The organism is Pseudomonas sp. Pseusp16, from assembly GCF_047324915.1.
In the GTDB taxonomy this organism is placed as follows: domain Bacteria; phylum Pseudomonadota; class Gammaproteobacteria; order Pseudomonadales; family Pseudomonadaceae; genus Aquipseudomonas; species Aquipseudomonas fluorescens_CD.
The window spans coordinates 115,344-229,197 of the sequence record NZ_CP168522.1 but is presented as its reverse complement, the minus strand read 5'-3'; the positions used below and the strand labels follow the sequence as shown (position 1 = coordinate 229,197).

Here is a 113,854-nt window from a genome sequence, read left to right as displayed (position 1 = left end):
CACTCACTGGGCGTATCACCCATTGCTCAAGCCGCTGGGCGCAATCGCTGTGAACGATCGGGTGGTTCGTGACGGCAATCTGTTGACTGGTGGCGGCATCACCGCCGGTATCGACTTCGCCCTGACCCTGGCCGCAGAGCTGTTCGACCAGGCCACCGCCGAACTGGTGCAGTTGCAACTGGAATACGCCCCGGCCCCACCGTTTACCGCGGGCAGCCCCGAGACGGCCCCGGCCAGTGTGCTGGATGAGGCTCGCCGGCGGGCTGCCGGCTCATTGAAGCTGCGGGCGGAGATCACCGAGCGCGCGGCGGCGAAACTCGACCGACAGTGAAAAATGGCGGCAAGAACAGGGTTCCTGCCGCCACGACTTTTCCTGCGCCCACAAAAAAACCCGCCGAAGCGGGTTTTTCCAAGACCATGACGACTCCTTGTCGCAGCGTTCCTTGCATATGGTCGATCATCCACGATCCTGAGCACATCCTGTGCTTCAGTGGGTGAGGCCAGAATACGCATCGGATCCAATTTGTAACAGGCGATATCGCTACCATCGCGTGTAAGACATTGGCTATAAACCACCTTCCGAAAACCCTTGGACGCCTCAGGCCAGGAGGCCGCGAGTTTCGCTCAAACACCCTGATGTTCGTGTGCCTTGGCCAGTAGAAACTGTTCGATATTGCTCATTTGTTCATCCCAGCCGCGACTGTCCATACGGAATGCCTTGAGGCGGCGATGCTGGGGAACATGGTCGAAACCGGACTCGGAGACGTGGAGCAACGTGCCGTCGTCCATATCCTCAAGTTCGAATTTCACCAGTGTGGTGGGCTCCTGGGAGTAATCGAAATCAGGCTCTACCGCATACGGATGCCAGCGAAACGAAAACAGCCGTTCCGGTTCGACCCGCTCTACCAGTACATTCCAAAGCAAATGCTCATAACCGGGATAGGTAATCTGCCCCTGGGTCCACTCGCCTGCCACAAAGCGCTTGCCTTCCAGCGCCACGCCAAACCACTGTCCGAACATTTCGGCATTGGCCAGCGCACGCCAGACCTGTGAACGCTTGGCTTTAAGCAGGACTTTCCTTTCAATGCGATCAGATGCTGGGTTCATAAGTCACCTCCTGTACTTGAACAGTAGGTCAGTAAGACCACAAGACCAACCCTAAAGTTGTACCAATCGGGATGAGCAATCAACCATACCTGAGATATTCGGTTGCATTTGCGGTGATAAGTTCTGGGGCAATCACAAAGTCAGAGGGACGAAGCTGCTAACGTTCTCCCTCGAAACAGCATCGAAAAGGATAGCTACATGACAAAACTGCGCGGCAGTTGCCTGTGCAAGGCCATCGAATACCAACTTGATAGCCTCGACATGCCCATCAGCCACTGCCATTGCCAAACCTGCCGCAAGGCACACGCAGCGGCTTTTGCATCGACTGCCGGGGTGATGCGCGAGCACTTTCGCTGGATCAAGGGGCAAGACCGGCTGACGAGCTACGAATCGTCACCGGGCAAGTTTCGGCATTTCTGTTCGGCCTGCGGTTCACACCTGATGGCGGAGCGTTCGACCCAGCCCCATGTGATTGTTCGGGTGGCGACACTGGACGATGACCCGAAACTGACGCCACAGGCGCATATCTGGACATCCCATGAGCAGCCTTGGCTTGAATATGAGTCGGTAAAAAAGTACCCGCAATGGCAGACGTAGATGACTGAACTTTCCACAGCGCTACACTGCACCCCCAAACTTCCCCTGTCACAGCGAGTTTCTGCCATGCACGCACGTTTTCTCCTGGCACTGACGCCTTTGTTGTTCACCTCCCTGGCCCATGCTGCCGTGAACTGCGACAACGCCACCGACCAGACCACGATGAACCAGTGCGCGGCGCAACAGCATGCGGCGGCGGACAAGGAATTGAATGCGCTTTACCAGCAAATCACTTCGCGCCTGAAGGGCAATCCCGACAGCAAGAAGTTGCTGGTGGGAGCGCAGCGGTCGTGGATTGCGTTTCGCGATGCCGAGTGCAGGTTCTCGGCGTCAGGGGTGGAAGGCGGGAGTGTGTATCCGCTGATCTACGGCAATTGCGTGACTGAGTTGACCAAGGCGCGGGTGGAGACGTTCAAGACTTACCTGAAGTGTCAGGAGGGAGATTTGGCGTGTCCGGTGCCGGGGGTTTGATTCTCTAGCGTCTGTCAGGGCCTCTTCGCGAGCAAGCCCGCTCCCACAGTTGACCGGGTTCTTTCAGCAAGAAAGCGATCAAAATGTGGGAGCGGGCTTGCTCGCGAAGGCATCAGCTCAGTCGCTGCAAATTACCGGACAAACACCTGCGCCGTGGTAATCGCCATGTCCCCGCCCGGCATCTTGATGCTGCCGATCTGCTTGAGGCTGTCGGCATCGAAGATCGCCACGTCGTTGAACGTCCCGGCCAGGTAGATTTTGCTGCCGTCCTTGTTGAAGGAAATGCAGTAGTAGGAATGATCGAGCGTGGCGGACTGAAGCATTTTCTTCTGCTTGATGTCGTACTTGGCCAGTCGGTTGAGCACGCCAAACATCAGGTTCGGGTCCTTGGGCGAGCGCATGCCGCTGAAGTAGATTTCCGTCAGGGGCCCGAAATCGGTGGTTTCGGTCTTGCCGGTCTTCAGATCGACGCTGAACAGGCCGTACAGGTATTCAGCGGTGGCCGGATCCTGCTTCTTGTCCTTGAACTTCGCCGCGGTGTACAGCAGCGAGAAGTCATGCCGGTACGTCTGCTGGTTCCACACGTAGAGCACGTCCGGCGCGCTGTAGTTCGGGCGTTTCCAGTGCCGGCTGGGGATCAGCACGTCGAACTTGCCGGTCTGCACGTTAACCTTGTAGACATCCGCCCCCGCCACGTACAGCGTGCCGTCGTCACCGCTCTGCATGATGGTCAGCTGCCGCGGCGCCGGGAAACTGCGCACGGGTTTGGCGTCCATGCCACCGTCGGTCTTGTACACATCGAGTCGAGGCTGCTGCACTTCATAGTGATCGTTCATCATCAGCGTCGGATTGGCGATGGTGAACAGTTCCTTGCCGTCATGGCTGAGGGTGAAGGCGAACATGGACCGCGCTTTCTCACCGGGCTTCTGGGTGATGCTGGCGTGGAACACCTGTTTGCAGTTGTCCAGTTCGACACCGTAGACATCCGCATAGTGATTGTTCAGCACGTAGGCGGTCTTGCGGTCCGGCGACAGTTGCACGGTGCCGGGGCCGAAGGCGTCGGGCATCTTGCAAGTCTTGAACAGGGTGTCGGTGGCCAGGTCGATCACGTGCAGGTTGTTCGGGTAATTGGTGGTCAACATGTACTCGTGACCATCCTGAAGAGCAGTGTTTTCGTCAGCCAGAGCATTGACCGAACAGGTGCTCAGGACGGCGAACGCGGCCAGGCCGCAGGCTTTGATGCTGTGCATGCTGGAATCCTTCTTCTTATCTGATCACTTGTCTTTGGGGAAGACAGTGCCGAGGTTGCGCCAGTTGTCGTTGGAGGCTTGCGCATCCTTGTTCCAGTCCGGGTAGGTGCTCATCATGTCGGGCACCTGGGCCGGCCACCAGCACGGGTCGGAGCAGCCATACAGGTCGGCCTCCATCGGCTGGCACAACGACGACACACCGCCAAACGCATCGATTTCCCAGCCCGGGTCGGTGGTCGACGCACAGCCCGCCACGGAGCTCATCGCCACCACTTCTTCAATGCGGTTCTCGTCCGCGGCCTGATCCAGCTTCAACGCTTTGTTATTGATTGCCTTGAGATGTTTCATATCAGTGAGCCTTGCGCGGAGTGATGTAGCTGCTGATGAACGCAGGGTTATTGGCCATGATCCGGGTGTAGACCTCGATGCCGAAGTCGACCCAGTCACGCATCAGTTCGCAGTAGTGATAGGTCGGGTGCGTCGGATCGCCGTAGCGGGCGTAGCTTTCGTGGTAACAGCCTCCGGAGCACAGGTTGCGGATCTGACAGTCTTCGCAGCCAGTGTTGGTGCGGTCCAGGCGCTGGGACAGGAAGTCGTTCAACTCCACCTGCTTCACACCGCTGTGCACGTTGCCGAAGGTCGGCAGGCTCGAACCGGTAAAGCGGTGGCACAGGTTCAGCTCGCCCTTGTGATCCACGGCCAGCATTTTCAGGCCAGCACCGCAGGGCAGGGCTTTCTTGTGCCCTTCGTGGATGTCGGTGATCAACTGGTGCAGGTTGGAGAAGCCGATGTTGCGGTGCTCCAGCGCCGCCTCCAGGTAACGCTTGCCGAGTTTTTTCATGTTGGCGAACACCTGCACCAGTTCATCGCTGGTGAGGTTGAAGCTGCTGATGTCGCCGGAGGTCACCGGGGCGAAGCCGACTTCGGCGAAACCCAGTTCGTTGAACAGGTGATCCCAGATGGTTTCGACGTCGGTCACGCCGGTGGTCAGGGTCACCCGCGCACCCACCGGACGGCTGTTGTAGCGCGACAGCAGCATTTCGGCCTTGCGCCGCACCACGTCATAGGTGCCCTGCCCGCCCACGGTGATGCGGTTGCGGTCGTGCACGGTTTTCGGACCGTCGATGCTCACTGACAAGCCAAAGCGGTGGGCGTTGAGGTAGTCCACGGTTTCTTCGGTGAGCAGCGTGGCATTGGTGGTCATCACGAATTCGACGAACTTGCCGGCCTCGCGAAAACGCTTCTCACAGTAATCGACCATGTACTCGATCAGCTTGCGGTTGCTCAGCGGTTCGCCGCCGAAGAACACCACGGTGAAACGCTCTTCGTCCGGGGATTCGCGCAGCAGCATTTCCACCGAAGCAATCGCCGTTTCGACATCCATCTTCTTGCCCGCCGACGGCTTGTCGAGGTCTTCCTTGTAGCAATACGTGCAGCTCAGGTTGCAGCCCGTGTTGACGTTGAGCACCACGGTGTTGATCGCCGTGCGCTCGACCCGCTTGGTGGCGATGTCCGGGGTCAGTGGCGAGCCGTCGCTGACCAGTTCCAGAGCCATCAGCTCGCGCAGGGTCTCGGTGATTTCCTCGCCGTTGAAACGCGCGGCCAGGCGCTGGATCAGGTCGTCCGAGGAGCAGCCGGGGCCGCGCAGGGTATCGATGATGGTGCCCGTCAGTTCATCGCTGGCGAACAGCGAACTGCTGGGAATGTGAAACAGCATGCGGTCGGCATCGACCTGCACTTCGTGCAGGTTGCGTTCGACCAGATTCAAGATAGCGCCCATGGCAAACCTCCTGTGCAGGCCCCGTTTTGCGGGGCTTGCGATCATTCCGAAAAGTGTCTGATGCGATTGACGTTCAGCCAACTCATGGAATGGGTGGATTGTTCCAGCGTTGCACGGTCACGATCATATGGCCCTCGCCGGTCAGGGATTTTCCTGCGTCGTCAACGGCGGCGATCACCTTGAGGTTGCCGGCATTGTTGGTGGACATCTTGCGTGCCGGGTTCGGCCCGGCATCGCCCGGGGTGAACACGCCAGCGTCGGCCTGCATGGTGCCGGCGAACTTGACGTCTTCGTCTTCCTTGGCGCGGTCGTCGAAGGCCTCGACCTTCCACTGCGCCGGGAACACGCCGATGCGATACGGTTTGCCATCGGTGCCCTTGCCCCAGGCTTCCGCGTCAAAACGGCCCTGGACTTTCGGTGTCGAGCCACCGCCCTCGCCAATCCGCGCCACCGAGAACTCAGGCACGACCTTGACCGCATCGATCTTGCTGTAGACCGAGAGCTGCGGGCCTTTCAGCGTACCGATAGTGACCGCGCGCGCGCCCGGTTGGGCATTGGCCGCAGCCTTGAGTTTGACTTTGATCTGCTCCGGACTCTGCGAGACGACTTCGAGCACTTCCACGCCTTTGCCGAAGTTCGGTTTGCCGGTCAGGCCACTGCCGATCAGGGTCACTTCGGTTTCGCTGCCGGCCTTCACGTAGCCCGGTTGCACCGCCAGCAAACGCTGGGAACCCTGTTTGGCGGCGACGAAGTCCAGGCCGCGCTCGTCGTGCTCGGCCTCGAACATCCGGCCCTGCATCGCATTGCCCTGGGCGGCGAACACCTGGCGCATGGTCACGCCATCGATGGTCACGTTGCCGCGCCATTCATAGCCGGTGTAGAGAATCGCGCTACCGTCGCCATTGAACGGGCTGCCGTCGGCGTACTGGCCTTTGACGCTGACCTTGAAGGTGTCGTTGCCATCGGCACTCACAGTCATGACACCGGCCAGTTCACCCTTGCCCGGCAAGTGACCGCTGAAACTCCAGTCGCCCACCAGCGCATCGGCCTTGGGCGCCACGCTCTGCCATTTTTTCCAGGCCGGGTTGTCCAGCGGATAACGCTTGGCCAGCAACGGCACCATGTCTTTGCGGGCGATGTCGAACCAGTCGCGGTCGCGAGCCAGCGCCTGATACTCCAGGGACGGCCACTGACCGAGGTGGAAGTTCACCAGGCGTTCCCACTCCTGCGCCGGGCGCCGTTGCAGGGCCACCCGCGCACCGGAGTGGCAGCGGCCGCACATCTGGCTGTGCTGGTCGTCAAATTTCTCGACCGTGTTGAGCCGCCGTTCCAGCGCATAGCGCACGCCATCGGTTTCGCTCGGCGCCAGGCCCTGGGTATCGGCCAGGTACTTGACCAGCGTGCGCCGGTCGTCATCGCTGACCTGCAAACCGTGCATGGTCTGCATCCGGGCAATGCTCATCAGCCAGCCTTCCGGCGTCTTGCGCTGATGGCTGATGCGACTGAGGGCGTTATCGGCTTCGGGGGTGTGACAGCCCTGACAGGTTTCCTTGAGGATGGTCTGGGCGTCGCGGGCTGCCAGGCTATGAGGCGAATGCAGCGCTACACAAGCGGCTACGGCCAGCAGGCTGGCGCTCATGCCTGATCGGAGTTTTCTCTTCATCAACGTCGAACCTCGCACGGTGCGTTCTTATTGTTGTGGCTTATCGTTTTTATGGTTTCTGCCGTCGGCTTTGATTCGCCGACGGAGGCAAGAGAAACGTCTGAGATGTGCAATACACAGAGCGTGCCAGCTTGCTGATAAGCTTTTTTATCAATCACTTGCGTTGATTTGACCGCATTGGGCCATGCCTGGACGCGATGAACGGCGTCTAGTTTCGCGACAGCTGTTGCAGTCTGAGACAGCATAGTTGCCCGGCCAGAATCGGCTCGGCGCCCGCCGATTGACGGGGCTTGTCCAGCCAGCAGGGAAAGGATGCAGGGCGAATGCCGGGGAGGATTTTTCAAAAGCGGGCGCCGCACCACGTGCGTGGTGCGGCCTGACCCCGGTTCAACTGTAAAACGTCGGGTGCACGCCTTTGTGCGCGTTGATTTCCTGTTGCATCTGCACCACCAGCGTTGCAATCGCGTGGGGCGTGTCCAGCTCCCACAGCGGAACGCGGGTCGCCACCAGGTCCACTTTGCCGGTCATGCAATCGCACACGCGAATGGTCAGGGACTGATCCGGCGCCACGCTGCAGGTGCATATCGATGGCAGGAAACTGTGTTCAATGATGTTTTGGATTTCCAGGGTTGAAAGGATCATCGCTGTCTCCCTCACGCCAGAGGTACTGCCGGGAAAATGCTCCGTCATTTCACCCGCCTAACCAGAAAATTCTAATCCTCGCCAGGGGTGCTCTCAAGATCGCGAACCGGTTGCTCGTCGTCTCACCGGGTGTCGCGAATTGCGACAAATACCCCCACACGCCCGCCTTCACCGGCAGCCGAAAAAACCCGCCCGGCAACGGCCGACCGGCGCTTTGGAGGACTTGGCACAGCCATTGCGAAAGCCCGGTTCTCACGAACAACAAGAGGCCTCGCCAATGTCGCTCCCAAACGTGCTTCCCGCCACTTCGGCGTTCATCCAACGCGCTCCGCGCATGCTGATCGGCGGTGACTGGGTCGAGGCCACCGACGGCCAGACCATGCCCCTGCACAACCCGGCCACCGGTGAGGTGCTGTGCGTGGTGCCACGGGCAACGCCAGAAGATGTCGACCGTGCGGTACTCGCCGCCCGCCAGGCGTTCGACGATTCGGCCTGGACCCGCACCCGTCCCCGGGAGCGGCAGAACCTGCTGTGGAAACTCGCCGACCTGATGCAGCGCGACGCCGAACTGCTGGCGCAACTTGAATGCCTGAACAACGGCAAAAGCGCGGCGGTGGCCCAGGTGATGGACGTGCAACTGGCCATCGACTTCCTGCGCTACATGGCCGGTTGGGCGACCAAGATCGAAGGTTCCACGGTTGACGTATCGGCACCGCTGATGCCCAACGACCAGTTCCACAGCTTCATCCGTCGCGAAGCGGTGGGCGTGGTCGGCGCCATCGTCGCCTGGAACTTCCCGCTGTTGCTGGCCTGCTGGAAACTCGGTCCGGCCCTGGCCACCGGTTGTACCGTGGTGCTCAAACCCGCCGACGAAACCCCGCTGACCGCGCTGAAACTTGCCGAACTGGTGTTGGAAGCCGGGTATCCCGAAGGCGTGTTCAACGTGGTCACCGGCACCGGCATCACCGCAGGTTCCGCCCTGACCCACAACCCGCTGGTGGACAAGCTGACCTTCACCGGCTCCACCGCCGTGGGCAAGCAGATCGGCAAGATCGCCATGGACTCCATGACCCGGGTCACCCTGGAACTGGGCGGCAAATCGCCGACCATCGTCATGGCCGACGCCGACCTGAAAACCGCCGCGGCCGGGGCTGCCAGCGCGATTTTCTTCAATCAGGGCCAGGTCTGCTGCGCGGGCTCGCGGCTGTATGTACAGCGCAAGCATTTCGACAATGTGGTGGCGGACATCAGCGATATCGCCAACGCCATGAAACTCGGCAACGGCCTGGATCCTAGCGTCGAAATGGGGCCGTTGATCTCGGCACGACAACAGGAGCGCGTCTATGGGTACATCGAAAAGGGCCGGGACAGCGGCGCGACCATCGCCTGCGGCGGTGAGCAGTTCGGCCCGGGGTTCTTCGTCAAGCCGACGGTGATTGTCGACGTCGATCAGAAGCACTCTCTGGTGCAGGAAGAAATCTTCGGTCCGGTGCTGGTGGCCATCCCGTTCGACGACGAAGCCGATGCCCTGCGCATGGCCAACGACAGCCCCTACGGTCTGGGGGCGAGCATCTGGTCCAATGACCTGGCAGCGGTGCACCGGATGATTCCGCGCATCAAGTCAGGCTCGGTGTGGGTCAACTGCCACAGCGCCCTGGACCCGGCGCTGCCGTTCGGCGGCTACAAAATGTCCGGGGTCGGGCGTGAGATGGGGTATGCGGCGATCGAGCATTACACTGAGTTGAAGTCAGTGTTGATCAAGCTGTGATTTGCGCCGTTCTTTAGGCCGCCTTCGCGGGCGGCAATTCCAGCCACTACGCCGCTGTTTCGCGGTCCAGTGGGTGACCCACCCGATTTTTTGCGCCGGTCCGGAGCGCGTGACGAAGCTTCAGGGCCGGCCGTTCGACGCAATAGTACGAAACGCCGCTGAGCAGCAACGACAAGGCCAGCACTGTTGCAACAATGATCTCATCGTAGGCAACCGACCAGATAGCGTGCAGGAAGTACATCACCACATAGTGATTCAGGAACACGCCGTAGCTGATATTGCCGAGGAACTCGTCAATCCGGTGAAACTTGAGCTTTGTCAGCAGGTACACGGCGGGCACGCCCAGCGCTATGCCGGCGGTCACTTCGGCATTGAACGGTCGGCGCTCTATCCATCCCGCCATGATGGCCGCGAACATCAGAGCCGCAGCCACGGCGGTGCCGGCAGCGATCGCCAGATCCTTCGGCTGCGCTTTGTACAGGTAGCTGCCGCACAGGAACATGAACAGCACACCCGGCAATAGACGGTAGCCATACAGGTCGGTGTTGATGAACCCCAGGCACGCGGCCATGAAGACGACGACGGATAGAGCAAACGCAACGCCCCGCGCCCTGTAGATGATCAGGAAAGGGATCACCAGGTAAAAGCACATTTCAAGCCCCAAAGACCAGGCCGGCGGCAAGATCCACGATCCCGCCGCTCCGAACATGTAGAAGCCGAGTGGCACAATAGTCAGGCTTGCGGCGATGTTGCGCAGCGTCAGCTCGGCGGCTTGAGGCGTGCCGGGCAGCAGGAAATAGATCACCGCACAGGAAACTGCGAAGTAGAGCAGGAATTGAGGATAGAGCCGCAGGGCGCGGTCCAGGTAGAACAGGCCGACTTTCTCCGGCGCCGTGTAGTTGCGCTCGATCAGCGAGGTCATCACGAAACCGCTGATGATCAGGAAGGAAATCACGGCGATCACGCCGGGGTTTAGCCCCATGAACGTCTTGCCCATATGAGAAACGGCCACCAGAACGGCCAATAGCAGACGATAGACTCCCACTTACACCCCAAAAAACCTTGTCGTTATGGCGCGTAAATTACGATGCTTTGCGCTGGGAGAACAGGCTTTTTCGCCGGATCCAGACGTTCTTCATTCAGGGTTTGAAACCCTGCCCCAGTAACCAGCTGCGAACCATACGCCCCTGCTCCACCGTCAAACCGGCCAACGCCTGCTCCGCCGGCTCGCTACGCAATCGCCGCACCAACGGCGCCACCTCAACCCCCTGTACATGCCAGATGCCCAACGGCTGATCCGCCGTGATCACCACCTCGGCCTCGTCGACCAGACCATCACGCAACACCGGCGCCCGTTCGATCCTCAGCGTGTTGAAATCCGCCTCGGCATGGGCCACCTCGGCATCCGGCCAGCGCCGTCGTGCCTGCCAGAATGGCTGGTCCGGCCAGCGCTGCTCATCGGCATAGAAATCCCGGCCGACCCGCGCAAAACGCAAAAACAACTGTTCCACCCGCTGTTGGTGGAAACGATGGGCCAGGGCTGCTCGTTCGGGCTTGCAGAGCAGTGTGTTGATCACCACCGGCGCCTGCAATGCCGAAGACAGGGATTGAAAGATGCCATTGCCCGACAGCGGGTCGACGGCCATCGCCGCATCGCCGACCCGAATCCAGTTTTCACCACACACCTGCGGGCTCAGAATCGCCGTGCTGCTGCGGGCGTTCAGTTGCAGATCAGATTCCGCCAGGCCTGCAAAAAATGCGGCGGCCAGTGTCGAACCCTGGCGCCGCTGTCGGCAGTAGTCGAGCAACTGCGTCTTGCCCGGCAATCCGGCACTGGCCACGTCCACCGTCCATTGCCAGTAACACTGGCCGTCGGCGCGCCGCGCCATCCACGCCCAGCCGTCCTCGAGGCTTTCCACGGCGCTGGCGGTGCTGCCCGGCAAACCCTGCCAGCGATTGAGCAAGCTGACCGTCTCAGGTCCGCGCAAGCCTTTGCCGGTAGCCGGAGCCTGACGTCCGCGGGCTTCGACGAGAAACGCTGCAAGCAACGGTTCGCGGCCGTCGATTTCGATTCGATGGCCATTGGCCGATGACTGAACCGCCAGCACCCGGCCTTCGATCAGCTCAACCCCCGCCAGGCGCAGATCCTCGCGCAGGCCCCGGTCAAAAACCGGACGGTCGAGCAGGTATTCGACGTTCTGCGCATGCTGCTGGCCATTCCACGAGACCTGGCGTTGTGACGGCAACGCCGCATCCGCCAATGCGTGCTGCAGGCCAGCGCTGCGCAAGGCTTCCAGCACCCGTACGGACACGCCTTCGAGTGCCGCAAACCGGCGCCACTCACTGATCAGCGTGACGCCATGGCCCAGCCGTCGCAACCCCAGCGCGACAGCGGCGCCCGCCGGCCCGGCACCCAGAACGACGATGTCGGTCATGGCCCGAATCGCCGTTCAGGGCCACGGTAACGGGCATGTTCGCGCAACCACTCGATGACTTGCTCATTGCTGGCGCCGGGCTGTTCGGCGAGGAACCCGGCAATGTGCCCGCTCAACGCGGCGCAACCGAGGCTCGCCCCGGATTGCCCCGGATAGGTGCCCTGCACACACGCGGCGAAATCCGCCTGGGCGCTGTTGAGCCACGACCATTCCTGCTCGGCGCACCGCGCATCGCCGGTCACCCGCAATACTTGTGGATAGTTGGCCGGAAACACCCCTTCGCCCTGGGCCGGACTCGACGCACACAGCAGCACACCCCGTGCCACCGCCGTTGCGCAAGCCGCGCGTAACAGGCTGCGATCCTGACGCAAGCCAAGGCTCAAATTGATCAGTCGCACGTCCTGCGTCAGCAACCAGTCAATGGCCGTGGCGATCTGCAAGGCGCTGGTAACTCCCCGCTGGTCGAACACCTGGGCCACGCAAAACAGTGCCGAGGGTGCACGCCGGCCGATGGCCTCGATCACCGCACTGCCATGCCCTAGCGGATCGTCGCGCAAGTCGCCTTCGGCCAGGCCACCTTCAAGCAATGAAAAGCGCCGACCGGCGACCACTTGCAGCCGTTGTGCCGCCGAATGGCCGCTGTCCACCACACCAATGCGCAACTCAGGTTTCATGCAGCACCGTTTTCGAGGTCAGCACGCCGTCGAGCAACTCGAAACGCAGATCGGCATCGGCCAGCGTTGAAGGACGATGGCTGATGAGGATGCGCGTGCGTCCGGCAAACAAGCGGTCGATGGCGTCGATGACTTCGCGCTCGGTGGCTTCGTCCACTGCGGATGTGGCTTCATCGAGTACCAGAATCAAAGGGTCCTGCAACAGCGCCCGGGCAATCGCGATACGCTGCTTCTGCCCACCGGACAACTGCTGCCCCCGCTCGCCCAGCGGACTGTCGAGACCTTCGGGCAAGGACTCGATCAGGCTGTCGAGTTGCGCCAGCCGCGCCACTTCGGCAATCGCCTCGCGGCTGGCGTCCGGCACCGCATAGGCCAGGTTGTCGGCGAGGCTGCCGCGAAACAGCACGATGTCCTGGCTGACCACCGCAATGCGCCGCCGCAGCTGGAACAGATCCAGTTCGCGCACATCGACGTCGCCCAGCAGCACCCGGCCCGATTGTGGATCGTGATGACGCTGAAGCAGGTCGATCAGGGTCGATTTTCCAACGCCCGAGCCGCCGCTGAGGGCCACTTTCAAACCGTAGGGAATCCGCGCTTCGATGCCGCGCAGGGTCGATTGGCGACCGGGATGGGCGAAGTGCACGCTGTCGAACCAGAGATCGCCGCCAGTGGGCATCGGGCGCGGCCTGGCGGGCGTCAACACGGTCGGTTGTTCGCCGCGCAATTCCATGACCCGGCCGAGGCTGACGGTCATCCGCTGAATCGCGACGTAGAGCCCGAGCAGGCTCTGTACCGGCCCCACGGCCATGCCCAGGTAGGTGGAAAACGCAATCAGGGCACCGAGCTGCCAGGTGCCCTGCACCACCCAATATCCGCCGATCAGGAATGCGCAGGCCCGGGACAGCGAGGTCAGCGTACCGGGCACGGCCTGGGTGAAAAACTCGGTGACCTGCAGGCGCAGCAACTGGCTCATGTAGCCCTGCCCCAGCGTCTCGAGGCGCCGCGCTTCGCGCTGTTGCTGGCCGGCGGACTGGATGAACTTCATGACTGGCAACGTCTCGACCATGAACGACGACATGTCCGCCGAACGCTCGCGCAACTGCCGTACATCGCGCTCGACCTTGCGTCGCATCCAGCGCAGCCAGAGGACATCGAGGGGAATCAGCACCAGGGCCAGCAACGAGAGCTTCCAGGACAACGTCAACAGCATCGCAATGGCAACCACCAGGCCGATCACGCTCGACACCGCCGAGAACAGCGAGTCCACGGCGAACCGCTGGATTTCCGCGACGTCGCCATCAAGGCGCGACATCAGGTCACCAATGCGCCGCTGGCCGTAAAAGCTCGGCGACAGCGTTTGCAAATGCCGATACAGGTCATCGCGCAGGGCAAACAGCATGCGCCCGGAGAGGCGCGTGTGCAGGTAGCGGTTGATGCCCGAAAGCGCCGTGCCCAGCAACCCGGCGACGATCATCAACCCGGCGATCATGACCAGCATCGGGAAGTTGCGCGCCAGCAGGCCGTCGTCGATCAACAGTTTGGTCAGCCAGGGTTGCACCAGCACCAGCAGCGAGGCGCACACCGACAAACCCAGCAGCCCGGCAATCGCCAGGCGATGGGGCCGCACAAAACTGTACAGCCAGCGCAGCGACGCTTGCAGCGCCTCGGGGTTCTGGCTGTCGATCAGCCGAACGATCAGGCGCAGCATCACGAGCGCAACTGTTTGAGCTTGCGATACAGGGTCGCGCGGCTGATGCCCAAGGCGTCGGCGGCGGCCGAGACATTGCCCTGATGGGTGTCCAGGGACTGGCGAATCAGCTCCAGTTCGTTTTCGCGGATGCTGCCGGCCTGGGGCCGTTCGCTGGCGGTCAATTCGTCGAGCATGCTGTCGGGCAAGTGATCGAGGGTCAGCACGGTTTCACCCGGTTCGCGCATGGCCAGTGCGGTGCGCAGGACCATCTCCAGTTGGCGGATGTTGCCCGGCCAGTGATAACCGCCGAGCAAGCGATTCAGATCGTCGTGCAGGACAACGGTGGGTGCACCCAGTGTCGTCAGCATGCGACTGATCAGTGCGCCGAAATCTTCGCGTTCGCGCAGGGCCGGGAGCATCACGCTGATGCCGTTGACCCGGTAGAACAGGTCCTCGCGAAAGTGTTTTTCTTCCACCAGGCGCTTCAGGTCGCGATGGGTGGCGCAGATCAGCGCGACGTCGATGTCCTGCTCTTCGCCAGCGCCCAGGGGCGCGACCTTGCGATCCTGCAACACCCGCAATAGCCGGGCCTGCAAGGCCAATGGCATGTCGCCGATTTCATCGAGGAACAAGGTGCCGCCGTGAGCCTGTTGCAGGCGGCCGACCATGCCGCCCCGGCGTGAACCGGTGAACGCGCCTTCGCGATAGCCGAACAGTTCGGACTCGATCAGGCCTTCGGGAATCGCCGCGCAGTTCACCGCCACGAAAGGTTTTTCGCTACGGCTTCCGGCCATGTGCAGGGCGCGGGCGATCACCTCTTTACCGGTGCCGGTTTCGCCCAGCAACAGGACCGGCAGTTCATTGGCCAGGCCTTGACGGGCCATGCGCAAGGCGCGGGCGTAGCGGGTATTGCTGCCAGCCAGCGCTTCCAGATCCGGTTGCGCCTTGGCCGGTTTCGCAACAGTGCGCGGCGGGCTGCCGACATTGATCGAGCGTTGCGGCGCACGCAGGGTTTTGTAGAAGAATTCGCCCTTGGCGGTTTGCAGGCTGCCGGTCCCGCCCTGATGCAGTCGCGCCAGCAACTGCAGGCCATCGACTCCGAGAAACTCCTCGCAGCGCCGGCCGACCAGGGCCGAACGCTCGGCGTGGAGCAACTGGCAGGCCTGGGCACTGACCGCGAGGATCTGCCCGCCGAGGCTCACGGCCAGCAAGCCTTGCCACGGGGATTCCAGATATTGCCGGCGGCTGTGAAAGGCCAGGACGATTTCGTCCGGATAGCTGGCGTTGAACACCCGGCTTTCGATCTGGCTGACCGCCATCGCCAGCAGCGCAGTGCTGTCGTGGGCGCGGCCGAGCGGGCCTTCGCGGGTCAGGTCGAGGACGCCAAGAATGTCGCCCTGGGGGCAATGGATCGGCACCGAAGTGCAGGAAAAATCACTGAGGCGGTCCAGGTAGTGTTCGCCACAATCGATCAGGGTCGGCCGGGCTTCAACCAGTGCCGTGCCTAGGGCGTTGGTGCCGCGTACGGCTTCGCTCCAGCAGGCGCCGAGGGTGATGTCCTGCAGGCCGCTGCCCTTGAGGCGGTCGGCGCGGCCTTCGACGGCGAGGATGGTGGCATCGGAGTTGGCGAGGATGATCAGCCCTTCCTTGCCCTGACGCTCGGCCAGGTAATCGATCGACGGCAAGGCGGCGTCGATCAGCAAGCGGTTGCTGGCCAGCAGCACGTCGAGGCTGGCGCTCGATTCCAGCGCCAGCTCATGCTTGGCATTGAAATGCACGCCATGGCTGAGGCTGCGTCGCCACGAGGCATCGATTTCGGCACGCAGGACGCCATCCGGCACTTCGCCTTCCAGGTGCAGCTTTTCCCGGGCCAGCCGGGCTTCGCGATGCAGTTTGGGGGAGTTTGTTTTTATTAGCGTCATCAAGCGCTCCGGGTCATCCGCCCTGCGCCTTCATACGTCGGCGCCCTGCCGCAATCTTTACGTTAACGTAAGGGCTATGGCAAGTGCCTTACGGCGCTTGTGTTCCGTCAGGTGGACCGGGTTATCGTTCTTCGCGAGCAAGCCCGCTCCCACAGGTTTCGCGTTGTCCACAAATCTGCGGTTCTACTCGGACACTGTGGGAGCGGGCTTGCTCGCGAAGGCGTCATCCCGGACACCAGATAATCAGAACTGCCAAACCTCAGGGCTCACAAAAAACGCCTTGGCATTATCCTCCAGGCTCTCCAGGTGATAGCCACCCTCCTGCACGATCAGGCACGGCAACCCAAGGCCGCGAATCCGCTCGCCGAGTACGGTAAACCCTTCGCGGGTCACCGCCACTTTGCTTTGCGGGTCCAGTTCGAAAATATCGAAGCCCAGGGACAGCACCAGCACCTCGGCACCGAAGTCCGTCACCGCCCTCAGTGCCAGATCCAGGTGCTCCAGGAAATCCGCCTCGCTGGCGCCATGGGCCATCGGCAGGTTGAGGTTGAAACCCTCTCCTGCGCCGACACCGCGCTCGTCGGCAAAGCCTGCGACACCCGGATAGAAGTTGGTCGGATCGCCGTGCACCGAAACGTACAGCACGTCATCCCGGTCGTAGAAGATCTCCTGAATCCCTTGCCCGTGGTGCATGTCGGTATCCAGCACCGCCACCCGGGAAAAACCGGCGCGCAACACCTGGGCCGCCACCGCCGCGTTGTTCACATAACAGAAACCACCCGCCGCTTCGGCCCGGGCGTGGTGACCCGGTGGACGGCACAAGGCATAGGCTGCCGGCTCACCATTGAGCAACGCCTGGGCGCCGGCGATGGCGCTTTGCGCCGACCAGTAGGCCGAACGCCAGGTTTGCTGGCCCACCGGGCAACTGCCGTCGGCGAGATAGCGCGCAGCCTGGGCGAGAATCCCGCGCAGGGCATTGGGCTCGCGGACAAAGATGTTCGACATCACCTCGTCGCCCCAATCCTCGGGAATCTCTTTCCAGCGCTGATGGGCTTCCTGCAGGAACGCCAGGTACGGTGCGCCATGCACCGCCAGCAGCGGAGCGAGACCGGCATCGGCCGGTTGTTCAACGGTAAAACCCAACGCACGGGACGCCTGCACCAGGCGCTGCACACGCTCCGGCACCTCCTGCGGCGTACGCATCTGGCCACGGGAGTAGTAGCTGCGTGGATGGTGGAGCAATTGTTCGGGATGGAAAAAACTGCGCATGGAGTGAATACCTGTCAGTTAACTTGGATCTTGAACCCGGCCGCGTCCTACTGTGGGAGCGGGCTTGCTCGCGAAGAGGGAGTGTCAGTTGACATCAATGTTGTTTGACACGACGCCTTCGCGAGCAAGCCCGCTCCCACATTGGCTGCGTTTATTCAGTTTTTACCGCGCGGGCCAGCACGGCATTGAGCAGCACATCGGTGCCCTGGCGCACATCTTCGGGCAACACGTCTTCGGCTTCGTTGTGGCTCAGGCCGCCCACGCACGGGATGAACACCATGGCTGTCGGGCAGAACCGCGCCAGGTGGATCGCGTCATGCCCGGCACCGCTGACGATCGACTGCTGAGCGTAGCCCAACGCATCCACGGCCTGTTGCACCGCCGCCACGCAATCAGCGTCGAACGGCGTCGCCGGGCTGATCCAGTGCGGGGTGATCGTCAGGTGCAAACCGCGATCGTCGGCTATTGCCTGAAGCCGCGCACGGACGTGTTGCTCCATCGCCTCGATGGTTTCATCACGGTGATGACGCAGGTCGACGGTGAAGTTCACAAGACCCGGAATGGTGTTGCGCGACGATTTGTTGATGCTCAATTCACCGACCGTGGTCAGGCCTTCAGGGGCGAAGTCCGACGCCAGGCCTTCGATGGCCTGGATCATCTGTGCCACACCGTACAAGGCATCCTTGCGCAGCGGCATCGGCGTGGTGCCGGCGTGGGCCGCCATGCCTTCGACCCGCACGTCGAGCCAGCGAATCGCCTGACCGCCGCTGACCACGCCGATGCTCTTGGCGTTGTCTTCAAGGATCGGCCCTTGCTCGATGTGCGCTTCAAAATACGCATCCACCGCACCGCCCAGCGGGCGCTCGCCGGCATAGCCGGTACGTTGCAGCGCCTCGGCGACGCTGATGCCATCGATGTCGCGCACCGCCAGCGCAGCGTCCAGATCCATGATGCCGGTGAACACCGCCGAGCCGAACATGGCCGGGGTGAAGCGTGCGCCTTCTTCGTTGGTCCATACCGCCACTTCCAGCGGCTTGCGGGTCTGGATGCCCAGATCGTTCAGGCAACGCACCACTTCCAGGCCGGCGAGCACGCCGTACACGCCATCGAACCGCCCGCCTTCGGGCTGGGTGTCGAGGTGGCTGCCCATCATCACCGGTGCAGCATCAGGATCAGTGCCGGCGCGGCGGGCGAACAGGTTGCCAATGGCATCCACGCTCAGGGTCATGCCGGCTTCGCGGCACCAGTGGGCAAAGAGTTCGCGACCGGCCTTGTCCTCGTCGCTCAGGGCCAGGCGGCAGCTGCCGCCACGGGCGGTGGCACCGATTTCGGCCATCGCCATCAGACTCGCCCAGAGGCGTTCGCCATTAATCTTCAACATGAGTTTCTCCAGGAAAATCAGGATCAAGCGCGGGCCAGTTCGACGCGTTCAGCGCTGGCATGGCGACGGGCAAGGGACAGGACACACAGCAGCGAAGTCGCGGCGATCAGGCTGTAGAACACCGCCATCGGCCACCACTGGCCGGCGAACCTGTGCGCCAGCAGGGTGCCGATCAACGGCGTCAGGCCACCGGCTACCGCGCCGCAAATCTGGTACGCCAGGGAAATCGCCGTGTAGCGCACGCGGGTCTCGAACATGCCACTGACATAGCCGGCGATCACTGCATAGAACGACGCCATGCACACCACCGCCAAAGCAATGCCAAGGATGATCAGCGGCGCCTGGGCCGAACTGACCAGCACGAACATCGGGTACGGTGACGCCATGGCCAGCAACGACACCAGGCACAGGAAGCGGGTCGCGCCGATCTTCTCGGCGACCCAGGCCGCCAGCGGCTGAATGCAGAACTGAATGATCGCGACAAAGAACAGGCACTCCAGAATCAGGGAGCGTGGAAGTTCGAGCTGCTGGGTGGTGTAGGCGATCATGAAGGTGTTGGTGAAATACACCCCGGCGATCCCCAGCGTGTTGGCGCCGATGCACAACAGCAGCGGACGCCACGCGGTACGCAGCACCTCCATGACCGGCGCCTGCTCCTTGCGCTGGCTTTTGCTGGCCTGCTCGCGGCTGGCCAGAAACTCTGGCGACTCATTGACCCCCAGGCGAATCGCCAGGCCCACCAGCAGCAACAGCGAACTGGCGAGGAACGGCAAGCGCCAGCCCCAGCTCATCAGGTCTTCTTCCGGCAGACGGGTGACCGCACTGAAGGCCAGCAGCGACAGGATCAAACCCGCCGGGCTGCCCAATTGCGCAAACGAAGCGAAGAAATTGCGCCGACCTTTCGGTGCATGCTCGCCGGCCATCAACACCGCCCCGCCCCACTCGCCACCCACGGCGATGCCCTGGACGATGCGCAGCAGAATCAGCAGCACCGGGGCAGTGGCACCGATTTGCGCGTAGGTCGGCAGCAAGCCGATGCACACCGTGACCACGCCCATCATCAACAAGGTGATGATCAACGACTTCTTGCGGCCGATGCGGTCACCAATATGGCCGAAGACAATCCCGCCCAACGGCCGCGCAAAGAAACCCACGGCGAACGTACCGAACGCGGCCATGGTGCTGAATAGTTTGTCGTCGGAGGGGAAGAACAGCGCACCGAACACCAGCGCGGCGGCGGTGGCGTAAATGTAAAAGTCGTACCACTCGATCATCGTGCCAATAAAGGCAGCGGCTGCCGCACGGCGCGGCTGGGACGAAGCGGGAGGCTTCATGGGGGGACTCCTTTGGTTATTTTTCTGGCAGGAGAGAAACGGCAAATCCGCGGCGCTCTGGCGGCGCTGGTCTGGGGATGATTTTTCGTTCCCGGACCATGATTAGTCAATTTTCTATTTATTATTCGAAGTATTACGGCATCTTATAATTGAGGGCAGCAGCAACAGCCGAACGCGACGTGCCGTAGGCGTTCAGCAGAAAAAAACCAATTCACCAGAAATTGAAATGAGCTGTCGCCACCTAAACTGCAAATCGTCCGGGTTTACAGCGGAAGGCCTCTATACCAGCGAGATGGCACGGGCCGAGGCTAACGACTTTTCTATTCGATAAGACTGCATGAGCCACAGTCGTCCAAGCGATCAATTGGAAGGCATGGAAATTGGTTGGGCGCGGTTACCCGCAGTTGGCTGCGAAACAGAGGCATTGGAGTGGCAGTGATCAGAGTAGGATAAGATGCCTGCAATTCAGGCTCGCTGTGAGTAGCCCCGCATGACAGATAACAGTCGGAACACCACCCGTCTGATCAAGAAGTACCCGAATCGCCGTCTGTATGACACGCACACCAGCAGTCATTTGACCCTTGCGGATATACGCCAATTGGTCGTCGATAGAATCCCGTTCGAGGTGGTCGACGCCAAGACTGGCGAGGATCTGACCCGAAGTATTTTGCTGCAGGTCATTCTGGAAGCCGAAAGTGGCGGTGAGCCGATATTCTCCAGTGAGATGCTCATGGGGATTATCCAGTTCTACGGTCCCTACCAGAGTGTCCTCGGCAGCTACCTGGATAAAAGCATCCAGACGGTCATCGACATCCAGTCTCAGACCGGCGCTCAGTCCTCTGAAGCCTGGAGCGCATTCATGCACCAGCAAGCACCGGTCATGCAGGATTTGATGCGCCAGTATGTCGACCAGTCAAAAGCCCTCTACATGAACACTCAGAACCTCTTCGGCCTGTTCGGCGCCATGCCGGCAGGCAAGCCGGGGGCCGGGGGCGGGCCAAAAAAAAATGACGATGGGGAATAAACCCATCGCCATCATGTAACCGTTCCAATCCGATTTATTTGCTATCGCTTGTAGCCTTGGCACCATGAGCGGTTTTGCCGGCTGCGGCGGTCGCTGCGCCAAAACCGCTCTGGGCAACGTCAGCAGCCTGTTTTACGGCTTTCTGTGCACTTTCAAAAACGGTACTGGCATTCGCCAGCGATGACTTGAATCCGGCCACAACAGACTCGGAGCCAGCCGGTGCATTCTTGCTGATCTCTTCAACGAACTCTTGCACCTGCTTGGTGCCCGCCTCGACCTGACGCGTGGTAAGTTGGGCAATTTCCGATTGGGTGCCAACAATCAGCGCGTGTACTTGACGATTGAACTCAGCCAGGCGTTCGGCTTGCACATTAGGCTGGGTGAAAGAAGCCTGGAGCTCAGCGAACCCTTGTGGATCACGCACCGCCAGCAGTTTGCGAAAACCGTCGAACTGCTCCTCGGTGGAGGCCTGCAGGGTCTTGAACTGCAATTGGCTGAGCTGTTCAACACTGGAGAAGATTTTGCCGCTGATTTGCTGCAGGAGGTCTAGGTTGGCTTTCTGAGCGTCTTGCAATTTTTCCAAGTTGAAAAAAGACATACTTGAATCTCCTGATTCTGAAAGGCCGACGTGGGCCTGAGGACGCGATAGCGATCCTGCCGGTCATCGCGCTAGCCTTGATATTGCAGTGCACAAATTCGTTTGGCAATGTTTTTTTGTGCGGCGCACAAAAATCTTTTACCTCCCTCCGCCATTCGCTATAGACTCCTGAAAGGCAAACGGCCGGCCAAGCACCTCTTTGATGATGAGATGCAGGCGAGCTGCTTCTCATGCATAAAACCAGGAGATCACCATGGGCCAGGAAGATATTATTGCATCGCAATATGACAGACTTTCCTCTCAACGCGGCCTGTTCGAACACCTGAGCCATCTGCAGCGCCTCAATACGCTGAACTTCCTTTTTGCTTTTCGCCAGCGCCAGGAAAAAACCCTCGCGCCTCTGAAGCGGGGTCAACTCAGACAACCTACGCCCGCTGAATGGCAGGAATATGTCACGGACCTCGGCCAACGCTGCCTGCTGTTTTGGGACACCCTGCGCCAGCGCGGCGACAATACGCTGGCCCATGAACGCGCCGGGTATCCGCTGCTGCTCAAGTTCGATCATGAAACCCTGATCGCAGGCCCCGAGCTCCCACACCCGGTCAACTATTCACTGCTGCGAATCCTCCCCGGACCAGAGCAAGAAATCGACAGCAACGCCCAGCCGGTGGTCATCATTGACCCACGCGGCGGCCACGGCTCGGGAATCGGCGGTTTCAAACAGGATTCGGTATTGGGTGAAAGCCTCAGAGCCGGCCACCCCACCTATTTCATCTCTTTCAGTCACTCACCACAGCCTGGGCAAACCCTGGCCCATATCGCCGAAGCCCAGGCCCGGTTCATCGAAGTCGTCGGCGCCCGTCACCCGGCCAACAGCAAGCCGATCATCATTGGTAACTGCCAAGCCGGCTGGGCCTTGATGGGACTGGCGGCAACACGACCGGAACTGCCGGGATTGATCATTATCAATGGTGCCCCCCTGTCATACTGGGCCGGTGCCAATGGACGCAATCCGATGCGCTATACCGGTGGCCTGCTGGGTGGCGGCTGGCTGGCTCGCCTGGGCAGCGACTTGGGCAATGGCCGTTTTGACGGTAGCTGGCTGGTCAGCAACTTCGAAAACCTGGACCCGGCCAACACCTATTGGGGCAAGTACTACCAGTTGTTCAGCCAGGTCGACAGCGAGGCCGCGCGCTTCCTCGACTTCGAACGCTGGTGGGGCAGCCCGACTCTGCTCAATGGCGAAGAGATCGAGATGATTGTCGATGATCTTTTCATCGGCAACCAATTGTCCGGCGGGCTCGACCGCAAGAGCAGCGGTATTGACCTGAAACGGATCGAAGTACCGGTGGTGGTGTTCTGCTCCTACGGCGACAACATCACCCCTCCCCAGCAAGCATTGAACTGGATCGCCGATGTCTATCCCAGCGATCTCGCTTTGCATGAGGCAGGACGTACCATCGTCTACCTTCGGCACGCCAGCATCGGCCATTTAGGCATTTTTGTCTCCGCCAAGGTGGCGCGGCGTGAACACCGGGGGTTGCTCGGCGCGGTCGAAGCCATCAGTGCGCTGCCGGCTGGGCTGTATGAAATGCTGATTGACGATCTGCCGGCCTCTCCAGGCAGCAATGACGTGCAATACCGAGTGCAATTCGAATCAAGGCGAATCGCCGATATCCATGATGACATCGAGCCGGCCCGTGATGACGATCGCGAATTCTCTCTGGTAGAGCGCATCTCTGAAATCAACAGCGCGTTTTACGACGGGTTCATACGTCCGTGGCTGCGTCCGATGGTCAACGAGCCCATTGCCGAATTGATGCGCAGGACGCACCCCTTCCATCAGCAGCAATTGCTATGGAGCAGCCTGAATCCGGCGCTGTGGTGGTTAGCCGCAAGCCTATCCAGAATCAGCAGTGATCGTCGTCCCGCACGCAAAGACAACCCGTTGCTGGCCTGGCAGGAACTGTTCTCCAACCAGATGCAAGACACCCTGAATGCGTACCGCGATGCGCGTGATGCCACTCAGGAGCTGTGTTTTTACGGGATTTATGGCGCACTGAATGCCCTCACCGGCAACAAGCCTGCGCGAAATCTCCAGGCACATGCCGACCGGCAGGACCAGGCCCTGATCGAACGCCTGCAGGATTCGCTACCCCATGGTGGCCCCCTGGAAGCGTTGGTGAGGATTCTGTTTTTGCTGGGCCGCGACAACGACAAGGCGTGCAAGGAGAGCATCGAAAAACTGATCCAGCAGGTGCATCGGCTGGTCCAGGACTACAGTGATGAGCCTACAGCCCTGCGCGAAGCCATCCGCTTGCAGAACCTGCTGGTTTTTGCCCACCCGCAAGAAAGCTTGCGCACCCTGCCCTTGTTGCTATCAGAGGCAAAGGAACGCCAACAGGTCCTGACAGCCGTTGGACAAATGATGCCTGAACTGTTAGCGACAACTGGAACAAAAGGCGAATTCTGGCGTGAGCTCCACGCGCTGCTCGAAGTCCCCCTGCCGGGCTTCAGCTTGACCCAACCGTCCAGTGAAACAGTTGTCATCCCGCAGGACACCCCTGCGCAGCCATCTCCGCTTGCAGCAACGCTGCCGCCGCAGATCACACCGACGCCCGCTCCCGCCATCGTAGTTAAAGCCCCGAAGCGCAAAGCGAGCAGAAAGACAAAAGGCCCCAAACCTCAATAAACCTTCACAAGGGATTAGCGGTGTATCCGTTCGGCGAAGCCTGTGACCTTATGATCTCTGTACAGACCGACGGGGTTCATGGGTCGAACCGGCGCGACTTCTTCGACCACAGGCGACAACTCGTCGGTTCGATACTGACCGGGGGTCATACCGAACCAACGGATGCATGCCTTATGGAAGCTGCTGTGATCATGGAAGCCGAGCAGGCAAGTCACATGTTTCATGTTGAAATGAGAATGGCGCAAATAGAAGTCAGCCATCTGCCGGCGCACATCGTTCAGGACGTCCTTGAATTGCGTGCCATCCTTCTCAAGGCCTCGTTGAAGCGTTCGCTTGCTGATGTTCAGTGCCGCCGCAATCGATTCCATATCACACGGCCCTTGGCCTTGCCCCAGGCTCAAGCGCTCGGTAATCAGCGAGCGAATCCTGCCAATGATAGAGCAACCGGACAACAGGTCCAATTGAGCCACGGCAAAACTGTCATGGAGTGTGGCCAACGCCTCGTTGGCCATGCTCAAAGGACTCAGAAGCTCCTGGCCATCAAACAGGATGCTGTCATACGCTGCCCCGAAACTCAGCGGACAGCCAAAAAGCCGCTGATGCTCCGACGTGTCTTCGGGTTCGGGATAAGTGAACTCCACACTCAAAGGTTGCGGTGACTTGCCACCGGCCAGCCAATGGCAGAAACCCAGCAGCGAAGCCAAGGCTGCATCCGTATATTGCCGGGGTTTGACCGAGCCAGGTTGCTGATGATCGAGGCTGGCCAGTCGGTAATGCTGCTGCTCCTGGACAAGGAAAAGGCTGAATCCGGTACCGATCAACGGGCTGAAACGAACCAGACGTTCAAGCGCCCTTTTCAGGTTCGAACTGGACATCATCGTGTAGCCCACGATCTGAAAACTGCTGGGATGGAATTCCCCGTAGGCTTTCAAACCGATATTCGGGTCATCCGAAGCCTGAGCAGCCAGATCCCAAAGACGATAGATAATACTTCGATCGCAGAATGCTCCCGGTTTATTCACGAACTCGACATCCAGTCCAGCCTCCTGGCACAGACCGGCAAGGTCCAGTCTTTGGGCCAAAAACGTATTCGCCAGCATGCTGGCATAACCTGAACTCATTCTATACATGGCGTCCTCATTGACCTGTGGAACCGAACGTCCTGTCCGGAGCCGATACTGACATGCGTTGAACATATTTCAATAATGTTTCAAGAATATTAACTATCCATTCAGTTCTAAGAATTGATCCCAGTAGGGTTACTCCTCATTTTTTTGCCATCAGGCCAGAACACCCGCGTGGCACCGATGGACAGGAAATCGTCACCTTCAAACACTTCCGCACGACCCGTCGATATCGAACAATCTTCTCTCCTGCAGCGCAAAAAAATGGAGTAGATGTATGGAATCGCGTAGTCGTATTGCTGTGGTAACGGGTGGTATGGGCGGTATCGGTACGGCAATCAGCCAACGTCTATACAAGGAAGGATTCAAGGTAATCGTCGGCTGCAGCTCTGATTCCAGCCGCAAGAACGACTGGATTGCCAGCCAGCTGGAGGCGGGTTATCAGTTCGAGTGCATCTATGGCGACGTCACCGATTGGGAGACGACCCGCAAGGCTTTCGAGATGGCTCGTGAACAATTCGGCCCGATCGATGTGCTGGTCAACAACGCCGGCATCACTCGCGACGCCTCTTTTCGCAAGCTCACTCCGGAAGACTGGAACAGCGTGATCGGGACCAACCTGACGGGCTTGTTCAACACCACCAAGCAGGTCATTGAAGGCATGTTGGCCAAGGGTTGGGGGCGGATCATCAATATCTCCTCGATCAACGGTCAGCGTGGCCAGTTCGGTCAGACCAACTACTCCGCCGCCAAGGCTGGCATCCATGGTTTCACCATGGCACTGGCCCGGGAAGTCTCCGGCAAGGGCGTGACCGTCAATACCGTTTCCCCAGGCTACATCCAGACCTCCATGACTGCGGCAATTCGCCCGGACATTCTCGAAGGCATGATCGCGGGAATACCGGTTGGTCGCCTTGGCCAACCCGAAGAGATCGCCTCGATCGTGGCCTGGCTGGCGTCCGATGAGTCCGCCTACAGCACCGGTGCCGACTTCTCCTTAAACGGCGGCATGAACATGCAATAACCCTGATCAGGGCAGGAATGCCCTGGTTTGCTCGACGAATTTTGTCTTTTCCATGAGGTCCCGCATGAACGAAGTCGTAATCGTTGCCGCTACTCGTACCGCCATTGGCAGTTTCCAGGGTTCTTTGTCTGCAATTCCCGCGACCGAGCTGGGTGCCGCAGTGATTCGCAACTTGCTGGAGCAGACGGGTCTCGATGCTGCCCAGATTGATGAAGTGATCCTGGGCCAGGTACTCACTGCCGGCGCTGGACAAAACCCGGCACGCCAGACAGCGATCAAGGCCGGCTTGCCAAACACCACACCTGCCCTGACCTTGAACAAGGTTTGCGGCTCCGGTCTCAAGGCGGTCCATCTCGCCGTCCAGGCAATCCGTTGCGGCGACGCGGAACTGGTGATCGCTGGCGGTCAGGAAAACATGAGTCTGGCTCCCTATGTTCTGCCCAAGGCACGTACCGGTCTGCGTATGGGCCATGCGCAACTGCAAGACAGCATGATCCAGGATGGCCTGTGGGACGCCTTCAACGACTACCACATGGGCATCACCGCCGAGAATCTGGCGCAGAAGTACGAGATCTCTCGTGAAGCACAGGATGCCTTCGCTGCCGCCTCGCAACAGAAGGCCGCCGCCGCCATTGAGGGCGGGCGCTTCCAGAGCGAAATCACCCCGATCCTGATTCCTCAGCGCAAGGGTGAACCACTGGTCTTCGACACCGACGAGCAGCCGCGTGTCGACAGTACCGCGCAAGCCTTGGCGAAACTCAAACCGGCATTCCAGAAAGACGGCAGCGTGACCGCCGGCAACGCTTCGACCCTCAACGATGGTGCTGCCGTGCTGTTGCTGGCCAGCGCAGCTAAAGCACAAGCGCTGGGCCTTCCGGTACTGGCACGGATCAAAGCCTATGCCAGCGCCGGTGTGGACCCGTCGATCATGGGCATTGGCCCGGTCCCGGCTACACGCCTGACCCTGCAAAAGGCCGGCTGGAGCGTCGAAGACCTCGACCTGATCGAAGCCAACGAAGCCTTCGCCGCCCAGGCGCTGGCGGTTGGCAAAGAGTTGGGTTGGGACACCAGCAAAGTCAACGTCAACGGCGGTGCAATCGCCCTTGGCCATCCGATCGGCGCGTCGGGGGCACGGATTCTGGTGTCGCTGGTGCACGAACTGGTCCGTCGCGACGCAAAGAAGGCGCTGGCCACGTTGTGCATCGGTGGCGGACAAGGCGTAAGCCTGGCTATCGAGCGCTAACCAACGGCATCTGAATAGCCAATACGCGGACTTGGGCCCCTTGCTCCGCGCATCAGGTTGGCGTGAAACAACGCTGCCCGCATTCCTGCCGTCGCTATGCCGGAGTCCGGCAAAGCGCGGCTTTTTTCTGCCCGGCTCATCTGTATGGGCAAGGAACTTTATGGACAATAACGCGCATACATTCACAACCTATTGGTCAGGCCAGGTTCCGTTCATCGCGTCCTATGCAGTGCAACAATTGCGCCTGTGGGTCAGCACTAATCCTTGGTTTTCCGGGCATGAGCACGGCGCCTGGTTCGATCTGCCTCGCGAAACCCTGGACAGCCTTCAAATGGACTACCAGGTTCAATGGGGCAAACTCGGCCAAAAATTGCTGACCGGCCAACCCTTCAGCTTCGATGATCGACGCTTCGCCAGCGGTAACTGGAGTGATCCACTGTTCGGCTCCCTCGCTGCGTTTTACCTGCTCAACTCCAGCTTTCTCCTGAAACTGCTCGACAAACTGCTGATCGACGAAAAGAAACCGCGCCAACGCCTGCGCTATCTGGTCGAGCAAGCCATTGCCGTCAGTGCGCCAAGCAATTTTCTGGTCAGTAACCCTGACGCGCTCCAGCGTGTGGTTGAGACTCAAGGTGCCAGCCTGCTCACAGGTATGCAGCATCTGCTCAGCGACATGAACGAAGGCAAAATGCGTCAGTGTGATAGCGACGCCTTCAAGGTTGGCGTCGATCTGGCCAGCACCCCTGGCGAAATCGTCTTCGAGAATCACCTGTTCCAGCTGATTCAGTACTACCCGCAAAGCGAAACCCAGTACCGGCACCCGGTATTCGTCGTACCGCCTTCGATCAACAAGTACTACATCCTTGATCTGCGTCCGGACAACTCGATGGTCCGCCACCTGCTGGAAAAGGGACATCCCGTATTCCTGATGTCCTGGCGCAACTTTGACCAGGAACACGCTGGCACCACCTGGGATGACCTGATTGAGCACGGGGTGATCGACGCCCTGCAAGTGGCCCGCGAGATCAGTGGCCAGCAGCGACTCAATTGCGTGGGTTTCTGCATCGGCGGCACCCTGTTGAGCACTGCACTGGCCGTACTGGCTGCACGTGGCGACAGAGAGATCGCCAGCGTGAGCCTGTTCACCACGTTCCTTGATTACCTCGATACCGGCCCCATCGACGTCTTCGTCGACGAAGAACTGGTGGCCTACCGCGAGCGCACAATCGGCGGCATAAATGGTCCCATCGGTCTGTTTCGTGGAGAGGACATGGGCAATACCTTCTCCTTGCTGCGCCCCAACGAATTGTGGTGGAACTACAACGTCGACAAATACCTTAAGGGGCAAAAGCCGATTCCGCTTGATCTGCTGTACTGGAATAACGACAGCACCAACCTTCCGGGCCCGATGTACTGCTGGTACCTGCGCCACACCTATCTGCAAAACGATTTGAAATCAGGCGAGCTGGAATGCTGCGGGGTCAAGCTGGATTTGCGTGCAATTGACGCTCCCGCTTACATCCTCGCCACCCATGACGATCACATCGTGCCCTGGAAAAGCGCCTACGCCAGCACCAACCTGCTCTCCGGGGCCAAGCGTTTTGTATTGGGAGCTTCAGGGCATATCGCCGGCGTCATCAATCCACCGGCCAAGCAGAAGCGCCATTACTGGACCAATAATCGGGTCACGAAAAACCCGGAGACCTGGTTCAAGAATGCTGAGCAGCAACCCGGTAGCTGGTGGAATGATTGGTTCAACTGGCTGGCGGGACACTCCGGCGAGCGCCAACCAGCGGTTGCGCACATAGGGAATGACAAATTCCCGCCTCTGGAACCGGCGCCAGGCAGTTATGTAAAACAATGAACGACTGCTGTGGGCCAGAGCGCGACACTTTCTGGTACGTGACTCTCGACTTCCTGGATGACGGCAGCGTCGAGATATTGTGGGTGGTGCCGAAACAGGAATGAGCGGAATCGGGCAACGAGTCGTACCGCCTGCAACACAGCAGTTTGATTGCACAGACGAAGATCAAATCACGCAAACGTAAGCGCAAGGACGAGGTTGGTACGGAGGAAGGCCAGCTATTTTGACTGTAGTTGTGGAGATGCCCTGCTGCATGACTGCATGCAGCAGGTCTTCCGCGGCTCATGTGATCGGCACGCTGCCAGGTTTATCCACAATTGCCGCTGCACAATCAGCAATCCGCCCTGGGTCAAATTTCAATCGGCAGGGTGGGGCAGTTTTCAATCAGCGCCAACAATCTCACCAAACCTGGAAGTCTTTTCAGAGTTTCCCTAATGAATTACTACCGTCCATTCAACTTTCACAATCGCGGGTTAATTTTTGTGAGTGAAATGAAATTTATACAACGTTATTACTACGTGTGACCCGCCCCCCCACTAATAAACAGCCGACCGGCAAGCCCACCCGACGGCACATCATTTGTTTCGGTACAAGGAGAGACGACCCATGAGCACCCCGCTCCGTATCAATGAAGCACTTTTGATTGCCGGCCACGCATTCGAACCTCTTCAATGCGTCGCCTGGGCTCCGCAAGACGGTAATGGCGAACTGAGCCTGACCGTCATCGACCGGGCCAACACTCCTATTTGTCGCAAACATATTCCAAGCAGTGCCTATTCCGACCCGGCGCAGCTGGAAAGCCTGCTGGAAGAGGTGCGAGTCGAGTTGAGCCAGGAGGGCTACAAGCTACAATCCTGGACAATGCCAGAGTAAGCACTCTCGCGGATCGCTACCTGTATGCGCAAATAGGGGTTTCGGAATTTAATCTTGACGATGACCTACTCTCACATGGGGACACCCCACACTACCATCGGCGATGCATCGTTTCACTGCTGAGTTCGGGATGGGATCAGGTGGTTCCAACGCTCTATGGTCGTCAAGAAATTCAGTGTGCCGACTCGTCTTTCGACGTTTCAGCAATTTGGGTATGCGATAGTTTGTGTGTTGTGCGAACTTTCGGTTCATTGCGTCTTCACACACCGCAATCTGGTGCTTCTTTCGGCTTTTTAGCCAAGAGCAGGCAAATTGCTTGGGTGTTATATGGTCAAGCCTCACGGGCAATTAGTATTGGTTCGCTTACCCGTAACGACCCGAACCGAAGTGAGAACCCCCACTTCGCTCAACCAGAAAGGCCCCCCCCGCACCGCTAGCCGAGACCCTGCTACGCTGAGAGTATACCCAGGAGGCAGAACGATGCAGTTACATGAAGCCCACGTCGTGAATGAATTGACCAATTACCGCGAGGTGAACATGGCGTTACAGGACGGCTGGAAGCTGTTGGCGGTGATGTCAGCATCGAGCGTGACCGACCCGGCGCGCATCCAAGTGCACTACGTGGTGGGTAAGCCCAAAGACAACGCCGCGCCAAAGTCGGGCGGATTTACCGTCGCGTAGGAAGTCCCACGCTTTACCAGTAACGGGACATTCGTTCAATTGGCCCCCACACTAAGCCCAGGTAATGAAGCGCAGCCGTTTGACCTGCTCCGGTAGATAGCGCCGATAACCGCCGAGCGGCTTTGGCGGTTCATCCAGCAGGCCGCGCCGCTGGTAATAGCGAATGGTCTTCACCCCAACAACTTCCGCCAACTTGCCGATACTCAGCCCTATCGCCATCACACGCCCCTTGATTCTGTACTGGGATACGGAGTGTAGAGTGACTCTAGGTTAGATCGATTCAATGGAGAAAACGATGACTCAACAGATCGGCGGATCCTGAGGCGTTAACCAAAGCGACGACGAAGGCGAGTTATCCCTCCATCGTGCACAAACGAGGCAACCATGAGCACCGTCATCTTCGAATCCGTGTTGACCTGCCCACATTGCGGTTTCGCCAAACAGGAAGCCATGCCCACGGACGCCTGTCAGTTCTTCTACGAGTGTGGCAGTTGCAAAACCCTGCTACGCCCGAATCCTGGTGACTGCTGCGTGTTCTGTTCGTTTGGCACGGTAAAGTGCCCGCCGATTCAGGAGCAGCACGGATGCTGTGGTACGGGCTTGACCTAAGTTTACTCGGTTTATCAGACGCCCCTAACGCGCCTCAAACCGTGGTTATGGGAGGTCAGTGTCATGTGGAATTACGCGCTGATGCTCGTGGTGGTCTACCTGATTATCAGCCTCGCCATCGGCTGGTTGTATACCATTGCGCTCCTGCATTGGCTTTGATCCAATTGGTGACGATCGGTCAGTCCGCATTTGGTACCGTTTTCGGCAGGTAGCTTTGTCCCGGATCACAGTCGTTGGGGAGTGCCTGCAATGGGTCGACTGCAGCCCTTCTGAATCGGTCATTCGCTAAGACCCCATCAAAATCTCTCACTCCTAAGACAATCTGGCACTTTTTTGAGTTTGGCTGGCTCTAAACTCTGCGTTCGTCGATAAACGCGCCTTGAAGATGACATTTTTATTACAATTTAATGACATGCCTTCCGGGTCAAAAGATGAAAGTCAGAGCTACAGTCATATGCGAGAGAGATAGGCATATCTTGCTCGTTCGTAAACCGAAGTCAAAATGGGCTTTGCCTGGTGGCAAGGTAGAAACTGGTGAAGCTATCGCTGGAGCTGCTGCTCGGGAACTCCAAGAAGAAACCGGGCTAAATGTTGATCAGCTCCTGTACATTTTTGAGTTCGATGCAGGCAACACACGCCACCATGTTTTTGAAGCATCTGTCCCAGATGCCGAAAACGCTACGCCTCAAAACGAGATCATCGAGTGCATTTGGCATTCTCTGAACACGTTTCATGACTCAGACACAAGCGATGCTACGAAATCGATTGTCAGGTCATTTCTACGCCGCCTTTAACTCCCCCTGGATCGTTCTGGTTCGCACAAAGGTTAATCGCCTCTTCGCATCATTCTGAGTGTCCACAGTTGACTGCGGCCCTTCGCGACAGGCAGCAATCGGCAAAGAAGTTCCTCCCGGTAAATGACCGGTCGAAACTTCATGCTCGACATGGCTTTTTTGTAGTTTATGAAGCGCTCATGGTTTTGTGGGTGTCGATCAGATGCTGCACCACACCCGGATCCGCCAGGGTGGAGATATCCCCCAGCCCCTCATACTCAGCCGTGGCAACCTTGCGCAGAATCCGGCGCATGATCTTGCCTGAACGAGTCTTCGGCAGGCCCGGCGCCCACTGGATGACATCCGGCGAAGCAATCGGACCAATCTCTTTACGCACCCAGTTTTTCAGCTCCAGGCGCAGTTGCTCGCTCGGCTCTTCGCCAGCGATCAGGGTGATGTAGACATAGATGCCCTGCCCCTTGATGTCGTGCGGCACACCGACCACAGCGGCTTCGGCGACTTTCGGGTGAGCGACCATCGCGCTTTCGATCTCGGCGGTACCCATGCGGTGGCCGGACACGTTGAGCACGTCGTCCACGCGACCGGTGATCCAGTAGTAACCATCGGCATCACGACGGGCGCCGTCACCGGTGAAGTACATGCCGCGGAACGTCTTGAAGTAAGTGTCGACGAAGCGGTCGTGGTCGCCATACAGCGTCCGCGCCTGGCCTGGCCACGAATCGAGAATCACCAGGTTACCCTCGGCCTCGCCCTCGACGATGTTGCCCAGGTTGTCCACCAGCGCCGGCACCACGCCGAAGAACGGACGCGCCGCAGAGCCAGGCTTGAGGGCGTGAGCACCCGGCAGCGGGCTCATCATGTTGCCGCCGGTTTCGGTCTGCCACCAGGTATCGACGATCGGGCAACGGGATTGGCCGACGTTCTTGTAGTACCAGTCCCAGGCTTCCGGGTTGATCGGCTCGCCGACCGAACCCAACAGGCGCAGGCTGCTGCCGTCAGCGCCTTCGACAGCCGCCGTGCCCGAGGCCATCATGGCGCGGATCGCGGTCGGTGCGGTGTAGAGGATGTTGACCTTGTGCTTGTCGACGATCTTCGCCACCCGGGTGATGTCCGGGTAGTTCGGCACGCCTTCGAACAGCAGCGTGGTCGCGCCGTTGGCCAGCGGGCCGTAGACGATATAACTGTGGCCGGTGACCCAGCCGACGTCGGCGGTGCACCAGTAGATTTCACCCGGACGATAGTCGAACACGCGCTCGTGGGTCATGGCCGCGTACAGCAAGTAGCCGCCGGTGGTGTGCTGCACCCCCTTCGGCTTGCCGGTGGAACCGGAGGTGTACAGGATGAACAGCGCTTCTTCGGCGCCCATCTCTTTCGGCGCGCAAACGGTGCCGGCCACTTTCATCAGGTCCTCGAACCAGATGTCGCGATGCTGGTTCCACTTGATGTCGCCACCGGTGCGCTTGCACACGATGACTTTCTGGATGCTGCTGGTTTCCGGGTTGGTCAGTGCGTCGTCGACGTTGGCCTTGAGCGGGATCTTCTTGCCGGCACGAATGCCTTCGTCGGCCGTGATCACCACTTTCGAGCGGCAGTCGATGATGCGACCGGCCAGGGCTTCCGGCGAGAACCCGCCGAACACCACCGAGTGAATCGCACCGATCCGGGTACAGGCCAGCATGGCGACCACGGCTTCGGGGATCATCGGCATATAGATAGTCACCACGTCGCCGCGGTGCACGTCCTGGCCACGCAGGGCGTTGGCGAACTTGCAGACTTGCTCGTGCAGTTCACGGTAAGTGATGTTGCGGCTTTCGGCAGGGTCATCGCCCTCCCAGATGATCGCGACCTGATCGCCGCGCTCGGCCAGATGACGGTCCAGGCAGTTGTAGGAAACGTTCAGGGTGCCGTCGGCGAACCATTTGATGTCGACATGGTGATCGTCGAAGGAAGTCTGCTTCACCGTGGTGAAAGGCTTGATCCAGTCGAGGCGCTTGGCTTGCTCGCGCCAGAAGCCGTCCGGGTTGACGACCGACTGCTGGTACATGGCCTTGTAGGTCGCCTCGTCGGTCAGCGTATTGGCCAGAACCTCGGGACGAACGGGATACAGGGAAGCCGCACTCATCTTTCTTACCTCGGTGGAATAGTTGTTTTTGTTAAATGTTTGGCACTGATTAAACGTGCACGGCTCGCAAGCGCTACAGCCGACGTCTCAAGCCAGTCCGTGATGGTGTTGTGCTCTTTTAACGACAAGTCATATCCAGAAGCGGCTGAGCAATACCCCTCGCGCGCGCCCCAGGAAAGTTCTCCCTACAAGGTGTATGAAATACCAACCTGTACGGTTCTCGGCGCCCCTGGATAGGCGTAGACATTGCCGAAAGCGCCTTCCTCATAATCTTCGTCAGTCAGGTTCTTCACATCCAGGTTAAGCCTGATCCGGTCGTTGACCTTGTAGTAGCTCAGTAGATCGACAACCGTGTAGCTGCCCATCGAAAACGCCATGTTGGCTGTCTGCCCTGCGCGTTCATCGACATACTTGAGCCCGGTGCCAAGCCCCAGCCCCTTGAACGCGCCATCCTGGAACTCGTAGACTTTGAGCAGGCTGAAGCTATTCTGCGGAATGTTCATCAGCCGGGTGCCGGACTGGATGACGTTGTCCTTGGTCACTTCAACTTCGAGAAGATACCAAGCACATCAAGAGCCGGCAGGAATTGCGATTAATGCTATGAATCCCCATTCTCACTTAATAGCTCTTACTTTCAAATAAAAGTGCTAAATGCACAAATAATTGCACCAATATCCGTCTCATTGGCATGAGAGATTAAGCCGCTAGGGAAATCAGCAGACATGAAGTGACCGGAGTGGCATCAGTGACGTAATAGCCGACGCAGCGGGACCCCATCTTTAAGTACTGGGGATTTAATTACGATATAACTGAAGTACTTGGAGATACCGATATTCTTGTCCAGCAGCCCTTCGATTACTTCCTGATAATGCTGAATACTGCAGGTCATGAAGCGCACCAGGTAATCGTAACCGCCACTGACTAAATGGCACTCAAGTACCTCATCGACCAAACGAATATTGGATTCAAACTTGGCGAAGTCCTCACGTTTATGGTCGCTGAGCGTGATCTCAGTAAATACCGTGACCGAATCGGTGATCTTGGCAAGGTTTAGATGAGCTCTATACCCGGAAATATAGCCGGCCGACTCAAGCCGCTTTACCCGCTGTAAGCATGGGCTGGATGACAGCCCCACCGCATCGGCCAGACTGACGTTGGTCATTCGGCCGTCTTTTTGAAGTTCAACCAGGATACTGATATCAATTCGGTCTAGTTTAATTAAACCTTCCATCGGGTACCTCTTGATTGCCGTTCAGTTAGACAGTGGTTTTAGCAAACTCAACGTCGCAAAGATAGCTGATGCTGAGCGACCAGGTCAGCCATGCTAGTGATGTAAAATTCTGCTGAATATTCCTGAGTATAATTCTCATGGCCACGACGGATCAGGCACAAACCAGCTGCTTTTGGCGGCTGCGCAGGAGGCCTGGAAACCTGCAGAATATTTTTGGGCTCCAGGTTGTTGGCCAGCAACCATTCGCTGTCCTCCAATGGATTACTGGCTCGGGGATGCAAGTCTTCGGGCAGGATCCCCAAACGCTCGCAGAGCTGTTCGCGATCCTCGGCATCACGATCGCAGTACACCAGCAGCCGATAGAATTTGCGCAGATACAGCATGGCACCGGGCGCGTCCTCGAACAGCGACCAGTTGCATGCCGAACGGGCGAAACTCATACCCTCTTCCCAACTGGCCTTGAGCCCAAAACGCTCTGCCAGCTGACGATGGGCAAAGCACAACAAGCCACTGAAGCCCAGCTCGGAAAAACGTGGATAGAGCGTGCGCTCCGCCTCGTCAAACTCAGCCAATACCTCTTCCCTGCCTGGCATGCCCGGATGGTTTTCGAGCAAAGGTTGCAGGGCCGTCCAGATACCGGAATCCCGATCGACCAGGACTTCGTCGCAATCGATCAGCAGTGCACGATAATCAGTCAGGTACATGGTGTGTAGCCTCCCATGATGCATTCATCAATCCATGTGCTCTAAATGCCCTCGGTCGGCGCATTGCTACATTGCGCCAACCGAGACCTGAGATTAATCCAACACTCGCAACAATGCCGCTTCAAGAATTGTCAGCGCTTCGTCGATCTGATTTTCTTCGGTTACCAGAGGAGCAAGGAAGCGCAGCACATTTCGGTACACCCCGCATTTGATCACCAACAGCCCGCCAACCCTGGCCTGATCGATCAGTTGTTGGGTGAGCTCTGCATCGGGGCTGCGGACCTCATCGTCCTTGATCAATTCGATTGCCAGCATGAAGCCGGTGCCGCGCACGTCACCAATACGAGGGTGACGTGCCTGCAAGCGCAGCAGGCCCTGACGCAGCCGCTCGCCCAATACCTCACCACGCTCGAGCAACTGATCCTGTTCGTAAGTTTCGATCACCGCCAACGCCGCTGCACAAGCCAGGGCGTTACCGCCGTAAGTACCACCGAGACCACCAGGTAATGGCGCGTCCATGATGTGTGCACGACCCACCACACCCGATATGGGCAAACCACCGGCGAGGCTCTTGGCGACTGTGACCAGATCCGGCTGAATCCCGGCGTGCTGGAAACCGAACCATTTGCCGGTACGGCCGAAACCGGTCTGAATTTCATCCAGAATGAGCACGATGCCATGTTGTTCGGTCAGAGCTCGCAGCGCCTGGAGAAACTCCGGCGGCGCGCTAAGGAAGCCTCCATCGCCCTGCACTGGCTCGATGATGATCGCAGCTACCCGATCCGGAGCGACTTGGGTCGCCAGCAATTCGTTCAGAGCTTGCAGCGCCATCTCGCTGCTGAAACCGCGATAGGCGTTAGGGTATGGGGTATGGAAGACTTCGGGAGCGAAGGGCCCGAAGTTCTGCTTGTAGGGTTGGCTCATGCCCGTCAGCGTCGTACCCAGTAAAGTACGCCCATGGAAACCGCCACGAAAGGAGATAACGGCTGGACGATTGGTATGTGCGCGGGCGATCTTCACCGCGTTCTCCACAGCCTCTGCACCGGAGGTAAACAGCGCTGCCTTGTAGGCTTCTTGACCACCCACCAACTCGCACAAACGCTGCACCAGGTCGATATAAGGTTTGTAGGCCACCACCTGGAAGCAAGCATGGCTGATCTTTTGCAACTGAGTCTGCACTGCCGCGACCACCTTCGGGTGATTGTGACCGATGTTCAAAACGCCAATGCCGCCGACGAAGTCCAGGTAGCGCGTCCCGTCTACGTCCCACACCTCAGAACCCTGGGCCCGGTCGATGACCAACGGGTGTGCCGTGACCAAACCCCGTGGCACGAATTGATCGCGCTGACGGAGCAAACTCGGGGTTTCTTCGACTTTACTGTTCATGGCATCTCCCATAGTGAACCTGGCAACCGGGAAACGGCTGCAATGTGTTCCAAAGGTTAAGCTTTCGACGCAATTGTCTAAGCCGAACTTGGCCTCTGAGAAATTCGGATCGACTGTTTTCACCCCCGTAAACAGCAGAATCCTTCAGCTGTAGCCAGCCCCATGGAATCTGCCGACATGCGCCCCATACAACGCAACGTTATGCGTTTAAGCAGATTCTTTCGACATATCCTGCTCTGCCACTCGGGCATGCTGGATACTCCCTACTTAATGCGAGAAGCTACCCATGGCCCTGCTCTATAAAGCTGACCCGGTACGCGGCGAACAATGGAAGTGTCTATTCGCTGAGCACGCTCCGGAAATCGAATGGCGTGCCTGGCCGGACATCGGCGATCCGAAGGATATTCGCTACCTGGCGGCCTGGCAGGCGCCGGATGATCTCGAAACATTGTTGCCAAACCTGCAGGTACTGTTCGCCTTGTCAGCCGGGGTCGACCAACTTGACCTTGACCGCCTGCCAACGACCCTGCCGGTGGTACGTTTACTCGACCCGAGCATCACTCGGGGCATGTGCGAGTACGCCAGTTTTGCGGTGCTTAGCCTGCACCGGGATATGCTCCGTTATCGCCAGCAACAAATGGCTCGGTGCTGGCAGGCTCACTTGCTGCAACCGGCAGCCAAACGTCGAGTAGGTGTCATGGGGCTCGGCACACAAGCTCAACAGATTCTGGCCACCTTGCAGACCTTTGGATTCGATTTATCGGGCTGGGCACGCAGCGAGCATCACATTGCCGGGGTGGATTGCTTTGCGGGTACCGAACAACTTCCAGCTTTCCTCCGTCAGTGCGACATAGTGCTTTGTGTCCTGCCATTGACCGAGCAGACCAAAGGGATTCTCAACCGTCAGTTGTTCCAGCACCTCCCCAAAGGCGCTGCCTTGGTCAACATGGGAAGGGGTGGGCACCTGATAGAAGAGGATCTGCTTGAGGCTTTGGCCAGCGGCCAGCTCAGCGCGGCGGTGCTAGACGTACTGCAACAGGAGCCAGCGGCGCCGGACCATCCCTTCTGGCACCACCCGCAGATATTGCTGACACCGCATATCGCTGCGATGACCCAACCGGAAAGTGCGTTTAGCGTGTTGCTGGAAAATATCCGCCGTCATCAACGCGGTGAGTCAATGCTTGGCCAGGTTGACCGCGAGCGAAGTTACTGACCAACGACTGCCAACCCACCGGTAACAACCAACCGGCGCCAGATTTTTTACTTCTCTGAGGCAAATCTGGCGCTATACAAAGCAAACCAGTTATTCATCCCACTTTGCTGTTTTTGTGCATACCCACCCAAAAAAATCAGCCGACATTTGCTGCTGATCCCCCTCCCCGATTGAGTAGTTATTGCGGCTCGTGAAGTCGCAACTTATGCAATCTACCGAATTGACTGCACCCCATTGTCAGGTCTCGCCGTAACTGCGATACAGCCACCGCTGCGCAGCCCCGACTGCTGGTCAAGTCCACCGTAAGGCGCTGATCGACAGGACTCTCCCGGGTTTACTTCGCAGTGGTTTACCTGAGCTGCCGCAAGAGCGTTGCTTGCCGCGCAGGCAACGAACACTAATAAGAACTCATGGAGTAAGCGATGAACATCGCAAAACTTAGCTCTCTCTCCTTGGCTGTCATTGCCGCCACCACGCAACTGGCAATAGCTGGTCAGCAACAGGAAGCCAATGGCTTCATTGAAGACAGCAGCCTCGGGTTGCTCAATCGTAATTTCTATATGAATCGCGACTTCCGCAATGGCGGCAGCAATAGCCAAGGTACTAACGGCTCCAAGCCGGCCAGCGAGCGCAATGGCTTTCGCGAGGAGTGGGCACAGGGGGCCATGCTCAACTTCGCCTCTGGTTTCACCCAGGGCACCATCGGTTTCGGCACCGATGCCTACGCGTACGGCGGGGTCAAACTGGACACTGGCCGCGGCCGGGCCGGCAATGGCCTGCTGCCGATCAGCAACAACCGCACCGCCGAAGCTGAAGTGCCGGACAGCTACGGCGAGATCGGCGGCGCAGTGAAAATGCGCATTTCCTCTACCGTGCTGAAGTACGGCGAACAACGCCCGACCGCTCCGGTATTCGCCACCGGCGACAACCGCTTACTGCCGGAAACCGCTACCGGCTTCCAACTGTCGAGCAAAGAGTTCGACGCAGTTTCTTTCGAGGCTGGCCACTTCACCGCATTCAACAATCGAGCCTCGACCAACTCCGATGACAAACTGCTCACCACTTACGGTGGGACCGAAGCTGACAGCGTCGACTTCATTGGCGGCACCTATAAAGTCAACAGCAACCTCAGCCTGATGGCGTACACCAGTGAGGCAGTCAATGTCTGGCGTCAGCACTTCGGCAGTGCCTCCTATACGATCCCTCTGACTGATCAGCAATCGATGAATTTTGGCTTGACAGCCTATAAGACCCAGGACCAAGGCGAAGCGCGTGCCGGTAAACTGGACACCACGAGCTGGTCGGCAAAGGCGGCCTATTCCTTGGGGGCCCACAAGTTCACCCTGGCTTATCAGAAGATCGATGGCGACGAGTATTTCGACTACATCGGTGTGGACTCGATCTGGTTGGCCAACTCGATTCAGTACTCCGACTTCAACGCCCCCAACGAGCGCTCCATCCAGGCTCGTTATGACCTGAATATGGCCACGTTCGGCATACCGGGGCTGAGCTTCATGGCCCGCTATGTCAAAGGTGATCAAATCGATGGCACCAAGGCCGATCCGCACGGTGCCTATGCCAACAAGGTGGGCGACGACCAGAAGGAGTGGGAGCGTGACCTGGAAGCCAAATACGTGGTCCAGGCAGGGGCCGCCAAGGACCTGTCCTTCCGCGTGCGCCAGGCTACGCATCGCGCGACCTCGTTTGAGAGCGATATCGACGAAGTCCGCCTGATCATCGAGTACCCGCTGAGCATTCTGTAACGTTAGGTCCTGGCCGGTTTACCTGTGGGCCGGCCGGTTTTATTGAAGGTCTGCTCCACGCTCCCTTTACCTTGAGGCGCCCATCCGGGCGCCTTTTTTTCCAATCTCCCCATCAGAAGTGGCTTTTGCTTTGCTCCGCATCCTGAAAGTCGATCCAGTATTTGCTGCCGATACTGCTTCTCATTTGAGCAGTAAATGTGGCCTGCAAAGCTATCGCTTAAAGAATCTACCGAATCAATGGAGGCCTCTTGTCAGGCCTCGCAGCAGGTGAGATACAAATACTTTCCACGGAGAAATCCGACCGGTCACGCTCCCTGTATACGGAGATCTGTCATGTCCAACTCGCAACGCCCTACGTATAGCTATCGCCCCATGACCACGGCCGATGTGCCGTTGGCCCACGCCTTGTCCGTACAGCTGAAATGGCCCCACCGCCTGGAGGAATGGGCCATGTTGCAGCGCATCGCGCAGGGTTTTGTCGTAGAAGATGGAGGTCGCCTGATAGGTACCGCGTTCACCTGTGCGCAGGGAGATTACGCCACTATCGGCCTGGTGATCGTCAGTGATGAGTACCAGGGCCAGGGTATCGGTCGCAAGCTGATGGAACTGGCACTTGAGGCTTGCGGATCACGTACCGCCATGCTCAATGCGACGCTGGCCGGTGCCCCACTTTATGCCAGCCAGGGATTCATTGACTTTGGACATATTCAACAACATCAGGGGCATGCGCTCTCCCCTGTACCAAATGTTCTTCCAGCCGATGAGCGCTGCCGTCCGCTGACCGAAGCCGATAGAAACGATCAAGTCGTACTGGCCAACGACGGCAGCGGCCTGAACAGGCACGCCGTGCTCAATGATCTATTCGATGTTGTCGAACACTCGGTCGGCATCGAGCGCGAGGGTCAGCTACGCGCCTTCGCCATGCTGCGCCCATTCGGCCGTGGTCGCTGCATCGGCCCGGTCATCGCGGAAAGTCCAGAGCAGGCCAAGCACTTGATCGCGGTGTTGTTGGCCCGAGTTCCGGACGCATTCGTGCGCATGGATATACCGTCCGATAGCGGACTGGCCCCTTGGCTGGAAGAAGCCGGGCTGAAGCAGGTCGACACCGTTGCGCAAATGGTTCGTGGCACCCCACCGCAGGCTATCGGCGCAGTCCGCCAGTTTGCGCTGGTGACTCAGGCCATCGGCTGACTACCCCCCCCGCAAATCCATACAACGCCACACGACGCATATTTCTGGAGCAACTCCTTCATGCAAGAGCTCACTGCAGTGCTGCTGGCACACGCCGATGGCAGCCCCGTTTCAACAAAATTTACCCCCGGCTCGCTAGGGGCCAACGATCCGTTCGACAGACACATTGCATATGTCGGGACGGATGACATTGCTGCCGGCGTGGTCCAGGCGAGTGGACAATTCAGCGTCAATGAATATCCCTACAGCGAAATGATCGTGGTACACACAGGACAAGTCACCCTGCAGAGTCAGGATGGCACGCTCCAACTCAATCCCGGTGATAGCGCAGTGATTGCCCGGGGTACATCTCTTCAAGTCGAAGCGCAACCCAACTCTCTCTGGGCATTCTGCGCCGATACTCAGCTCGTTGCCGCGTGCAATCCCGGATTAACGCCTCTCCCCCCGCTAACCCTGCTATCTCCCTCGGCAGCACCGGATGCAGAAATCCTGCTAAGCCCGGCACCTCAATGTCGCTCGCACAATGTGTTTGTCGAAGAAGCGACCAACCTGCGTATCGGCGTCTGGGACTCGACACCCTATACCCGCAAGGCGAGGCCGCACATGCTGCATGAACTGATGAACCTGCTCGAAGGCAGTGTGACCCTCCAGATAGCGGACGGGACGCATCTGACGGTCAACACTGGCGATACAGTGTTCGTGCCCCGAGGCGCACCATGCGCCTGGAACAGCAGCACCTATGTGCGCAAGTTCTACGTCGTCAAGTAACTCGAACCGCCTTAGCGCCGCAGATGGATTTCTCCTTCACCGGCCCACCACAAAACAGATCAATCGCTTGCGGAGTACAGACAATGGGATTGGGTGGCTTCAGTACCGGAAAACTCCTGATCATCCTGTTGATCGTGATCATGCTGTTCGGAACCAGGCGCCTGAAAGGCTTGGGGTCAGATCTCGGCGACACGATAAGGGGGTTCCGCAAATCCATGGGCGACGATAAGCCAGTCACTGAGCAGCCCAGGGACCCACCCATTGACGCTCAGGCACGCACGCTCGAAGACTCGGTAAAAAAATACTAACCCCTAATCTATATCGTCTTTAGCGAACGGCTATTGGTGGTCCAGACAGCTCTGAAGAGATCACTAATCGTGCCATTGAAGCTCGTCGGCGTGGCGAATGCCCAAGCCCAAGTAAACAATTCAAACAGAGGTGAGAAGCGAGAATGGAAGTGCAGCTGATGTCAGACAAGTCTGTCACTGAGGAAGCATTCTGGGAGCGCGTGTGCGCAGCCTATCCTGAGCAGCGCCCCTTATTGAACCTGAACAACGCGGCAGTGAGTCCGCCACCGCTGGTGGTAGAGCAGGCTATGATTGATGCCTATCGGCTGATCAGCCACAACCCGGACGTCAATATGTGGAGCAAGCTCGACGCCGAGCTCCCCACGATCAAGCAACAGCTGGCTGACATGGCCGATTGCGATCCCGATGAGATCGCCCTGAACCGCAACTCATCCGAAGGCTTGTCGACAGCCATCTTCGGCATTCCATTGAAGGCCGGCGACCAAGTGCTGGTCTCACTGTGGGACTATCCGAGCGTAATAGCCGGATGGTTGCAGCGTCAGCAGCGCGAAGGCATCGAAGTGGTGACCGTCGACTTCGACCTGATGGACGATGAGAATGTCATCGTGCAAGCGTATGCACAGGCAATTACCCCGCGTACACGGGTGATCCAGCTGACCCACATGCTTCATTGGACCGGGCGAGTCCTGCCGGTCAAGCGCATCTGTGCGCTAGCCAGAGCGCGGGCAATTGTCACTGTGGTGGACGGTGCCCAGACGTTTGCGCAGATGCCGCTCAGCTTCCGCGAACTGGATTGCGACTACTTCATCACCAGCCTCCACAAATGGCTGGGGGCGCCGGTCGGCAATGGCATGCTAATTGTCAGGCGCGACCGAATCGACAGCACTTGGCCGTTGCTGGGGCCTTTCGATCCGCCGCCGCTTCAAATCGACAAATTCGACCACTGGAATCTCGGCACCTATAACTCGGCGATACAGGCGGGCATTGCCCCGGCTATCCGTTTCCATACACAAATCGGCACGCGAGTCATTCACGCACGCCTACAGGAGCTGACCCGCTACTGGGTTGACCTCGCCAAAGACATTCCTGGTTTCAGGCTCCACACGCCACTTGATACCGTCGAGCTGGGCGCAGTAAGCCTGTTCTCTATCGATCAATGTGATGCTCGATGGGTTGAACAGGAGCTTCGAAAAACCCACCAGGTGCATGTCAAGTTCCGCCAGATCAGGCACATCAGCGGACTTCGGGTGTCGCCGAGCATCTACACGAAGAAGAGCGATCTAAGCCGCTTTGTTGAGGCGCTAAAGCAGGTGGTTGCAAGCAGGTAACCCCGGCGGGCCAGGGGATACACTTGAGACCCGCAGAGGCAGTGGCCCCTGAAGGCAGCTTGGGTGTGTTCCCCCCACCGCTGCTAGATGCCATCACCCGAGGAGTACAAAGGGTTAACCAAATCGTAATTCTTTGTCAGGCGCTCGATGCTGCCATCACGCTCCAACTCCGCCAGAACCTTATCGAGACGCTGCATGAACTGGGGCTTGTAAGGATAAGCCGAAGCATTGAGCCGGGTATAACCAAGGTACCCCGCCTCACCGGAGAGCCAAGGTCCTTCGACTAGCCAGTTGAGATCGTTCTGGGCAAAGACGCCCTCGCGTTGCATCTGCTCAAGTTCCCATTGGACCGAAAGGCGGTCATTGATATAGACATCTATTCGTCCATGATAGAGCCTGGCCAGGTTGCTACGATTGTCGTTGGCATAACTCTGCTTCAGGGCCCCTGTAGCGAGCATGCTTTGGTAGTCCTGGTCGTCAATGCTCATGAACCCTCTGTTCACGCCAATACGCAGACCGCTATAGCCGAACGGGAAGTGTTCGACCGGTCGTATTCGCGCCAATTCTGCTCGCACAAAGACGACTACCTTCTCCCTCAATATAGGCCGCGAGAAGTCCATCCAGGGCCGTGCGCTGGGTCGATGGTAGGGTGGATAAAGAGCAAAGGCGCGGCCGCTGGCCACTTCCGCCAGACCGCGCGCCCAAGGCACAGGACGAATGTGCACGTTATATTCCGGCATGCGGGTAAAGGCGGTGCGCAGAATATCGGTGTAAAGCCCCTTGGCCTCATCACCCTCGGCATAGCTATAAGGCGGGTAGCCGGCGTCACAGAGAATGACCACGTCTATGGGGGACCCCGCCCAACTCTTGGCGTGCATAGCGCAGCCCACCAAAACCATCAATAACATCCGCATACTCAACTTCCTTCACATTCCTTTGATCCCTCTTCGCTGGCCCTTCGCAATACTGGAAAGAGCCGTTCGAAGCGGTTCCACTGCGCAGGCGCCCGGTAGGCCACTTTGAGCAGAGACTGTCAGAGGGGTATTTGCGCGCGATAAAAAAAGCCCGCAGTGAGACGGGCTAGAAGGGTGATACACAGGAATGAGTGGAGCTCTCCTGCCGACCTGTTGTTATCTGGAGTTAAAGCGCCGCAGCGATGGCCATACCGACATCCTGGGTCGAGCCTTGTCCACCCAAATCAGGGGTGATCGGCCCCTCGGAGATGACCTGCTCGATAGCCTTGAGAATGCCGTCATGGGCCGCACGGTAGCGCTCATCGCCATTGCCCAGGAAGTCCAGCATCAAGGCACCGGACCAGATCATCGCAATCGGGTTAGCGATGTTCTGTCCATAGATATCCGGCGCCGAGCCATGGACCGGTTCGAACAGCGAGGGAAAGCGCCGCTCCGGATCGAGGTTGGCAGAGGGGGCGATGCCGATGGTCCCGGCGCAGGCAGGCCCCAGGTCGGACAGAATGTCGCCAAACAAATTCGACGCCACCACCACATCGAAACGATCCGGCTGCAACACGAAGCGTGCACAGAGAATGTCGATGTGTTGCTTGTCCCAGCTGACCTCCGGGTAATGCTGCGCCATTAGCGCGGTGCGCTCGTCCCAATAAGGCATGCTGATGGAAATGCCGTTGGACTTGGTGGCCGCAGTCAGACGTTTGCGCGGCCGGGTCTGGGCCAGATCGAAAGCGAACTTGAGAATCCGGTCCACGCCGCGCCGGGTGAACACCGACTCCTGCAGCACGAACTCATGCTCGGTGCCTTCGAACATCTTGCCGCCGACCGACGAATACTCGCCCTCGGTGTTCTCGCGGATCACCACGAAATCGATGTCCCCGGCTTCGCGCCCGGCCAGCGGGCACGGCACACCAGGAAACAGCCGCACCGGACGGATATTCACGTATTGATCGAAGTCACGGCGAAACTTCAGCAGCGAACCCCACAGGGAAATGTGATCCGGCACTTTATCTGGCCAGCCCACGGCGCCAAAGTAAATCGCATCGAAGCCCTTGAGTTGTTCGAACCAGTCGGCAGGCATCATCTGCCCGTGTTCCAGATAGTAATCGCAGTGGGCCCAATCGAGCACTTCGATGCTCAAGTCCAGCTGCCATTTCTTCGCGGCCTGCTCCAGTACCCGCAGCCCTTCAGGCAAGACTTCCTTGCCGATACCATCGCCGGCAATCGCGGCGATTCTGAATGGTTTACTCATCAATCGTGGCTCCTCAATATCCTGTTCAAACGGTGACCGGATCACAGCCCACCGATGTGGAAGGCTTTGACTTCCAGGTATTCATCCAGGCCGTATTTGCTGCCTTCACGGCCCAGACCCGATTGTTTGATACCGCCGAATGGGGCGACTTCCATGGAGATGAGCCCGGTGTTGAGACCGATCATGCCAAACTCCAGCGCCTCACCGAAGCGCCATGAACGGCGCAAATCCTGGGTGAAGAAATAGGCGCCCAAGCCATAAGGCGTGGCATTGGCCAGGGTCAGCGCTTCTTCTTCACTGGTAAAGCGCATCAGCGGTGCGACTGGGCCGAAAGTTTCTTCGTTGGCCAGCAACATCCCGGCATGGGCCTCACCGAGCACCGTCGGCTGGACGAACTGGCTGTCGCCCTCGGGGACGCCGCCACAGAGCAGACGGGCTCCCTGACTCAACGCATCGTCGATATGCCGGGCAACCTTGCTCACCGCCGCCGCATTGATCAGTGGACCGATGGTGACGTCGGCGTCCAGGCCATTGCCGACCTTGAGTTTGCCCACCTCCTCCACCAGGCGCTGGGCGAAGCGCTCGTAGATCCCGTCCTGCACCAGAATCCGGTTAGCGCAAACGCAGGTCTGGCCAGCGTTGCGGAACTTGCTGAGCATGATGCCCGCCACTGCCTGCTCCAGATCAGCGTCGTCGAACACAATGAACGGAGCATTACCGCCCAGTTCCAGACTCAAGCGCTTGATGTGTTCGGCGCTCTGGCGCATCAGCAGCCGGCCGACAGCGGTGGAACCGGTGAAGGAGATCTTGCGCACCGTCGGGTTGCCGGTCAGTTCTTCGCCGATGCCGGCGGGCATACCGGTCACTACGTTGAACACCCCGGCCGGAATGCCGACGCGCTCGGCGAGCACCGCCAGAGCCAGGGCGGACAGTGGAGTCAGATCCGAGGGTTTGACGATGACCGGGCAGCCGGCCGCCAAAGCGGGTGCGCATTTGCGGGTGATCATCGCGTTGGGGAAGTTCCACGGGGTGATCGCGGCGCAGACGCCAACCGGCTGCTTAAGCGTGAGCAGGCGGCGGTCGCCGCTGGGTGCCGGGATGGTTTCGCCGTAAACCCGACGGGCTTCTTCGGCGAACCATTTGACGAAACTGGCGCCATAGCGGACCTCGCCCTTGGCTTCATTCAGCGGCTTGCCTTGCTCGCAGGTCATGATCAACGCGAGATCGTCCAGGTTGTCGATCATCGCCTGATACCAGCGTTCCAGCAGCGCCGCCCGTTCTGCCGCCGGGCGTGCGCGCCAGGCCGGCCAAGCGCGTTCGGCAGCGTCGATGGCGCGTCGGGTTTCGCTGCCTTGCATCGCGGGTACGCGGGCGAGCAACTGGCCGCTGGCCGGGTCGATAACGTCCAGGGTGGCGGCGTTGTCGGCGCTGATCCACTGACCGTCGATGTAAGCGAGTTCTACCAGCAGGCTGGGGTCTTTCAGGCGATTGTTGAGCATGGTCGAGTCCTGTTCCGAGACAGGCTTCAGTCTATTGTGTCGCCACAGACGAGGATGCTGAAAGCGCCGCCAGGGCAGCCTTGAATGCTGAAAATCAGCATTCGACAGCAGGCTCTACTGTTGGTTTGTGAGGGCTTTCGTCCCGGTTCCCGTTACCGAGACGCAGCGAGCCCCGGTCAGACGACAAAGTGCTTGACCATGCCATTCAGCTCGCTGGCCAAGCCCGCGAGTTCCCGGCTAGAGGCCTGGCTCCGATTGGCGCCAGCTGAGGCCAGTTGGGAAACATCACGGATATTGAGCAGGTTGCGATCCACCTCACGGGCTACATGCGATTGCTCTTCGGTGGCACTTGCAATACATAGATTGCGTTCGTTGATCTGGGCGATGTCGTCTACGATGGCATTCAGTGCCGTGCCTGCCGCACGGGCGACCTCCAAAGTTTCCCGGGTTTTACCATTGCTGCTCTGCATGGCTCGCAGGGTGCCTTGACTGCTTTTTTGCACCGAACCGATGATGGTCTCAATCTGTTTGGTCGACTCCTGGGTTCGTTGCGCCAAGGCCCGGACCTCGTCGGCTACCACGGCGAAACCCCGTCCGCTTTCGCCCGCGCGAGCCGCCTCGATTGCCGCATTCAAGGCGAGCAGATTCGTTTGTTCGGCAATGCCGCGAATCACATCCAACACCGAGCCGATGTCACCTATCTGGCCTGCCAGGGTTTGCAGGGCGCTTGCGGTATCCTCGATATCCTCGGTCAACGATTCGATGGCACCGACTGTACGGCTGACGCTCTCTTGCCCCTGACGCGAACGCTGGTCTGCTGCTTGGGAAACCTCTGAGGCCCAGGCGGCATTCCGCGCAACGTCTTCGATCGCACCCGTCATCTCTGTGACCGCAGTGGCCGCCTGGTCGAGTTCAGCGCTCTGCCGTCGCACACCACGGGTGGCGTCATCGGTCACTGAACTTAACTGAGCTGACGTCGTGGCCAGTCGCTCGGAAGAACTCAAAACCTGCCTGACCGTACTGCGCAGGTTCATTTGCATGCGCTCAAGCGCCTGCAACAGGCGCGCCGCTTCATCCATACCAACGATATCCAATGGTTGGGTCAGGTCACCCTCGGCGATACGCTCGGCTGCTGCCATGGCCATCGCCAACTGTTTAAGCAGACGCAGCACGATCAAGGTGGCCAAGGTACCGCCAGCCAACAGCAGCGCCAGCAAACCTGCGGACATCAGGATGACGCTCTGCCGGGCGCTGTCGCGACGCTCTATCAGCGCTTCATCGAGCGCCGTCAGCGCTGAACGGCCAAGGGCGTACAAGGCGTCAACGGGTTTACTGTAAGCAGTCAGATAGTCGCCGACCGGGTAACTCAGCTTAAGCGCGTACAAGGCATCGGTAGGCTCGTTATTTCCTGCGGGGCTTACGCTGGGCGCGAAATCCATGTCCATTTCGACGGCCGATACCAATCGCGTATTGCTGAGTTCAAGCGCCCGCTGGATTTGCGGTCCTAGTGCCGCTAGCGGTGCTTCTAGCAGAGCCTTGAGTTCCGGCTCGGCGGCACTCGCCTTGGTCAAGGCACGTATCGTCTTGTCAACGCTGCTCAGCGCCTGGGTAGCCAAACCACGCAGTGCACCTTGTTGCTCAGGCAGGATCCGGCCCTGCGCCAGATACAGGCCGCCGGCACCCCGCAACTGACCTAATAACTCGGTGGCTTGCGGCAATTCGATCAAGGCACCCGCCATTAGCGAGTAAGTCCCTAAAACCGGATCCAGGGAAAGTTTGAAGTGATCGAGCATTGCGTCCTCGATCAGCAGGTAGGCTGCGATCAACTGGCTATGACGGGCCAGACTCTGCGGGCCCTTGACTGAGGACTGAGCAACCTGGCCGGCCAGTTCTTGCCATTGTTGCTGCGCCTGTCGCCAGGCAGCCAGAATGGTGGGGGAGACTTGGGCGTCCTGTAAAACCCGATCGGTTGCCTCGATGGCGCGATCCACTTCGGCCTGTTTATCCAGACCGGCTTTGTGGAAGTCCCGGTTGCCGGCCAGCGCGACGGATGACAAATCGCGATGCTGCTGCGTCAAGTGGATAAGCTCGAGCAACGCCTGCACCGGTCGTACGCCGCGAAGCTCCTGATTTGTCTGGTAGCTACTCTGATAGGCGCCAAGTACGTAAAGGCAGGTTGGAATGGTAATCAGGGTCACGGCTAGCAAGCCGAGCAAGACGAACTTGCCAGAGAATGACAGGCGCTCAAGCACTTTCATGGGGGACTCCGGAAGGGTTGCGAGTGGCTGGCGGTTTTTCTTGATAGGCGCAGTCAAGCAAGCCTGGGAAGCCTTTCTCAGCACTTCCCACACTGTCAGTACGATGAGCGGGTGAACTCAAGCTCGGGACGTCACGCGTTCCTGGACGCCATTCCATAAAGGGGCCATAAGCGCGGTGAGCGAGTGTTCGGACCAGGCAAGCGGAACACTAAAGCCGCATCGAGCCCAATAACCCTTGTAGAAAGTGCTCGCCGGCTTCCATCTGGCTGATCTCGATGAACTCGTCAGGCTTGTGTGCCTGTTCTATCGAGCCTGGGCCACAGACCACCACCGGCACATCCAGGCGTTGTTTGAACAACCCGCCCTCGGTGCCGAATGAAACTTTGGCAGTGCCGGTGTCCGGGGCGGCGAAGTTTTTCAGAAAACGCACCGCTTCAACGCTCGGGTGGGTATCGAGGCCCGGATAGACGTTCAGGGTTTCGATCTCGATATCCGCCACGCTGGACAGCTTTTTGGCTTCGCGAACGATCAGCTCGGCCCGTTCGCGCATCTGCTCTAGGAACTGATCCAGGTCGTCCGCCGGCAAGTTACGCACTTCGAAATCCAAGGTGCACAGGTTCGGCACGATGTTCAGCGCCTTGCCGCCGACAATCTGCCCGACATGCACGGTGCTGTAGGGCACGTCGTATTCGGCATCCTGAGCGCCCTGCTCTTGCAGTTGCTGCTGGCCCTGACGCAGCGCAGCGATGAAATCGCAAGCCACGTGAATCGCATTGACCGAGCGTGGCGCCAGGGAGGAATGGGCCTCCAGGCCGCGACAGTAAGAGCGGTAAGAACCCTTGCCCTTGTGCCCAAGAACAAACTGCATGTTGGTCGGCTCACCGATCACGCACAGAAACGGCCGCACCGGCGCCAGATGCAACACATCCAGTAAGCGTCGTACACCCACGCAGCCGATTTCTTCGTCATGGGACAGCGCCAGTTGCAACGGCCGACTCAACGGATGATCGGCGGCATCGAGCATGGCGTCGATAGCCAGTGCGACAAAACCCTTCATATCGCAACTGCCACGGCCATAGATCCGACCGTCCTGCACGCTCGCCTGAAACGCCGGAAAGGTCCAGGCCTGCCCCGCTGCCGGCACCACGTCGGTATGGCCGGACAGCAGAACCCCCGGCACCTCCCGCGGACCGGTACTGGCGAACAGGTTGGCCTTTTTGCCGCTGGAGTCTTTGACGATCAGCGACTCGATGCCCTTGGTCAGCAGCAGATCGCGCACGTACTCAATCAAGGCCATGTTCGATTCCGAAGAAACGGTTTCAAAGGCCATCAGGCGTTTAAGAATGTCCAGTACACGGGGCTTCATGAGGCCTTGCTCCGTTGCTCGACTGAAGAGGCGAACCGGTTGATGGAGAACGGCAAAATCGAAGTGCTGGTGCTGCCGGTACTGATCAGCTCGGCCATCACGTCGCCGACGCCCGGGCCAAGTTGGAAGCCATGACCGCAGAAGCCGAACGCATAGAACAAACCATCAACGGTGCCGCTTGGCCCCATCACGGGCAGTGAATCAGGCAGGTAACCTTCGATACCACTCCAGACCCGAATGATGTTCAGGTTGCCGACACCCGGCAGCAGGCGACGCATCTGATCGAACTGATTGAGAATGCTGCGCGGCTCGACATAGGCCCGGCGGTTGAGCATGTCCGGTTCGCTGCGATAGCCGCCACCGATGATGATGTTTCCACGGGGTATTTGGCGGAAATAAATCACTTCCTCGGGAATCTTGGTATAGACACCGAGCACTGTCGGCAAGGCGTAAGGCACCGGCTCGGTCACGGCCATTTGCGGACCATGGGTTTCCAGCGGCACCGGCTCGCCGAACTGCGCCGAGAGTTTTTGGCCCCAGGCGCCAGCGGTGATCAACAGCTGAGCGGCGCTGAACTGACGACCGTCGGTGGTGCTGATGTGGAACTCATCACCGATCTTATGCACCTCGGCCACTTCCGTGCGCTCTTCGATCCGCGCACCGAGGCGTCGTGCTGCACGGGCAAACGCCGGGGCCGCCAGACGCGGATTGGCGTGACCATCGTGGGGGGCATAAGAACCGCCCTTCACATCCGGGCCGAGAAATGGAAAGCGCTTGTGCAACTCGTCGCCACAAAAGATCTTCAGGTCCAGCTGCTCCGCCTCAGGAGCGTCTGCGTAGGCTTGCAGCTCGGCGATCTCGTCTTCGCGGTAACACACCCGCATATGCCCGCTGGCGATGAATTCCAGGTCATCGTCGATCAGCTCCGGCAAACGCTTCCATAACGCCCAGGAACGATTGGCCAGTTCCAGCTGCCCGAGAAAACGCCCTTGACGTCGCACGTTGCCGAAATTCACGCCGCTGGCGTACTGACCGATCTGGTCTCGCTCCAGCAAGATCACCGACTGCCCGCGCAGGCGCAAGAAAAACGCCGCCGCTGAGCCCATCAGGCCGCCGCCAACAATCACAACATCGGCTTTCTGTACCGTCATGGCGACACCTCCTCGGTGAGTATCGAAAGGGGTTTAACCGGCGCCTGACCCCGTTGTCGGCCGACCTGTTGCACGCTGACGCCCGCGGCAGCGGCAATCACCTCTGCCCCGGCTTGCGAGCAATAACGCCCCTGGCAGCGGCCCATGCCGACCCGGCTGAAGGCCTTGGCCCGGTTGACTTCACAGGCCCCCTTCTCACTGACGGTCCGACGCAACTCACCGGCAGTGATCATTTCGCAGCGGCAGACGATCGCCTCATCCGGTAGCGCTTTGGCCTGGGCGGAAGGCCAGGGAAACGCCTGTGCCAGACCGAGGCGAAATTCATCCATCACCGCCAGTGCATGGCGTTGTTCGTCGCGCAACCCGACGTTTATCGGTTGCTGCTGATCCTCCAGCAGCGCCATGGCCACCAGGCGCCCGGCGTGCTCGGCGGCATCGGCGCCGCGAATCTTCGAACCGTCACCGGCGGCATACACGCCGCTGACCGAGGTCCGGCCGTCTTCATCCGTAGCCAGCCACCATTGGCTCGACGCTTCATCGAAGCGCATACGGCAACCGGCCAGGTCGGCCAATTGAGTTTCCGGGCGCAGGTGATAACCCAGCGCGACGGCATCGCAATCCACCGTCAAGGTCTCACCACGTGCCGTGCGCACGCGTACGGCACTGACACCGCTGGCCGCATCGCCCTGCACTTGAAGCGGCGAAATGCCCAGATGCACCGGGATCTTCGCGCGATACAACTGCGCCAATAACTTCATCCCGGTGAACAGCAACCCCGGGCGTGCCAGCAGTTTCGGCATGGCAAGGATGCGTTTGCTCAGAGGCGAAGTGTCGAGCACTGCCGCGACCTTGGCTCCCGCCTTCACATACTGACTGGCAACCAGATACAGCAACGGCCCGCTGCCCATGAACACCACGCGGTGGCCGATGGACACAGCCTGAGATTTCAGGGCGATCTGAGCACCGCCGAGACTATACGTGCCCGCCAACTGCCAACCTTCAATCGGCATCAAGCGGTCGGTGGCACCGGTGCAGAGGATCAGCGCGTCGTAATCCACTGTCGAGTGCTTGCCCTGGCTGACACAGCACAGTTGGCCCGGTGTCAGGTTCCACACCAGCGTGTCCGGGCGATAATCGATCTGCCCGTGCAAGCGGTCGAAGCTCTGGTGCAGGTCGTTGGCCTTGGCGGCTTCGGTGCCATACAGCGTGGCGTAATTCCGGGTAAACCCTTCGGGTTGGCGCCGGTAGATCTGCCCGCCATCCCGGCGATTCTCGTCGATCAGGATGGGCTTGAGTCCAGCGGCGACCAGGGTTTCGGCACAACGTGTGCCGGCCGGTCCGGCGCCGACGATAACGACTCGATGAGTGCTCAGCCGCGCAGTGGCCATATCGCCTCCGGTTGTGTGGTGACAATATCCAGGCCTTCACGGACCTCATTGGAACAGGCGCGTAGACGCTCGCCGCTGCGGGTCCAGACCCAACAGTCCTGGCAGGCTCCCATCAGACAGAAACCGGCGCGCCGCCCTGGATCGAACTCCGATTGGCGCAACGTCGAGCCCTGAGTCAGCAACGCAACCATCAGCGTATCGCCCTTCAGCGCCTCGATCGGCATGCCGTCGACCTTTAATTGGACGGTTGGCCGATCCTGTTCGGCCAGCCTGACGAAACGCCCGTTCATGCATAGGCTCCCACGATCATGTTGTTTGAATACTGCTGAGTTTTTATCAACTCCGCACTGTCGTGATGGCAAAGGATTTCACTGCCGCCAACAATCATCCGGCGGTCCGGCGGGACGCAATTACACAGACCGTCAACCCGCACAGGACAGCGATTGAGGAAGGTGCACAGCCCTGGCACATTGGCCTTGGCACCTATGGGCGGCAGCGTGCCACAGGTCGTTGTTCCGCAGCTTTCCAGCCAGCCCTGGCGCAACTCCGGAACCGAATGGATCAACAGGTCGGTATAGGGATGGAATGGTGCTTCGGCGTACGATTGTCGAGTACCGGCCTGAATCTTGTGGCCGCTGTACATCACCACAATGTCGTCGCACAGGGCTCGCACGGTGGAGATGTCATGGCTGATAAACAGATAGGACACCCCCAGTTCCTGTCGCAGGTCGCGCAGCAGTTCGAGAATCGCTGCACCGACCACGGTATCCAGCGCCGAGGTCACTTCGTCGCAGAGAATCAGATCCGGCTTGGCCGCCAGGGCCCGGGCCAGATTGACCCGTTGTTTCTGCCCGCCGGACAGTTCGTTCGGACGACGTTCAGCCAGCGTGCGCGGCAAACGAACGAGATCCAGCAACTCACCGATACGCTCGCGCAAAGCCGCACCCTTGAGGCCGAAATACATCTTCAGCGGGCGACTCAAAATAGTGCTGACACTGTGCATCGGGTTGAGTGCGGTGTCGGCATTCTGAAAGACCATTTGAATGCGTCGAAACTGCTCGTCGGTGCGCGACGACAGACTGCCACCCAGGGGCTGGCCATCGAAGGTCAGCCCGCCGAGGGCCGGCGCCAACAACCCGGCAACCACCCGTGCCAAAGTCGACTTGCCAGAACCTGACTCACCGATGACGCCAATCGCCTGACCCCGACGCACGGTCAGATCAATGTCCTCCAATACGAGGATCGATGGCATGCCATGCGAGTTTTTGTTGCCGTAACCGGCGGTCAGACCCTGAATGGTCAGCAAAGGCGTGTCTTCAGCGACACCGCAGGGTGGACGGATAGTGGTGTCCGGCCGTGCTGCCGCCAGCAAGCTGCGGGTGTATTCGTGGGCCGGGCCTTTAAGCAAGGGTGCCGTGGCGCTCTGCTCGAAGATCTCACCGCCATTAAGCACCACGATCTGATCGGCCATCTGCGCCACTACCGCCAGGTCGTGGGACACGTAGACCGCCGTCGCGCCACGCTCACGGACCACCCGTTTGAAGGCGCGCAGCACATCGATCTGGGTGGTCACATCAAGTGCCGTCGTCGGTTCGTCGAGCACCACCAGCAATGGATCGCTGATCAGCGCCATAGCCGCCATCACACGTTGCAGTTGCCCGCCGGAAACCTGATGAGGGTAACGCTGGCCAATGTGATCGGGGTCTGGCAGGGCCAGGTCGCGGAACAACTCGATGGCCTTGGCCTCAAGCACAGTCCTGCTGCCCAGGCCATGAATCAACGCGCCCTCCACTACTTGGTCGATAAGTTTTTTCGCCGGATTGAACGCCGCGGCGGCGCTCTGAGCGATGTACGACACACGGTTGCCGCGCAAGCCTTGCAGCTCGCCTTCGCTCAACGCCAGCATGTCGTGCTCGCCGATCTGCACCGTCCCGCCCGCCAACCGACAACCGCGTCGGGCATAACCGAGTAACGCCAGGGCGATAGTGGTCTTGCCGGAGCCGGACTCACCGATCAACGCCAGCACTTCGCCTTTCTGCAGGGAGAAGCTTACGCCCTTGACGATTTCCACCTCACCAAGCTCACCACAGGCGACCACCCGCAGGTCCTGAACCTTAATTAACTCGCTCATTTCAATGACCTCCCGAACGTCGACTACGTCGCGACGACAGTCGGTCGATAAACAGATTCACACCGATGGTCAGGGTGCCGATGGCCAAAGCCGGAATCACGATGGCAGGCGCACCCTGGTTGAGACCGCCGATGTTTTCGCGCACCAGCGACCCGAGATCGGCATCCGGCGGTTGCACACCCAGGCCAAGAAAACTCATACCGCTGAGCAACAACACGATGAAACCGAAGCGCAGCCCCAGATCTGCAAGCACCGGGTTGAGCATATTCGGCAGAATTTCCACGCAAGCCACATACAGCCGGCGCTCGCCACGGGTACGAGCTACCTGCACGTACTCCAGCGCCTCAATGTTCACCGCCATGCTGCGGGCGATGCGGAATGCACCCGGGGTGAAGCTCAATACCGCCGTGCAGATCAACAAGGTGACCGAGGAGCCGAAGGCCGAGACCATGATCAACGCCAGCATCTTGCTGGGGATCGAAATGAAGGCGTCCATCAAGCGACTGATCAACTCATCCAGCCACTTCGGCGACACCACCGACAGCAACGCGAAGCTGGTCCCCATACCGCTGGCCAACACCGCCGCCACCAAGGCCAGGCCGACGGTGAATCGTGCGCCGACGAGGATCCGGCTGAGCATGTCGCGGCCCAGGTAATCGGTGCCGAACGGGTAAGCAGCGCTCAGGTTGTCGAAGACATTGTCGGAGACCACTTCCCCTACCGGATGCGGTGCCAGCCATGGGCCGAAGATGGCCACCAGCAACCAGATCACACACATCGCAGCGCCGATCAGGCCGAGCCAGGACGATCTGTGGGAAACCTTGCCCAGCGCCAATTTGGTGGTAGCCGGCGATTTCACAATGAGATTGTTCATTGATTTCTCAGCCTCGGATTGGAAAGAATCGCGCACAGGTCGGCAATCAGCACCAACGTCAAATACGCCGTACAAAACAACATGGTGCAGGCTTGAACCAGGGCCATGTCGCGGTTGGTCACGGCATCGACCATCAGGCTGGCGATGCCGGGGTAGTTGAAGATCGTTTCAACGATCACCACCCCGCCCAACAGGTAAGACAGGCTCAAGGCGATGGCATTGGCGATGGGCCCGATGGCGTTGGGCAAGGCATGGCGTAGAACGATCCGAATCTTGCTCACACCTTTGAGCCGGGCCATTTCCACGTAAGGGCTGTCGAGCTGATCGATCACCGCCGCCCGGGTCATGCGTGCCATTTGCGCGACAATCACGCAGCACAGCGTCATCACCGGTAAGGCGTAAGTGCGCATGAATTGCCAGGGTGACGTGATGTCACTGGCGTAGGACAACGCCGACAACCAACCCAGGTTCACCGCAAAAATCAGCACCGCCAGGGTCGCAACCAGAAACTCTGGCACCGCCACCATGGTCAAGGTAAAAAAGCTGAGGACACTGTCGATGCGCCCGCCCCGGCCCATGGCCGAACCGATACCCAGAATCAACGCCACCGGCACTGATACCAGCGCCGTGGCGGCCGCCAGCATCAGGGTGTTGGGCAGACGCCCAGCCATCAAGTCTCGGACCGGCATGGCGTTGGATACCGACTGCCCCATGTCACCGCTGAGCAGGCTCATCAACCAGTGCAGGTAACGCAACACACCGGGCTGATCCAGCCCCATTTTCAGGCGCAAGGCTGCCACCTGCTCGGGCGTGGCGAATTGCCCCAGAGACTGTTGTGCCGCGTCTCCCGGCAGCACCGCCGTGATGGCGAACACCACCATGGACACAATCAACAAGGTCACGATCGCCGCGCCCAAGCGCCGGCCGATCAACCACAGTGTGTTGCTATTCATCACCCAATCCTCATGCAATGTAGCTGCAGCAAAAACCCAACTTTCATCAAGCGTCCAGCCAGACCTGCTCGGCAAACATGTACCCCATGAAACCGCCTAGAGGGTTGGTGCCGTAGCCCTTGACTCGCTGATCGGCGGCATCGATGTTGCTGATGAACACTGGCACGCCGATACCGCTGTGCTCATGCACCAGGGTTTGCATATCTGCGTACATCTTGCCGCGCTTGGCCTCGTCGGTTTCACCTCGGGCTTGTACCAACAGTTGGTCGAACTGTTCGTTTTTCCAGCCGGACTCATTCCAGGGTGCTGTCGACTGGAAGAACTGCGAGAAAAGCATGTCGGCATTGGGCCGCGGATTGATGTTGCCAAAGCTCAGTGGGTGCTTCGCCCAATGGTTGGACCAGTAGCCATCGCTCGGCAGACGGTTGACGTCGAGCTTGAGCCCTGCCTCTTTGGCTGACTGCTGCAGCAGCACGGCGATGTCCACCGAACCGGTCGCAGCCGGCGAGCACATCAGCGGCATAGTGATGCTTTCCATGCCGGCCTTTTTGAGCAGGAACTTGGCTTTTTCCGGATCGTAGGCACGTTGTGGCAGGTCGGCGTTAAAGAAGCGCGCACCCGGTGCGATCGGGTGATCGTTGCCAACCCGGGCGTAGCCACGGAATATCGCCGACTTGATTTGCTCGCGGTCCATCAAGTATTTCATGGCCTGCGTGAACTCCGGGCTTTGGCCCGGCATCTGGTCTTGACGGATAATCAGGTCAGTGTAGTTACCCGACGGCGAGTCCACGACCCGATGCTTGGGGCTGGCCTTGATGCGAACCGTTGAGCGCGGGTTAACCTCGTTGACGATGTGCACGTCGCCCGACAACAGGGCGTTGATCCGTGACGACTCGTCGGCAATTGAGATAAATTCGATCTCGTCCAGGTAGGGCAAGCCGGGTTTCCAGTAATTGGTATTGCGCACAGCAATCGAACGCACCCCGGGCTGGAACTCCTTGGCCTTGAACGGACCGGTACCGATGCCCTGGCTGAAATCGCTCGTACCCTCGGGAACGATCAACATGTGAGAGACGGCAAGAACCGACGGCAATTCAGCATTCGGGCCGCTCAATTGTATCTGCACTTCGTGGGTACCGACGGCCTTGACCTCGGCGAACTGCGACGCCAGCGGCAGGACCTTGGAACCGGTGAGAGGATCCTTGTGCCGCAACAGCGAAAACACCACGTCAGCGGCGGTCAGCGCCTTGCCGTTGTGGAAGGTCACTTCCTTACGCAGGCTGATCACCCAGAGCGTGGCGTCAGTGGTTTCGATACGCTCGGCCAACTCCAGTTGCGGCACCATATGACTGTCGAAACGCGTCAGACCGTTGTAGAACATGTAATGGCGCACGTAGTCGGTGGACCCTGAACCTTTGGCCGGATCAAGAGTGTCGGCGGTGGAACTGGACGAGCCTGCGACGCGGATACGACCGCCGGGCTTGCCTTTGCCAGGGCTTGCAGCTTCATCATCGGCAAACAGCTTGCCAGCGGCGCCGAACAGACTACTGGCGCCCGCGACAGCCACCCCGGCCAACCCCAGCATCTGCAATGCATTGCGGCGTGACATGCCGCGATTGAGCCCTTCGAAAACGCGCAGACTTTCTTCACCGGTGATCAGCTGGGAGTCGATATTTTTTTTATTGTCAGTCATGTCAGTCCTACCTTTCGTCAATGATAAGGCTCAAGTGCTGCTGATTAAGTGCAGCGTGGTTGAAACGTAAAGCAACACCATGAACTCAGTGCAGGTAGTCCTGCAGGCGGTAATACGCACCCACCAGAGGCAGGAACCAGGGTTTGCCGAAATGCCCGGGAATGGCAGGCCAATCGAGTTCGCGCCACGGATTGGCCTCGACCTTGCCAGCCATTACCTCGGCCATGACCTGCCCCATGTGCACCGACATTTGCACCCCATGACCGCTGTAGCCCATGGAGTAATAAACCCCTCCATGCTGCCCGGCGCGGGGTAACCGATCGGAGGTCATATCCACCAGGCCACCCCAGCAGTAATCGATCTTCACGCTAGCCAGTTGCGGAAACATCTGGACCATCGCCGCCTGCAATACCTTGCCGCTCTTGGCGTCGGAAATGCTGTCGGACATGGCAAACCGGGCACGACCGCCAAACAGCAACCGGTTGTCCGGTGTCAGGCGGAAGTAGTTACCGATCATGCGGCTGGTGACATAGGAACGCCGTGCCGGTAGCAAGCTGTCGATCAGGGCCTGCGGTAGCACCTCGGTGGCGATCACGAAACTGCCCACCGGCACGATCCGCCGCCGATACCAGCCCAATCCGCCCTGCTGGCACGTGCCTGTGGCCAGCAGAATCTGCGTGGCGTGTAGCGAGCCCTTGGTGGTATTGACCTGATAGCCGCCGGCACTGGCTTTCCAGTCCGTCACTGACACGCCCTGAAAGATCAATGCGCCGTGACGAGCTGCCGCCTCGGCCAACCCGACACCGAAGCGCCCGACATGCATCTGCACGCCGTTGCGCTGCAGCATGCCTCCATGGAACTGGGCCGAGTTGGCTTCAGCACGGGCTTCTTCTGGAGAGAGCAACTCGACCTCGGCGTCGACCTCCCGTCGAATCAATTCGCAGGTGCGCGCCAAACCTTCGTAATGCATCGGTTTGGCGGCCAGCTTCAGCTTGCCATTGCGCTTGAGGTCGCAGGCGATCTGCTCCTGCTCCACCAACGAAACGACGCTCTGTACGGCGCTTTCATAGGCTTGGTAATAAGCACGCGCCTTATCAGCACCGAGGCTGGCGCTGAGTGCCGCGTAGTCTTGGGCAACGCCGGTGCTGCAGTGGCCACCATTGCGCCCCGAAGCCTCGCCAATCACCCGCCCTCCTTCCAGCACCACCACACTGGCCCCCTTCAAGGCCAGGGCTCGGGCCGCGGCCAGGCCAGTGAGACCACCACCGACGATGGCCACATCGACCTGCCCGGGCAATGCGCCGAGCTGTGCACCGGTGAATTGCGGTGCGGTATCGAGCCAATAGGACTCACTGCCCATGTCTAACCCCTTTTGCCTTGAAGAGTGCCTTGAGACTTAGAGACCGACCAAACCAGGCAATGCGCCGATATCCGGGATCTGGTGGTAGCCATAAACGGCATTCGCCGGCTGTTCATGACCACGAGCAACGAAGGCTTTGTTTTTGATCTTCATGTCGTTGGCCGGCATCAGGTCGTAACGGAAGCTCGAGGACACGTGCAGAACGTCCTCAGGCCCGCAACCGAGGTTATCGAGCATGAACTCGAAGGCAGCCAGGCGCGGCTTGTAGGCCTGGGCTTGCTGGGCGGTGAAGACTTTATGGAAAGGTGCGCCGAGCTTGTCGACGTTGGACATGATCTGCTCGTCCATCGCGTTGGAGAAAATCACCAACGGAATCTTGTCGGCAATTTTTGCCAGGCCAGCTGGAACGTCAGCATGGGGGCCCCAAGACGGTACGGCGTCGTAGTAGAGCTGGCCTTCGCCCTTGTACTCGACACCCCAACGCTTGCAGACGCGCGCCAGGGCGGTCTTGATGATTTCATCATACGGCCGCCAGTCACCCATCACCTGATCCAGGCGATAGGCAGAGAAGTCCTTGACGAACTGATCCATTTGCTCGAAAGGGACACGATCAGCGAACAGTTCGCGCGTCATGTTCCCCATTTGAAAGTTGGTCAACGTGCCGTAGCAGTCAAAGGTAATAAACTTGGGTCGAAGAAAGCTCATGAGTGCGGTCCTTATGATTGTTGAGGTCATGACGGGGCAAGCAGTTACTCCGCTCTGGAAGCATCGGTGCAACGCTGCATCACGGATTTATTACAACACCAAGAGACCATGCATAAACTGTTAAAAGTATAGGCCGCTTGGTACAAACCACCGTTTTGCAGGGCTTGCTCAGCAGACTTTGCGGGACGCTCCAGACTCGGGCGCTCGACCCCCTGCTCTTAAGCCTTTGCGGGCTTTTATGGTGCGCTGGTAAGCCACGCACAACGCCATGTGCGGCAGTATTTATGACTTGCGGAAGGAGAAAGAGAGCTTTCGCTGAGGATGCGCCCGCTGATTGTGCTGCGAGGTGAGGCGGGGGCTAATTAAGAGTCATGCGCTATGGGACAATCTTGCTTCTATTAGCGATAGGCGTGACATACCGGTCAAAGCAACATCTGTATGCGTCGCGATAGCTCTACAAAGGTGGCGCGTTGCACGATGCATCACCACGCCCCCACCGGCCTATCTATATGCCCCATCACCGCCACCGATGTGCCTACGAACGCACTGACCAGGAATGGTCTCACTGGGCGGTCTATCAGAAGGTTTACTGACGAAATCGGTTCAACTTGTTCTCATACAAAGTCAGCCTGACAGAAACAGCAGATTCTCCCTTGCGAACCTGAAGAACAGCACATTTTATCTGGCCTGCTTTGTTAGCTTATTGAGAAGACCCGGCATAGCGATGTCCTGGTCGCCACCGCGATGTTCTGGTGATTTGCCAATCCCAAGGCCACCTTCGGCTTGGTCGTTTATTTCAGCGGCCTTGCAAGGTCGCGAGCCAGACCGCCCTCTGCTGCTTGCAGTGCCCATCACCGCTCTAGGGAGCCAGTTAGATGACAATACAATCTTCGAATAGCTACAGCGTTGATCCGCAAACGGCTCACAAATTTTATATCAATGGCTGTTGGTCTTCCCCGGCAATTCCGGCAAGTTTGCCCGTGGTAAATCCGGCAACTGAAGAGGTCGTCGCAGAGGTCGCGCAAGGCTCTGCCGAGGATGTTGATCGGGCAGTAGCTGCGGCGCGTGCAGCGTTTCCTGGTTGGTCTGCTACCTGCGCAGAGTCGCGCGCGCTTGTCCTTGGAAAGATCTACGATCTCATCCTTGAGCGAAAAGAGGTGCTCGCGCAGGCTCTCTCTCTCGAAATGGGCGCTGCCATCAGTTCCGCTCGGGCAATGCAAGTGCCTCTCGCGGCCGAACACGTTCGGGTCGCCCGTGACCTCCTGTCCACTTATCGCTTCCGGACGATTGAAGGGGGAACCGCGATTGAACGCGAACCTATAGGCGTCTGTGGTCTCATAACTCCGTGGAACTGGCCGCTTTATCAAATCACCGCGAAAGTCGCCCCGGCTATAGCTGCCGGATGCACTGTGGTCCTCAAACCAAGCGAACTGTCGCCTCTGAGTGCCCTGCTTTTTGCACAACTGGTCCATGACGCGGGCCTTCCACCTGGCGTCTTCAACCTCGTGAACGGAAGTGGTCACGAGGTCGGCGCAGCAATCGCTGCGCACCCGGATATCGATATGATTTCGATTACCGGCTCAAACCGCGCGGGCGCGCTGGTCGCGCAGGCAGCCGCCCATACGGTGAAGCGCGTCACGCAAGAACTGGGAGGCAAATCCCCGAACATTCTGCTTCCCGACGCCGACTTTGCCAAAGCCGTTCCATTAGGCGTGATGTCGGCATTCCGCAACGTCGGACAATCGTGCAGCGCCCCGACACGAATGATCGTACCTAAGGACCGGCTGGCGGAAGTCGAATCGCTGGCAGCCGAAACCGCCAATGCAATCATCGTGGGTGATCCGCAATCCGAAGATTCAGTGCTCGGTCCCATTGCCAACGAGGCCCAGTTCAATCGCGTGCAAGCCATGATCGAGGCTGGCCTGAGTGAGGGTGCAAAACTCGTTTGCGGCGGACCAGGGCGTGTGCCGGGTTATGAAAAGGGTTTCTACACCCGACCGACAGTTTTCTCCGAGGTAGATACCGCAATGCGTATCGCCCAAGAAGAAATTTTCGGGCCGGTGCTGTGCATTATTCCGTATGAAACGATCGATGAGGCGGTCGTTATCGCAAACGATACGGTATATGGACTGGGTGCTCATGTTCAGGCTCAGAACCTCGATCTTGCTCGTGCAGTTGCCTCTCGTATCCGCGCGGGTCAAGTGCATCTGAACTACCCTGCCTGGAATCCAATGGCTCCGTTCGGCGGCTACAAGCGATCTGGTAATGGTCGTGAATATGGTGTTTACGGCTTAGAGGAGTACCTGGAAATCAAAGCAATCATTGGATTTGGCGGGTAGCAACGCCTTCGCGAGCCCTCGCTATGATTTCTGAGGATTTCATCGCAGGGATCGCCCATGCAATGCGCAGGTGTTCAGCGGAAAGTCATACGGGTTCAGCAGAACATAAAATATTTTGGGTGAAACGAGAGGTGTGGTATCGCGAAAGGTGCCTACCTAAGCTGCCTGCCCCTTAGCGGCCTCCCCATACGACATGATGAATGACAATGCTGTTGACGCTGACCTGATCGCAACCCAAATTGCTGCAATCACTGGATGGATTTTGTGAATCAAGAGAAAGAAGGCCAGCTCCAATGGGTATTGAAACCCGTTTGCTGACTTTGATGGAATGACCGGAAGCGGCCTCTCACCAAAGGCAACTGTCAGCCAATGACAGTGACGGACGGTCTGTTGCAGACCGTCGCACCCACAGCAGGGTGATCAGGGTTTACGCGCAATGATCACCTGACTTTTCGCCACCACGGCATCCAGCGCCTGCTTGATCTGGGTGCCCCGTGGCGAGGCCAGAATCGCCTGCCAGGTATCCGCCCAGTGGTTGAGCAACGGATGGTCCGGGTTGCTGAAATCGACCTTGGCTTCCCAGAACAACAGCATCCACATCGACCAGTAGAATCCGTACTGGCTGTGACTGATCACTTCCAGGCCGGCATCGCTGACCATGGCCTTGAACTGCTCTTCGCTGATGATGCGAATGTGGTTGGGCTTCTGGAAATACTCGGCCGCCGCGATATCTTTCTGCAGGTCTTCGGAGCTCGGATGGGGGACGCTCAGCAGATACAAGGCGCCCGGTTTACCGACGCGTACCAGTTCAGCGAGGAACTGGGCTGGATCGTCCACGTGTTCGATGACCTCGGTCGACACCACCCGCGTGGCGGTCGCATCGGCAATCGGCAGCGGGTTGCAGTCGGTGACGTGGCATTCGACGTCGCGGGCCGGTGTATCGCTCAGGCGCTGACGGGTCGCTTCGACCTTGGCCGCGTCGATATCGGCAATGATGATCTTTGCCCCGCGCATCCCGCAGAAATGCACGTTGCCGCCGTCACCACAGCCCACGTCCAGCAGCGTGTCCTCGGGGGTCACCGGGAATCCGCTGAACAGTTCGCCGGTTTGCTGATTGAACCAGCCGCTGAGCATCGCGTCGTGCAGGCCGAGCATATAGGGGTCGACCTTCTCCGCCACGGGTGGCGCAGGCGGTGTCTCTGGCTGCACAGGCACGGGCGTGCCCGCCGTGAGTTTCTTCAATAGGCTCAGCATGAGGTGGCTCCAGAGGATGGGACGGCGATACGGGACGGGCTCAGGCGTTGTACCAGCGAGGCACCGCGCTGGCGCATGGGCATTTCGATGAAGCGGTAGTTGAGTTCGCTCAACAGGGCGATCAATCCGAACGCGATGAGCAACGTCGGCAGCGGATGACCCGCCGGGTTCGGCAGGTTGGCTTCCTGCAACCGAAAGGTGAATTCGCGGACCAACAGATAGGCCGGAATGTGGATCAGGTAGATGCCGTAGGAGCGGCTACCGATCCAGGTCATCACGTTCTTCAACGCGCCTTTGGGCATCAGGTAATCGCGGTTGTAGGACGCGATCCACACCAGCAGCGCACACAACAGCCCAATCACGCCGATCCGGTAATGGGTAAAGGTGAAGCGGTCCGTCGCCATGAAACCGAGCACCAGTGAAACCCCGACCAGTGCCGACAGGCCGGCCCATGGGCGACCCAGGAAGGTCGGCTCCCAGCGTCGGTACGAAGGCTGCACGCTCCACATCGCCAACAGCACGCCAAGGGCCAGCGCGTCGGTGCGCACCACCATCAGGATCGGCGTGCGCAAGGTAAACAACTGCACCGCAACCAGCGCCAGCAAAGCCCACACCAGGTGTTTGCGAAACAACACGATCAACAACGGAAACAGCAGGTAGAACTGCTCTTCAAGCGACAGGCTCCAGTACACGAAACTGGTGCCGTACTCGTAGCGATAAAAACTGTCGGCAAAGCGGAAATTGGCGTACTGCGCAATGCCGGCCAGGGTCGCCTGAATGTTCGCGTGCAGCGTGCCGAACGCGCCGGAGCGGTTGAGAAAAAGGCATGCCAGCAACATCAGCGCCAGCCATAACCAGGCCGACGGCAGCAAACGAAAAGCCCGGCGCAACCAGAAATTGCGCGTCTGTTGCCAATAATCCCGACCGGTAGTGCAACGATGCAAGGCCGGGATCAGGCTGCGGGCAATGACGAAGCCCGAGATCGCGAAAAACAGATCCACGCCCCACCACGGCTGGTTGTACAGCGTGATGCTCTGCAGCAATGGCACGGCCGCCGCGAACAGGCTGTCCTGCAGGTGATGAAACAGCACGCCAAGCACCGCAATGCCGCGCAGCAATTCGATGTCCATGATCCGTTTTTCGTTACTCATTCGCCCTCCTGGACATGAGGTTTGCGAGCAATGATCACCTGGCTCTTGGGCATGAACTGATCCAGCATCCGCTTGATCGCCAACCCGTCGGGCTGGGCCAGCAAGTCCTGCCAGGTTTTCGCCCAGCTTTCCATCAGCGGCGGGTACGGCGCCTGAATCCGGTCACGCACCGCACCGCCCAAATCCCGGCCGGCGGCCCGCTCACTGGCCCAGAAAAAGATCATGCCCATGACCCAGAAAAACCCGGATGCCTGACGATGCTCGATGACCAGGCCGGCGTCCTCCACCAGCGCGGCGAATCGCTCGGGGCTGAAAATCTGCACGTGATTGGGCGATTGAAAGTAGCTGGCCGGGGCGATGCCTTTCTGCAAATGCTCGCCCACCGGGGATGGCACGCTCAACAGGTACAGCGCACCGGGGCGGCCCATGCGCACCAGTTCGGCCATGAAGGGCTCTGGCTGATCGATGTGCTCGAGCACTTCCATGCACACGACTTTGCTGGCGCAGCCTTCGGCCAATGGCAGCGGCAAACTGTTGCTGACCAGCCCCAGGTTCGGTTTGTCTGATTGCGCGGCCACTTGCCGGGCAAGGTCATGGACCTTGTCGTATTCGCTGTCAGTGAAGATCACCGAGGCGCCCTGGCGGATCGCGAACAACGTCGCCACGCCTTCGCCGCATCCGACATCCAGCAGGGTGTCGTCGGCGGTGATGGCAAACCCTTTGAGCAATTCGCCGCTGTCGCCCGAAAACCAGCCGTCATGCATCGCATCGTGCAAGCCCACATCTCTTGGCGACACACGGGATTGCTCGACCGGCAGCGGCGCGGGCCGGGGCTCGGGTTTCGTCTCCGGAAAGAAACGTCTGACCAATGCGCGAATCATGCCTCGGGGGTTTCCACGGCACCACTCTCGAACAGGCGCTCGAAAAATACGCCAAGCCGCTGCTCGGCGGTGGCCTGGCTGCAGAATTTCCTGAGGCTGGCCACTGCGTGCACGGACATCTGTGCATAACGTTCGGGATCACCCTTGGCCACGTCATAGCTTGATTGGTAAGCCCTGCACAACGACGCCCAATTGGTGACGTAGCGCAAGGTCCGAAACGCCCTGCGCGGGTCATGTGGCCAGGCCGTCAGCTCATCGGTGGAGTCAATCAGGAATGCATTATCGGCATCCAGGTAATCGATCATCGCCGTGGTCCGTGGCGCCACGGCCGGTTTGCCACAGGACATGAACTCCATCAGCGGAAGGCATTGGCCTTCGCCGTAGGAGGTGTTGACCACGTAACTCGTGGCTTGCACCAGCTGCTCATAGTCCGCGTCAGCCAGATAGCCGTAAATCAACACGACCCGGCAGCGGTAGGACTGGTTCTTGTACAAGTGGTGAAGGATATCAGTCAGCGCTTCTTCGGCATCGTGGTGCGTCAATTTAAGCACCAGCGTTGCGTCGTCCACCTCGCGAAACGTCACGCAAAAGGCACTGAGCATGTCTTCCCAGTTCTTGCGCCCGTCACCGGGGTTGAACACCGAAGTGTAGATCACGCCATCGAGGACCAACTCGTGTTCACTCGGCGGGGCCTGGAAATCAATCCCCACACCTTCGCGAGTTGCCACGGGGCCGAAGGCTCGCAATTCGAGTTCGCGGCTGTCTGCCAGCAACCCCTTGAGCGTCAACCGCACCTGACGGGCCAGGGGCTGACGTTGCAACTGGGCGCCGCGCTCGGAAAACCGGTCCCATACCGGGGCAGGTACCGCGATGATCGGGTAATCGGCGCCCATCGCCTCGCGTACCGCATTCACGGTGTAGCTGGAATGTGTAATCGCCGCACCCGCTGCCCGCAACACCGTGCGCCAGTCATTGAGCGGGTCACCGGCGAAGGGTTCGTTGGGGATGGTGCTGAATTCCCACGCGAACACCGGCAGCGTCGGGCAGGTCAAATTGACCGGCGTGCGATGAGGCGGTGAGAACGACAGGAACACGCACGCTTCACCACGAGACAAACAGTCCAGGTACAAGGCATCGACTTCGGTCTGCGGGTCGCTGACTTCTACCACTCGCCCCAGCCGTTCCAGCACGGGACGGTACTCCTTGAGTACGAAGTAATAGCTGTACTCCGAGCGGCCAAGGTTCTGGGCAATGGTGTGCTGGTTGGTTTCCGAATGAATGATGATCAGCATGGGGCGTTATCCGTCACGGTTGCTGTCGGCAAAGCCTGTGGCGCCAGCCCGAAGAAATCCGCCATGCGTTTCTGCACCGGGGCGAAAGCGCAGTAATCGTGCATACGCTCGACGGCGGCGTGGGACATGCGCTGATACTCCAGCGGTTGTTCCTTGGCCAGACGGTAGCTGTTTTCGTAAGCGGTTTTCAGCGAACCCCAATCCGGCCGGTAACGCAGGGTGCGGTAGATGATGCGAGTGTCCTGCGGCCAGATGGTCAGCTCTTCGCTGGACTTGACCACAAACGCCACACGCTCGTCGATGTAGTCCTCCATGGCCGTGTGATCAGGAGCAATCACCGGTTTACCGCTGGCCATGAACTCCATCAGCGGCAGGCACAGCCCTTCGCAGCGTGAGGCATTGACGTAGTAACTGGCGGCTTCGTACAGCCGGGCGTATTGCGGATCGTCCAGGTAGCCGTGCATGACCACCACCCGACAGGCGAACGGCGAAAGCTGCGCGAGCAACGTCATCAGTTCGTCGTGGTAGGACGACAGATCGCTTTGGGTAATCTTCAGCACCAGCGTCGCGTCAGACGTTTCGCGGAACGCCCAGCAGAATGCAGTAATCAGTTGATGCCAGTTCTTGCGACCGTCACGCGGGTTGAACACGGTGACGTACACCACTCCGTCAACCTGTGTTTCAACCCGGGCGGTGGTGTCCGGCCACGCTCGCGGCTCTGGCTCGGGCACTGCAATCGTCTGCGGGCCGGCGATGGCCGGCAACCACTCGGCGAGGCGCTCATGGGCGGCTTGCGACAACAGGTCGCGAATCCCTTCCCAATACCACTGGCTCAGAAAATGGGTGCGATGCACCGGGATCGGCAGCGATTTGCCTTTGTCCAGGCGCCACATATGCAGATAATGGCGAGCAATCACGAAGCGGCGCTTGAGCGTCAGCGGCGGTGGCTTCAATGCCTCCAGCTCGGCCCCGAGTGCCGCCAGTTCCTCGGCGGTCGGCACGACAGGAATCAGTGCATCGGCGCTCAGCCCGAGTGTGCGTGTATCGAAGATGCAGCCCTTGATGTCCAGGGTCGAGCCGGCGCTGATCGGGGCGCTGGTGTGGCGACTACGAATGTCGGCGAAGTTTTCCCACAACGGCGTCGGTAACACCAGCACCGGAAAGTCTTCGCCCATGCTCCGGCGAATCGCCCGGGCGGTATGGCTGGAGAGCGTGATCACCCGGCCCTGCCGCGCCAGCATTTGCGTCCAGTCCTGGCGCGGATCGTTATCCCATTGCTCATCGGGAATCGAATCGAACTCCCAGGCCACCACGCAGATCGTCGGGCACTCAAGGTCGTTCGGTGTTTTCTGCGGTGGCGTAAATGACAGGAACAGACTGTCTTCGCCGGCGGCCGATAATTGTTTGTAGAGCGGATCGACCTCGGCGGTGGAGGACACCACATGCACTCGCCCAAGGCTTTCGAGTACAGGGCGATACGCCTTGAGCACGAAATAGTAACTGTACTCGGGACGGCCGAGACTCTGGCTGATGGAGCTGTCGTTGACGTCGGAGTAAAGAATAAAATTCATGGTATCCCACGGTGACGCCGCCATCCCGGCAGCCTCACGCCATGACGGGGAGGACACGGTTCGAGTCAGTGTTTACTGGCGCTCGTCCATCGTCTTCCTGCCCGCCTTCGTTCTTGTTTTAGTGGTCAGTTTCCCGCAGTTTCGAAGCGACGCTGCCGAACCCCGGATAATCGTGACGAGGGGCATTCTAACCACATCCGTTGAGGATTCGTGAACCGCCCGACGAGAATAAATCGGGCTACGCTGACGAGAACTGACCGGTCACGATTGGACCTGTTGAAATTGCCGAGCAAATGGCACAGATTGGCTACCAAACAACTACAACAAACATTTCACCTGATTTTCGAGCGATCATTTCGACTCGTGAAACCGTTCCATAAAGCCTGTGGAAAGTGGATGAAATGCATGACCAAGGGGTCGCTGTTTGAAAAAACGTCTGTTTGTCACGGGTCTGAGCGGATTCGTCGGACAACACATCCAGTCGCGTTTACAGGCTGATGCCTCGGAATGGGAGCTTTTGCCTGTTCCTTGCCGCTACGATCTCGCTGTGCCGGACAGTCTCGAAGGCTTGTGGCCGGAAATGCCCGATGCGGTGATTCACCTGGCCGGCCAGACTTTCGTCCCGCAAGCCTTTCGTGATCCGGCGGGCACCCTGAATGTCAATCTGCTGGGCACCCTGAACCTGCTGCAAGCCCTCAAGGCACGCGGATTCAGCGGCACGTTTCTGTATGTCAGCTCCGGTGATGTCTATGGCCAGGTCACTGAAGCCGATCTGCCCATCACTGAATTGCAGCCACCCTGCCCGCGCAATCCCTATGCCGTCAGCAAACTGTCGGCAGAGTTCCTGAGCTTGCAATGGGGCCTGAGCGAAGGCTGGCCCGTACTGGTCGCCCGCCCGTTCAACCACATCGGCAGCGGGCAGAAAGACAGCTTCGTCATCGCCAGCGCCGCCCGTCAGATCTGCCGGATCAGGCAAGGCCTGCAAGCGCCACAACTGGAAGTCGGGGACATCGACGTCACACGCGATTTCCTCGATGTCGGGGACGTGGTCTCGGCCTACCTGGCCTTGCTGGAAAAAGGTACGCCGGGGCAGGTCTACAACATTTGCTCGGGGCGCGAGCAGAGCATTCGCAGTTTGATCGCACAACTGGCAGATCTTGCCCAGGTCGACCTGCAACTCGTCCAGGACCCTGCGCGACTTCGCCGCGCGGATCAGCGTCGGGTGTGTGGCAGCCCTGAAAGGCTGACCCGGATCACCGGATGGAAGTCTGAAATCACAACACAACAATCCCTGCGGGCGATCCTGTCCGACTGGGAGAAGCGAGTACGACAAGAATGACTAAAAGTGCATTGATCACAGGTATCACCGGCCAGGATGGCGCGTATCTGGCCAAACTGCTGCTCGACAAAGGTTACAAAGTCCACGGCCTGGTCGCGCGTCGCAGTAGCGATTCGCGCTGGCGTCTGCGTGAGATGGGGGTCGAAGCGGACATCGTCTACCTGGACGGCGACATGGCCGATGCCTGTTCAGTGCAGCGCGCGGTGATCAAGTCGGCACCGGACGAGGTCTACAACCTCGCCGCGCAAAGCTTTGTCGCGGCCTCCTGGGATCAACCGGTGACCACCGGCATCGTCGACGGCCTGGGCGTTACCCACTTGCTCGAAGCGATCCGCCAGTTCAGTCCGCACACGCGTTTCTACCAGGCGTCCACCAGCGAAATGTTCGGCCTGATCCAGGCCGAACAGCAGGACGAGAACACACCGTTCTATCCGCGCAGCCCTTATGGCGTGGCCAAGTTGTATGGCCACTGGATCACCGTGAACTACCGCGAAAGCTTCAACCTGCACGCCAGCAGCGGGATTCTGTTCAACCATGAATCGCCGCTGCGCGGCATCGAGTTCGTGACGCGCAAAGTCACCGACGCCGCCGCCCGGATCAAGCAGGGCAAACAGCAGGAACTGCGCCTGGGCAACATCGACGCCAAGCGTGACTGGGGCTTTGCCGGGGACTACGTCGAGGCCATGTGGCTGATGCTGCAACAGGACAAACCCGACGACTTCGTGGTGGCCACCGGCGTGACCACCACCGTGCGCGAGATGTGCCGGATCGCCTTCGATCATGTGGGCCTGAACTACCGCGACTACGTGAAGATCGACCCGGCGTTCTTCCGCCCGGCCGAAGTGGAAGTGTTGCTCGGCAACCCGGCCAAGGCCCAGCGTGTGCTGGGCTGGAAGCCAAAAACCGATCTGGATGCCTTGATCCGCATGATGATGGATGCGGACATGAAACGCGTTGCCAAGGAGTAGGCCATGCTGATTCCCGTGATTCTCTCCGGCGGTGCCGGGACAAGGTTGTGGCCGGTGTCGCGTGAAGGCCATCCCAAACCGTTCATGGCATTGCCTGACGGCCAGTCGCTGCTGGCCAAGACTTATCGGCGTGCCGCGGACCTGCTCGACGGCTGGGGCGATATCGTCACGGTGACCAACCGCGAGTATTACTTCCAGAGCAAGGATCACTTTCGGGACGCGCACCTTGGCCGCCATCGCGGTCACTTCCTGCTGGAGCCGACGGGGCGCAATACGGCGCCGGCCATTGCCGCCGCCGCCCTCTCGCTCCAGGCCCTGCATGGCGACGACGCGATCATGCTGGTCATGCCCGCCGACCATCTGATCGTCAATGTCGATGCGCTGAAGGACGCCGTCGAGCATGCCGTGACATTGGCCAAGGGCGGTCACCTGGTGACCTTCGGTGTGGTGCCGACCGCTCCGGAAACCGGCTTTGGCTACATTGAAGCCGGCACATCACTGGACGATAAAGGCGCTGCCAGGGTGCGGCGTTTCGTCGAAAAACCCGACCTGCAAACCGCGACTCATTACCTGGAAAGCGGCAACTTCCTGTGGAACTCCGGGATGTTCTGCTTCTCGGTCGCCACCCTGCTGGCCGAACTGCAAACCCATGCGCCGGCTTTGCTGGAGCAGACACAAACCTGCATGGCCGCCAGCGCCCCCGTGGAAAACGCCGGGAGCGTGCAACAGGAACTGTCACCGGCCCTGTTTGGCGAAATCATGGACATTTCCATCGACTACGCATTGATGGAGCGCTCCGACAAGGTGGTTGTCGTGCCCGCCCGTTTCGACTGGAGCGATATCGGCTCCTGGGGTGCGGTGGCCGCGCTGGTGCCGGCGGATGCACAGAACAATCGCGCCGTCGGCGAGTCGATTTTCATCGACAGCCACAACAATTTCGTCCAGAGCGATAACCGTCTGGTCGCGACCGTGGGTGTGGATAACCTGATCATCGTCGACACCGCCGACGCGGTGCTGGTGGCCCACGCCGACCGCGCCCAGGATGTGCGCCGGGTGGCCCGGCAACTCAAGGATAAAGAGCACGAAGCCTATCGCCTGCACCGGACGGTCAGCCGGCCATGGGGCACCTACACAGTGCTTGAGGAAGGCCCGCGTTTCAAGATCAAGCGCATCGTGGTCAAGCCCGGCGCCAAGTTGTCGTTGCAGATGCACCACCATCGCAATGAACACTGGGTGGTGGTCGAAGGCATGGCCAAGGTCACCAACAATGGCACCGGCACTCATCTGGTGGCCAAGAACGAATCGACCTTCATTGCTGCCGGTCACAAGCATCGCCTGGAGAATCCCGGCGTGATCGACCTGGTGATCATCGAAGTGCAAAGCGGCGAATATCTGGGAGAGGACGACATCGTCCGCTTCGAAGATCAATACGGCAGGACGGTTTGAATGCTGCTTTCCCTTTACCGCACGCTGGGCAGCTATCGAGGGTTCATCCTCGGTAGCGTCCAGCGAGAGTTTCAGGCGCGTTATCGCAATTCGTTGTTCGGTGCCCTGTGGACCGTGCTCAATCCACTGTCGATGATCATTGTCTACACCGTGATTTTTTCCCAGATCATGCGCGCGCGCTTGCCTGGGGTAGATGACGGCATGGCCTACAGCATCTACCTCTGCGCCGGGTTGCTGACCTGGGGCTTGTTTGCAGAAATCACGGTGCGCAGCCAGAACATGTTTCTGGATAACGCCAACCTGCTGAAAAAAATCAGCTTTCCACGGATCTGCCTGCCGGTGATCGTGCTGTTGAATGCCGGTATCAACTTCGCGATCATCATCGGCCTGTTCCTCGGCTTTCTGTTGATCACCGGTCGCCTGCCGGGCCTGGCGCTGTTGGCACTCATTCCGCTGCTGGCGTTACAGGTGATGTTCTGTGCCGGGCTGGGGATTATTCTTGGCGTATTGAATGTGTTTTTTCGCGATGTCGGGCAATTTTTCGCCATCTGCCTGCAATTCTGGTTCTGGCTGACGCCAATCGTTTACCCGATGAGCATCCTGCCCGACTGGGTGCAGCGCCTGCTGCAACTCAACCCCCTGACCAACCTGATCACCAGCTATCAGAACATCTTCCTGTACGGCCAATGGCCCGTCTGGAGTTCGCTGCTGCCGATCATGGTCGCCAGCGTATTGCTCCTGGTCATCGGACTGCGGCTGTTTCGGCAGAGGGTCGGTGAAATGGTGGATGAACTCTGATGGGGCACATACGCGTCACCGGCCTTGGCAAGGCCTATAAACAATACCCTACCCGCTGGAGTCGACTGGTTGAATGGCTGGTCCCGTTCTCACCGATCCGCCATCGCCAGCACTGGGTGCTACAGGACGTGTCCTTCCAGATTGCCCCCGGAGAATCGGTGGGTATCGTCGGGGTCAACGGTGCCGGCAAAAGCACCTTGTTGAAGATGATCACCGGCACCACCCAACCCACCTGCGGCACCATCGAGCTCGAAGGCCGCGTCGCTGCCCTGCTGGAATTGGGCATGGGTTTTCATGCGGACTTTACCGGCCGGCAGAATGCGGTCATGGCCGGGCAACTGCTGGGCATGCAGGTCGAAGAGATAGAAGCGCTGATGCCGGAAATCGAACGTTTCGCGGAAATTGGCGACGCCATCGACCACCCGGTGCGCACCTATTCCAGCGGTATGCAAATGCGCCTGGCGTTCAGCGTGGCCACCGCGCGGCGCCCGGACATTCTGATCGTCGACGAAGCGCTGTCGGTGGGCGACGCCTACTTCCAGCACAAAAGTTTCGACCGCATCCGCGGCTTTCGCAAAGCTGGTACCACGCTGTTGATCGTCTCCCATGACCGCTCGGCGATTCAGTCGATCTGCGACTCGGCGATCCTCCTGGAAAACGGCTACATGGCCATGCACGACACCCCCGAATCGGTCATGGACTACTACAACGCCCTGCTCGCCGAGCGTGAAGGACAGACCGTGCGCCAGGAAGCCCTCGCTGGCGGCCAGCTCAGTACCATTTCGGGAACGGGTGAAGCCAGGATTCTGAACGTTCGCCTGCTCGACAAACATGAACGCGCCATCGATGCCGCCGAAGTCGGCCAGCCGGTGGTGCTGGAGGTGAATGTCGAAGTTCGCCAGGACATCGAGCGGCTGGTGCTGGGCTTCATGATCAAGGATCGCCTTGGCCAGGCCATGTACGGCATCAACACCCATCGCCAGGATCAGGCGCTGACCGATCTGCAGGCTGGCGAGCGTGTGACCTACCGCTTCGCTTTCGTCATGGGCTTGGGCAAGGGTAACTATTCCGTGGCGTTGAGCCTGTCACGCCTGGATTCGCACCTGGACCGCAACTTCGAGTGGCGCGACTACGGGTTGGTGTTCCATGTGATCAACAACCGGCAGGAAGATTTTGTCGGCTGCTCGTGGCTGGCCGCGAAGACCACCGTCACGCGCTTGAGCGCGCCGGTCACCTCGGAGGGCACGCCATGACGCGTCTTTTGGTGGAGTGCACCCACGTATTCCAACACCCCAAGGTCAATTCGGGCATTCAGCGGGTGGTGCGCAACGTCGTCAACCAGCTACCGGATTCGGTCGACGGTGTTGAATGCATCCCTGTGGTGTTGCTGCAGGGCAAACTCTATCGGGTACTGAAACTCGGCGCGCTGAACATCCCGTTTTTCGATGCCTTGATGACCTTTGGTGGACGACTTGGGCGCTTGGCTCACCGCTTCTGGCAACTGCATCAGCGCTTGCATAACCGAAGCAACTCGCGGGCGATCAAGCGTTTGCTGCACGTGGCCTACCGGGTGACCGCGATCACCTGTTTCAGCCTTCCACTGCGTGCGATCGAGGGCATCAACCAGTATCAACTGCCCAAACGTTGCGCACCGTTGCAGCATCAGCCGGGAGATCAACTGGTGTTGCTGGATTCATCCTGGCACACCGACTTTTTTCCGTTTGCCGAACAGCTCAAACGTGAAGGCGTGGGCATCGTTTCAGTGATCTACGATTTGATTCCCCTGACTCACCCACAGTTCTACGACACACGGCTGGTGCAGGTATTCAACGAGTGGTTCGACTGGATCACCCAAACCGCCGATGGCTACGTGGCCATTTCCGCAACAGTGCGTGACCAGGTGCGCGAGGAGGTTCAGCGCCGCCTGGGCCCTGCCAAGGCCAGCGAGTTGTGGTTTGATTATTTCCACCTGGGCTCCGAACTCGACCTGAGCGAAGTCAGCGCTGACGTAGAACCGCGTCTTGCCCAACTGTTCGCGACGCCGGAACCGGTGTTCCTGATGGTCAGTACCATCGAGCCGCGCAAAAACCACGCCTACCTGCTGGACGCCTTCGAACGGGCCTGGGCGGCGGGCTCCAAAACCCGGCTGTGCATTGCCGGGCGAGTCGGCTGGAAATGCGATGCACTGCTGGCCCGCATACGCAATCACCCGCAGCTGAACCAACGCCTGTTCATGTTCAATGACCTGAGCGACACCAGCCTCGAACATGCCTACATCCACGCCAGCTCACTGGTGTTTCCGTCTTTTGTGGAGGGCTTCGGCCTGCCGCTGGTAGAAGCCATGCAGCGTGGGCTGCCGGCCATGGGCAGCGACATTGCAGTCTTTCGTGAAATCGGCGGCGAGTTCATGGCGTACTTCGATCTGGCCGAGCCACAAAGCCTGGCTGATCTGGTCATGGGGTTCGAGCGCAGCGGTCAGTTCCCGGCCACTCGCGACATCGCGCACTGGCGCTGGATCGGCTGGCGTGAAGCCAGTGCGCAATTGGCCGAACGCACCCTGCGCAATCTCCCGGACGTGCCGCTCGTACAAGAGAGGCAACATGCGCATTGCTCTTAACGCCCGAATTCTCCAGGCGCCGCGCACCGGCATCGGCCACTACGTCGCCGAACTGGCAAACGCCCTGGTGGGTCAACCGGATATTGAACTGGCGCTGTTTCATGGCTGGGGCTGGAGCACTGTGCTGCCTGAAGCGGCCATGCCCGGTTATTCCCGACTGACGCCATTGCTGCGGCAGATTCCGGGGGCCTATCAGGCCCGACGGTGGCTGGAACAGAAACGCTTCGATCAAGGCAGCGCGCAAGCCATCGACCTCTACCACGAACCGAGTTTGTGGCCGCTGTCGTTCGACGGCCCGACAGTCATCACCCTGCATGACCTGACTCACCTGCACTACCCTGAAACGCAGCCACCGGCGCGCTTGCGAGAAATCGAACGGCGCGTAGCCGACGGCGTGCAACAGGCCAGCCTGATTCTTACCGACTCGCAATACATTGCCGACGAAGCCCGGGCATATTTCAGGCTACCGGCGGAGCGGTTTGTTGTTGCACCGCTGGGTGCAGCCGCGCGTTTTCACCCGCGGCCCCCCGAGGCTATCGACGCCGTACTCAAGACCCATGGCGTCGAAGCACGGGAATACTTCCTCTGTGTCGGAACCCTGGAACCGCGCAAGAATCTGTCCCTCGCCCTGCTCGCCCACGCCCGATTGCCGGAATCAGTCCGTCAGCGTTTTCCATTGCTGATCGTCGGCATGGCGGGCTGGCAGCGCGAGCAGTTCAGCGAAGAATTACACCAGGCCCTGGCCAGCGGTCATGTCTGTTTGCTGGGCTATCTGCCTGACGAGCACGTTGCGCAGCTGTTGGCCGGCGCCCGGGCATTGATTTTTCCGTCGCTATACGAAGGCTTTGGCCTGCCGGTGCTGGAGGCCATGGCCTGCGGCACGCCGGTCATTCTGACTCGACGCTCGGCCATGCCCGAAGTGGCAGGCTCTGCGGGCAATTACATTGAACCTGATGACCCCGACGGCTTGCGTAATGCAATGAGCCGTCTGATTGAGGATCCAGCGCATTGGCAGGCATGCCGGGAAGCCGGATTGCTACAGGCAAGGCTTTTTACCTGGGAACGCTGCGCGCAAGTCACGGCCAGCGCTTACCGCCAGGCCATGGGAGATTGAATGCGAGTTCTTCATTTTTTCAAGACGTACCTGCCTGACTCGGTCGGCGGGATCGAACAGGTGATTTTCCAGTTGTGCGAAAGCGGTGCCCTGCACGGCGTTGAAGGCAAGGTGCTGACACTCAGTGCCGATCCGACCCCCGCGGCGATGCAGATCGCTCACCATGAAGTCCATCGGGCCAGACTCGACATTCAGTTCGCTTCCACAGGGTTTTCCTGGAGCGTCTTCAAACAGTTCCGCGAGCTGGCGGCCGAGGCCGACGTGGTCAACTACCACTTTCCATGGCCGTTCATGGACCTGGTGCATTTCGCCAGCGACCTGAAAAAACCCAGCGTGGTGACGTACCACTCGGACATTATCCGCCAGAAACACCTGCTCAGACTTTACCGGCCGCTGATGAACCGCTTTCTGCACAGCGCCGACCGGATCGTCGCTGCATCGCCCAATTACCTGCACACCAGTGATGTGTTGCAACAGTTTCAGCACAAGACCCAAGTGATCCCCTATGGATTGAACAAGGCAGGCTACCCACTGCCGGACAGCGATCGAATGGCTCACTGGCGGCAAAAGCTTGGCGACAAGTTCTTTCTGTTTGTGGGTGTGATGCGCTACTACAAAGGTTTGCACATCCTGCTCGATGCCCTGAAGGACCTGGATTACCCGACTGTGATTGTCGGTGCCGGGCCGCTGGAAGCAGAGCTGCATGCCCAGGCCGCTGCCTTGGGGCTGCGCAATGTGCACTTCCTCGGACGCCTGGGGGACGAGGACAAGGTGGCGCTGCTGCAACTGAGCTACGCCATCGTGTTCCCCTCGCACCTGCGCTCCGAAGCCTTCGGCATTTCGCTGCTTGAAGGTGCGATGTATGGCAAACCGATGATCTCCAGTGAGATTGGCACGGGCACCAGCTACATAAACATCCATGACGAGACCGGGCTGGTGGTGCCGCCGAGCAATCCATCAGCGTTTCGCGAGGCGATGCGCACGCTTTGGGAAAACCCGGTGTTGGCGGCGCAAATGGGCGAGAAGGCGCAGGCCCGTTATCAGAACCTGTTCACGGCGGACGAAATGGGTCGCAAATGGACGGCGTTGTATGAGGAACTGCTGGAAGAGAAAGCCCTCGCCTACGCATGACGCTTTTTTTGCAGGAACCGACTTGCCTCTGCCACTGAGTTCCAACAGTGTTACGATCCCGCGACTGTAGATGTCCATGGCTTGCGCACTGTGTGTGCAAGCCGCCGACTCTCCCCATTGGCCCCTGACTTGCTGCTGAACGCCTATGCAACGCCTGCTCAATGACCGCCTGGACTGGAACCTGCTGCGCACCTTTCGGGTGATTGGCCAGGAGCTGAGCATCAGCCGCGCCGCCGCCCGCCTGCACCTGACTCAACCGGCAGTGAGCCAGGCCCTCAAGCGCCTGGAAGAACAACTGGGCCGCCAACTGATTGCCCGTCGCGGGCCACGCTTTGCCCTGACCGAAGTCGGTGAGCAGATCTTCGCCCTGGCCGGGGAAATCTACGGGCAAATGTCCCAGGTCAGCAGCGTGCTGGAACAACCGGCCGACGAGGTGATCGGCAAAGTGCGGTTGCTGATCATCAGCCGGATCTTCTCCGAGCGCTTTGATGACTTCCTCGCCGACTTCCATCGCCAATACCCGCGAGTGGATCTGGAAGTCGATGTGATGCGCAGTTCCGACATCGTCAGCGCACTCCAGGAAAAAACCGCGACCCTCGGCCTGAGCCTCAATCGGCGCCCGCAGCCACGCTTGGAGCAGCGCTTGTTCCTGCGGCAACGCTATGCGTTTTTCTGCGGCAAGCATCACGCCATGTTCGGCCAACAGGACGTCGCCGAAGGGGATTTGCAGCGGGAGAATTTCGTCAGCTTCACCAGTGACCAGATCGGCGGCATGCTCTCGCCACTGACGATTTTTCGCGATCAGCAGGGTTTCAGCGGCCGCATCGTTGCATCGTCACCGAGCCTGGAAGAAGTCCGGCGACTGGTCATCGCCGGCTTCGGCATCGGCTGTTTGCCCGAGCACGTGGTGGCGGCCGACGTCGACGCCGGATTGCTCTGGCGCCTGCCGCCCCACGAGGGCATTGCCGATGTGGACATTCATTTGCTGTGGAACCGCGAACAGCGCATGAGCCGGGCCGAGACGATCTTTCTCGAAAGCCTGCAGCAACGGCTGACGGACTAAACGCGCAGGACTTGCGCCACCGGCTCACCGGACCGCAAGCGTTCGAGCAAGCGTGGCTCGGTACGATCCGAGGCCAGCGCCTGCTCGATGACCGCCTGCGCCGCTGCCGTGTCGAGAAACAACACGCCGTTGTCGTCCGCCAGCACCCAATCCCCCGGTTGCACCGTCACGCCGGCGCAGTGGATGGGCTGGTTGATGGCGCTGTCGCCGCGCCCGTGCAGCTTGGTGGTCAACAGGCTGGTGCCGCGGGCGAACACCGGTAACCCGGCCTCGCGCAACTCCAGCAGATCGGTCACCGCACCATCTACCACTATTGCCACCGCCCCGGCACAGTGTGCCGCGCAACTGGTCACCGCACCGACCGGAGCGTGCCGATGATCGCCACTGGTGTCGATCACCAGCACGTCACCCGGCCTGATTTGCGCCAGGGCCTGGTTGACGGCGATGGCATCGGCGCCCACCAGCTTCAGGGTCAGCGCACGGCCAACGACTTTCACATTGGGCACCATGGCCCGTAGTTGCGGGTCGGCAAAACCCTCTTCGAGAAAATGCCCGAGGGTCGGAAAGCTCACGGCCTTGAGTTGTTCGATCAGTAGCGACTCATCCATGTTGCGCCTCCCCGGCAATCAGTTCGGCGACACAATCGATTTCCAGCGACACGCCCCACAGGGCCACGCACACCGTGGTGCGTGCCGGTGGCGCATGGCCGAGGAACTCGCGGTACACGGCGTTGAACGGCTCCAGTTGTGCGGGATCGGTCAGGTAGGCATTGACTTTGATCACGTGGCTGAAACCGGACCCGGCTTCAATCAGGATCGCTTCGAGGTTGTGCAAGGTTTGCCGCACCTGCTCCCGGAAATCAGCAGGTTGTTCGTCGAGATTGTTCCGGGCCGGAATTTGCCCGGCGGTAAACACCAGGTGACCGCTGACCACGGCCTGGGAGTAAGGGCCGACCGGGCCGATGTAGCCCGGGGCCGATTGAATTCTGCGCATGTTGTAGAACTCCAGGATTCAGGCCGTAGCCGATTTGAAGGGTTTGCCGGGGGTCGGGGCGTCTGTCGGGACGATGCTCGGGATTTCGCTGATGTCTTTCTTGAAGGTCTCGGTCAGGAGCAACAGCGCCACCAGCGAGATCAACGCTGCGCCGATCATGTACCAGGCCACTGAAGAGCCTTTGCCTGTCGCGGCCAGCAAGGCCGTGGTGACAATCGGTGTTGCCGCGCTACCGAGCAGGCCAGACAACATGTAGCTGATGGACAACCCGGAATAACGCACCCGGGTGCCGAACAGTTCGGCGAGGAAGGTCGCGATCGGCCCGTAGTTGGCGGCGAACGCCGTCATCAACAACAGATAACCGAAGACCACCATCGACAGCTCTTTGGTGTCCATCAGCCAGAACATCGGGAACGCCACCAGCGCTTCGGCGATGATGCCGCCGACAATGATTGGCTTGCGTCCGACACGGTCCGAGAGCGCGCCGAATACCGGCAGCATGACGATGCACCAGGCACAGGAGAGCAGCACCACACCAAGCATCACGCTGCGGCTGAAGCCGAGATTCTGTGTGCCATAAGTCAAACCAAACGCCACGATGATGTTGAACGAAGCGCCCGTAGACATGGTGGCAATCCCACCCAGCACCACTTGCTTCCAGTACTTGCGGAACACTTCCGCCAGCGGCATTTTCACTTGCACCTCGGCCTCCTTGACCTTGTTGAAGGCCGGGGTTTCCGAGATGTTCAGGCGGATGTACAAACCGACGGCGATCAGCAACACGCTGGCCAGGAACGGAATACGCCAGCCCCAGGCCAACAGGTCCTCAGGGGACAGCCACGCCGCGATCAACAGGAATGCCAGGTTGGCAATCATGGTCCCGGCCGGCACGCCGATCTGCACCCAGGAACCGTACAAGCCACGCTTGTTGGCCGGCGCATGCTCCACCGCCATCAACACCGCCCCGCCCCATTCGCCACCCAATGCCAGGCCTTGCACGACCCTGAGCAGCAACAACAGGATCGGCGCCCAGATACCGATGGTTGCAAAGTCAGGCAACAAGCCGATGGCGAAGGTCGCTGCGCCCATGGTCAACAGCGAAATCAACAGCATCGACTTGCGCCCCAGGCGATCACCGAAATGCCCGAACAATGCCGCACCGACAATCCGCGCCAGATACGCCGAAGCGAACGTGCCGAAAGCCAGCAGCGTTCCGATCAGCGGCACGAAATCCGGAAAGAACACTTTGTTGAACACCAGCGCCGATGCCGTAGCAAACACGAACAAGTCGTACCACTCCACGGTGGTGCCAATCACACTGGCCACCGCGACTTTTTTCATGCTGATTGCAACTTCCGGTGGTGCGCCGGACTTTTCTGCGGACGATAGATCGCTCATCACTGTCTCCAGGAATTTATTTAATTGTTTTGAACTGGCAGTAAAACGGTTGAGGCGAAGGTTGTTGTTATGGCTTACGGGAAGCTGGTTCCTGTAGGAGCGAGCCTGCTCGCGATGAACTCAAGAACACCGCGTTTAACCGGCAAACACGCGAAATCGTTAACGACCATCGCGAGCGGGCTCGCTCCTACAAGGGGTGTGTTAGTTCAATATCCCAATACTCGGTCGGCACAGTTGAGTAACGGCTCCCCAGCATTCAGGCGACGGAAGTTCTCCGCCACTTGTTCGGCAATACAGTCATGGGAAGCCGCCGAAGCCATATGCGGGGTGATGCTGACACCGGGCATGGTCCACAGCCGGTTATCGACCGGCAGCGGCTCCTGTTCGAAGACATCCAGCAAGGCGCCGCGCAAGTGCCCTTTCGCCAATGCCTGTTCGAGGTCATCGATGTTCAAATGACCGCCCCGGCCACAGTTGACCAGTGCCGCGCCGCTGGCGAGCCGCTCGAAAGTGGCTCGTCCGAGAATCCCGCGGGTTTCGCTGGTGAGCGGCAACAGGTTGATCAGCAACTCGACGCCGTCGAGAAACGGATGCAACGCATCAGCCCCGGCGAACGTATGCACACCCGGCAAGTCCTTGCTGCGCCGCGCCCAGCCGCGCACGTCATAACCTGCTGCGGCCAGGTCCAGAGCAATCGCGCTGCCCAGCGAGCCGAGCCCCATCACACCGACCTTGAACTGGCCCGCCGCCCGTTGCAGCGGCCGCTCCCAGCGTTGCTCCCGTTGTTGCGACAACACCTGATCGAATCCACGGTGATAGTGAATCACCGCCCAGCGCACGTACTCGGTCATGCCCTGGCGGTGACCCGGATCGACCACACGGCAGATCGGCAGCTCCGGGCATGACGGATCGTGATCGAGGTGATCGATACCGGCGGCCACCGAGTGAATCACCTGCAGGTTCGACAAGGCGCCAAGACTGCCCGGCAAGGGAAACCAGCACGCCGCCATCTGTGCATTGGCTGCCCGCGAATCATCGGCCAGCACGGCGGTGAGCTGCGGCGCACTGCGGGCAAACGCAGCCTGCAACTGCTTGAGCAGCAAGGTGTCGCGGGATAGCAGAACCACGGTGTTGATGACCGCGTTCATGACAAATAGGACTCGCGCTGGGACTCGATCAAGGTCAGGGCGGCCTCCCAGGCCAGGTCGATGATGTTGTCCTGCTCATCACGGTCAAACTGCTCGGCGGTGTGCGCGCAGACTTCCGGCGATGGGTAATGCAGTGCCGAACCACCGGCCAGCGCCTGCACCTGGGCCTGACAGGCGCGCTCCAGAAAATGGATCTCCTGGAACGCCTGGGCCACGCCCGAGCCACCCACCAGCAATCCGTGGTTGCGCAGAATCATCGCCCGGTGCGGGCCGAGGTCGGCAATCAACCGCTCGCGCTCATCCAGCGACAGCGCGATGCCCTCATAGGTGTGATAGGCCAGCTTGCCGTAGAACTTCAGCGCGTGCTGACTGATCGGCAGCAAGCCTTGCTTCTGTGCCGCGACGGCCATGCCCGCCGCCGTGTGGGTGTGGATCACACAGTTCAGATCGGGCCGCGCCATGTGGATCGCCGAGTGAATCACGAAGCCGGCGGCGTTGACCCTATGGCCCGCGTACTCTGGATCGACCACCCGCCCTTCCTGATCGATACGCACCAGGTCCGAGGCCCGCATGCGGTCGAAGATCACCCCGTAGCGGTTGATCAGGAAGTGGTGCTCGGGCCCCGGAATCCGCAGGGTGATGTGGGTGTCGATCAGGTCGGTCATGCGAAAGTGCGCGACCAGTCGATACAGCGCAGCCAGTTCGCAACGGGCTTGCCATTCAACCGGGTCGATGTGTGCAGGTTTACTCACGAATACACCTCTTTAGCAGCGTGGGTGACGACCGGGTTGGCGCGCAGGCGGGCCAGGCCGCAAACACCGATCAAGGACAGCGCCGAAAGCAAGGTGAAGAACACCGCCAGCGGCAACCATTGTCCGGAAAACTTGCTGGCCAGCAGGGTGCCGATCAGCGGCGTGGTGCCGCCGGCCACGGCGCAAGCCAATTGGTATGCGATGGAAATGCCCGAGTAGCGCAGGTGCACCGGGAAGGCCTGGGTCATGTAGCCGGCGATCACCGCGTACAGGGCCGAAAGAATCACCACGGCCAACGCGATACCGAGCGTCATCAACAGAATGTTCTGCGTACCCACCAGCAGGAACATCGGGTACGGCGTGACCATGCACAGCAGCGCGACCCATTTGAGAAAACGCCCTTCGCCGATACGTTCGGCCAGCAACGCCGAGACCGGTTGCGAGAGCAACTGGATGATGGTCACCAGAAACAGGCAATCGAGAATCGTCGAACGGGCAATGCCCTGGTATTGGGTGACGTAGGTGATCATGAAGGTGTTGGTGAAGAAGAACCCGGCCGAGCCAATGGTCACTGCCGCAGCAGCGAACAGGATCTGCCGCCAGCAGGTGCGGATCACATCCATCACCGGGTATCTGGCGGTCTCGTTGTTGTCCTGGACCTTGGCGAACTCCGGCGACTCGTGAACTCCGGAACGGATCAACAGGCCGACCATCATCAACACGCCGCTGGCAAGAAATGGCAGGCGCCATCCCCAGGCGAGGAACTCCTCTGGCTCAAGGGACGTCACCAGGCGGAAAGCGATCAGTGCCAGCAACAAACCGGCCGGGCTGCCGAGTTGGGCGAACGACGCGTAGAACGTCTTGCGCCTGGCCGGCGCGTGTTCGCTCGCCATCAACACCGCCCCACCCCACTCGCCACCGACCGAAATGCCCTGGATCAAACGCAGCACGATCAGACCGATTGGCGCCCAGATGCCGACGCTGGCATAGCTCGGCAACAGGCCAATGCCGGCGGTGGCGATGCCCATCAAGGCCATGGTCACCAACAGCATTTTCTTGCGCCCCAGACGATCGCCCAGATGACCGAACACCATCCCGGCCATGGGCCGCGCAATAAAGCCGACAGCGAAACTGCCAAATGCCGCAAGGGTACTCATGACCGGGTCGCTGCTGGGGAAGAACACCTGCCCGAGGACCAGCGCCGCCGCGGTGGCGTAGATGTAAAAGTCGTAGAACTCGATGGTCGTGCCAATGAAGGCCGCGGCCGCGGCTCGGCGCGGTTGGGGAGTAGTGTGCATGCAAGGACCCTGTGTACTTATAGTTTTGGGCAGGTGTTAAGGCTGGTGACGGTTGCGCTCTGTGGCGCTTGTGGGCTTTATCGCTTTCGTGCCAGGATTAGTCAATTTTCATATTCTTATCTTTACTATTAGCACTGCTACTACGTGAGGTTTTATGCCCTCCACTTCCAACCCGTGGGTCGGCCGACGCTTTCTCAATGACCGCCTCGACTGGAACCTGCTGCGCACCTATCTGGTCATTGGCCAGGAAGGCAGCATGAGCCGCGCGGCCGCGCGCTTGCACATCACCCAGTCGGCGGTCAGCCAGGCATTGAAACGGCTGGAGGAACAACTGGAATGCGTGTTGATTGCCCGCAGCGGACGACGCTTTGACCTGACGGAAACCGGGGAAGAAGTCCTGCGCATAGCGGCGGATATCTACGGTGATATTTCACGCTTGGGAACGGTGGTGGAGAGCCGTCACGACGACGTGGTGGGCAAGATCCGCATCCTCACCGTCAGCGGTGTGCAGGCGCGGCATTACGATGATTTCCTCGCTGACTTCCATGAAACTCACCCGAAAATCGAGTTGGAAGTCGAGGTGATGGGCAGTTCGAACATCATCAGTTCGCTGCTGCAAAAGACTGCGACCATCGGCGTCGGCCTGTGTCGTTTGCCACAGCCGAGACTGGAACAGCGGGTGCTGTTTCGCGAGACCTACGCTTACTTTTGTGGCCCGCGTCACCGATTGTTCGGTCAAGAGAACCTGGCCCTGGAACAACTGGCGGCGGAAAACTTCGTCAGCTTCACCAGCGATCAATTGGGCGGCAATCTTTCACCCCTGACACTGTTCCGCGATCAGCAGGGTTTCACCGGCAAGATCGTCGCCTCATCCACCAGTTTCGAAGAAATTCATCGCCTGATCTGCGCAGGCTACGGCATCGGCGCCTTGCCCACGCACCTGGTGCGCCGGGATGTCGAGCAAGGTCTGCTCTGGCGCTTGCCGCCGGAAGACGGCGTGGTGGATTTCGATATCCAGTTGTTGTGGAATCGCGAACAGAAGATGAGCCAGGCCGAAACGGTGTTCCTCGAGAGCTTCCAGCACATGCTCAGCATCCGTGAGCCTGTGCTGTGAGCCATGATGATTCAGACGTGAGGATCGCCCGGCGCCTTGCTCGGCGCTGCGTATTGCGGCTTCAGGTGTCCGTCCTGATCGAGTAGCCAGGCGTCCATGATCTCCCGTACGACCGGCCCGGCGACACGACCACCGGCCTCGCCGTTTTCGATCATCACCGAAATCACGATCTTCGGGTGCTCGGCCGGTGCGAAACCGACGAACAAGGCATTGTCGCGGTTACGCTCACGGGTTTTCTCCCGGTTGTAGCGCTCGCCCTGCTTGATCGCCACCACTTGCGCGGTACCACTCTTGCCGGCAATACGGTACTGCGCGCCCGCCGCTGCAGCCCGGGCAATCCCACGGGCGTCGTGCATCACCATCTGCATGCCATGGTTGACCTGCTCCCAGTCGCGTGGGTCCTTGAGCAGAATGTTCGGCATCGGATGCTCATCCACCGGTGCGACGCCGTCCACGGTCTTGGCCAGGTGCGGGCGGTTCCACACGCCTTTGTTGGCAATCAGCGCCGTGGCCTGGGCCAATTGCAGCGGCGTGACTTGCATGTAGCCTTGGCCGATACCGAGAATCACCGTCTCGCCAGGAAACCAGGCCTGACGACGCGTGGCGCGCTTCCAGGCTTGGGATGGCATCAGGCCGGGGGCTTCTTCATTCATGTCCAGGGAGACTTTCTCACCCAGTCCGAACATCGCCATGTAGTCGTGCAGGCGATCGATACCAAGCTTGTGTGCGAGGTCATAGAAATAGGTGTCGTTGGAACGCATGATCGCCGCATCCATATCCACCCAACCATCGCCGCTGTGGTTCCAGTTGCGGTACTTGTGATCGAAATCCGGCAGCTGGTAATAACCGGGGTCGAACACACGGGTCTGTGGCGTGACGACACCCGTATCGAGGCCGGCGATTGCGACTTCCGGCTTGATGGTCGAACCCGGCGCGTAGAGCCCGCGCAGCACACGGTTGAACAGCGGTCGGTCAATGGAGTCGCGTAGCGTGGAGTATTCCTTGGAGCTGATGCCGGTGACGAACAGATTGGGATCGAAACTCGGGTTGCTGACCATGGCCAACACTTCACCGGTCGACGGATCGAGCGCGACCACGGAGCCACGACGATCGCCCAGGGCTTGCTCGGCGGCTTCCTGAAGCTTGACGTCGAGGCTCAGGACAATGTTTTCGCCTGGCACCGGGTCAGTGTGCTTGAGCACTCGCAGCACGCGGCCCTGAGCATTGGTTTCGACTTCCTCATATCCGACATGGCCGTGCAGTTGCGCCTCGTAGAATTTCTCGATCCCGGTCTTGCCGATGGATTGGGTGCCTCGGTACTCGACCGTATCCAGCGCCTTTGACTCTTTCTCGTTGATACGTCCGACGTAGCCGACTGAATGAGCGAAGTGCTCCCCCAATGGATAGTGACGAACGAATTGCGGCTCGACATCGAGGCCGGGCAAGCGGAACTCGTTGACGGCGAGTACGGCAATCTGTTCTTCGCTCAGTTCGTAGAACAGCGTCACGGGTACGAAGGGGTGACGTGCCTGCTTCATCGCCTTGTCGAACTGCGAGCGGTCTTCAGCGGGCAGGTGCAGGAGATTGACCACTTCGTCCAGTTCGGCGTTCACATCGGTGGCGCGCTCGCGGGTGATGGTCAGGTTGAAGCTGGGACGGTTGTCCGCGAGGAGTACACCGTTGCGGTCATAGATCAATCCGCGGGTAGGCGTAATCGGCAGGACGTGTACGCGGTTGTTTTCGGAGATGGTCGAGTGATAGTCGAACTCGACTACCTGCAGGACGTACAGGCGTACCACCAAAGCACAGGTAATGGCGGCAACGAACAAGGCGCAGGCCATGAGTCTCTTGTTGACCAGGCGTGTTTCTTTTTCGTGGTCCTTGATGGGAATCGGTTCGGGCACTTGTGCAGCAACTCTTTGAAAAGAATGCCGATCCGTGGGCGCAAACTCAGTCCATTAAAAATGAGCTGCACCTTAGCAAAACCGTGGAGTCACGTTCGTGTGATTTTTTTCACAATTGACTTTGTAGGAGCGAGCTGGCTCGCGATGGACGTTAACGATGACGCTGGAAACCTGGTACCCCGCGGTGCGCTCGGGTTTTTCGCGAGCAAGCTCGCTCCTACAGGGGATTGGGGGGGCAAAAACAAAACCCCTACCTGCAGATGCAGATAGGGGTTTCGGAATTTAATCTTGACGATGACCTACTCTCACATGGGGAAACCCCACACTACCATCGGCGATGCATCGTTTCACTGCTGAGTTCGGGATGGGATCAGGTGGTTCCAACGCTCTATGGTCGTCAAGAAATTCGGGTACTGAGTCGTGGCCGGCTGGCCTCGCTTCAGCAAATTGGGTATGTGATGGAAATCGGTGTTTTGTGAGCGTCGAACTTTCGGTTCTTTCGTCTTCACACACCGCAATCTGATGCTCTTTCGAGTAGTCAAATTGCTTGGGTGTTATATGGTCAAGCCTCACGGGCAATTAGTATTGGTTAGCTCAACGCCTCACAGCGCTTACACACCCAACCTATCAACGTCGTAGTCTTCGACGGCCCTTCAGGGAGCTCAAGGCTCCAGTGAGATCTCATCTTGAGGCAAGTTTCCCGCTTAGATGCTTTCAGCGGTTATCTTTTCCGAACATAGCTACCCGGCAATGCCACTGGCGTGACAACCGGAACACCAGAGGTTCGTCCACTCCGGTCCTCTCGTACTAGGAGCAGCCCCTCTCAAATCTCAAACGTCCACGGCAGATAGGGACCGAACTGTCTCACGACGTTCTAAACCCAGCTCGCGTACCACTTTAAATGGCGAACAGCCATACCCTTGGGACCGGCTTCAGCCCCAGGATGTGATGAGCCGACATCGAGGTGCCAAACACCGCCGTCGATATGAACTCTTGGGCGGTATCAGCCTGTTATCCCCGGAGTACCTTTTATCCGTTGAGCGATGGCCCTTCCATACAGAACCACCGGATCACTAAGACCTACTTTCGTACCTGCTCGACGTGTCTGTCTCGCAGTCAAGCGCGCTTTTGCCTTTATACTCTACGACCGATTTCCGACCGGTCTGAGCGCACCTTCGTACTCCTCCGTTACTCTTTAGGAGGAGACCGCCCCAGTCAAACTACCCACCATACACTGTCCTCGATCCGGATAACGGACCTGAGTTAGAACCTCAAAGTTGCCAGGGTGGTATTTCAAGGATGGCTCCACGCGAACTGGCGTCCACGCTTCAAAGCCTCCCACCTATCCTACACAAGCAAATTCAAAGTCCAGTGCAAAGCTATAGTAAAGGTTCACGGGGTCTTTCCGTCTAGCCGCGGATACACTGCATCTTCACAGCGATTTCAATTTCACTGAGTCTCGGGTGGAGACAGCGCCGCCATCGTTACGCCATTCGTGCAGGTCGGAACTTACCCGACAAGGAATTTCGCTACCTTAGGACCGTTATAGTTACGGCCGCCGTTTACCGGGGCTTCGATCAAGAGCTTCGCGTTAGCTAACCCCATCAATTAACCTTCCGGCACCGGGCAGGCGTCACACCCTATACGTCCACTTTCGTGTTTGCAGAGTGCTGTGTTTTTAATAAACAGTCGCAGCGGCCTGGTATCTTCGACCGGCGTGGGCTTACGCAGTAAATGCTTCACCCTCACCGGCGCACCTTCTCCCGAAGTTACGGTGCCATTTTGCCTAGTTCCTTCACCCGAGTTCTCTCAAGCGCCTTGGTATTCTCTACCCAACCACCTGTGTCGGTTTGGGGTACGGTTCCTGGTTACCTGAAGCTTAGAAGCTTTTCTTGGAAGCATGGCATCAACCACTTCGTCACCCAAAGGGTAACTCGTCATCAGCTCTCGGCCTTAAGATCCCGGATTTACCTAAGATCTCAGCCTACCACCTTAAACTTGGACAACCAACGCCAAGCTGGCCTAGCCTTCTCCGTCCCTCCATCGCAATAACCAGAAGTACAGGAATATTAACCTGTTTTCCATCGACTACGCTTTTCAGCCTCGCCTTAGGGACCGACTAACCCTGCGTCGATTAACGTTGCGCAGGAAACCTTGGTCTTTCGGCGTGGGTGTTTTTCACACCCATTGTCGTTACTCATGTCAGCATTCGCACTTCTGATACCTCCAGCAAGCTTCTCAACTCACCTTCACAGGCTTACAGAACGCTCCTCTACCGCATCACTTGCGTGATACCCGTAGCTTCGGTGTATGGTTTGAGCCCCGTTACATCTTCCGCGCAGGCCGACTCGACTAGTGAGCTATTACGCTTTCTTTAAAGGGTGGCTGCTTCTAAGCCAACCTCCTAGCTGTCTAAGCCTTCCCACATCGTTTCCCACTTAACCATAACTTTGGGACCTTAGCTGACGGTCTGGGTTGTTTCCCTTTTCACGACGGACGTTAGCACCCGCCGTGTGTCTCCCATGCTCGGCACTTGTAGGTATTCGGAGTTTGCATCGGTTTGGTAAGTCGGGATGACCCCCTAGCCGAAACAGTGCTCTACCCCCTACAGTGATACATGAGGCGCTACCTAAATAGCTTTCGAGGAGAACCAGCTATCTCCGAGCTTGATTAGCCTTTCACTCCGATCCACAGGTCATCCGCTAACTTTTCAACGGTAGTCGGTTCGGTCCTCCAGTCAGTGTTACCTAACCTTCAACCTGCCCATGGATAGATCGCCCGGTTTCGGGTCTATTCCCAGCGACTAGACGCCCTATTAAGACTCGCTTTCGCTACGCCTCCCCTATTCGGTTAAGCTCGCCACTGAAAATAAGTCGCTGACCCATTATACAAAAGGTACGCAGTCACCCAACAAAGTGGGCTCCCACTGCTTGTACGCATACGGTTTCAGGATCTATTTCACTCCCTCTCCGGGGTTCTTTTCGCCTTTCCCTCACGGTACTAGTTCACTATCGGTCAGTCAGTAGTATTTAGCCTTGGAGGATGGTCCCCCCATATTCAGACAAAGTTTCTCGTGCTCCGTCCTACTCGATTTCATGACCAAGAGATTTTCGCGTACAGGGCTATCACCCACTATGGCCGCACTTTCCAGAGCGTTCCGCTAATCTCAAAGCCACTTAAGGGCTAGTCCCCGTTCGCTCGCCACTACTAAGGGAATCTCGGTTGATTTCTTTTCCTCAGGGTACTTAGATGTTTCAGTTCCCCTGGTTCGCCTCTTGCACCTATGTATTCAGTACAAGATAACCATCTTATGATGGCTGGGTTCCCCCATTCAGACATCTCCGGATCAAAGTCTGTTTGCCGACTCCCCGAAGCTTTTCGCAGGCTACCACGTCTTTCATCGCCTCTGACTGCCAAGGCATCCACCGTATGCGCTTCTTCACTTGACCATATAACCCCAAGCAATCTGGTTATACTATGAAGACGACATTCGCCGAAAATTCGCACTTGCTCATAGAGCAACTCACAAATTTTACCTTAGCCTGATCCGCTACCAGTGAAAGTAACGTTCAGTCTATCTTTCTATCACATACCCAAATTTTTAAAGAACGAACTAGTCAAAGACTAGAAATCAACATTCACCATCATCGATGGAATGCTCATTTCTAAGCTTTACACAATCAGAAGCAGTAGTGGTGGAGCCAAACGGGATCGAACCGTTGACCTCCTGCGTGCAAGGCAGGCGCTCTCCCAGCTGAGCTATGGCCCCGTATTTCTACAGGCGTTTCCCACACAAAATTGGTGGGTCTGGGCAGATTCGAACTGCCGACCTCACCCTTATCAGGGGTGCGCTCTAACCAACTGAGCTACAGACCCAATTTCGGGCTGCTTCTTATCGTCTTCTTCAATGAATCAAGCAATTCGTGTGGGAACTTATGGAGCAGCTGAGTCGTCGATTAAGGAGGTGATCCAGCCGCAGGTTCCCCTACGGCTACCTTGTTACGACTTCACCCCAGTCATGAATCACACCGTGGTAACCGTCCTCCCGAAGGTTAGACTAGCTACTTCTGGTGCAACCCACTCCCATGGTGTGACGGGCGGTGTGTACAAGGCCCGGGAACGTATTCACCGCGACATTCTGATTCGCGATTACTAGCGATTCCGACTTCACGCAGTCGAGTTGCAGACTGCGATCCGGACTACGATCGGTTTTGTGGGATTAGCTCCACCTCGCGGCTTGGCAACCCTCTGTACCGACCATTGTAGCACGTGTGTAGCCCAGGCCGTAAGGGCCATGATGACTTGACGTCATCCCCACCTTCCTCCGGTTTGTCACCGGCAGTCTCCTTAGAGTGCCCACCATAACGTGCTGGTAACTAAGGACAAGGGTTGCGCTCGTTACGGGACTTAACCCAACATCTCACGACACGAGCTGACGACAGCCATGCAGCACCTGTCTCAATGTTCCCGAAGGCACCAATCCATCTCTGGAAAGTTCATTGGATGTCAAGGCCTGGTAAGGTTCTTCGCGTTGCTTCGAATTAAACCACATGCTCCACCGCTTGTGCGGGCCCCCGTCAATTCATTTGAGTTTTAACCTTGCGGCCGTACTCCCCAGGCGGTCAACTTAATGCGTTAGCTGCGCCACTAAGAGCTCAAGGCTCCCAACGGCTAGTTGACATCGTTTACGGCGTGGACTACCAGGGTATCTAATCCTGTTTGCTCCCCACGCTTTCGCACCTCAGTGTCAGTATCAGTCCAGGTGGTCGCCTTCGCCACTGGTGTTCCTTCCTATATCTACGCATTTCACCGCTACACAGGAAATTCCACCACCCTCTACCATACTCTAGCTTGTCAGTTTTGAATGCAGTTCCCAGGTTGAGCCCGGGGCTTTCACATCCAACTTAACAAACCACCTACGCGCGCTTTACGCCCAGTAATTCCGATTAACGCTTGCACCCTCTGTATTACCGCGGCTGCTGGCACAGAGTTAGCCGGTGCTTATTCTGTCGGTAACGTCAAAACACTAACGTATTAGGTTAATGCCCTTCCTCCCAACTTAAAGTGCTTTACAATCCGAAGACCTTCTTCACACACGCGGCATGGCTGGATCAGGCTTTCGCCCATTGTCCAATATTCCCCACTGCTGCCTCCCGTAGGAGTCTGGACCGTGTCTCAGTTCCAGTGTGACTGATCATCCTCTCAGACCAGTTACGGATCGTCGCCTTGGTGAGCCATTACCTCACCAACTAGCTAATCCGACCTAGGCTCATCTGATAGCGCAAGGCCCGAAGGTCCCCTGCTTTCTCCCGTAGGACGTATGCGGTATTAGCGTCCCTTTCGAGACGTTGTCCCCCACTACCAGGCAGATTCCTAGGCATTACTCACCCGTCCGCCGCTGAATTCGGGAGCAAGCTCCCGTCATCCGCTCGACTTGCATGTGTTAGGCCTGCCGCCAGCGTTCAATCTGAGCCATGATCAAACTCTTCAGTTCAAACATCTTTGGGTTTTGAGAAAACCCTAAACTTGGCTCAGCAATCGTTGGTTACATCTTTGATTTCTCGCGGAGTAACTTGTGATGCTGATAATCTGTTGACTAGCAGTCTGACTCCACAAGCACCCACACGAATTGCTTGATTCAGTTGTTAAAGAGCGATTGGTTAAGATCTTTCGTCTCAACCGAGGCGCGCATTCTACAGCAGCCTCATTTGCTGTCAAGTGATTTTTTCAGAAGTTTTCAAGGAATCCTTAACAACTTCAACCACTTGCGCTTTCGATCTCTCGTCAGCGGGAGGCGAATTCTACAGCGTTACACGCTGCTGTCAACACCTCTTTTTCAACTTCCTTTCGGCTTCGATGACCTGAAGCAACCTGCTGCCGAAACCTACATAACTCTTTGTTTTCCAAGGAGTTTTCCGTTTCGACTGCGCCGGAAGTGGGGCGAATTATAGGCCTCCAGAATCTGCCGTCAAGCACTGATTCCGGTTTTCTACCGATATGCGTAAAAACACTGCTTATATATAGACGCGCCTGTGGGGAATGCGCAATATATTGCCCAACAGCTAGAGAAATGCCCTTATTTCCTCTTTTCGGACGATGCCACGCAATGAATGATCAGCCTCGCAGCCTAGCCTCAACTCTGTTTTCGGTTGGGCTGCTGCTCATAGCCATGGCGTCGATCCAGTCCGGAGCCTCCCTGGCCAAAAGCATGTTCTCTGTTATTGGCCCTCAAGGGACGACAACACTACGACTGATTTTTGCCAGCGTGATCATGATGCTGATACTGCGTCCATGGCGGGCAAAACTCACTGCAAGGTCCCTGCGCACCGTCATCGTCTACGGCATGGCTCTGGGCGGCATGAACTTCCTCTTCTATATGTCATTGCAAACCGTTCCGCTGGGCATCGCGGTGGCGCTTGAGTTCACCGGCCCATTGGCCGTGGCGATCTACGCCTCGCGTCGCGCGATCGACTTTTTGTGGATCGCCCTGGCTGCCGTCGGCTTACTGTTACTGATACCGACAGGAGAAGCGACCGCCGGCATCGATCTGGTAGGCGCCGGTTATGCCTTGGGTGCCGGGGTCTGCTGGGCGCTGTACATTTTGTTCGGCCAAAAAGCAGGGGCCGATAATGGCGTGCAAACCGCAGCACTGGGAGTAATGATCGCGGCGCTCTTCGTAGCCCCTATCGGTATCGTCCATGCTGGCTCCGCGTTGCTGACCCCTTCATTGATCCCTGTGGCCCTCGGCGTCGCCGTCTTGTCCACAGCCCTCCCCTACACCCTGGAGATGGTCGCTCTGACCCGCATGCCTGCCAGAACCTTCGGCACGCTGATGAGCATTGAGCCCGCCTTCGGTGCGTTATCGGGCTTGCTGTTCCTCCATGAATACCTCTCGCTGTCGCAGTGGATGGCAATCCTGTGCATCATTCTGGCATCCGTCGGTGCAACCATGACCATGAGCACTGCCGCCAGACCGGCAGTAGCTGCAGATTAATAACAGAGATGACACAGCTCTGGCATTTGCCGCTCAATTAGGCCATGTTTAGCCCCGCACCCCTGGGTCATACCATGGACAACTTCAGATAGGGATATCGATAGGCGTCAATCGAAAGCGAATGCAGCCAGACCCGGGCACAAGATCCGGGGACGCTATAAGGACAGTAATGAAACGAATTTTGATACTGATCGCCGTACTTGCAATTGCGGGCTGCGCAGCGACATCAAAAACACAGATCAAGCACGGCAAGAAAGGGTTACACATCAACTGTTCCGGACTGTCATCGTCCTGGGACAAGTGCTACGCCAGCGCCGCCAACTCCTGCGCACCCAAGGGATACAAGGTCATTGCCAAGTCGGGAGATGCCGTGGAAGAGCCCGGCGATTATCCGTTTGGCCTCAATCCTGCGGGATATACCAGCCGCAGCATGATTGTCATCTGCAAATAGGCAGGGCCGTCGCGTCAGGTTCTCGGACTTGCGATCTGACGGCCAATTTCCTCGTAGCTGGACTTCAGCACTGTGCGTTGGATATCCGGGCTAGCCAGCATGCGCGCTACGACCAGCGCGCCAATACATTGCGACAGAATCGCCCACGCCAGGCTGTCGCTTTGCAGAACACCCGCCCAACTTTCCTGAAGCCGACAAATCCAGTGCTCTGCCTGTTGGCGGACAGTCACGTCGGAACGGGCAATTTCCGCCCCCAATGCCGGTAATGCACAACCGGTTTCCGGATTCTCGACGTGAGACATGCTCAGGTACAGTTTCAAGCAGCGCTCAAGCTTGTCACGGTCCTGCCCTTCCCCCAGTCGCGCCAGACTTTGCCCCAACTCACGTTCGACAATGGTTGCGAACAACTCGTCTTTCGACGAGAAGTGGCTGTAGAAGGCGCCGCCACTCAAGCCAATCGCCTTCATCAGGCCGTCCACGCCCACCGTAGAAAATCCGGACTTCTTGGCCGATACCGCACTGCTTTCCAGCAGCTTTTGCCTGGTTTCCAGCTTGTGACTGGCCGAATAACGCATTGCCCTTCTCCTGAAATTGCGCACCTTGACGTCTGTCGAATCGTAGCATAACGTTCGTTTAGTTAACGATCGTTTACCAATAAGGGATCCACCCATGAATAACAAGAAGGTCGTACTGGTCGTCGGTGCAGGTGATGCCACGGGCGGCGCCATTGCCAAGCGTTTTGCCCAGGAAGGTTTTGTCGCCTGCGTCACCCGCCGCAGTGCGGACAAACTCCAGCCACTGGTGGATGCCATCAAGGCTGATGGTGGCGAGGCCCACGGTTTTGCCTGCGATGCACGCAAGGAGGAAGACGTGATCGCGCTGGTCGAGCAGATCGAAGACCAGGTCGGCCCCATCGAAGCATTCGTCTTCAATATCGGCGCCAACGTGCCGTGCAGCATTCTCGAAGAAACCGCCCGCAAGTATTTCAAGATCTGGGAAATGGCCTGTTTTTCCGGTTTTCTCAACGCGCGTGAAGTCGCCAAGCGCATGACCAAGCGCCAGCGGGGCACTATCCTGTTCACCGGCGCCACCGCAGGCATGCGCGGCGCTGCCGGGTTCGCCGCATTTGCGGGAGCCAAACACGGCATTCGTGCACTGGCGCAAAGCATGGCCCGAGAGCTCGGGCCGATGAATATTCACGTTGCCCATATCGTCGTCGACGGCGCCATCGATACCGACTTCATTCGTGAAAGTTTCCCCGAGAAATACGCCACCAAGGATCAGGATGGCATCCTCAATCCCGAGCATATCGCCGAAAACTACTGGTACCTGCACAGCCAGCCCCGCGATGCCTGGACCTTCGAGCTGGACCTTCGCCCCTGGAGCGAACGCTGGTAACTTCTGCGACACAACAATAAGAGGAGAGCCTTGAACATGAGCAAAACCGTGGAGTTCTACTTCGACCTCGGCAGTCCCGCCACCTATCTGGCCTACACCCAGCTACCGAAGATCTGCGCACAGACCGACACCCGGTTGATCTACATTCCACTCTTGCTGGGCGGAGTGTTCAAAGCCACTGGCAACGCCTCTCCGGTGACGGTACCGGCCAAGGGCCGCTACATGTTTCAGGATCTGGACCGCTACGCCAAACGCTATGGCGTGCCTCTGAAATTCAATCCCCACTTCCCGATCAACACCTTGATGCTCATGCGCGCTGTAACAGGCATGCAGTTGCGCCACCCTGACCGCTTTGCCGCCTTCATCGATTGCCTGTTCAAGGCCATTTGGGTCGACGGCCGCAGCCTGGATGAACCGGCAACCGTCGCGGCAGTGCTCAGCGAAAACGGTTTCGATCCACAAGAGGTCCTGGCACTGACCGCCGATGAGGAAGTCAAAGCCCTGCTCAAGGACAACACCGAAAAAGCCGTAGAGCGAGGCGTATTCGGAGCCCCAAGCATGTTTGTCGACAACCAGCTGTACTTCGGCCAGGATCGACTGGACTTCGTGCTTGAAGCCTTGAGTTAAATCTCGACCACCAACCGCCCCTTTGCCGCTCCCGACAAGAGCAGTGCATGGGCGGCTTCTGCGGTTTGCAAAGTGAACGGGTGCGGGTCAAGCAAAGGTACGAGCTTACCCGCCTCTATCAACCGTGCCGCCTCGCGCAGAATCTCGCCGTGATGTTCACGCCCCCGGCCCGTCAGGAGCGGCAGCAAAGTGAAGACACCGGAATAAGTCGCCCCGCGAAAGGAAAGCGGTGCCAGGCTGTGCTGCCCCCAGCCCAGGCAACTGAGCACATGACCGTGATACATCCGGGCAGCCTTGAATGACGCATCCAGGGTTTCGCCTCCCACTGTGTCATAGACAATGTCGAAACCCTCACCGGCCGTATGTTGCGCCACATAGTCTTCGACCGAAGCTTTGCGATAATCGATAAATGTTGCACCGAACCCTTCGATGATCGATTGCTGCCCGGCCGAGCCCGTGGCAAAAACCTCAGCGCCAAAAGCGCGGGCGATTTGCACAGCGACATGTCCGACGCCACCGGCACCGCCATGAATCAATACCTTCTGCCCGGGTCGCACGCGAGCCCGGTCCACCAGACCTTCCCAAGCGGTGATCAGCACCAGCGGCAAACCGGCAGCCTCACGCATGCTCAGGTTGTACGGCTTACGTGCCAACAGTCGCGCATCGACCGCCGCGTATTCGGCCAATGAGCCTTGAATTCCACCAATACCGGTGGCCATGGCGTACACCTCATCTCCCGCAAGCCAGCCACTGACGCCCTCTCCCAGCGCCTCTACGGTCCCGGCCAGATCCATCCCCACTATCGCCGGCAATGGCTGACCTGCATGGGCTGCTTGCCCCGAGCGGATTTTGCCATCCAGCGGATTCACACCGCTGGCCTTGATCTTGACCAATACCTGCCCCGCCTGCGGCACCGGACGCGCAATGGAAACCAAACGTAACGGCGCATTGGCCGAGTCGACCATCATCGCGCGCATATTCAGTGTGTCAGTCATTTCGCCATGTCCCATCAGAAGTGAATACAGGATCAATCTTGCCTCGCCCAATTCATGCCGATAAGACGCCATATCGCTATAGTGACCATGCCGATACAGCATCAATGAGGAATCCCGTGGACAAACTCACCGCAATGGCGATTTTCGTGCGAGTGGTCGAACGGGGCAGTTTTTCTGCCGTTGCCCGGGAGATGCAGACCAGCCAGCCGACCATCAGCAAAGTGCTGCAGGCGCTGGAAACCCGATTGGGGGGAAAGCTGATTGCCCGCAGCACCCGCAAGTTATCCCTGACGGATGAAGGTCAGCGCTATTACAACGAATGCCGGATCATCCTCGCCGCCGTGGACGCGGCGGAACATAGCTTCCAGTCCGGTCGCGAAAAAGTCGCCGGGCCGTTGAAAATCGGCTCGTCGGTGAGTTTCGGCCGCTTGCAGATCGCCCCTCGGTTGCCGGACTTTCTCAAACACTACCCTGAGGTTCAGATAGACCTGCAACTGAGCGATCAAAACCAGGATCTGGTCAGCGAAGGGCTGGATGTCACGTTCCGGATCGGTGCCCTGAACGACAGTGGCCTGATCGCTCGCCTTGTTGGCACGACCCATCGGGTGACCGTCGCATCACCTGACTACCTCAGGCAATACGGCCAACCGCAAACACCACAGGAACTGAGCGGGCACAATTGCCTGATGTTCAACCTGCTGAGCAGTCATAACCTGTGGGTGTACACAAAAGACGCCCTACGCCACGAAGTGCGGATCAAGGGCAATGCACAGAGCAACAACTCCGAGGCGATCCGTGAACTGGTGCTGGGGGGATTGGGAATTGCGTTGTCACCGGTGTGGCTATTCAGCGAAGACCTGATCGCTGGCCGGGTGATCGCGATTTTGCAGGATTACAGCACGCTGTCGCTGCCGATACATGCCGTATCCCCGGCGAATCGTCGCCAATCCGCCAGGGTCAAAGCCTTTGTCGACTATATGGCTCAAGCGCTGGAAAAAGCGCCTGAGCTTCACATCAAATAGCCGCGGTGCGGGTGTTCAGCCACTCCAACGCGGCACCCTCGACCAGCGGGCTCAAGCGTTCGCGCACTTCGGCGTGGTAAGCGTTGAACCACTGCTTCTCCTCCTCGGACAACAGCGATGTTTCCAGGCAACGCGTGTCGATCGGGCACAGGGTCAGCGTTTCGAACTTCAGGAACTCGCCGAATTCGCTTTTGCCCGCCTCACGGTTCATCGCCAGGTTTTCAATGCGCACCCCCCAACGACCCGGACGATAGGTGCCCGGCTCAATGGACGTGATCATGCCGGGTTGCATCGCAGTTTGCGGTGCAGGTGCGGCCTGATAGGCGATGACTTGCGGACCTTCGTGGACGTTCAGGAAGTAACCGACGCCATGACCGGTGCCGTGACCATAGTCGACACTTTCCGCCCAGATCGGCGCGCGGGCGATGGCATCGAGCAGCGGCGACAGAATGCCTTTGGGGAATTGCGCGCGAGACAAGGCAATCACGCCCTTGAGCACGCGAGTGCAGTCGCGTTTTTGCTCGTCGGTCGGCGTGCCCACCGCCACCATCCGCGTGATGTCGGTGGTGCCGCCCAGGTACTGGCCGCCGGAGTCGATCAACAGCAGACCGTCCCCTTCGATTACCGCGTGTTCTTCTTCGGTCGCGTGGTAGTGCGGCATCGCGCCATTGGCGTTGAACGCGGCGATGGTGTTGAAACTCAGCGACACATAATCCGGACGACGCTCACGGGCGGCGGTGAGTTTTTCGTCGATGGTCAGTTCGGTGATGCGCTCGCGGCCCAGCGCCGAGTCGAGCCAGGCGAAGAATTCGCACAGCGCTGCGCCGTCCTGTTCCATGGCCTGACGGATGTGCTCGGCATCGGCCAGGCTTTTTTGCGATTTGGCCAGGGTCGTCGGGTTCAGGCCTTCGAGCAGTTTCACCCCGCTGTCGAGGTTGTCCAGCAACCCCGCCGTGACCCGCGCCGGGTCGACTTGCAAGCTCGCGCCGCTCGGCACGGCGCGCAGTGCGGCAGCGACTTCGCTGTAATCGCGCAAGGTCACACCGTCCTGTTCGAGGATTGCACGCAACTCGGCGCTGACTTTGCTCAGGGCGACAAACAGCGTGGCCTGTTGCTGATTGATCAGGGCGAAGGAAACAAACACCGGGTTGAACGACACGTCGCCGCCACGCAGATTGAACAGCCAGGCGATGTCATCGAGGGTGGCGATGAAATGCCAGTCGGCCCCCTTCGCCTTGAGGGTTTCACGCAGTTTGGCGAGTTTTTCGCCACGGCCAACGGTCGCCTGTGGTGGCAAGTGCTGATAGATCGGCTCGTCCGGCAGGCTTGGGCGGTCGCTCCAGACTCCGCTCAACAGGTCGATGTCGGTGCGCAGACGGGCACCACGCTCTTCAAGTTTACCGCCCAGGGTCCGTGCCGAAGCCACGGCCATGACCGCGCCATCGACCGCGACCACGCCACCTTCCGGAGTTTGCTCGGCCAGCCATTCCAGTGGCCCGGGTTGACCCGGTTGCAGCTTGACCAGATCAATACCGCTGCCCTTGAGTTCCTTGGTCGCCTGCTCCCAATAACGGCTGTCGGCCCAGACGCCGGCAAAATCCGGGGTCACGATCAAGGTGCCGACCGAACCATGGAAACCCGACAACCACTGACGCCCCTGCCAGTAACCCGGCAGGTATTCGGACAGGTGTGGGTCGGCCGACGGCACCAGCAAGGCGTGAATGCCCTCCCGGTTCATCAGTTCGCGGGTTTGCGCCAGGCGCTGGGGCACCGATCCATTGGTCGAAAGCTGCGTATTCATCGTGTCTCCTGCTAACCACTTCATCATTATTGTTGAGTGCCGATCAACGTCGGCGCTTCGTCGCCCTACTGCCAGAATGCCGGAGCACTGGCGCAGGCTGCCTTGATCAGTTGAACCGCCTGGTCGATATCCTGCTCGGTGGTGAAACGCCCGAGGCTCAAGCGGATGGTGCGACTGGCCGAGCGGGCGTCATGCCCCAGGGCCAGCAGTACATGGGATGGGGCATTGCTCGCGGAATTGCAGGCCGAGGTCGCGGAAAACGCGATCGAGGCCAGCAACGCTGCCGGGTTGAACTCGCCTTCACTGAAGGTCAGGCTCAGGGTATGGGGAATGCGCCGGGTCGGGCTGCCGTTGAGACGCACGCCGGGAATGCTGTGCAATTGCTCGAGCAAACGTTCACGCAAACGCTCGATGACGGCTTTCTCTTCATCGAAGGACGCTGCCGCCAGCGCGAATGCCGACCCCATGGCCACGATCTGGTGGGTCGCCAGGGTACCGGAACGCAAACCGCCCTCATGCCCGCCGCCATGGATCTGTGCCTGCAATCGTTGTTGTGCACGCGGACCGACGTACAACGCACCGATGCCTTTGGGGCCATAGAGCTTGTGCGCAGAAAACGACATCAGGTCCACCGGCCACTGCGCGAGGTCGATCGCCACTTTGCCCGCGCCCTGTGCGGCGTCGACATGGAACAACGCCCCGCGGTCACGCACCACCTGGCCGATGGCGGGAATATCGTTGAGCGTACCCAGTTCGTTGTTGACCAGCATCAGCGACACCAGGAAGGTGTCCTCGCGCATGGCTTCGCTGACCGCTTGCGCGGTGATCAGCCCTTCGGCGTCCGGCACCAGATAGGTCACGGCTACACCGGCATCCTGCAGTTGCCTGGCGGTATCGAGAATGGCCTTGTGTTCGATCTGGCTGGTGATGATATGGCCGCCGCCAGTACCGCGGGCCTGGGTCACGCCCTTGAGCGCGAGGTTGTTGGATTCGGTGGCGCCTGAGGTCCAGACGATCTGCTCAGGCGTCGCACCGACCAGTTCGGCGACCTGGCGTCGTGCTTGCTCTACCGATTGCCGGGCCTGCTGGCCGAAGACGTGGGAACTTGAGGCCGGGTTGCCGAAATTGCCGGTAAAGCCCAGACACTCGACCATCACCTTGATGACCCGCTCATCCACCGGCGTGGTGGCGGCGTAATCGAAATACAACGGACGTTTATTCATAAAGGACTCGCAGAGCGTGTTCCGGGATCAGGAAGCTCGTGACTGTAAACGGCAAAGCGCAGCCTTGTGAGCTGCGCGCTGTTTTCAGAACGTTACCAATACCTGATCGGATGCCGTTAAAGAAGGACTACTTCATTTAATAGTGCGTAGGAACGCTCCTGAAAAGTCAGCTTAACAGGCATCGGGCAACCGGTTGAAGCAATGCGTCAGCTAAAGCTTTCGAGCATCAGCGGATACAGCGAACCAACAAGCAGCGCGGCCATGCCCCAATTGAACAGGCGCAGCCAGCGGCGATCCTTCAGAACGTTGCGCAACAGCGTGCCGCAAGCGGCCCAGACACCGACGCTCGGCAGGTTGATGATGGCAAAAACCGCCGCAATCACGATCACATTGGTGAAGTAACCCTGCATCGGCGTGTAGGTGCTGATGGCGCCAATGGCCATGATCCAGGCCTTGGGATTGACCCACTGGAACGCGGCGGCGCCCAGATAACTGATCGGTTTCGCCTCGCTCTGCTGACTCTCCGAGATCGGCCCGGAATGGGCGATTTTCCACGCCAGGTACAGCAAATATGCCGCCCCCACATAGCGCAGCACGGTGTAGAGCAAAGGGTAAGTCTGGAACACCGCACCCAGGCCAAACCCGACTGCCACCACCAGTACAAAGAAGCCACAAGTGATGCCCAGCATGTGCGGAATCGTGCGGTTGAAACCGAAGTTCACCCCGGATGCCAGCAACATGGTGTTGTTCGGGCCGGGTGTGATCGAGGTGACGAGAGCGAACAGGGCGAAGCCCAGCAGCAGGTCGAGTGAGAGCGTCATGGGTGGTAGTCCGTCAGGGTCGGTCAGGTGTTGACCCTATCGCACACCTTGGGCGAAACCCATGGACAGTTACGCGAAACTTGGACCAGTACAGTTTCGCCTCAGCTTGGACGACCGTGAAGCTGTACAGATCGCCCGGCGTTCATTTCACCCTGGTTGTCGAAGCCGAACGATTTTTTCGGCTGGCCGAGCAGTTCGGCTTTTTTCGCGTGGTACTCGTCGAAGGACAACCCGCGGCGGTTCAACGCTTCCAGCGCCAGTTCCCTGCTTTCTTCAGCCGTGTAAGGGCGAAGCTCCGGGGAAACATGGCTGGCACATCCGGCGAGTACGGAGACGGCGAGCATCAGCAAAGTGGCGATCATCGGTTTCATTTTGGCGTCCTGGCGACTGGGTTCGAGGCAATGAACACAGGCTACCCGCGCCTCCCGGGCAGCAGAAATCAACGCTTTCAATAGTGGCTATCAGGAAATGGCGATCATTGCCCTGATCAGCACTGGTCCACCGGACTGCAACGCAGGCGATGTGCCGGGAGAACACGGGCCGGGAGCGCACTGGCCGGAGCCTGCCTGATGGCACTTATATGGCGTTGCTGCTCGTCGGGCGCTCGGTGAGGGGAAAGAGGCTGGCCTATATTTATTCGGCCGCACAACGGCACAGGCACTTTCCATTCACACTACAAGAACAGGGAGATCCATCATGAGCGTCAAACCCATTCCAGAGGGGTATCACAGCATCACCCCCTATCTGGGCATCAGCAAGGCCGCCGACGCCATCGCCTTCTACAAAAAAGCCTTCGGCGCCATTGAAGTCATGCGCCTGAACATGCCCGATGGCGGTGTCGGTCACGCCGAACTGCGTATCGGCGATTGCCCGATCATGCTGGGCACACCGTGCGATCAAGGGCCGCTGAGCAATCCGGACAAATCACCGTCCGTGGGTCTGCATCTGTACGTGACAGATGTCGACAAGTCCTACAAACAGGCCATCGATGCCGGCGCAACCGTGGTATCGGAGGTCAAGGATCAATTCTACGGCGACCGCACCGGCACGTTGAAGGATCCCTACGGGCACCTGTGGTTCCTGGCCACGCGCAAGGAAGACTTGACCCAGCAACAGATCGAGCAACGGGCGAAGGAAATGTTCAGTCAGGGTTGAAACCATCCTTAGCCTCTCGGCCCTCATCGCGAGCAGGTTCGCTCCCACTCCTACGCTGGATCTGTGGCCACTCAAGGCCCCTGTGGGAGCGGGCTTGCCCGCGATGAGGCCGGCACATCCAATAGATATGTTGACTGACACACCGCCTTCGCGAGCAAGCCCGCTCCCACCGTTTGATCTCCAGTGAATGTAAATCCTGCGCAGGTTGCCCGGCCTCTCGGCCTTTCGCGAAACATTTTCTTTCATTTCCCCTTTCGGGATTTCCCCTGCTCATCCGTCCTACATAGATGCAGTCCTCTCGCGTAGGCAAAAGCCACGACTGGACCTTCAGGGCGCTCATCCCTGCGAAGCCCGCAGCCGAGCAGCCTCTCATCCAGGCAAGACCTCCAACATGTCAAAGAAGTCCCGTTCAAAAATCTGGTTCCTGGTCCATAGCTGGCTGGCGCTGCCGATCTGGTTTTTCGTGCTGATCGTCTGTGTGACCGGCACCCTGGCGGTGATCAGCCAGGAAATCGTCTGGCTGGCCAACCCGCAAATGCGCGCCAGCCAGCCCTCGGACGATGCACCACTGCTCAGCTATCAGCAGGTCATCGAAGCCATCAGCAAGGCTGAACCGCAGACCGTGGTGCAGAGCATCAGCCGCCCTGACGAGTCGCACTTCGCCCTGGATGTCGAAGTCAGCTACCCCGACGGGCGCTCGGTGGTGATTTATGTCAATCCGTACAGCGGCGTGATCCAGGGTGTCGCGCCGGAATTCAACTTCCGTGCCTTTACCCGAGCCCTGCACGCCTGGTGGCTGGTGCCGTTCACCAATGGCTATAGCTGGGGCTGGTACCTGGTATCGTTTCTCGGCTTGCCATTGCTGGCGTCGCTGATCACCGGGCTGGTGGTCTACAAACGCTTCTGGAAAGGCTTTTTCCGCCCGACCCTGCGGATTCGCCACGGCGCGCGAATTTTCTGGGGCGACTTTCACCGCTTGAGCGGCATCTGGTCGATCTGGTTCATCGCGGTGATTTCCATCACCGGCACCTGGTTCCTGATCCAGGCATTGCTGTCCGATAACCAGATTTCCATTTCCACCGAAAAGATCATCCCGGCGATGTCCCGCGAAGCGGTGCCGCTGTCGCCCGATGGCTCGCCTGCGCCGCGCATCGACCTTGATCGCGCGATTGAAATCGCCACGCAGGAAATCTCCGGGCTGGAGGCCAGTTTCGTCAGCCTGCCGGGCAATGCCTACAGCCATCTGGATGTCGGCGGACGCGGTTGGTATCCGCTGATGTTCCAGACCGCCACCCTCAACCCGTACAACGGCGAAATCGCTGCCTCGCGCCTGATTTCGGACCGTTCGACCCTGGAGTTCGTCACCGAGTCCATGCGCCCGCTGCACACCGGCGACTTCGGCGGCCTGTGGATCAAGCTGATCTGGGCGTTCTTCGGCCTGCTGCTGAGCATGATGGTGCTCAGCGGTTTGCTGATCTGGACCAAGCGCACGGCACTGGCCACGGCCAATGCCTTCAAGCGCGGCAACAAGAAACAGCGCGGCACCACGGCGCAACCGGCCACCCGCAACGAAGCGTCGGAGGTCAGCCTGTGAGCAAAGTCACTGCGATCGCACAACCCTCGCGCCTGAGCGTGCTCTGGAACAAATGGCGCTTTCACCTGAACGTCCTGTTGCTGCTGATTCCACTCGGTTTCATGCCCAAGTACTTCGCCGACGAGGCGCTGATGCGTGGCGACAGTGGTCTTGGCGAACGGGAAGTCGGTGAAGTCCAGGTCGGTCCATGGAGCCTGCGCCTGGCGGAATTGCGCAACGCCGCGCCCATGCCCGATGGCCCGGCTGGCTACATGAAGGGCTTCAACGCAGCGCTGTGCGATGCCTGTATCGGGCAGGTCAAGGCCACGTACCTGCGCATCGGCAAGCCCCGCAGCCTGCGCGCGGCCGGGGTGATTTTCTTCGGCGCGCCGTACCGCATGGGCGCGTCATTGCCCGTCCCGGAGAAGACCACGGCCGACGCCGAACTGTGGATCACCATGGAAGGCTGGGACGGCGCCATGCATCAGGCATCCATTCCTTTGAGCCAGGCCTCCCCCGCCACCATCGCCTGGCTGAACAAACAAGGAGGCAAACCATGATCCCCCCTCTTCGCCCACTCAAAGCCATGTTGCTGGTGCTCTGCGCCGGCTTCAGCGCCAGCGCCCTGGCCCACAACCCGATGTGCGAATGCAAGGCCATCGACGCCGAACAGATCAAGTGCACCGGCGGTTTTTCCGACGGCAGCGGCGCGCCGGGCGTGACCCTCGATGTGATCGGCTACGACGAAACCATTCTGGTGCCGGGCAAGCTTGGTGCCGACTCGACCCTGACCTTCAAGAAGCCTGGCGCCGAGTTCTATGTGCTGTTCGATGCCGGCCCCGGCCACGTCGTGGAAATTGACCAAGCGGACATCGAGGCGCCATGAGCACTCCAGCGATCCAAGTCGTGCGCCCGGCCGGGGCCGGTCACGAAACCCTCTACGTTATGCTGCTGTGCCTGATTATTTTGGCGGTGGCCGGTTCGGTCGTGATCTGGCGTGGTGAATCCCATGAGGTGCACAGCGTCAGCAGCCATCAACTGGATGCGCGCCGTGACCTCAGCGCTTCCGAGCAAGGCATCTACGCCGATTTGCGGGTGACGCTGGACGAGATCCATCTGCTGCGCCAGGAGCAGCAAACGCTGCCGACTCCGGAGGCTCTCGCCGAGGAAGGTTTTGCCCCGTTTGCCCAGGATGCCAGTTCTATCAGCCGTGGTGGCCATGCCTGGCAATTGCTCAACGCCAAGGCCTACTTCGGCCAGAGCCAGACGCCGACGGTCGCTGGTTCATTCCTGATGCGCTTGACCGCCACCGATGCCGCACCGGACATCTGGCTCAACCGTGCCGACACGCTCACGGCTCCGGCCGACCTCAGCGACGCCGCGCTCGAAAGCGCCGGCTGGCAGCAGGTCATCGCGCAATTCGATGCCGGTGTGACCCGCCAGCACCGGCACTGATCACTCGCCCTCACCCGAGAGAAGACTGCTTTCCCATGCCTATTTCAACTCAACGCTCTTTCCTGCGACTGCTGCTGGCGGGCCTGCTGGCTTGCCTGCTGCCATCACTGGCCAGCGCCGATGAGGCCAAGCGCCTGCGCATCGGCATCACCCTGCACCCTTATTACAGTTATGTAGCGAACATCGTCGGCGAAAAGGCTGACGTTGTGCCGCTGATTCCGGCCGGTTTCAACCCGCATGCCTACGAACCCCGCGCCGAAGACATCAAGCGCATCAGCGGGCTGGACGTGATCGTGCTCAACGGCGTCGGCCATGATGATTTCGCCGACCGCATGATCGCCGCCAGCGAAACCCCGAACGTCCCGGTGATCGAAGCCAACGAAAACGTGCCGCTGCTGGCTGCCACCGGCATTGCCGCACGCGGTGCCGGCAAAGTGGTGAACCCGCACACCTTCCTGTCGATCAGCGCCTCGATTGCCCAGGTCAACAACATCGCCCGGGAGCTGGGCAAGCTCGACCCGGCGAATGCCGGGACCTATACCGAAAACGCCCGCGCCTACGGCAAGCGCCTGCGCAAGATGCGCGCCGACGCCCTGGCCAAACTGACCCAGGCACCGAACGCCGAACTGCGGGTGGCCACGGTGCATGCGGCCTACGACTACCTGCTGCGTGAATTCGGCCTGGAAGTGACAGCCGTGGTCGAACCGGCCCATGGCATCGAACCGAGCCCGAGCCAGTTGAAAAAAACCATCGATCAACTGCGTGAGCTGGATGTGAAGGTGATCTTCTCGGAGATGGACTTTCCCTCCACTTACGTCGACACCATCCAGCGCGAATCCGGCGTGAAGTTGTATCCGCTGTCGCACATTTCCTACGGCGAATACGCCGCCGACAAGTACGAAAAAGAAATGACCGGCAACCTCGATACCGTGGTGCGGGCGATTCAGGAGTCGGGCGCATGACATCGAAAGAAACGTTCATCACCGCAAGCGCCGAATACCCTGTGGGAGCGGGCTTGCTCGCGAAGGCGTCCAGTCAGTCAACATTATCGTCAAATGACGCACCGCTTTCGCGAGCAAGCCCGCTCCCACAGGTTCCCGGGCCGACCCTGGATTTTGCCGAAGTCAGCCTGACGCTCGGGCGCACGACGATCCTCGACAACGTGACATTTCAAGTCCGGCCCGGCAGCGTGCACGCACTGGTCGGTCCCAACGGCGGCGGCAAGAGCTCGCTGATCAAGACCCTGCTCGGGCAAATGCCCCACCAGGGCCGCTTGAGCCTGCAGTGGCCGGGCGAACCCGGCACCATCGGCTACGTGCCGCAGGCGCTGGAGTTCGACCGGGGCTTGCCGATGACCGTCGACGACTTCATGGCCGCCATGTGCCAGCGCCGTCCGGCGTTTCTCGGTTTGAGCAAACACTATGCGGCGGCGATTGGCGAGGCTCTTGAACGGGTCGGCATGCAGGACAAGCGCAAGCGCCGCATGGGCGCGCTGTCCGGGGGCGAACGGCAACGGGTGTTGCTAGCCCAGGGTCTTATCCCGCCTCCGCAATTGCTAGTGCTCGACGAACCGATGTCCGCCCTCGATGAGGCCGGCATTCAGGTGTTCGAACGATTGCTCGGTGACTGGCGTGCGGCGGGTATCACCGTGCTGTGGATCGAGCACGATCTGGAAGCGGTCGGACGCCTGGCCGATCACGTCACCGGGCTCAATCGCCGGGTGCTGTTCGACGCCACGCCGCAACAGGCGCTGACACCGGAGCGTTTGTTGACGCTGTTCTCGACCCATCCCCGGAGCCTTGCCTGATGAGTTACGAAGCTTTTCGCCTGATGGTCCAGGGCTGGGCGTCGTCGGGTTATCTGCCCGAGGCGTTGGCCTATGGGTTCGTGGTCAACGCATTGCTCGCCGGACTGCTGATCGGCCCGGTGCTGGGAGGTCTGGGCACACTGGTGGTGGTCAAGCGCTTCGCGTTTTTCTCCGAAGCCGTCGGCCATGCCGCGTTGACCGGCGTGGCCATCGGCATCCTGCTTGGCGAACCCTACACCGGGCCTTACGGCAGCCTGTTCGGCTACTGCCTGCTGTTCGGCATCCTGCTCAACTACCTGCGCAACCGCACCGGCCTGGCGCCGGACACCTTGATCGGCGTGTTTCTCTCGGTGTCGCTGGCCCTGGGTGCGAGCCTGCTGTTGATTCTGGCGGGCAAGATCAACGTACACATTCTGGAAAACGTGCTGTTCGGCTCGGTGCTGACGGTCAACGGCAACGACCTGCTGGTACTGGCCATCGTGGGTTCGCTGGTAATGGCCCTGGCGTTGCCTTTGTACAACCGCATCATGCTCGCCAGCTTCAATCCGCAACTGGCAGCGGTGCGCGGGGTGGCGGTGAAGGTCCTGGATTATCTGTTCGTGATTCTGGTGACGTTGATCACCGTCGCCGCCGTGAAGGTCATCGGTGCGATTCTGGTCGGTGCCCTGCTGGTGATTCCGGCGGCAGCGGCACGCTTGCTCAGCCAATCGCTGAAGGGTTTTTTCTGGTGTTCGGTGCTGATCGCCACCGTCAGCACGCTGTGCGGGATTCTCGCGCCGATAGTCTTCGACCTGCCAATCCCGTCCGGCGCCGCGATCATCCTCGTGGCCGGTATTGCCTTCGCTCTGGCCGCCCTTGCGCGCGGCGTCGTCCCCAGCCTGAAAGGGAACCTTGGATAAATGATTTTTTCACTGCGCCAACTGACCCTCGCCGTTGCCCTGTGCGGGTTGGCCGCCACGACCTTCGCCGCCGACAGCGGTAAACCGCTGCGTGTGCTGGCCGCCTTGCCGATTACTTATGGTCTCGGTGAAGTACTGCTCAAAGGCACCGACGTCAGCCTCGAACGCGCCGCGCCGGCCAACCTGCCCGGCAGTCGCCAGACCGCCTACTTCACCGGGCGTGGCGCCCCGGCGCTGGCCAAACTGGCGAACGATGCCGACGCGGTGATCGGCCTGCGCTCGCTGTGGCCGGATGACCCGCTGTACCCGATCTCCCGGCGCAGCAATATCCGTATCGTAGAGGTCGATGCCGCCCGCCCGGTGGATGGCGCCCTGCCCGGCATTGCCTTGCAGCCTGGCAACAAGGTCGACGGGCTGAACAGTCAGCCGTGGTTCTCCAGCAATAACATGGGGCGCATGGCCGATGTGATGGCCGCGGACCTGGTGCGCCTGGCCCCCGAGGCCAAGCCGAAAATCGACGCCAACCTGGCAGCCCTCAAGCAGCGTTTGCTCAAGCTCAGCGCCGACAGCGAAGCGCGCCTGGCCAATGCAGACAACCTCAGTGTGATGAGCCTCAGCGATCACTTCGGCTACCTGACCGGCAGTCTCAACCTGGAATTGATCGGCCAGGACGCACGCCCCGATGCCGAGTGGACACCTGAGGCGCTCAAGCAATTGGACACAACGCTCAAGGACAATGACGTGGCCGTGGTGCTGCATCACCGGCAGCCGTCGGATGCGCTGAAAGCGGTGATTGCCGGGTCGGGTAGCCGATTGGTGGTGTTGAGTACCGATGCCGAGGATCCGGTGGCGGAGCTGGAGGGGAATGTGGATCTGGTCATCAGGGGGTTGAACGGCGCGTAATCCTGTAGGAGCTGGCTTGCCAGCGATGGGCTCATAGGCACCGCGTTCATCCATCAAGTACTCGTCATCGTTAACGTCCATCGCTGGCAAGCCAGCTCCTACAGGTTCTGCGTCGCACACACATTTCCTGTGCACAAACTCCAGGCATGAAAAAGCCCGCTGACTGTCACCAGTCCAGCGGGCTTGTTTTTACGTCACGGCTCAGTGCGCCACAGCCGCCTGCTCGTCCATCTTCTGCCGCAGGCTCAATGGGCGCATGTCGGTCCAGGTTTCTTCGATGTAGGCCAGGCACTCCTTTTTCAGCCCGCTTTTACCCACGGTGCGCCAGCCTGGTGGCACGGCTTTGTAGTCGGGCCAGATCGAGTATTGCTCTTCGTGGTTGACCACGACCTGAAAGAGGATGTCCTCGCGGTCGAATACTGACGTCATGGTGTCTCTCCATCGTTTTCGGGCGGGCTGCGCTGTGTGCACAGCCGTCATGTAGAAGGAACGTTCCGCAGGGCGGAAAATTTAAAGACTGGCGGCGGCCAGAGCCCTGCCGAAAATCTCGGCCACGCGATCGATTTGCGCAGCGCTGATCACCAGTGGCGGCAGGAAGCGCACCACTGCACCATGGCGGCCACCGAGTTCCAGGATCAAGCCACGCTTGAGGCATTCGCGTTGCACCAGCGGTGCCAGGCGGGCGAAGGCCGGCGGATGACCCTGGGCATCCAGCGCTCCCGTCGGGTCGACCAGTTCGACGCCGAGCATCAAGCCACGCCCACGAATATCACCCAGTTGTGGGAAGTCCTGTTGCAGGATGCGCAGATGCTCGGCCAGGCGCTCGCCCATCGCGGCGGCATGCTCGCAGACTTTGTTTTCGACCAGATAACGCATCACCGCGCAACCGGCAGCCATGGCCATCTGGTTGCCACGGAACGTGCCCGCATGGGCACCCGGCAGCCAGGTGTCGAGCCAGTCGCGGTAGACCACCACCGCCAGCGGCAGGCTGCCGCCGATAGCCTTGGACATCACCACGACATCGGGAATGATCCCGGC

98 protein-coding genes, 2 tRNA genes, 4 rRNA genes and 4 pseudogenes (2 of these 108 only partly in view) are annotated in these 113,854 nt (G+C 59.2%); 45 read left to right on the top strand and 63 right to left on the bottom strand.

All coding sequences use genetic code 11. From position 1 onward, the window contains the following. Positions 1–331: the end of an isonitrile hydratase gene (gene inhA, locus ACEN8Q_RS00995; RefSeq protein ID WP_413422539.1), read on the top strand. Its footprint begins 356 nt before the window's first position; only the last 331 of its 687 coding nucleotides appear in the window; its start codon lies off the left edge, out of view; it ends in the stop codon at positions 329–331. A 293-nt stretch (positions 332–624) separates the two neighbouring features. Here inhA and ACEN8Q_RS00990 read toward each other — a convergent pair whose 3' ends face one another. Further along, positions 625–1,107 carry an SRPBCC family protein gene (locus ACEN8Q_RS00990; RefSeq protein WP_413422537.1) on the bottom strand — a complete coding sequence of 161 codons (483 nt, stop codon included), beginning with the start codon at positions 1,105–1,107 and terminating at the stop codon, positions 625–627. A gap of 198 nt (positions 1,108–1,305) precedes the next feature. Between ACEN8Q_RS00990 and ACEN8Q_RS00985 the strand changes: the two genes are divergently transcribed. Then, complete coding sequence (locus ACEN8Q_RS00985; RefSeq protein WP_413422535.1) at positions 1,306–1,704, top strand: GFA family protein; 399 nt, start codon at positions 1,306–1,308, stop codon at positions 1,702–1,704. A gap of 66 nt (positions 1,705–1,770) precedes the next feature. Continuing rightward, entirely contained in the window at positions 1,771–2,175 is a 405-nt protein-coding gene (locus ACEN8Q_RS00980; RefSeq protein WP_413422533.1) for a lysozyme inhibitor LprI family protein, read from the top strand. A gap of 131 nt (positions 2,176–2,306) precedes the next feature. Here ACEN8Q_RS00980 and peaD read toward each other — a convergent pair whose 3' ends face one another. The 5 genes from peaD to ACEN8Q_RS00955 form a co-directional block, all read right to left on the bottom strand. Then, a complete protein-coding gene (gene peaD / locus ACEN8Q_RS00975) occupies positions 2,307–3,425 on the bottom strand; it encodes a quinohemoprotein amine dehydrogenase subunit beta (RefSeq protein ID WP_413422531.1) in 1,119 nt (372 codons plus the stop codon). 24 nt (positions 3,426–3,449) lie between these two features. After that, on the bottom strand, positions 3,450–3,773 hold the full coding sequence (qhpC, locus tag ACEN8Q_RS00970; protein WP_008016081.1) for a quinohemoprotein amine dehydrogenase subunit gamma: 324 nt from the start codon (positions 3,771–3,773) through the stop codon (positions 3,450–3,452). Between the two features lies 1 nt (position 3,774). Next, positions 3,775–5,205: a quinohemoprotein amine dehydrogenase maturation protein gene (gene peaB, locus ACEN8Q_RS00965; protein ID WP_108231965.1), complete on the bottom strand. Its 1,431-nt coding sequence runs from the start codon at positions 5,203–5,205 to the stop codon at positions 3,775–3,777. Between the two features lie 82 nt (positions 5,206–5,287). Next, on the bottom strand, positions 5,288–6,868 hold the full coding sequence (peaA, locus tag ACEN8Q_RS00960; protein ID WP_413422528.1) for a quinohemoprotein amine dehydrogenase subunit alpha: 1,581 nt from the start codon (positions 6,866–6,868) through the stop codon (positions 5,288–5,290). A gap of 387 nt (positions 6,869–7,255) precedes the next feature. Beyond that, entirely contained in the window at positions 7,256–7,510 is a 255-nt protein-coding gene (locus ACEN8Q_RS00955) for a DUF1652 domain-containing protein (protein ID WP_413422526.1), read from the bottom strand. Positions 7,511–7,787: 277 nt separating this feature from the next. On the opposite strand from ACEN8Q_RS00955, the gene ACEN8Q_RS00950 reads away from it, so the two are divergent. Beyond that, positions 7,788–9,278, top strand: a complete 1,491-nt coding sequence (locus ACEN8Q_RS00950; RefSeq protein WP_413422524.1) for an aldehyde dehydrogenase family protein — start codon at positions 7,788–7,790, stop codon at positions 9,276–9,278. Positions 9,279–9,324: 46 nt separating this feature from the next. Here the strand turns inward: ACEN8Q_RS00950 and ACEN8Q_RS00945 are convergent, their stop codons facing one another. The 8 genes from ACEN8Q_RS00945 to ACEN8Q_RS00910 form a co-directional block, all read right to left on the bottom strand. Next, positions 9,325–10,323: an acyltransferase family protein gene (locus tag ACEN8Q_RS00945; RefSeq protein ID WP_413422522.1), complete on the bottom strand. Its 999-nt coding sequence runs from the start codon at positions 10,321–10,323 to the stop codon at positions 9,325–9,327. 94 nt (positions 10,324–10,417) lie between these two features. Then, positions 10,418–11,713: an NAD(P)/FAD-dependent oxidoreductase gene (locus tag ACEN8Q_RS00940; protein ID WP_413422520.1), complete on the bottom strand. Its 1,296-nt coding sequence runs from the start codon at positions 11,711–11,713 to the stop codon at positions 10,418–10,420. Beyond that, positions 11,710–12,387, bottom strand: a complete 678-nt coding sequence (locus ACEN8Q_RS00935; RefSeq protein WP_413422518.1) for a S8 family serine peptidase — start codon at positions 12,385–12,387, stop codon at positions 11,710–11,712. Before ACEN8Q_RS00935 ends, ACEN8Q_RS00940 begins: the two co-directional genes overlap by 4 nt. Continuing rightward, positions 12,377–14,095, bottom strand: a complete 1,719-nt coding sequence (locus ACEN8Q_RS00930) for an ABC transporter ATP-binding protein (RefSeq protein WP_413422516.1) — start codon at positions 14,093–14,095, stop codon at positions 12,377–12,379. Before ACEN8Q_RS00930 ends, ACEN8Q_RS00935 begins: the two co-directional genes overlap by 11 nt. After that, a complete protein-coding gene (locus ACEN8Q_RS00925; RefSeq protein WP_413422514.1) occupies positions 14,095–15,999 on the bottom strand; it encodes a sigma-54-dependent Fis family transcriptional regulator in 1,905 nt (634 codons plus the stop codon). Before ACEN8Q_RS00925 ends, ACEN8Q_RS00930 begins: the two co-directional genes overlap by 1 nt. A 243-nt stretch (positions 16,000–16,242) precedes the next feature. Next, positions 16,243–17,268, bottom strand: coding sequence for a histone deacetylase family protein (locus ACEN8Q_RS00920; RefSeq protein WP_413704328.1), 1,026 nt, complete (start codon positions 17,266–17,268; stop codon positions 16,243–16,245). Between the two features lie 151 nt (positions 17,269–17,419). After that, positions 17,420–18,649: a Zn-dependent hydrolase gene (locus tag ACEN8Q_RS00915; RefSeq protein WP_413422510.1), complete on the bottom strand. Its 1,230-nt coding sequence runs from the start codon at positions 18,647–18,649 to the stop codon at positions 17,420–17,422. 23 nt (positions 18,650–18,672) lie between these two features. Continuing rightward, positions 18,673–19,983, bottom strand: a complete 1,311-nt coding sequence (locus tag ACEN8Q_RS00910; protein ID WP_322615306.1) for an MFS transporter — start codon at positions 19,981–19,983, stop codon at positions 18,673–18,675. A 490-nt stretch (positions 19,984–20,473) separates the two neighbouring features. Between ACEN8Q_RS00910 and phaR the strand changes: the two genes are divergently transcribed. Further along, complete coding sequence (gene phaR / locus ACEN8Q_RS00905) at positions 20,474–21,007, top strand: polyhydroxyalkanoate synthesis repressor PhaR (RefSeq protein WP_223531605.1); 534 nt, start codon at positions 20,474–20,476, stop codon at positions 21,005–21,007. 34 nt (positions 21,008–21,041) lie between these two features. Here the strand turns inward: phaR and phaP are convergent, their stop codons facing one another. Further along, positions 21,042–21,605, bottom strand: coding sequence for a TIGR01841 family phasin (gene phaP / locus ACEN8Q_RS00900; RefSeq protein WP_413704327.1), 564 nt, complete (start codon positions 21,603–21,605; stop codon positions 21,042–21,044). Positions 21,606–21,858: 253 nt separating this feature from the next. Between phaP and ACEN8Q_RS00895 the strand changes: the two genes are divergently transcribed. Next, positions 21,859–24,297, top strand: a complete 2,439-nt coding sequence (locus ACEN8Q_RS00895; protein ID WP_413422505.1) for a DUF3141 domain-containing protein — start codon at positions 21,859–21,861, stop codon at positions 24,295–24,297. A 14-nt stretch (positions 24,298–24,311) separates the two neighbouring features. On the opposite strand, the gene ACEN8Q_RS00890 is transcribed toward ACEN8Q_RS00895, so the two are convergent. After that, on the bottom strand, positions 24,312–25,427 hold the full coding sequence (locus ACEN8Q_RS00890; protein ID WP_413422503.1) for an AraC family transcriptional regulator: 1,116 nt from the start codon (positions 25,425–25,427) through the stop codon (positions 24,312–24,314). A gap of 271 nt (positions 25,428–25,698) precedes the next feature. Here ACEN8Q_RS00890 and phbB point away from each other — a divergent pair, with 271 nt between their 5' ends. The 5 genes and pseudogenes from phbB to ACEN8Q_RS00865 all read left to right on the top strand — a co-directional run bounded on the left by phbB (position 25,699) and on the right by ACEN8Q_RS00865 (position 30,425). Next, a complete protein-coding gene (phbB, locus tag ACEN8Q_RS00885; RefSeq protein ID WP_413422501.1) occupies positions 25,699–26,445 on the top strand; it encodes an acetoacetyl-CoA reductase in 747 nt (248 codons plus the stop codon). Positions 26,446–26,509: 64 nt separating this feature from the next. Further along, positions 26,510–27,688, top strand: coding sequence for an acetyl-CoA C-acetyltransferase (locus ACEN8Q_RS00880; protein ID WP_413422499.1), 1,179 nt, complete (start codon positions 26,510–26,512; stop codon positions 27,686–27,688). A 160-nt stretch (positions 27,689–27,848) separates the two neighbouring features. Further along, the gene (gene phaC / locus ACEN8Q_RS00875; protein WP_413422497.1) at positions 27,849–29,552 is read left to right on the top strand and encodes a class I poly(R)-hydroxyalkanoic acid synthase; all 1,704 of its coding nucleotides are present in this window, start codon (positions 27,849–27,851) and stop codon (positions 29,550–29,552) included. A 107-nt stretch (positions 29,553–29,659) separates the two neighbouring features. Continuing rightward, a pseudogene (locus ACEN8Q_RS00870) lies at positions 29,660–29,779 on the top strand (AAA family ATPase); the annotation flags it as partial. Between the two features lie 379 nt (positions 29,780–30,158). Then, complete coding sequence (locus ACEN8Q_RS00865) at positions 30,159–30,425, top strand: hypothetical protein (RefSeq protein ID WP_413704326.1); 267 nt, start codon at positions 30,159–30,161, stop codon at positions 30,423–30,425. Positions 30,426–30,477: 52 nt separating this feature from the next. Here the strand turns inward: ACEN8Q_RS00865 and rrf (ACEN8Q_RS00860) are convergent. Beyond that, positions 30,478–30,593: ribosomal RNA gene (gene rrf / locus ACEN8Q_RS00860) — 5S ribosomal RNA — on the bottom strand. A 312-nt stretch (positions 30,594–30,905) separates the two neighbouring features. On the opposite strand from rrf (ACEN8Q_RS00860), the gene ACEN8Q_RS00855 reads away from it, so the two are divergent. Further along, complete coding sequence (locus ACEN8Q_RS00855) at positions 30,906–31,106, top strand: hypothetical protein (protein WP_413704325.1); 201 nt, start codon at positions 30,906–30,908, stop codon at positions 31,104–31,106. Between the two features lie 63 nt (positions 31,107–31,169). On the opposite strand, the pseudogene ACEN8Q_RS00850 reads toward ACEN8Q_RS00855, so the two are convergent. Next, positions 31,170–31,325: pseudogene (locus ACEN8Q_RS00850) on the bottom strand (MerR family transcriptional regulator); the annotation flags it as partial. A 165-nt stretch (positions 31,326–31,490) separates the two neighbouring features. Here ACEN8Q_RS00850 and ACEN8Q_RS00845 point away from each other — a divergent pair. Continuing rightward, positions 31,491–31,715 carry a GDCCVxC domain-containing (seleno)protein gene (locus ACEN8Q_RS00845; RefSeq protein WP_413704324.1) on the top strand — a complete coding sequence of 75 codons (225 nt, stop codon included), beginning with the start codon at positions 31,491–31,493 and terminating at the stop codon, positions 31,713–31,715. A 431-nt stretch (positions 31,716–32,146) separates the two neighbouring features. Continuing rightward, the gene (locus tag ACEN8Q_RS00840) at positions 32,147–32,509 is read left to right on the top strand and encodes an NUDIX hydrolase (RefSeq protein ID WP_120130105.1); all 363 of its coding nucleotides are present in this window, start codon (positions 32,147–32,149) and stop codon (positions 32,507–32,509) included. 166 nt (positions 32,510–32,675) lie between these two features. Here ACEN8Q_RS00840 and acs read toward each other — a convergent pair whose 3' ends face one another. From acs to gabT, 5 genes and pseudogenes are all read right to left on the bottom strand, one after another. After that, complete coding sequence (acs, locus tag ACEN8Q_RS00835) at positions 32,676–34,631, bottom strand: acetate--CoA ligase (protein WP_413704323.1); 1,956 nt, start codon at positions 34,629–34,631, stop codon at positions 32,676–32,678. A 185-nt stretch (positions 34,632–34,816) separates the two neighbouring features. Further along, positions 34,817–35,185 (bottom strand): annotated as a pseudogene (locus tag ACEN8Q_RS00830) (TonB-dependent receptor domain-containing protein); the annotation flags it as partial. Between the two features lie 188 nt (positions 35,186–35,373). Continuing rightward, the gene (locus tag ACEN8Q_RS00825; protein ID WP_008017091.1) at positions 35,374–35,862 is read right to left on the bottom strand and encodes an Lrp/AsnC family transcriptional regulator; all 489 of its coding nucleotides are present in this window, start codon (positions 35,860–35,862) and stop codon (positions 35,374–35,376) included. A gap of 47 nt (positions 35,863–35,909) precedes the next feature. Next, positions 35,910–36,566 (bottom strand): HAD family hydrolase, encoded by a 657-nt coding sequence (locus ACEN8Q_RS00820; protein ID WP_413704322.1) that lies wholly within the window; start codon positions 36,564–36,566, stop codon positions 35,910–35,912. A gap of 93 nt (positions 36,567–36,659) precedes the next feature. After that, entirely contained in the window at positions 36,660–37,952 is a 1,293-nt protein-coding gene (gabT, locus tag ACEN8Q_RS00815) for a 4-aminobutyrate--2-oxoglutarate transaminase (protein WP_413704321.1), read from the bottom strand. Between the two features lie 286 nt (positions 37,953–38,238). On the opposite strand from gabT, the gene ACEN8Q_RS00810 reads away from it, so the two are divergent. The 6 genes from ACEN8Q_RS00810 to ACEN8Q_RS00785 all read left to right on the top strand — a co-directional run bounded on the left by ACEN8Q_RS00810 (position 38,239) and on the right by ACEN8Q_RS00785 (position 44,523). Further along, complete coding sequence (locus ACEN8Q_RS00810; RefSeq protein WP_413704320.1) at positions 38,239–39,165, top strand: 2-hydroxyacid dehydrogenase; 927 nt, start codon at positions 38,239–38,241, stop codon at positions 39,163–39,165. Positions 39,166–39,587: 422 nt separating this feature from the next. Then, a complete protein-coding gene (locus tag ACEN8Q_RS00805; protein WP_413704319.1) occupies positions 39,588–40,928 on the top strand; it encodes an OprD family porin in 1,341 nt (446 codons plus the stop codon). 333 nt (positions 40,929–41,261) lie between these two features. After that, a complete protein-coding gene (locus tag ACEN8Q_RS00800) occupies positions 41,262–42,119 on the top strand; it encodes a GNAT family N-acetyltransferase (RefSeq protein ID WP_008017097.1) in 858 nt (285 codons plus the stop codon). Positions 42,120–42,179: 60 nt separating this feature from the next. Further along, a complete protein-coding gene (locus ACEN8Q_RS00795; RefSeq protein ID WP_413704318.1) occupies positions 42,180–42,887 on the top strand; it encodes a cupin domain-containing protein in 708 nt (235 codons plus the stop codon). Between the two features lie 83 nt (positions 42,888–42,970). Then, positions 42,971–43,195 carry a twin-arginine translocase TatA/TatE family subunit gene (gene tatA, locus ACEN8Q_RS00790; RefSeq protein WP_008017102.1) on the top strand — a complete coding sequence of 75 codons (225 nt, stop codon included), beginning with the start codon at positions 42,971–42,973 and terminating at the stop codon, positions 43,193–43,195. 143 nt (positions 43,196–43,338) lie between these two features. Further along, on the top strand, positions 43,339–44,523 hold the full coding sequence (locus ACEN8Q_RS00785; RefSeq protein ID WP_413704317.1) for an aminotransferase class V-fold PLP-dependent enzyme: 1,185 nt from the start codon (positions 43,339–43,341) through the stop codon (positions 44,521–44,523). Positions 44,524–44,606: 83 nt separating this feature from the next. Here ACEN8Q_RS00785 and ACEN8Q_RS00780 read toward each other — a convergent pair whose 3' ends face one another. From ACEN8Q_RS00780 to ACEN8Q_RS00710, 15 genes and pseudogenes are all read right to left on the bottom strand, one after another. Further along, positions 44,607–45,437 carry a substrate-binding periplasmic protein gene (locus ACEN8Q_RS00780; RefSeq protein WP_413704316.1) on the bottom strand — a complete coding sequence of 277 codons (831 nt, stop codon included), beginning with the start codon at positions 45,435–45,437 and terminating at the stop codon, positions 44,607–44,609. Positions 45,438–45,663: 226 nt separating this feature from the next. Beyond that, the gene (locus tag ACEN8Q_RS00775) at positions 45,664–46,743 is read right to left on the bottom strand and encodes a tartrate dehydrogenase (RefSeq protein WP_413704315.1); all 1,080 of its coding nucleotides are present in this window, start codon (positions 46,741–46,743) and stop codon (positions 45,664–45,666) included. Positions 46,744–46,784: 41 nt separating this feature from the next. Beyond that, positions 46,785–48,242, bottom strand: a complete 1,458-nt coding sequence (locus ACEN8Q_RS00770; protein ID WP_413704314.1) for an NAD-dependent succinate-semialdehyde dehydrogenase — start codon at positions 48,240–48,242, stop codon at positions 46,785–46,787. A 176-nt stretch (positions 48,243–48,418) separates the two neighbouring features. Beyond that, entirely contained in the window at positions 48,419–49,276 is an 858-nt protein-coding gene (locus tag ACEN8Q_RS00765) for a methyl-accepting chemotaxis protein (RefSeq protein WP_413705458.1), read from the bottom strand. Further along, positions 49,277–50,500 (bottom strand): annotated as a pseudogene (locus ACEN8Q_RS00760) (nitrate- and nitrite sensing domain-containing protein); the annotation flags it as partial. 208 nt (positions 50,501–50,708) lie between these two features. Then, complete coding sequence (argE, locus tag ACEN8Q_RS00755; RefSeq protein ID WP_413704313.1) at positions 50,709–51,866, bottom strand: acetylornithine deacetylase; 1,158 nt, start codon at positions 51,864–51,866, stop codon at positions 50,709–50,711. Next, the gene (locus ACEN8Q_RS00750; protein WP_413704312.1) at positions 51,863–53,017 is read right to left on the bottom strand and encodes an NAD(P)/FAD-dependent oxidoreductase; all 1,155 of its coding nucleotides are present in this window, start codon (positions 53,015–53,017) and stop codon (positions 51,863–51,865) included. Before ACEN8Q_RS00750 ends, argE begins: the two co-directional genes overlap by 4 nt. After that, positions 53,014–54,405, bottom strand: coding sequence for an FAD-dependent oxidoreductase (locus ACEN8Q_RS00745; RefSeq protein ID WP_413704311.1), 1,392 nt, complete (start codon positions 54,403–54,405; stop codon positions 53,014–53,016). The genes ACEN8Q_RS00750 and ACEN8Q_RS00745 overlap by 4 nt, the downstream gene beginning before the upstream one ends. Beyond that, positions 54,387–54,695 (bottom strand): (2Fe-2S)-binding protein, encoded by a 309-nt coding sequence (locus tag ACEN8Q_RS00740; protein WP_413704310.1) that lies wholly within the window; start codon positions 54,693–54,695, stop codon positions 54,387–54,389. The genes ACEN8Q_RS00745 and ACEN8Q_RS00740 overlap by 19 nt, the downstream gene beginning before the upstream one ends. Next, on the bottom strand, positions 54,692–56,536 hold the full coding sequence (locus ACEN8Q_RS00735; protein WP_413704309.1) for an ABC transporter ATP-binding protein: 1,845 nt from the start codon (positions 56,534–56,536) through the stop codon (positions 54,692–54,694). The genes ACEN8Q_RS00740 and ACEN8Q_RS00735 overlap by 4 nt, the downstream gene beginning before the upstream one ends. A 1-nt stretch (position 56,537) precedes the next feature. Further along, the gene (locus tag ACEN8Q_RS00730) at positions 56,538–57,410 is read right to left on the bottom strand and encodes an ABC transporter permease (RefSeq protein ID WP_413704308.1); all 873 of its coding nucleotides are present in this window, start codon (positions 57,408–57,410) and stop codon (positions 56,538–56,540) included. Continuing rightward, a complete protein-coding gene (locus ACEN8Q_RS00725) occupies positions 57,407–58,363 on the bottom strand; it encodes an ABC transporter permease (protein ID WP_008017120.1) in 957 nt (318 codons plus the stop codon). Before ACEN8Q_RS00725 ends, ACEN8Q_RS00730 begins: the two co-directional genes overlap by 4 nt. A 46-nt stretch (positions 58,364–58,409) precedes the next feature. Then, a complete protein-coding gene (locus ACEN8Q_RS00720; RefSeq protein ID WP_413704307.1) occupies positions 58,410–60,056 on the bottom strand; it encodes an ABC transporter substrate-binding protein in 1,647 nt (548 codons plus the stop codon). Between the two features lie 85 nt (positions 60,057–60,141). Continuing rightward, positions 60,142–61,416 (bottom strand): NAD(P)/FAD-dependent oxidoreductase, encoded by a 1,275-nt coding sequence (locus ACEN8Q_RS00715; RefSeq protein WP_413704306.1) that lies wholly within the window; start codon positions 61,414–61,416, stop codon positions 60,142–60,144. 36 nt (positions 61,417–61,452) lie between these two features. Further along, positions 61,453–62,121 (bottom strand): haloacid dehalogenase type II, encoded by a 669-nt coding sequence (locus ACEN8Q_RS00710; protein ID WP_413704305.1) that lies wholly within the window; start codon positions 62,119–62,121, stop codon positions 61,453–61,455. Between the two features lie 875 nt (positions 62,122–62,996). Between ACEN8Q_RS00710 and ACEN8Q_RS00705 the strand changes: the two genes are divergently transcribed. Continuing rightward, entirely contained in the window at positions 62,997–64,460 is a 1,464-nt protein-coding gene (locus ACEN8Q_RS00705; RefSeq protein WP_413704304.1) for an aldehyde dehydrogenase family protein, read from the top strand. Between the two features lie 420 nt (positions 64,461–64,880). On the opposite strand, the gene ACEN8Q_RS00700 is transcribed toward ACEN8Q_RS00705, so the two are convergent. The 5 genes from ACEN8Q_RS00700 to ACEN8Q_RS00680 are packed head-to-tail and all read right to left on the bottom strand — an operon-like array spanning position 64,881 to position 70,609. Beyond that, positions 64,881–65,714: a class I SAM-dependent methyltransferase gene (locus tag ACEN8Q_RS00700; protein WP_413422493.1), complete on the bottom strand. Its 834-nt coding sequence runs from the start codon at positions 65,712–65,714 to the stop codon at positions 64,881–64,883. Beyond that, positions 65,708–66,865: an acyltransferase family protein gene (locus ACEN8Q_RS00695; protein WP_413422491.1), complete on the bottom strand. Its 1,158-nt coding sequence runs from the start codon at positions 66,863–66,865 to the stop codon at positions 65,708–65,710. The genes ACEN8Q_RS00700 and ACEN8Q_RS00695 overlap by 7 nt, the downstream gene beginning before the upstream one ends. Beyond that, on the bottom strand, positions 66,862–67,746 hold the full coding sequence (locus tag ACEN8Q_RS00690) for a class I SAM-dependent methyltransferase (protein WP_413422489.1): 885 nt from the start codon (positions 67,744–67,746) through the stop codon (positions 66,862–66,864). Before ACEN8Q_RS00690 ends, ACEN8Q_RS00695 begins: the two co-directional genes overlap by 4 nt. Continuing rightward, positions 67,743–69,038 (bottom strand): glycosyltransferase, encoded by a 1,296-nt coding sequence (locus tag ACEN8Q_RS00685; protein ID WP_413422487.1) that lies wholly within the window; start codon positions 69,036–69,038, stop codon positions 67,743–67,745. Before ACEN8Q_RS00685 ends, ACEN8Q_RS00690 begins: the two co-directional genes overlap by 4 nt. Next, on the bottom strand, positions 69,032–70,609 hold the full coding sequence (locus tag ACEN8Q_RS00680) for a glycosyltransferase (RefSeq protein WP_413704303.1): 1,578 nt from the start codon (positions 70,607–70,609) through the stop codon (positions 69,032–69,034). The genes ACEN8Q_RS00685 and ACEN8Q_RS00680 overlap by 7 nt, the downstream gene beginning before the upstream one ends. A gap of 424 nt (positions 70,610–71,033) precedes the next feature. Here ACEN8Q_RS00680 and ACEN8Q_RS00675 point away from each other — a divergent pair, with 424 nt between their 5' ends. The 9 genes from ACEN8Q_RS00675 to ACEN8Q_RS00635 all read left to right on the top strand — a co-directional run bounded on the left by ACEN8Q_RS00675 (position 71,034) and on the right by ACEN8Q_RS00635 (position 81,085). Further along, positions 71,034–71,948: a GDP-mannose 4,6-dehydratase gene (locus ACEN8Q_RS00675; protein WP_413422483.1), complete on the top strand. Its 915-nt coding sequence runs from the start codon at positions 71,034–71,036 to the stop codon at positions 71,946–71,948. Then, the gene (gene gmd / locus ACEN8Q_RS00670) at positions 71,945–72,916 is read left to right on the top strand and encodes a GDP-mannose 4,6-dehydratase (RefSeq protein ID WP_015094126.1); all 972 of its coding nucleotides are present in this window, start codon (positions 71,945–71,947) and stop codon (positions 72,914–72,916) included. The genes ACEN8Q_RS00675 and gmd overlap by 4 nt, the downstream gene beginning before the upstream one ends. A gap of 3 nt (positions 72,917–72,919) precedes the next feature. Then, positions 72,920–74,362 (top strand): mannose-1-phosphate guanylyltransferase/mannose-6-phosphate isomerase, encoded by a 1,443-nt coding sequence (locus tag ACEN8Q_RS00665; protein ID WP_413422480.1) that lies wholly within the window; start codon positions 72,920–72,922, stop codon positions 74,360–74,362. Further along, a complete protein-coding gene (locus tag ACEN8Q_RS00660; RefSeq protein WP_085718594.1) occupies positions 74,363–75,160 on the top strand; it encodes an ABC transporter permease in 798 nt (265 codons plus the stop codon). After that, the gene (locus tag ACEN8Q_RS00655) at positions 75,160–76,413 is read left to right on the top strand and encodes an ABC transporter ATP-binding protein (RefSeq protein ID WP_413422478.1); all 1,254 of its coding nucleotides are present in this window, start codon (positions 75,160–75,162) and stop codon (positions 76,411–76,413) included. Before ACEN8Q_RS00660 ends, ACEN8Q_RS00655 begins: the two co-directional genes overlap by 1 nt. After that, a complete protein-coding gene (locus ACEN8Q_RS00650; protein WP_413422476.1) occupies positions 76,410–77,777 on the top strand; it encodes a glycosyltransferase family 4 protein in 1,368 nt (455 codons plus the stop codon). Before ACEN8Q_RS00655 ends, ACEN8Q_RS00650 begins: the two co-directional genes overlap by 4 nt. Continuing rightward, positions 77,761–78,891, top strand: coding sequence for a glycosyltransferase family 4 protein (locus ACEN8Q_RS00645; protein ID WP_413422474.1), 1,131 nt, complete (start codon positions 77,761–77,763; stop codon positions 78,889–78,891). Before ACEN8Q_RS00650 ends, ACEN8Q_RS00645 begins: the two co-directional genes overlap by 17 nt. Beyond that, positions 78,892–80,022 (top strand): glycosyltransferase family 4 protein, encoded by a 1,131-nt coding sequence (locus tag ACEN8Q_RS00640; RefSeq protein WP_413422472.1) that lies wholly within the window; start codon positions 78,892–78,894, stop codon positions 80,020–80,022. It abuts the gene before it with no gap. A 145-nt stretch (positions 80,023–80,167) separates the two neighbouring features. After that, on the top strand, positions 80,168–81,085 hold the full coding sequence (locus ACEN8Q_RS00635; RefSeq protein WP_057397602.1) for a LysR family transcriptional regulator: 918 nt from the start codon (positions 80,168–80,170) through the stop codon (positions 81,083–81,085). On the opposite strand, the gene ACEN8Q_RS00630 is transcribed toward ACEN8Q_RS00635, so the two are convergent. From ACEN8Q_RS00630 to ACEN8Q_RS00605, 6 genes are all read right to left on the bottom strand, one after another. Then, positions 81,082–81,693 carry an RraA family protein gene (locus tag ACEN8Q_RS00630; RefSeq protein ID WP_413422470.1) on the bottom strand — a complete coding sequence of 204 codons (612 nt, stop codon included), beginning with the start codon at positions 81,691–81,693 and terminating at the stop codon, positions 81,082–81,084. The two genes, ACEN8Q_RS00635 and ACEN8Q_RS00630, sit on opposite strands and share 4 nt — an antisense overlap. Next, positions 81,686–82,078, bottom strand: coding sequence for a RidA family protein (locus ACEN8Q_RS00625; RefSeq protein ID WP_413422468.1), 393 nt, complete (start codon positions 82,076–82,078; stop codon positions 81,686–81,688). Before ACEN8Q_RS00625 ends, ACEN8Q_RS00630 begins: the two co-directional genes overlap by 8 nt. A gap of 18 nt (positions 82,079–82,096) precedes the next feature. Then, complete coding sequence (locus tag ACEN8Q_RS00620; RefSeq protein ID WP_413422466.1) at positions 82,097–83,476, bottom strand: MFS transporter; 1,380 nt, start codon at positions 83,474–83,476, stop codon at positions 82,097–82,099. A gap of 206 nt (positions 83,477–83,682) precedes the next feature. Next, positions 83,683–84,624 carry a 2-hydroxyacid dehydrogenase gene (locus ACEN8Q_RS00615; RefSeq protein ID WP_413422464.1) on the bottom strand — a complete coding sequence of 314 codons (942 nt, stop codon included), beginning with the start codon at positions 84,622–84,624 and terminating at the stop codon, positions 83,683–83,685. Next, the gene (locus ACEN8Q_RS00610; protein ID WP_007988289.1) at positions 84,621–85,376 is read right to left on the bottom strand and encodes a class II aldolase/adducin family protein; all 756 of its coding nucleotides are present in this window, start codon (positions 85,374–85,376) and stop codon (positions 84,621–84,623) included. Before ACEN8Q_RS00610 ends, ACEN8Q_RS00615 begins: the two co-directional genes overlap by 4 nt. Further along, positions 85,373–86,674, bottom strand: coding sequence for an MFS transporter (locus ACEN8Q_RS00605; protein ID WP_413422461.1), 1,302 nt, complete (start codon positions 86,672–86,674; stop codon positions 85,373–85,375). The genes ACEN8Q_RS00610 and ACEN8Q_RS00605 overlap by 4 nt, the downstream gene beginning before the upstream one ends. Before the next feature lie 154 nt (positions 86,675–86,828). Between ACEN8Q_RS00605 and ACEN8Q_RS00600 the strand changes: the two genes are divergently transcribed. Further along, positions 86,829–87,788, top strand: a complete 960-nt coding sequence (locus ACEN8Q_RS00600; RefSeq protein ID WP_413422459.1) for a LysR family transcriptional regulator — start codon at positions 86,829–86,831, stop codon at positions 87,786–87,788. An 11-nt stretch (positions 87,789–87,799) separates the two neighbouring features. Here the strand turns inward: ACEN8Q_RS00600 and mrdA are convergent, their stop codons facing one another. The 6 genes from mrdA to ACEN8Q_RS00570 all read right to left on the bottom strand — a co-directional run bounded on the left by mrdA (position 87,800) and on the right by ACEN8Q_RS00570 (position 95,186). Further along, complete coding sequence (gene mrdA / locus ACEN8Q_RS00595) at positions 87,800–89,692, bottom strand: penicillin-binding protein 2 (protein ID WP_413422457.1); 1,893 nt, start codon at positions 89,690–89,692, stop codon at positions 87,800–87,802. Positions 89,693–89,978: 286 nt separating this feature from the next. Next, a 5S ribosomal RNA gene (gene rrf / locus ACEN8Q_RS00590) occupies positions 89,979–90,094 on the bottom strand. 156 nt (positions 90,095–90,250) lie between these two features. Then, a 23S ribosomal RNA gene (locus ACEN8Q_RS00585) occupies positions 90,251–93,141 on the bottom strand. A gap of 244 nt (positions 93,142–93,385) precedes the next feature. Next, positions 93,386–93,461: transfer RNA gene (locus ACEN8Q_RS00580), tRNA-Ala, on the bottom strand. A 30-nt stretch (positions 93,462–93,491) separates the two neighbouring features. Continuing rightward, positions 93,492–93,568: transfer RNA gene (locus ACEN8Q_RS00575), tRNA-Ile, on the bottom strand. Between the two features lie 81 nt (positions 93,569–93,649). Further along, positions 93,650–95,186 (bottom strand): 16S ribosomal RNA (locus ACEN8Q_RS00570). Together the 16S, 23S and 5S rRNA genes with 2 tRNA genes alongside form the textbook arrangement of a ribosomal RNA operon. 612 nt (positions 95,187–95,798) lie before the next feature. On the opposite strand from ACEN8Q_RS00570, the gene rhtA reads away from it, so the two are divergent. Both rhtA and ACEN8Q_RS00560 read left to right on the top strand, forming a co-directional pair. Next, entirely contained in the window at positions 95,799–96,686 is an 888-nt protein-coding gene (rhtA, locus tag ACEN8Q_RS00565; protein WP_413423808.1) for a threonine/homoserine exporter RhtA, read from the top strand. 169 nt (positions 96,687–96,855) lie between these two features. Continuing rightward, positions 96,856–97,137: a hypothetical protein gene (locus tag ACEN8Q_RS00560; protein ID WP_007990112.1), complete on the top strand. Its 282-nt coding sequence runs from the start codon at positions 96,856–96,858 to the stop codon at positions 97,135–97,137. Positions 97,138–97,151: 14 nt separating this feature from the next. On the opposite strand, the gene ACEN8Q_RS00555 is transcribed toward ACEN8Q_RS00560, so the two are convergent. After that, positions 97,152–97,712 (bottom strand): TetR/AcrR family transcriptional regulator, encoded by a 561-nt coding sequence (locus ACEN8Q_RS00555; protein ID WP_413423806.1) that lies wholly within the window; start codon positions 97,710–97,712, stop codon positions 97,152–97,154. Between the two features lie 94 nt (positions 97,713–97,806). On the opposite strand from ACEN8Q_RS00555, the gene ACEN8Q_RS00550 reads away from it, so the two are divergent. Both ACEN8Q_RS00550 and ACEN8Q_RS00545 read left to right on the top strand, forming a co-directional pair. Continuing rightward, positions 97,807–98,535, top strand: coding sequence for an SDR family oxidoreductase (locus ACEN8Q_RS00550; RefSeq protein ID WP_413704302.1), 729 nt, complete (start codon positions 97,807–97,809; stop codon positions 98,533–98,535). A gap of 36 nt (positions 98,536–98,571) precedes the next feature. Next, on the top strand, positions 98,572–99,162 hold the full coding sequence (locus ACEN8Q_RS00545) for a 2-hydroxychromene-2-carboxylate isomerase (protein ID WP_413423802.1): 591 nt from the start codon (positions 98,572–98,574) through the stop codon (positions 99,160–99,162). On the opposite strand, the gene ACEN8Q_RS00540 is transcribed toward ACEN8Q_RS00545, so the two are convergent. Then, the gene (locus ACEN8Q_RS00540; protein WP_413423800.1) at positions 99,159–100,157 is read right to left on the bottom strand and encodes a zinc-dependent alcohol dehydrogenase family protein; all 999 of its coding nucleotides are present in this window, start codon (positions 100,155–100,157) and stop codon (positions 99,159–99,161) included. The genes ACEN8Q_RS00545 and ACEN8Q_RS00540 overlap by 4 nt on opposite strands. A gap of 104 nt (positions 100,158–100,261) precedes the next feature. Here ACEN8Q_RS00540 and ACEN8Q_RS00535 point away from each other — a divergent pair, with 104 nt between their 5' ends. Then, positions 100,262–101,179, top strand: coding sequence for a LysR family transcriptional regulator (locus ACEN8Q_RS00535; RefSeq protein WP_413704301.1), 918 nt, complete (start codon positions 100,262–100,264; stop codon positions 101,177–101,179). Here ACEN8Q_RS00535 and ACEN8Q_RS00530 read toward each other — a convergent pair. The 4 genes from ACEN8Q_RS00530 to ACEN8Q_RS00515 all read right to left on the bottom strand — a co-directional run bounded on the left by ACEN8Q_RS00530 (position 101,172) and on the right by ACEN8Q_RS00515 (position 105,395). Then, positions 101,172–102,980, bottom strand: coding sequence for an aminopeptidase P family protein (locus ACEN8Q_RS00530; RefSeq protein ID WP_413704300.1), 1,809 nt, complete (start codon positions 102,978–102,980; stop codon positions 101,172–101,174). The two genes, ACEN8Q_RS00535 and ACEN8Q_RS00530, sit on opposite strands and share 8 nt — an antisense overlap. A 65-nt stretch (positions 102,981–103,045) precedes the next feature. Further along, entirely contained in the window at positions 103,046–104,203 is a 1,158-nt protein-coding gene (locus tag ACEN8Q_RS00525; RefSeq protein WP_413423794.1) for a cysteine desulfurase family protein, read from the bottom strand. 206 nt (positions 104,204–104,409) lie between these two features. Next, positions 104,410–105,024, bottom strand: coding sequence for a LysE family translocator (locus tag ACEN8Q_RS00520; RefSeq protein WP_413423792.1), 615 nt, complete (start codon positions 105,022–105,024; stop codon positions 104,410–104,412). A 101-nt stretch (positions 105,025–105,125) separates the two neighbouring features. Further along, a complete protein-coding gene (locus tag ACEN8Q_RS00515) occupies positions 105,126–105,395 on the bottom strand; it encodes a hypothetical protein (protein ID WP_085715261.1) in 270 nt (89 codons plus the stop codon). A 325-nt stretch (positions 105,396–105,720) separates the two neighbouring features. Between ACEN8Q_RS00515 and ACEN8Q_RS00510 the strand changes: the two genes are divergently transcribed. From ACEN8Q_RS00510 to ACEN8Q_RS00470, 9 genes are all read left to right on the top strand, one after another. Then, positions 105,721–106,179, top strand: coding sequence for a VOC family protein (locus ACEN8Q_RS00510; protein WP_413423790.1), 459 nt, complete (start codon positions 105,721–105,723; stop codon positions 106,177–106,179). A gap of 391 nt (positions 106,180–106,570) precedes the next feature. Then, a complete protein-coding gene (locus ACEN8Q_RS00505) occupies positions 106,571–107,773 on the top strand; it encodes a PepSY-associated TM helix domain-containing protein (RefSeq protein ID WP_413704299.1) in 1,203 nt (400 codons plus the stop codon). Further along, a complete protein-coding gene (locus tag ACEN8Q_RS00500; protein ID WP_413423786.1) occupies positions 107,770–108,312 on the top strand; it encodes a thiamine pyrophosphate-binding protein in 543 nt (180 codons plus the stop codon). Before ACEN8Q_RS00505 ends, ACEN8Q_RS00500 begins: the two co-directional genes overlap by 4 nt. Further along, positions 108,309–108,638: a hypothetical protein gene (locus ACEN8Q_RS00495; protein WP_413423784.1), complete on the top strand. Its 330-nt coding sequence runs from the start codon at positions 108,309–108,311 to the stop codon at positions 108,636–108,638. Before ACEN8Q_RS00500 ends, ACEN8Q_RS00495 begins: the two co-directional genes overlap by 4 nt. After that, complete coding sequence (locus ACEN8Q_RS00490) at positions 108,635–109,207, top strand: DUF6162 family protein (protein WP_413704298.1); 573 nt, start codon at positions 108,635–108,637, stop codon at positions 109,205–109,207. Before ACEN8Q_RS00495 ends, ACEN8Q_RS00490 begins: the two co-directional genes overlap by 4 nt. A gap of 35 nt (positions 109,208–109,242) precedes the next feature. Continuing rightward, positions 109,243–110,169, top strand: coding sequence for a metal ABC transporter substrate-binding protein (locus ACEN8Q_RS00485; protein ID WP_413704297.1), 927 nt, complete (start codon positions 109,243–109,245; stop codon positions 110,167–110,169). Beyond that, entirely contained in the window at positions 110,166–111,014 is an 849-nt protein-coding gene (locus tag ACEN8Q_RS00480) for a metal ABC transporter ATP-binding protein (RefSeq protein ID WP_413423778.1), read from the top strand. The genes ACEN8Q_RS00485 and ACEN8Q_RS00480 overlap by 4 nt, the downstream gene beginning before the upstream one ends. Next, positions 111,014–111,913 (top strand): metal ABC transporter permease, encoded by a 900-nt coding sequence (locus ACEN8Q_RS00475; RefSeq protein ID WP_413704296.1) that lies wholly within the window; start codon positions 111,014–111,016, stop codon positions 111,911–111,913. The genes ACEN8Q_RS00480 and ACEN8Q_RS00475 overlap by 1 nt, the downstream gene beginning before the upstream one ends. After that, positions 111,914–112,816 (top strand): metal ABC transporter substrate-binding protein, encoded by a 903-nt coding sequence (locus tag ACEN8Q_RS00470; protein ID WP_413423774.1) that lies wholly within the window; start codon positions 111,914–111,916, stop codon positions 112,814–112,816. A gap of 201 nt (positions 112,817–113,017) precedes the next feature. Here the strand turns inward: ACEN8Q_RS00470 and ACEN8Q_RS00465 are convergent, their stop codons facing one another. Beyond that, positions 113,018–113,245, bottom strand: coding sequence for an MbtH family protein (locus ACEN8Q_RS00465; protein WP_008020403.1), 228 nt, complete (start codon positions 113,243–113,245; stop codon positions 113,018–113,020). 81 nt (positions 113,246–113,326) lie between these two features. Further along, a protein-coding gene (locus ACEN8Q_RS00460) for an aspartate aminotransferase family protein (protein WP_413423770.1) crosses the window boundary here: on the bottom strand, positions 113,327–113,854 show its final stretch. The gene runs 867 nt beyond the window's last position; only the last 528 of its 1,395 coding nucleotides appear in the window; its start codon lies off the right edge, out of view; the stop codon is at positions 113,327–113,329.

What these genes read in the sequence shown, in the direction of transcription:
- ACEN8Q_RS00990 (WP_413422537.1), bottom strand. Translation starts at nt 1,107, where the DNA reads ATGAACCCAGCATCTGATCGCATTGAAAGGAAAGTCCTGCTTAAAGCC.
- ACEN8Q_RS00985 (WP_413422535.1), top strand. Translation starts at nt 1,306, where the DNA reads ATGACAAAACTGCGCGGCAGTTGCCTGTGCAAGGCCATCGAATACCAA.
- ACEN8Q_RS00980 (WP_413422533.1), top strand. Translation starts at nt 1,771, where the DNA reads ATGCACGCACGTTTTCTCCTGGCACTGACGCCTTTGTTGTTCACCTCC.
- peaD (WP_413422531.1), bottom strand. Translation starts at nt 3,425, where the DNA reads ATGCACAGCATCAAAGCCTGCGGCCTGGCCGCGTTCGCCGTCCTGAGC.
- qhpC (WP_008016081.1), bottom strand. Translation starts at nt 3,773, where the DNA reads ATGAAACATCTCAAGGCAATCAATAACAAAGCGTTGAAGCTGGATCAG.
- peaB (WP_108231965.1), bottom strand. Translation starts at nt 5,205, where the DNA reads ATGGGCGCTATCTTGAATCTGGTCGAACGCAACCTGCACGAAGTGCAG.
- peaA (WP_413422528.1), bottom strand. Translation starts at nt 6,868, where the DNA reads ATGAAGAGAAAACTCCGATCAGGCATGAGCGCCAGCCTGCTGGCCGTA.
- ACEN8Q_RS00955 (WP_413422526.1), bottom strand. Translation starts at nt 7,510, where the DNA reads ATGATCCTTTCAACCCTGGAAATCCAAAACATCATTGAACACAGTTTC.
- ACEN8Q_RS00950 (WP_413422524.1), top strand. Translation starts at nt 7,788, where the DNA reads ATGTCGCTCCCAAACGTGCTTCCCGCCACTTCGGCGTTCATCCAACGC.
- ACEN8Q_RS00940 (WP_413422520.1), bottom strand. Translation starts at nt 11,713, where the DNA reads ATGACCGACATCGTCGTTCTGGGTGCCGGGCCGGCGGGCGCCGCTGTC.
- ACEN8Q_RS00935 (WP_413422518.1), bottom strand. Translation starts at nt 12,387, where the DNA reads ATGAAACCTGAGTTGCGCATTGGTGTGGTGGACAGCGGCCATTCGGCG.
- ACEN8Q_RS00930 (WP_413422516.1), bottom strand. Translation starts at nt 14,095, where the DNA reads ATGCTGCGCCTGATCGTTCGGCTGATCGACAGCCAGAACCCCGAGGCG.
- ACEN8Q_RS00925 (WP_413422514.1), bottom strand. Translation starts at nt 15,999, where the DNA reads ATGACGCTAATAAAAACAAACTCCCCCAAACTGCATCGCGAAGCCCGG.
- ACEN8Q_RS00920 (WP_413704328.1), bottom strand. Translation starts at nt 17,268, where the DNA reads ATGCGCAGTTTTTTCCATCCCGAACAATTGCTCCACCATCCACGCAGC.
- ACEN8Q_RS00915 (WP_413422510.1), bottom strand. Translation starts at nt 18,649, where the DNA reads ATGTTGAAGATTAATGGCGAACGCCTCTGGGCGAGTCTGATGGCGATG.
- ACEN8Q_RS00910 (WP_322615306.1), bottom strand. Translation starts at nt 19,983, where the DNA reads ATGAAGCCTCCCGCTTCGTCCCAGCCGCGCCGTGCGGCAGCCGCTGCC.
- phaR (WP_223531605.1), top strand. Translation starts at nt 20,474, where the DNA reads ATGACAGATAACAGTCGGAACACCACCCGTCTGATCAAGAAGTACCCG.
- phaP (WP_413704327.1), bottom strand. Translation starts at nt 21,605, where the DNA reads ATGTCTTTTTTCAACTTGGAAAAATTGCAAGACGCTCAGAAAGCCAAC.
- ACEN8Q_RS00895 (WP_413422505.1), top strand. Translation starts at nt 21,859, where the DNA reads ATGGGCCAGGAAGATATTATTGCATCGCAATATGACAGACTTTCCTCT.
- ACEN8Q_RS00890 (WP_413422503.1), bottom strand. Translation starts at nt 25,427, where the DNA reads ATGTATAGAATGAGTTCAGGTTATGCCAGCATGCTGGCGAATACGTTT.
- phbB (WP_413422501.1), top strand. Translation starts at nt 25,699, where the DNA reads ATGGAATCGCGTAGTCGTATTGCTGTGGTAACGGGTGGTATGGGCGGT.
- ACEN8Q_RS00880 (WP_413422499.1), top strand. Translation starts at nt 26,510, where the DNA reads ATGAACGAAGTCGTAATCGTTGCCGCTACTCGTACCGCCATTGGCAGT.
- phaC (WP_413422497.1), top strand. Translation starts at nt 27,849, where the DNA reads ATGGACAATAACGCGCATACATTCACAACCTATTGGTCAGGCCAGGTT.
- ACEN8Q_RS00865 (WP_413704326.1), top strand. Translation starts at nt 30,159, where the DNA reads ATGAGCACCCCGCTCCGTATCAATGAAGCACTTTTGATTGCCGGCCAC.
- ACEN8Q_RS00855 (WP_413704325.1), top strand. Translation starts at nt 30,906, where the DNA reads ATGCAGTTACATGAAGCCCACGTCGTGAATGAATTGACCAATTACCGC.
- ACEN8Q_RS00845 (WP_413704324.1), top strand. Translation starts at nt 31,491, where the DNA reads ATGAGCACCGTCATCTTCGAATCCGTGTTGACCTGCCCACATTGCGGT.
- ACEN8Q_RS00840 (WP_120130105.1), top strand. Translation starts at nt 32,147, where the DNA reads ATGAAAGTCAGAGCTACAGTCATATGCGAGAGAGATAGGCATATCTTG.
- acs (WP_413704323.1), bottom strand. Translation starts at nt 34,631, where the DNA reads ATGAGTGCGGCTTCCCTGTATCCCGTTCGTCCCGAGGTTCTGGCCAAT.
- ACEN8Q_RS00825 (WP_008017091.1), bottom strand. Translation starts at nt 35,862, where the DNA reads ATGGAAGGTTTAATTAAACTAGACCGAATTGATATCAGTATCCTGGTT.
- ACEN8Q_RS00820 (WP_413704322.1), bottom strand. Translation starts at nt 36,566, where the DNA reads ATGTACCTGACTGATTATCGTGCACTGCTGATCGATTGCGACGAAGTC.
- gabT (WP_413704321.1), bottom strand. Translation starts at nt 37,952, where the DNA reads ATGAACAGTAAAGTCGAAGAAACCCCGAGTTTGCTCCGTCAGCGCGAT.
- ACEN8Q_RS00810 (WP_413704320.1), top strand. Translation starts at nt 38,239, where the DNA reads ATGGCCCTGCTCTATAAAGCTGACCCGGTACGCGGCGAACAATGGAAG.
- ACEN8Q_RS00805 (WP_413704319.1), top strand. Translation starts at nt 39,588, where the DNA reads ATGAACATCGCAAAACTTAGCTCTCTCTCCTTGGCTGTCATTGCCGCC.
- ACEN8Q_RS00800 (WP_008017097.1), top strand. Translation starts at nt 41,262, where the DNA reads ATGTCCAACTCGCAACGCCCTACGTATAGCTATCGCCCCATGACCACG.
- ACEN8Q_RS00795 (WP_413704318.1), top strand. Translation starts at nt 42,180, where the DNA reads ATGCAAGAGCTCACTGCAGTGCTGCTGGCACACGCCGATGGCAGCCCC.
- tatA (WP_008017102.1), top strand. Translation starts at nt 42,971, where the DNA reads ATGGGATTGGGTGGCTTCAGTACCGGAAAACTCCTGATCATCCTGTTG.
- ACEN8Q_RS00785 (WP_413704317.1), top strand. Translation starts at nt 43,339, where the DNA reads ATGGAAGTGCAGCTGATGTCAGACAAGTCTGTCACTGAGGAAGCATTC.
- ACEN8Q_RS00780 (WP_413704316.1), bottom strand. Translation starts at nt 45,437, where the DNA reads ATGCGGATGTTATTGATGGTTTTGGTGGGCTGCGCTATGCACGCCAAG.
- ACEN8Q_RS00775 (WP_413704315.1), bottom strand. Translation starts at nt 46,743, where the DNA reads ATGAGTAAACCATTCAGAATCGCCGCGATTGCCGGCGATGGTATCGGC.
- ACEN8Q_RS00770 (WP_413704314.1), bottom strand. Translation starts at nt 48,242, where the DNA reads ATGCTCAACAATCGCCTGAAAGACCCCAGCCTGCTGGTAGAACTCGCT.
- ACEN8Q_RS00765 (WP_413705458.1), bottom strand. Translation starts at nt 49,276, where the DNA reads ATGAACCTGCGCAGTACGGTCAGGCAGGTTTTGAGTTCTTCCGAGCGA.
- argE (WP_413704313.1), bottom strand. Translation starts at nt 51,866, where the DNA reads ATGAAGCCCCGTGTACTGGACATTCTTAAACGCCTGATGGCCTTTGAA.
- ACEN8Q_RS00750 (WP_413704312.1), bottom strand. Translation starts at nt 53,017, where the DNA reads ATGACGGTACAGAAAGCCGATGTTGTGATTGTTGGCGGCGGCCTGATG.
- ACEN8Q_RS00745 (WP_413704311.1), bottom strand. Translation starts at nt 54,405, where the DNA reads ATGGCCACTGCGCGGCTGAGCACTCATCGAGTCGTTATCGTCGGCGCC.
- ACEN8Q_RS00740 (WP_413704310.1), bottom strand. Translation starts at nt 54,695, where the DNA reads ATGAACGGGCGTTTCGTCAGGCTGGCCGAACAGGATCGGCCAACCGTC.
- ACEN8Q_RS00735 (WP_413704309.1), bottom strand. Translation starts at nt 56,536, where the DNA reads ATGAGCGAGTTAATTAAGGTTCAGGACCTGCGGGTGGTCGCCTGTGGT.
- ACEN8Q_RS00730 (WP_413704308.1), bottom strand. Translation starts at nt 57,410, where the DNA reads ATGAACAATCTCATTGTGAAATCGCCGGCTACCACCAAATTGGCGCTG.
- ACEN8Q_RS00725 (WP_008017120.1), bottom strand. Translation starts at nt 58,363, where the DNA reads ATGAATAGCAACACACTGTGGTTGATCGGCCGGCGCTTGGGCGCGGCG.
- ACEN8Q_RS00720 (WP_413704307.1), bottom strand. Translation starts at nt 60,056, where the DNA reads ATGACTGACAATAAAAAAAATATCGACTCCCAGCTGATCACCGGTGAA.
- ACEN8Q_RS00715 (WP_413704306.1), bottom strand. Translation starts at nt 61,416, where the DNA reads ATGGGCAGTGAGTCCTATTGGCTCGATACCGCACCGCAATTCACCGGT.
- ACEN8Q_RS00710 (WP_413704305.1), bottom strand. Translation starts at nt 62,121, where the DNA reads ATGAGCTTTCTTCGACCCAAGTTTATTACCTTTGACTGCTACGGCACG.
- ACEN8Q_RS00705 (WP_413704304.1), top strand. Translation starts at nt 62,997, where the DNA reads ATGACAATACAATCTTCGAATAGCTACAGCGTTGATCCGCAAACGGCT.
- ACEN8Q_RS00700 (WP_413422493.1), bottom strand. Translation starts at nt 65,714, where the DNA reads ATGCTGAGCCTATTGAAGAAACTCACGGCGGGCACGCCCGTGCCTGTG.
- ACEN8Q_RS00695 (WP_413422491.1), bottom strand. Translation starts at nt 66,865, where the DNA reads ATGAGTAACGAAAAACGGATCATGGACATCGAATTGCTGCGCGGCATT.
- ACEN8Q_RS00690 (WP_413422489.1), bottom strand. Translation starts at nt 67,746, where the DNA reads ATGATTCGCGCATTGGTCAGACGTTTCTTTCCGGAGACGAAACCCGAG.
- ACEN8Q_RS00685 (WP_413422487.1), bottom strand. Translation starts at nt 69,038, where the DNA reads ATGCTGATCATCATTCATTCGGAAACCAACCAGCACACCATTGCCCAG.
- ACEN8Q_RS00680 (WP_413704303.1), bottom strand. Translation starts at nt 70,609, where the DNA reads ATGAATTTTATTCTTTACTCCGACGTCAACGACAGCTCCATCAGCCAG.
- gmd (WP_015094126.1), top strand. Translation starts at nt 71,945, where the DNA reads ATGACTAAAAGTGCATTGATCACAGGTATCACCGGCCAGGATGGCGCG.
- ACEN8Q_RS00665 (WP_413422480.1), top strand. Translation starts at nt 72,920, where the DNA reads ATGCTGATTCCCGTGATTCTCTCCGGCGGTGCCGGGACAAGGTTGTGG.
- ACEN8Q_RS00660 (WP_085718594.1), top strand. Translation starts at nt 74,363, where the DNA reads ATGCTGCTTTCCCTTTACCGCACGCTGGGCAGCTATCGAGGGTTCATC.
- ACEN8Q_RS00655 (WP_413422478.1), top strand. Translation starts at nt 75,160, where the DNA reads ATGGGGCACATACGCGTCACCGGCCTTGGCAAGGCCTATAAACAATAC.
- ACEN8Q_RS00650 (WP_413422476.1), top strand. Translation starts at nt 76,410, where the DNA reads ATGACGCGTCTTTTGGTGGAGTGCACCCACGTATTCCAACACCCCAAG.
- ACEN8Q_RS00645 (WP_413422474.1), top strand. Translation starts at nt 77,761, where the DNA reads ATGCGCATTGCTCTTAACGCCCGAATTCTCCAGGCGCCGCGCACCGGC.
- ACEN8Q_RS00640 (WP_413422472.1), top strand. Translation starts at nt 78,892, where the DNA reads ATGCGAGTTCTTCATTTTTTCAAGACGTACCTGCCTGACTCGGTCGGC.
- ACEN8Q_RS00635 (WP_057397602.1), top strand. Translation starts at nt 80,168, where the DNA reads ATGCAACGCCTGCTCAATGACCGCCTGGACTGGAACCTGCTGCGCACC.
- ACEN8Q_RS00630 (WP_413422470.1), bottom strand. Translation starts at nt 81,693, where the DNA reads ATGGATGAGTCGCTACTGATCGAACAACTCAAGGCCGTGAGCTTTCCG.
- ACEN8Q_RS00625 (WP_413422468.1), bottom strand. Translation starts at nt 82,078, where the DNA reads ATGCGCAGAATTCAATCGGCCCCGGGCTACATCGGCCCGGTCGGCCCT.
- ACEN8Q_RS00620 (WP_413422466.1), bottom strand. Translation starts at nt 83,476, where the DNA reads ATGAGCGATCTATCGTCCGCAGAAAAGTCCGGCGCACCACCGGAAGTT.
- ACEN8Q_RS00615 (WP_413422464.1), bottom strand. Translation starts at nt 84,624, where the DNA reads ATGAACGCGGTCATCAACACCGTGGTTCTGCTATCCCGCGACACCTTG.
- ACEN8Q_RS00605 (WP_413422461.1), bottom strand. Translation starts at nt 86,674, where the DNA reads ATGCACACTACTCCCCAACCGCGCCGAGCCGCGGCCGCGGCCTTCATT.
- ACEN8Q_RS00600 (WP_413422459.1), top strand. Translation starts at nt 86,829, where the DNA reads ATGCCCTCCACTTCCAACCCGTGGGTCGGCCGACGCTTTCTCAATGAC.
- rhtA (WP_413423808.1), top strand. Translation starts at nt 95,799, where the DNA reads ATGAATGATCAGCCTCGCAGCCTAGCCTCAACTCTGTTTTCGGTTGGG.
- ACEN8Q_RS00560 (WP_007990112.1), top strand. Translation starts at nt 96,856, where the DNA reads ATGAAACGAATTTTGATACTGATCGCCGTACTTGCAATTGCGGGCTGC.
- ACEN8Q_RS00555 (WP_413423806.1), bottom strand. Translation starts at nt 97,712, where the DNA reads ATGCGTTATTCGGCCAGTCACAAGCTGGAAACCAGGCAAAAGCTGCTG.
- ACEN8Q_RS00550 (WP_413704302.1), top strand. Translation starts at nt 97,807, where the DNA reads ATGAATAACAAGAAGGTCGTACTGGTCGTCGGTGCAGGTGATGCCACG.
- ACEN8Q_RS00545 (WP_413423802.1), top strand. Translation starts at nt 98,572, where the DNA reads ATGAGCAAAACCGTGGAGTTCTACTTCGACCTCGGCAGTCCCGCCACC.
- ACEN8Q_RS00540 (WP_413423800.1), bottom strand. Translation starts at nt 100,157, where the DNA reads ATGACTGACACACTGAATATGCGCGCGATGATGGTCGACTCGGCCAAT.
- ACEN8Q_RS00535 (WP_413704301.1), top strand. Translation starts at nt 100,262, where the DNA reads ATGAGGAATCCCGTGGACAAACTCACCGCAATGGCGATTTTCGTGCGA.
- ACEN8Q_RS00530 (WP_413704300.1), bottom strand. Translation starts at nt 102,980, where the DNA reads ATGAATACGCAGCTTTCGACCAATGGATCGGTGCCCCAGCGCCTGGCG.
- ACEN8Q_RS00525 (WP_413423794.1), bottom strand. Translation starts at nt 104,203, where the DNA reads ATGAATAAACGTCCGTTGTATTTCGATTACGCCGCCACCACGCCGGTG.
- ACEN8Q_RS00520 (WP_413423792.1), bottom strand. Translation starts at nt 105,024, where the DNA reads ATGACGCTCTCACTCGACCTGCTGCTGGGCTTCGCCCTGTTCGCTCTC.
- ACEN8Q_RS00515 (WP_085715261.1), bottom strand. Translation starts at nt 105,395, where the DNA reads ATGAAACCGATGATCGCCACTTTGCTGATGCTCGCCGTCTCCGTACTC.
- ACEN8Q_RS00510 (WP_413423790.1), top strand. Translation starts at nt 105,721, where the DNA reads ATGAGCGTCAAACCCATTCCAGAGGGGTATCACAGCATCACCCCCTAT.
- ACEN8Q_RS00505 (WP_413704299.1), top strand. Translation starts at nt 106,571, where the DNA reads ATGTCAAAGAAGTCCCGTTCAAAAATCTGGTTCCTGGTCCATAGCTGG.
- ACEN8Q_RS00495 (WP_413423784.1), top strand. Translation starts at nt 108,309, where the DNA reads ATGATCCCCCCTCTTCGCCCACTCAAAGCCATGTTGCTGGTGCTCTGC.
- ACEN8Q_RS00490 (WP_413704298.1), top strand. Translation starts at nt 108,635, where the DNA reads ATGAGCACTCCAGCGATCCAAGTCGTGCGCCCGGCCGGGGCCGGTCAC.
- ACEN8Q_RS00485 (WP_413704297.1), top strand. Translation starts at nt 109,243, where the DNA reads ATGCCTATTTCAACTCAACGCTCTTTCCTGCGACTGCTGCTGGCGGGC.
- ACEN8Q_RS00480 (WP_413423778.1), top strand. Translation starts at nt 110,166, where the DNA reads ATGACATCGAAAGAAACGTTCATCACCGCAAGCGCCGAATACCCTGTG.
- ACEN8Q_RS00475 (WP_413704296.1), top strand. Translation starts at nt 111,014, where the DNA reads ATGAGTTACGAAGCTTTTCGCCTGATGGTCCAGGGCTGGGCGTCGTCG.
- ACEN8Q_RS00470 (WP_413423774.1), top strand. Translation starts at nt 111,914, where the DNA reads ATGATTTTTTCACTGCGCCAACTGACCCTCGCCGTTGCCCTGTGCGGG.
- ACEN8Q_RS00465 (WP_008020403.1), bottom strand. Translation starts at nt 113,245, where the DNA reads ATGACGTCAGTATTCGACCGCGAGGACATCCTCTTTCAGGTCGTGGTC.